This is a genomic window from Luteimonas sp. AC640a (assembly GCF_979256585.1).
The window spans coordinates 151,590-261,888 of record NZ_CEEDOV010000007.1 but is presented as its reverse complement, the minus strand read 5'-3'; the positions used below and the strand labels follow the sequence as shown (position 1 = coordinate 261,888).

Genomic DNA, 110,299 nt, shown 5'->3' with positions numbered 1-110,299 from the left:
CCCGGCACCGACATCAGCTGCAGGTAGTCGATGACGATCAGGCCCAGATCGTGCTCGCGTTTGAGGCGACGGCACTTGGCGCGCAGCACGTCGGGACCGAGGCCCGGCGTGTCGTCGATGAAGATCTTGGTTTCCTTGAGCATGCGGATCGCGCTGCTGACGCGGCTCCAGTCCTCGTCCTCGAGAGCGCCGGTGCGCAGGCGCGTCGCGTTGATGCGGCCGTTGGAGGAAATCAGACGCAGCGCGAGCTGGCTGGCCGACATTTCCATCGAGAACACACCGACCGCCTTCTTGGTCTTGATCGCCGCGTACTCGGCGATGTTCAGCGCGAAGGTCGTCTTGCCCATCGCCGGACGCGCAGCGAGGATGATCAGATCGGTCGGCTGCAGACCGGCGGTCATCTCGTCGAATTCGGTGTAGCCGGTCGGCAGGCCGGTCACGCCGCCGCCATTGGTGTAACGGGTCTGCAGGACGTCGAACGCGTCGGCCATCGCCTTGTTGATCGCGGTGAAGTCGGTGCGTCCCTGCGCACCAGCCTCGGCGATCTTGAACACCTGCTGCTCGGCCTTGGCGAGGATCTCGCTGCTGTCGCGACCCTCGGGCTGGAAACCGTCATTGACGATCTCGGTGCCCACTTCGATCAGCTGCCGCAGGATCGCCTTGTCACGCACGATTTCCGCGTAGGCGCGGATGTTGGCCGCCGATGGCGTGGTGCTGGCGAGTTCGCCGAGATACGCACCGCCGGCCACCAGCTCCGACAGGCCGTTGGACTCGAACCATTCGCCGAGCGTGACCGCATCAAAGGGTTTGCTCTTCTCGGACAGCTCCTGGATCGCGGCGTAGATCTTCTGGTGATCGCGGCGATAGAAGTCCTCCGGCACCAGCAGGTCCGCGATGCGATCCAATGCGTCTGGGACCAGCATCAGGCCGCCGAGAACCGCCTGTTCGGCCTCGACCGACTGCGGCGGCACGCGCAGCTGTTCGACGCGCGGATCGCTGCGTTCTTGGCGATCACGGTCGCGGTCGTTGTTGCGGAAGTCGTTGCGTGCGGCCATGGGTATCGGTTTCGGAGGAACGGGATGCTGCAACTGGATGCTAGGCCGTGCGCCTGTGGACACGCGACCCCACAACCTGTGGATAAGATTTCTGCAGGTGCCAGGACACCTTCATTCAGAACGATCTCGCTACCTTCGAATCGTGCGACGCAGCACTTCGGAGACAGCGCGCTCCCTGCCAGGGATTACTCCTCGGCTCGGTCATCCATCCCTGGATGACTCGCCGCCGCGGGCCTTCCGTGGCCCGCTCTACGTAATCCCCGGCAGGAAGCGCGCCCCGGTGCGGCTAGACCCGCACTTCGTTGCGCATACACCTATGGCTCCGGGCCGAATTCCCGATCGCGACGTTCGCAAGCAGCGGACTGCAGGGCGGTCGCCTCGCCAAGCGCGTCAGGACAGGCGCCCTGACCGAGGGAGAAGCGACTGCGGCACGGCAGGCCGCTGCACGCTTCCGGAGTCAGCAGGAGCTCTGAAGCCCAAACGAAAACGGGCGCCTCGCGGCGCCCGTTTCAGGTCAACCCGATCCGATGGATCAGGCGACCTCACCTTCGATGACGACCTTGACGGTGGTCTCGGCGTCGGCGTGCAGATGCACCACGACCTCGAACTCGCCGGTGTTGCGGAACGCGCCTTCACCCAGCACGACTTCCGACTTGTTGACCGGCGTGACCGCCTTGGTCAGCGCATTGGCGATCTCGCGCGGGCCGACCGAGCCGTACAGCTTGCCTTCGGTCGAAGCGTTGGCGTAGATCGTGACGCTGGTACCTTCGAGCTTGCCCAGACGCTGCTGCGCCTCGTCGAGCTGCGACTGGGCCTTGGCTTCGTACTCGGCGCGGCGCGCTTCGAAGTCGGCGATGCTCTTCGTGGTGGCCGGCACGGCCTTGCCCTGCGGCACCAGGAAGTTACGGCCGTAGCCCGGCTTCACGTTGACCTTGTCGCCAAGGTTGCCGAGGTTGGTGACCTTCTGCAGAAGAATCAGTTGCATGGTGTTGCTCCGTATTCGTTAGCGGCGCCGGAGCGCCGCAACGAGTGCTGTCCGAATCGGACGAGAACGCGTAAAACCCGAAGGGCTCAGACGTTGTGGTTGTCGGTGTACGGGATCAGCGCGAGGAAACGTGCGCGCTTGACGGCCGTGGCCAGCTGACGCTGGTAACGCGACTTCGTACCGGTGATGCGGCTCGGGACGATCTTGCCGTTCTCGGTGAGGTTCTGGCGCAGGGTGTTGAGATCCTTGTAATCGATCTCCTTGACACCTTCAGCGGTGAACTTGCAGAACTTGCGGCGGCGGAAGAACTTGGACATGTGCGTGATCCTCAGGCGGCTTCGGCGGAGTTGTCGGACTTGTCGGCGTCGGCATCGTTGCTGCCCACCGAGTCACCGTCGTCGTCCCGGCGACGACGCTCGCCACGCTCGGGCTTGTCGCCCTTCTCGTCCTTGTTCTTCATGATCAGGGACTGCTCGGTGTCCGCCTCGTCGCGGCGCACCACGAGGTGACGCAGCACGGCGTCGTTGAAGCGGAACGCTTCGACGAGCTCATCGAGACCGGCCTGGCCGACTTCGATGTTGAACATCACGTAGTGGGCCTTCACCAGGTTGTTGATCGGGTAGGCCAGCTGACGGCGGCCCCAATCTTCCAGGCGGTGGATCTTGCCTTCGGCACCTTCGATCAGCGACTTGTAGCGCTCGATCATCGCGGGCACCTGCTCGCTCTGGTCCGGATGGACCAGGAACACGACTTCATAATGACGCATGTTGGTTTCCTTTCGGATATCGACCGCGCGTTCGCAGCGGCCTGGATAGCCCCCCGGCGCGGCGACGCCGCATGGTGGGGCAAGGGTCTCCCGACGACGGACGCCGCAGGGAGCCGGGCATTCTCACAGAAGCGGCCCGCACGGGCAAGCCTGCGCGGTTTCCAGCGCGGACAACAGTGTGCGCAGGCGCTGCGACATTCGGTCGCAGTCTCACGGACCCACGCGACGTGATGAAATGCACGTGCCGGGGCGCAGACCTTTTATCGCGTTATCGCGTCAGCCGGCCGGATCCACACCTTGATCAAGACGCGCGTCGCCGATGCGGCGCCGAGGACCGTTCCCCGTGCAAGCGCCCCGCCTCCGTATCACGCACGCCCCCCGTGGGGCGACGTGCGTGTGCGCGAAGCGGCGGCGGTCAGCGCACCGTTTCGAGCGTGCGGCTGAAGGCCAGCGCGGCCAGCGTCACCACCGCGCCCGACAGCAGGTAGTAGCCCACGTATTCGAGGCCGAACTTGCTGCACAGGCCCAGCGCGACCAGCGGCGCGAAGCCGGCGCCTACCAGCCAGGCGATATCGGACGTCACCGCAGCGCCCGTGTAGCGGTAGATGCTTTCGAAGCGCGAGGCGATGGCGTTGCTCGCCTGACCCAGCGACAGACCCAGCAGCGCGAAGCCGACGATCACGTAGGTGGTACGGCCGCCGGTGGTGTCGCTGCCCAGCAGCGGCGCGGCGAAGAAACTGAAGATCGCGATCAGTACGGCGGCGATCGCCAGCTGTCCGCGACGGCCCACGCGGTCGGCGAGGATGCCCGACAGCATGATGCCCAGCCCGCCGACGACCGAACCCAGGAACAGGCTGCCGAGGAAATCGGCCGCGTTGTGATCGGTGTAGAGCGTGGTCCAGCTCAGCGGGAAGATCGTCACCAGGTGGAACATCGCGTAGGTGGCCAACGGAATCAGCGCACCGACGAACACCTGGCGGGGGTGCGTGCGGATGGTTTCGATCACGCGCCGCGGCTGCAGTTCCTTCTCGTCGAACAGACGCTTGAACTCCGGCGTGACCACCAGACGCAGACGCGCGAACAGCGCGACCACGTTGAGCGCCAGCGCGACGAAGAACGGAAAGCGCCAGCCCCAGGACATGAAGTCTTCCTGGCTGAGCACGCGCGTGAACACATAGAACATGCCGCAGGCGAGCATGAAACCGAGCGCGGCGCCGAGCTGCGGCACCATCGCGTACCAGCCGCGACGGTTGGCCGGTGCGCTCAGCGACAGCAGCGACGGCAGGCCGTCCCAGGCGCCGCCCCAGCCCAGACCCTGGCCGAATCGGAACACCGCCAGCAGGATCGGCGCGAGCATGCCGGCCTGCGCGTAGCTGGGCAGGAATGCAATCGCCATCGTCGAACCGCACAGCAGGAACAGCGCGCCGATCAGCTTGGCCGCGCGACTGAAGTTGCGGTCGATCGCCATGAAGATGACCGAACCGATCGGGCGTGCAATGAAGGCCAGCGAAAACACCGCGAACGATTTGAGCGTCGCCTGCACCGGATCGCTGTCGGGAAAGAACAGGTACGGAAACACCAGCACCGCGGCGATGCCGTAGACGAAGAAGTCGAAGAACTCCGACGTCCGCCCCATGACGACGGGAAACGCGATCTTGCCCGGCGAGATGTCCAGGTCGTCGGATTCCGGTGCGTCGTCGAGGCCGGTAGTGGCTTGCTGTACGTGTTCGCTCATTTGCGCGCTCTCTCCGGTCGTTATGGGGGATAATGCACCGCATTGTGAACCCGAAACCGGCCCGCCAGGCAAGGTGCGCAGCAGCAAGGCCCAGTGCCCCGCTACATCCCCACGCTAATGGCCGCGCCGTAGCGTCTCCGTCAAGTCGTTTTCCTCTCCCGTTGTCGTCGATCCCCCCAATGAAATCCATTCTTCGAGTCTCCGCGCTGCTGTTGGCAGCCACGCTGCTGTCGAGCTGCGACTGGGTCGTCATGGCCCCGGCCGGCGATATCGCCGTCCAGCAGCGCGACCTGATCGTGCTGTCCACGGTCCTGATGCTGCTGATCATCGTGCCGGTGATCTTCCTGACGTTCTTTTTCGCCTGGAAATACCGGGAGTCGAACAAGGACGCGGAATATGCACCCGAATGGCATCACTCCACCCGGCTGGAGCTGGTGATCTGGTCGGCGCCGCTGGCGATCATCCTCGTGCTCGGCACGGTGACCTGGATCGCGACGCACAAGCTCGATCCGTATCGCCCGCTCGACCGCATCGACGCGAACACGCCGCTGCCCGAAGGCGTCGAGCCGCTGGTCGTCGAAGTGGTCGCCATCGACTGGAAGTGGCTGTTCTTCTATCCCGAGCAGGGCATCGCAACGATCAACGAACTCGCTGCGCCGGTGAACACCCCGATCCAGTTCAAGCTCACGTCCTCGTCGATCATGAATTCGTTCTTCGTGCCGGCGCTCGCGGGCCAGATCTACGCGATGCCGGGCATGCAGACCAATCTCAACGCCGTCATCAACAAGGAAGGCGTCTACAAGGGCTTCTCCGGCAACTTCAGCGGTGACGGCTTCTCGCACATGCACTTCAACTTCCACGGCCTGAGCCAGGACGGTTTCGACGCATGGGTGGAGAAGGCGCGCGCCGAAGGCGTGGCGCTGGGCCGCGAGGAATACCTGGTGCTCGAGCGTCCGTCGGAACGAGAGCCGGTGCGCTATTTCAACGATGTCGATCCGGCGCTGTACGAGGCGATCCTCAACATGTGCGTGGCGCCGGGTTCGATGTGTGTGCACGAGATGGCGCATATCGACCGCAGCGGCGGTGGCGGCGTCGACAGCCAGGCGAACTACGATCGCCTGCGCTACGACAACCGGCATGCCGACGAACCGTCCGCTGCGCCTGCAGCGACGTTCCCCGAAGCGGGCCGCGAGGCGCGTGGCGACGAGCCGCAGGGCCACCAGCCGCGCGCCGTGTCGCCGGAAGAAGAGACGCCGGTCCCGACGCCGACCAACGAGGACGACGACGAAGGCGTGAAGCCGATCCCGCCGGGCCAAGAGCCGCAGCAGGAAGGCGCACCCGGCAAGCCGGACAACGACGGCGGCCAGACCGGCCGCTGATTGTCCGCACCGCACCAACGCAATCAAGTACCAGGCAGGAACCTCATGTCCGCACCCCAGGACCAGATCAACTCACCGTGGATCGGGCGACTCTCGCTCGATGCACTGCCGTTCCTCCATGACCCCGTCGTGGGCGTCACTTTCGTCGGCGTCGTGCTGGGCGGTATCGCCCTGCTCTTTCTGCTGACCAAGTACCGCCTGTGGGGATACCTGTGGAAGGAATGGTTCACCAGCATCGACCACAAGAAGATCGGCATCATGTATTGCATCCTCGCAATCGTGATGCTGCTGCGCGGCTTCTCCGATGCGGTGCTGATGCGCGCGCACCAGGCGATGGCGGCGAGCGGCAGCGAGGGCTTCCTGCCACCGCACCACTACGATCAGATCTTCACCGCGCACGGCGTGATCATGATCTTCTTCGTGGCCATGCCGCTGGTGACGGGCCTGATGAACTACGTGGTGCCGCTGCAGATCGGCGCGCGTGACGTCTCGTTCCCGTTCCTCAACAACTTCAGCTTCTGGATGACCACCGCGGGCGCGGTGCTGATCATGATCTCGCTGTTCGTCGGCGAGTTCGCGCGTACCGGCTGGCTGGCGTATCCGCCGCTGTCGGGCGCCGATTACAGTCCGGGCACGGGCATGGACTACTACCTGTGGGGTCTACAGGTGGCGGGTGTCGGTACCACGCTGTCGGGCATCAACCTGATCGTGACCATCGTCAAGATGCGTGCGCCGGGCATGAAGCTCATGCGCATGCCGATCTTCACCTGGACCTCGCTCTGCACCAACATCCTGATCGTTGCCTCGTTCCCGATCCTGACGGCGACGCTCGCGCTGCTGACGATGGACCGTTACGTCGGCACGAACTTCTTCACGAACGATCTCGGTGGCAATCCGATGATGTACGTGAACCTGATCTGGATCTGGGGTCACCCGGAAGTCTATATCCTGATCCTGCCGGCCTTCGGCATCTTCTCCGAGGTCGTCGCGACGTACTGCGGCAAGCGCCTGTTCGGCTACACGTCGATGGTCTACGCGACCGCGGTGATCACGATCCTGTCGTACCTGGTGTGGCTGCACCACTTCTTCACCATGGGCTCGGGCGCGAGCGTCAATGCGTTCTTCGGCATCACGACGATGATCATCTCGATCCCGACGGGCGCGAAGATCTTCAATTGGCTCTTCACGATGTACAAGGGCCGCATCCGCTTCGACGTGCCGATGCTGTGGACGGTCGGCTTCATGTTCACCTTCGTCATCGGTGGCATGACCGGCGTGCTGCTGGCAGTGCCGCCGGCGGACTTCGTGCTGCACAACAGCCTGTTCCTGGTCGCGCACTTCCACAACGTCATCATCGGCGGCGTGGTCTTCGGCCTGTTCGCCGGCATGGTGTACTGGTTCCCGAAGGCCTTCGGCTTCAAGCTCGACGAGTTCTGGGGCAAGGTCTCGTTCTGGTGCTGGCTGGTCGGTTTCTGGCTCGCGTTCACCCCGCTGTACATCATGGGTCTGATGGGTATCACCCGCCGTCTGAGCCAGTTCGAGGACACCTCGCTGTCGCTGTTCTTCATCATCGCGGCGGTCGGCGCAGCGCTGGTGGGCATCGGCATCCTGGCCTTCCTGATGTCGATCGCGGTCGCGGTGAAGAACCGCAAGAAGCTGGTCGACACCACGGGCGATCCGTGGAACGGCCGCACCCTGGAATGGGCGACGTCCTCGCCGCCGCCGAGCTACAACTTCGCGTTCACGCCGGTCATCCACGAGATCGATGCCTGGCATGACATGAAGAAGCACGGCTACCAGCGTCCGACGACCGGCTTCGTGCCGATCCACATGCCCAAGAACACGGGCGCGGGCGTGGTGCTGTCGGCGATCAGCGTGGTCCTGGCCTTCGGCCTGGTGTGGCACATCTGGTGGCTGGCCGGCGTGTCGTTCGTGGGTCTGATCGTCGCGGCGATCTGGCACACCTTCAACTACGACCGCGAGTTCTACATCCCGGCCCAGGAAGTGACGGACACCGAGGATGCGCGCACCCGCGCACTCGCACAGCAGGCGCTCTGAACATGGCACACACGATTCAAACCGAGAGCGGGACCACCGAACGCGTCTATCACGTGATCGAGGATCCGCACGCCCACGACGACGGGCACGAGCACCATCCGGAAACCGGCACCAATCTCGGTTTCTGGATGTACCTGATGAGCGACTGCCTCATCTTCGCGATCCTGTTCGCCGTCCACGCCGTGCTCGGCCGCAACTACGCGGCCGGCCCGTCGCCGGCCGACCTGTTCGACCTGAAGCTGATCCTGGTCGCAACGTTCATGCTGCTGTTCTCGTCGATCACCTACGGGTTCGCGATGCTGAACTCCTACAAGCAGAACGTGCGCGGCACGATCATGTGGCTGCTCGTCACGGGCCTATTCGGCCTGGCGTTCCTGTCCATTGAGCTCTACGAGTTCCATCACCTGGCGCACCTGGGCGCGACCCCGCAGCGCAGTGCATTCCTCTCGTCGTTCTTCACCCTGGTCGGCACGCACGGCCTGCATGTGACCTTCGGCCTGATCTGGCTGGTGACGCTGGTCTTCCAGCTGAAGAAACACGGCCTCACCGCCGCCAACAACCGCCGTCTGATGTGCCTGTCGATGTTCTGGCACTTCCTCGACGTGATCTGGATCGGCGTGTTCTCGTATGTGTATCTGATGGGAGTCGTGGGATGAGCACCGAGATCAACACCCCGGCGCAGCAACACGCCGCCCACGAGTCGGCGCACGATGCGCACGGCCACGGCAGCATGCGCGACTACGTGATCGGCTTCGTCCTGTCGGTCATCCTCACCGTGATCCCGTTCTGGCTGGTCATGGGCGAGGTGCTGGAAAGCCGCGTCTGGACGGTCGCACTCATCATGTTCTTCGGCGCCATCCAGATCGTCGTGCACATGGTCTACTTCCTGCACATGAACCGGAAATCGGAAGGCGGCTGGATCCTGATGTCGCTGCTGTTCACCGGCATCATCATCGTCATCGCGCTGGTGGGCTCGCTGTGGGTCATGTACCACCTCGAAGCCAACATGATGCCGATGTCGCCCGAGCAGATGCGCGTCGCGCCCTGACCCGCGACCGGTCGTGAACGAGGCACCCCGCGCCACCGCACGCCCGGTCATCCGCTGGGCGCTGCTGGTCTTCCTGATCGCCGCCACCGTGGGCTTCATCGCCCTCGGTGTGTGGCAGGTGGAACGCCTGCAGTGGAAGCGCGATCTGATCGCACGCGTCGATGCACGCGTGCACGCGACGCCGGCCCAGTTGCCGGCGGCGTCGTTCCGGTCCGCGCTCGACCCTGCCGAAGACGAATACCGGCGCGTCACGGCGACCGGCCGCCTGCTGCACACGCAGGAAATCGCGGTGTACGCCACGACCGAACGCGGGCCCGGCTACTGGATCATGACCCCGCTGGTGACGGCTGACGGCACCGTCTGGATCAACCGCGGCTACGTCGACAACGCGCATCGCACGCGTGAGACCCGCGCACGGCATGACGAATCGGAGACGGTCAGCGTCACCGGCCTGCTGCGTGTTCCCGAGCAGCACGGCGTGTTCCTGCGCGCGAACGTGCCGGATGAAGACCGCTGGTACACCCGCGCGCCGGCGGAGTTCTCGTCCGCGCGCAATGTCGACGGCGCGGTCGCCCCGTTCTTCATCGACGCCCAGGACCGCATCGACTCCGGCAACTGGCCGGTGCCGGGTCTGACGATGGTGCAGTTCCGCAACAACCACCTCAGCTATGCGCTGACCTGGTTCGGCATGGCGTTGCTCGGTTTGCTGGCGACGGGGTTCGTGTTGCGGAGCGAGTTCCGGCGGAAGCGGTAGGGTTCGGGGTTTTTTGAGGATTCCGATTCGCGCGATTCAGTTCGCTGCGATCGGCGGCCCTCACCCCAACCCCTCTCCCGAAGGGAGAGGGGCTCGGATTGCCGGGGCGCTTCTTGATGTGCGGATCCGCACGCAGATGTAGAACTGCTCGAATCTTGTGGGAGACCTGACGCTTAAGCCCCTGTCCCCCTGGGAGAGGGGTTTGGGTGAGGGCAGCAGGTAGACGCACGCTAGCCGTCCACCGCTTCGAAACGGACACAAAAAATGCGTGTCCGATATCAACTCGAGTACCGTACTACTCCGCCACAGCTAAGCAGGCAGCCCGTATCACCTCAAATCAGTGAAGCGGACGCGCGCCCGCCTCAGCAGCACCCGATTACTTCGTCGGATCCGTCGTGAAACTCTCGCCACACCCACACGCTGCAGCGGCGTTCGGATTGCGGAACACGAATTCCTGATTCAGACCCTTCTGCGCGAAGTCGATCTCGGTGCCGTCGACGATCGGCTGGCTCTGCGCGTCGACATAGATGCGCACGCCTTCGTGCTCGCTGATCGCGTCGCCCGGCTGTTCCTCGCGGGCGATGTCGACGACATAGCCCCAACCCGAACAACCGGTCTTGGTGACGCCGAAGCGCAAACCGAGTGCGTCGGGGCTGGCCGCCAGGAAGCGGCGGGCACGTTCGAGGGCGGCGGGGGCGAGTGCGATGGACATGGCGTGATTGTACTCCCGTGGACCCGAACGCCCGCTGGCGGACGGAGGCGCCGGCGCGCGGGCCGGCTCCGGTAGACTGTGCTGCCGCGTGTTATCGGACCGGATTACCAGGATTCAAGGCATGACCACGATCAGCGTCCAACAGGCCCTTGCCGGGCACATTCCAGAAGGCGGCGACGTCACCGTCCGTGGCTGGGTCCGCACCCGCCGTGATTCAAAGGCGGGGCTGAGCTTCGTCAACGTCAGCGACGGTTCGTGCTTCGCGCCGATCCAGGTTGTCGCGCCGGACGCGCTGGGCAATTACGAATCCGAGATCAAGCGTCTGACCGCCGGCTGCTCGGTCATCGCCACCGGCACGCTGGTGAAGTCGCAGGGCCAGGGCCAGAGCTTCGAAATCCAAGCGCAGTCGCTGGAAGTCGTTGGCTGGGTCGAGGATCCGGAAACCTATCCGATCCAGCCCAAGGCGCATTCGCTGGAGTTCCTGCGCGAGGTCGCGCATCTGCGCCCGCGCACCAACCTGTTCGGTGCGGTCACGCGCATCCGCCATTGCCTGGCGCAGGCCGCACACCGGTATTTCCACGAGAACGGCTACTACTGGATCAACACGCCGATCGTGACCACGTCCGACGCCGAAGGCGCGGGCCAGATGTTCCGCATCTCGACACTGGATCTGGCGAACCTGCCGATGCGCGAGGGCAAGGTCGATTTCAGCCGCGACTTCTTCGGCAAGGAAACCTTCCTGACGGTGTCCGGCCAGCTCAACGTCGAGGCCTACTGCCTGGCGATGAGCAAGGTCTACACCTTCGGACCGACCTTCCGCGCCGAGAACAGCCACACCACGCGCCACTTGGCCGAGTTCTGGATGATCGAGCCGGAGATCGCGTTCGCCGATCTCGCCGAGAACGCGCGCATCTCCGAGGAGTTCCTCAAGTACCTGTTCCGCGCGGTGCTCGACGAGCGCGCAGACGACATGGCCTTCATTGCCGAGCGCGTGCAGAAGGATGCGATCACGCGCCTGGAAGCCTTCGTCAATGCGCCGTTCGAGCGCATCGAATACACCGACGCGGTCGAGCTGCTGCGCAAGTCCGGTCACAAGTTCGAGTTCCCGGTGGAATGGGGCCTGGACCTGCAGACCGAACACGAGCGCTGGCTGACCGAGCAGCACGTTGGCCGTCCGGTCGTGGTGACCAACTATCCCGAGCACATCAAGGCGTTCTACATGCGCCTCAACGACGATGGCAAAACCGTCGCCGCGATGGACGTGCTGGCGCCGGGTATCGGCGAGATCATCGGCGGCGCGCAGCGCGAGGAACGTCTCGACGTGCTCGATGCGCGCATGGACCAGTTCGGCCTCGATCGCGAGCACTACAGCTGGTACCGCGATTTCCGTCGCTACGGCACTGTGCCGCACGCCGGCTTCGGTCTCGGCTTCGAACGCCTGATCGTCTACATCTGCGGGCTGTCGAACATCCGCGACGCAATTCCGTATCCGCGCGCCCCGGGACAGGCGGAGTACTGAGGATTCAGGAGACGGGAATGGCGATTCGTAGAAGCAGTTCGTCTCACGGCCCGCGCACTTGCCGCGTACGCGGTCGACGCGCGTGCTCGCGAATCGCGAACCCCGCTACTCGACGGACGCACGTCCAGTCCCATCGAATCCCGGCGTTCGAATGACCCTCTTCCTCGCCCTGTGTTTCTTCGGCGTCGCGATCGGCGGGTTCACCGCGTTCGTGATCTTCTGGCCGCTGTCGCTGGTGCATCTGCGCGATCGCCATCCGGACGTGCACCGCCGCTTCGGCGAAAACGCGTTCGTGCAGCCGGCCGCGCTGCGTTGGTTGCTGGGCGGCGGCTATTACGAAGTGCCTGACCGGCAGTTCACGGGCCTGGCGACGCCGGCCCGCATTTCCCTGATGGTGATCCTCGGCGCGCTCACCGCTTCGGCGGTGTTGTGGCTGTGGTCGATCGCCCCCTGACCCGGAGTTCCGCTTCATGCCCCACCCGCACATGACCCACGACCAGTGGTGGTTGGCGTCGATTGGCCGCACCGTGATCTGGGCGCGCCTGCGCGTGCTCGATGCCGGCGTCGCCGAAGTGCTCGACAGCGATGGCAACACGCTGGTCTACGACAGCGAGGACACCGCGCGCGGCATGCTGCTCGACGCCGAATTCGTCGAATGGGACGGCCTCGATCCGGAAGACGCGCTCGAGCGCGGCTTTTCGATCGACGAGATCGCGCCGCCGCAGGCCGACGACGACGCGCAACTGCGCGACCGCATGGTGCAGTCGCTCGGCAAGCGCGCCTGAACCCGCAGACCTGACACGCGGCAGACGATGTACACGCCCCGCGCCTTCGCCGTCGACGACCTGCAGTCGCTGGACGCGCTGTTCGCGCGCGATGCCTTCGTCACGCTGGTGACGACCGGCGCCGATGGCGCGCCGCTCGCCAGCCAGTTGCCGGTGCTGTACCGGCGCGACGGCGACACGCTGCACGTGGAAGGCCATTGGGCGCGGCCGAATCCACAGGCATCGCACGACGGTCCGGCGCTGATGATCGTCCACGGCCCGCACGTCTACGTGTCGCCGGGCTGGTATCCGGACAAGATCGAAGCCTCGCGCGTGCCGACCTGGAACTACGCCACCGCGCATCTGCGCGGCCGGCTCGAACGCTTCGACGACGAGGCCGCACTGGCGGATCTGGTCGCGCGCACCAGCGATGTCTTCGAGGCCCGCGCCGGTGGTGACTGGCGCTTCGAACCCGAGGACGACCGTCAGCGCCGACAGCTGCGCGGGATCGTAGGCTTCCGCTTCCATGTCGACGCCGTCGAGATCAAGCACAAGCTCAGCCAGAACCATCCCGCCGCCAATCGCAGCGCGGTCGCCGATGCGCTGTCGGCCGGTGACACGAATGCCCGCGAGATCGCCGCGATGATGCGCGCGATCGCATCCTGATTCCGCACCGGAGCCCCGCATGGACCTCGATCTCACCGGCCGCCACGCCCTCGTCTGCGGCGCCTCCGAAGGCATCGGCTGTGCCACCGCGCACGAACTCGCCCAGCTCGGCGCACATGTGACCGTGCTCGCGCGCCGCGCGGATGCACTGCAGGCCGTCGTCGATGCGCTGCCCACCGCGCATGGCCAGACGCATCACGCGCTCGCCGTCGACATGGACGATTCCGCCGCGTTGCAGGCCGCCATCGCCACGCACGTCACCGCGTATCCGGTGCAGATCCTGGTCAACAACACTGGAGGACCGGCCGGCGGCACCGCGCACGAAGCGCCACTTGATGCATTCGAAGCCGCATTCCGTCGTCATCTGATCGGCGGCCAGGTACTGGTGCAGGCCGTGCTGCCCGCGATGCGCGCTGCAAAATGGGGCCGCATCGTCAACGTGGTCTCGACCTCGGTGCGCGAACCCATCGCGGGCCTGGGTGTGTCGAACACGGTGCGCGGCGCGGTCGCCAGCTGGGCCAAAACGCTGTCGCGCGAACTGGCGCCCGACGGCATCACCGTCAACAACGTGCTGCCCGGCTACACCCGCACCGGCCGCATCGACCAGGTCGTGGCGGATCGCATCCGCCGCACCGGCCAGGACGAGGATGCGGTGCTCGCGTCGATGCGCGCCAGCGTGCCCGCAGGCCGCTTCGCGGAAGCATCGGAGACCGCAGGCGTCATCGCGTTCCTGTGTGCGCCGGCCGCGGCCTACGTCACCGGCGTGAGTCTGCCGGTCGATGGCGGGCGAATGGCATCGATCTGATCGGCGCACGCGCTTCGCGAATGTCACGACGCCGCGACGCGTCCATTGCTTCGATGTGTCGATGCCCGAAGGCCCCGAAACCCACGCACTCGCCGATCGCCTGTCGACCCTGTTCGTCGACGAGACACTGACGCATGTGCGCTTCATCGATCCCACGCTGCAGCGCCGGCGCGGCCTGCTCGAAGGCCAGCGCGTGCTCGCAGTGGAGGCGCGCGGCAAGGCACTGCTGACCGCCGTCGAAGACGGCTGGACGCTGTACACGCACAGCCATCTGTTCGGTTTCTGGCGTTTCGTCGAAGACCTCGAGGCCGTGCCCGACGGCGCGCCGCCGCGGCTGGTGCTGGCGACCGTGCGCGGTGTCGCCGCGCTGTACGCCGCGCCGTCGATCTCGCTGTGGCGTACCGATGATCTCGGCGCGCAGCCGTATCTGTCGAAGCTCGGTCCGGACGTGCTCGACCCCGCGGTCGACGCCAAGGCGTTGCTCGCGCACATGCGCACGCCCCGCTTCGCCCGGCGCACGCTGGCCGTGCTGCTGCTCGACCAGGGATTCGCGGCCGGCATGGGCAACTACCTGCGCTCGGAAGTGCTCTTCAAAGCGAAGCTGTCGCCGCACCGGCTGCTGCAGGACCTCACGACCGGCGAGCGTCGCCGACTCGCCAATGCGCTGCTCGACGTCCCGCGGCGCGCGTATCGCGCCAAGCACGACGACGCGCTGCCGCCCGGCAAGGACTACCTCGCGAAAACCCGCGCGCAGTTCGGCTTCGAAGTGTTCGAGCGCAAGGGCGATCCCTGCCCGCGCGGCGACGGCCGGATCGTCGAGGCACGTCTGGCCGGGCGCCGCCTGTACTGGTGCAAGGGCTGCCAGACCTGAGCCGCCTTGACGCCTCGGGTAAGCTGGCGACATGCAACGGCTGACGCACTGGATCGATGGCGCTGCGCGCGCACCCGGCCGGGATCACTGGCTGCCGGTGCACGAGCCGGCGACCGGCCGCGTTTATGCCGAAGTCGCTGCCGGTGACGCCGCCGATATCGAGGCCGCGATCACCGCCGCCGCCCGCGCCGCGCCTGCCTGGGCCGCATTGCCGAACAGCGCACGTTCGGCCTGGCTCGAGAAGCTCGCCTCGGCGCTCGAGGCCCGGATCGACGACGTCGCCCATGCTGAAGCGCGCGACGGCGGCAAGCCGTTCGCCCTCTCCCGCGGCGCTGAAATTCCACGCGCGGTCGCCAACCTGCGTTTCTTCGCACATGCGGCCACGCAGTTCGCCAGCGAATCGCATCACGGCGAGGCCGGCCTGAATTACACGCTGCGCGCGCCGCTGGGCGTGGTCGCGGCGATCTCGCCGTGGAACCTGCCGCTGTATCTGTTCACCTGGAAGATCGCGCCCGCGCTCGCGGCCGGCAATACGGTGGTCGCCAAACCGTCCGAGATCACGCCCGTCAGCGCGTCGCTGCTCGCGGCACTGTCGGGCGAGATCGGTCTGCCACCGGGCGTGCTCAATGTCGTGCACGGCACGGGCGCGGATGTCGGCGATGCGTTGATCGACGATCCGCGCGTGCGCGCGGTGTCGTTCACCGGCAGCACCGCCGTGGGCCGTCGCATCGGCGCGCGCACCGGTGCGCAGCTGAAAAAAGCCTCGCTCGAACTCGGTGGCAAGAACGCGACGCTGGTGTTCGCCGACAGCGACTGGGAATCGCAGCTCGCCACGCTGGTGCGCTCGGCGTTCCAGAACGCCGGGCAGATCTGCCTGTGCGGTTCGCGGATTCTCGTCGAGCGCGGCATCTACGCATCATTCCGCGAACGCTTCGTCGCCGAGGTGTTGGCGCTGCAGGTCGGCGATCCGATGGATCCCGACGCACGCATGGGCCCGCTGGTGTCGCAGGCGCACCACGACAAGGTGCTCGCCGCAATCACGCGCGCCCGCGATGAAGGCGGCCGCGTGCTGTGCGGCGGCCATGCGCTGGAGCGGCCGGGCTGGTTCATCGCCCCGACCGTCATCGACGGTCTCGGGCCGGACTGCGCGACCAACCGCGAGGAAATCTTCGGGCCGGTCGTCACACTGCAGCCCTTCGACGACGACGCGCACGCACTCGCGCTGGCGAATGCCGGCGACTACGGGCTGTCGGCCGCTCTCTGGACGCGCGATCTGACCCGCGCGCACCGCCTCGCCGCGGCGCTGCACGTGGGCATGGTCTGGATCAACACCTGGCTGATGCGCGATCTCCGCACGCCCTTCGGCGGCACCGGCGCGTCCGGTCTCGGCCGCGAGGGCGGAATGGAGGCGATGCGTTTTTTCACCGAGCCGAAGAATATCGGCCTGTCTCTGGAATAATCGCGCCATGGGCGAACTCGACAACCTCCTCCGCAGCAACCGTGACTGGGCCGAACGCGTTCTGCGCGACGACCCGGAATTCTTCCACCGCCTGGAGAACCAGCAGGCACCGAAGTACCTGTGGATCGGGTGTTCCGATTCGCGCGTGCCGGCCAACCAGATCCTCGGCCTCGATCCGGGCGAAGTCTTCGTCCACCGCAACATCGCCAACGTGCTGTCGCACGGCGACCTCAATGCGCTGTCGGTGATCCAGTTCGCCGTCGACGTGCTCAAGGTCGAGCACATCCTGCTGGTCGGCCATTACGGCTGCGGCGGCGTGCATGCGGCCTTGACCGGTGCCCGTGTGGGTCTGGTCGACAACTGGCTGCGCCATGTGTCCGACGTGGCGCACAAGCATGCCGATCTGCTGGACTCGGTCGAGGACATCAACCTGCGCCACGCACGGCTGTGCGAACTCAACGCCATCGAACAGGCGCTCAATGTCTGCCAGACCACCGTCGTTCGCGACGCCTGGGCGCGGGGACAGGAAGTGTCCGTGCATGGCTGGGTGTATGCCGTGGGCGATGGCCGTGTGCGCGAACTCGGCATGTGCGTGACTGCGCACGAGCAGATCGCCCCGGCCTATCAGGCCGCAGTGGCCGATGTCGCGCGCGTCGCCGCCCACGGCCGGCGCGATGGCTGAGGTCATCCAGGCCAGCGCCGCACCGCGACCGGTCGGCCGCTATCCGCATGCGCGCCGGGCCGGCGGCCTGCTGTTCCTGTCGGGCATCGGCCCGCGTGACCCGTCCACCGATTCTGTACCCGGCAACGTGCTCGATGCCGATGGCCGCGTGATCGCACACGACATCGCCGCGCAGACGCACGCGGTCTTCGCCAACGTGCGCGCGGTGCTCGAGGCCAGCGGCGCACGCTGGGAAGATCTCGTCGACGTGACCGTGTATCTGACCGACATGGCCGGAGACTTCGCCGGCTACAACGCGGTCTGGGCCAAGCATTTCCCCGATTCCGCCACCGCGCCCTGCCGCACGACGCTGGGCATCGACGCGTTGCCGACGCCGATCGCGATCGAATTGAAGTGCGTTGCGGGCGCAGACCGCGCGCCACCGATGCCCCTCGCCCGCACCGCGGGAGAGGGGGAGACCATCGGCGGAGCCGATGGTGGGGTGAGGGCAGCGGACGCCGGCCATCTGCCACACGTGCGAAAGGAGTGAACCCATGATCCCCGGACCGCTGAACTTCCAGAAGTGGATCGACGCGCACCGCCATCTGCTCAAGCCGCCGGTCGGCAACAAATGCATCTACGACGGCGACTTCATCGTCATGGTGGTCGGCGGGCCGAACGCGCGCACCGACTATCACTGGGAAGAAGGCCCGGAATGGTTCCACCAGCTCGAAGGCGAGATGGTGCTGCGTATCCAGGAAGACGGACAGGTGCGCGACGTTCCGATTCGCGCCGGCGAGACCTTCCTGTTGCCGCCGAAGGTGCCGCATTCGCCGCAGCGCGGACCCGATTCGATCGGTCTGGTCATCGAGCGCAAGCGCCTGCCGCACGAACAGGACGGCCTGCTCTGGTTCTGCGAACGCTGCAATCACAGACTGTTCGAGCAGTACTTCCATCTGCACGACATCGAACAGGATTTCCCGCCTGTATTCGATTTGTTCTACGGCTCGACCGAGCACCGCACCTGTGAGTCCTGCGGCCATCTCAATCCACGCCCTGCCCGCTACGATCCCGACCCGGACTCGCTGGCCGACATCACCTGAGTCCCGCACATCCAAGGAATGGAGACCGCCATGCGAACGCCTCTGCTGATTCTGTTGCTGTCCTGCCTGCTCGCCACGATCGCGCCGCTGCATGCGCAGGTCACCGACAACGCTGAGATGGCTGCGCTGTACGACGCTGACCAGAAAGCACGCACCGACGGCGCGGAGATCGACTGGGCCGTGGTGGCCAAAGAAGACGCCACACGACGCGCGCGTGTCCTTGCGCTGATGCGCGACGGCGCGCTGCGCAGCGCAGAGGACCACTTCCGTGCGGCGATGGTGTTCCAGCACGGCAGCATGCTCGCGGATTACCGTATTGCGCATGCGCTGGCGACGCTGGCATCGGCGCTTGATCCCGATCGCGCGAATTACCGATGGCTCATCGCTGCATCGTGGGACCGGATGATGACCGTGCAACTGCAGCCGCAGTGGTACGGCACACAGTTCCACGGCAGCGACGCCGGCATGTTTCTGTACCCGGTGGCCGAAGATGCGGTCGACGACGCCGAGCGTGCGCGCATGGGCGTGCCCTCGTTGGCCGAGGCCCGCGCGAATGTCAGCACTATGGCGGCGTCGAGCGGTCAGCCGGTTCGGCCCGATCCGCCCACGATCGAACAGCTGCGACGCGAGCGCGCCCGCCCGGCCAATGCCCCCTGAACCCGCTGTGCGCCTGCCGCGTGATCGGCGCAGGCCGGTCGTCTAGGATGACGACCATGCTGAAGATCGACATCCACGCCCACACTCTGCCCCGCGACTGGCCGGATCTGGCATCGAAGTACGGGGAGGCGCGGTTTCCGGTCATCCACCACACCGACGACGGCCGCCACCGCATCTACAAGGACGGCCGCTTCTTCCGCGAGATCTGGTCCAAGACCTGGAACGCGCAGGAACGCATCGACGACTACGCGCGCTTCGACGTGCAGGTGCAGGTGATCAGCACAGTGCCGGTGATGTTCAGCTACTGGGCGAAGCCGGCGCACGCGCTGGAACTGCACCAGTCGCTCAACGACCACATGGCGTCGACCGTGGCCGCGCATCCGCGTCACTACGCCGGCATCGGCACGGTGCCGATGCAGTCGCCGCGACTGGCGATCCAGGAACTCGAGCGCTGCGTCGACCAGCTCGGCCTGCAGGGCGTGCAGATCGGCAGCCACATCGGCGACTGGAATCTCGATGCGCCGGAGCTGTTCCCGTTCTTCGAGGCCGCGGCCGACCTGGGCGCGGCGATCCTCGTGCATCCCTGGGACATGATGGGCAGCGAATCGATGCCCAAATACTGGCTGCCCTGGCTGGTGGGCATGCCGGCCGAACAGTCGCGCGCGGCGTGCTGCCTGATCTTCGGCGGCGTGCTGCAGCGTCTGCCGAAACTCAAGATCTGCATGGCGCATGGCGGCGGGAGCTTCCCGTACACGATCGGCCGCATCGAACACGGCTTCAATATGCGGCCCGACCTCGTCGCCACCGACAATCCACACAATCCGCGCGGCTATCTCAAGCAGCTGTATTTCGATTCCTGGGTGGCCGATCCGCGTGCGCTGCAATATCTGATCGATACCTGCGGCGCGGACCGCGTGATGCTCGGCACCGATTACCCGTTCCCGCTCGGCGAACAGGTGCCCGGTGCCGGCATCGAGGAAATCCCGCTCGACGACGCCGCACGGGCGCGCCTGTATCACGGCACCGCGCTCGAGTGGCTGGGCCTGTCGGCCAGTCGCTTTGCGTGATCGCGACGCACCCTCCCCTTCTCCTGCGTCGCGCATCAGCGCGACCTTCGACCGAACGAAGTCCATGACCGATCCGCACACGCTGTTCTCCGACGATTACGCCGCCTCCGCCGACGCCGCCGATCCGTTGCTGCGCTTCCGCGCACAGTTCCATCTGCCGCGCTTCGGCGACGTGGAGCAGGCCTATTTCGTCGGAAATTCGCTGGGGCTGCAGCCGCGCGGCGTACGTGCGCAGGTCGAGGACGTCCTCGACAAGTGGGCGATGGAAGCGGTCGAAGGCCATTTCCGCGGCAACTCGCAATGGATGACCTACCACGGACTCGTGGGTGCGCAGCTGGCGGAGATCGTTGGCGCGCAGCCCGAAGAAGTGGTGGCGATGAACTCGCTGACCGCGAACCTGCATTTCCTGATGGTGGGCTTCTACCGCCCGACCGCCGAGCGTCCGGCGATCCTGATGGAGGCCGGCGCGTTTCCGTCCGATCGCTACGCACTCGAATCGCAGGTGCGCTTTCACGGCTTCGACCCCGACAGCGATCTGATCGAAGTGCAGCCCGGCGCCGGCGGTCTGTTCGGCATGGACGCGATCGCTGCGGCTATCGCAGAACACGGCCATCGCGTCGCGCTGGTGTTGTGGCCGGGCGTGCAGTACCGCACCGGCGAGGCCTTCGACCTTGCGGAGATCGTGCGGCTCGGTCAAGCGGCAGGCGCTGTTGTCGGTTTCGACCTTGCGCATGCGGCCGGCAACCTGCCGCTGCACCTGCATGACAGCAATGCCGACTTCGCCGTGTGGTGCCACTACAAGTACCTCAACAGCGGACCGGGCGCAGTCGCCGGTGCGTTCGTGCATGTGCGCCACGCGACGACCGATCGTCCGCGATTCGCCGGCTGGTGGGGCCACGACGCAGCCACGCGCTTTCGCATGGGTCCGGATTTCCAGCCCACGCCCGGCGCCGAAGGCTGGCAACTCAGCAATCCGCCGATCCTGGGCCTCGCGCCGCTGCGCGCGTCGTTGGACCTGTTCACCGAAGCCGGCATGCCTGCGCTGCGCGCGAAGTCGGAAACGCTGACCGGTTATCTGGACACATTGATCCGCAGCCAACTCGACGACGTGCTCGACATCGTCACGCCGCAGGACGCCGCGCGTCGCGGTGCGCAACTGTCGCTCCGCGTGCGCGGTGGACGCGAGCAGGGCCGCGCGTTGTTCGAATACCTGTCCGACAACGGCGTGCTCGGCGACTGGCGCGAGCCCGACGTGATCCGCATCTCGCCCGCGCCGCTCTACAACACCCACGCCGATGTGCTGCGCTTCGTGCGCAGCGTGGTCCGGTGGCGCGACGCGTGACCGCACCCGTACGCCACCTGACGATCATCGGCGCGGGCCTGGCCGGCGCCCTGCTCGGCATCCTGCTGCGGCAACGCGGCTGGGACGTGGATCTGTACGAGAAGCGCGGCGACCCGCGCGTGCAGGGTTACGGCGGTGGACGTTCGATCAACCTGGCGCTGGCCGAACGCGGCCGGCATGCGCTGCGCGCCGCCGATGCCGACGACGCGGTGATGCACCACGCGATCATGATGCGCGGTCGCATGGTCCACGTCGGCGACACCGAACCGGTGCTGCAGCGCTACGGCCGCGACGACGACGAAGTCATCTGGTCGGTGCATCGCGGCGATCTCAACATCGTGCTGCTGGATCTGGCGGAGGCCGCGGGTGCGCGGCTGCATTTCAATGCCGGGCTGGATGCGGTGAACTTCGAATCGCGGCGTGCGGTGTTCCGCGATCCGCGCGACGACAGCACGCGCGAAGTCCAGTTCGAAGCGCTGGTCGGTGCCGACGGCGCGGGCTCTGCCCTGCGTGGCGCGATGCATCGCGTGCGCGATCTGGGGCAGCGCAGCGACTTCCTCGACCACGGCTACAAGGAACTCGAGATTCCGCCGCGTGCCGATGGCGGTTTCCGCATCGAGCCCAATGCGCTGCACATCTGGCCGCGCGGGCACTACATGTGCATCGCGCTGCCCAATGACGAAAAGACCTTCACCGTCACCCTGTTCCTGCCACACCACGCCGGCACCGACGGCGGTCCCGCGTTCGACCACCTGGGCGACGTGGATGCGGCGCGCGCGTTCTTCGAGCGCGACTTTCCGTCCGCGCTGGCGCTGATTCCGGCGTTCGACCGCGACTGGGCCGCGAATCCCGTCGGTCAGCTGGCCACGCTGTATCTCGACCGCTGGCATCTCGACGGCCGCGCGGTGCTGCTGGGCGATGCCGCCCACGCGATGGTGCCCTTCCACGGCCAGGGCATGAATTGCGCATTCGAGGACTGTGTGGCGCTGGCCCGGCAGCTCGATGCGCACGCCGATCTCGCGACCGCGTTCGCCGCGTTCGAGGCCGAACGCAAGCCCGACGCCGCGGCGATCCAGCGCATGGCGCTCGACAACTATCTGGAGATGCGCGACCGGGTCGACGATGCCGATTATCTACTGCAGCGCGAACTCGAACTCGCGCTGCAGGACCGCCACCCCGGCCGCTTCGTGCCGCATTACGCCATGGTCACCTTCATGCGCATTCCCTACTCGCTGGCGATGGCGCGCACCGATCTCCAGCGCGGCATTCTCGAACGCGCGACTGCGGGGCATGCGTCGCTGTCGACGCTCGACTGGGACGCGATCGACGCCGAAGTCCTCGACCTGCTGACGCCACTGGCGGATGTGCCTGCGTGATCGGCAGCTTTCTCCTCTATGAGTGCGCCTCGACAGTGGCGCCGCGCCCGACCGGAATGATGCCGTCGCAGCGGCTTGCCGCAACGACGCGCCGACGGCACCGCTTATGAACGACAGTTTTCTTTTCTACGATCGCGCCTCGACAAGGCGGCCGTCCCCGGTCCGAATGATGCCGTCGCAACGGCTTGCCGCAACGACGCGCCGACGGCACCGCTTATGAATGACAGTTTTCTTTTCTACGATCTCGAAACATTCGGCTCAGATCCACGCCGCACGCGCATCGCCCAGTTCGCCGCGATCCGCACCGATGCCGAGCTCAACGAGATCGACGCGCCGATCGACTTCTTCGTTCGGCCTGCAGACGATCTGCTGCCCTCGCCCATCGCGACGCTCATCACCGGCATCACCCCGCAGCACGCACTGACCGCAGGCATGCCCGAGGCCGACGCGTTCGCGCGGATCCAGGAAGAAATGGCGCGACCGAAGACCTGCACGCTGGGCTACAACTCGCTGCGCTTCGACGACGAGTTCGTGCGCTTCGGCCTGTACCGCAATTTCCACGACCCCTACGAGCGCGAATGGCGCAGCGGCAATTCGCGCTGGGATCTGCTCGACGTGATGCGGCTGTGGCATGCGCTACGTCCCGAGGGACTGGTCTGGCCGACGCGCGAGGACGGCGCGACTTCGTTCAAGCTCGAACATCTGGCGACGGCGAATGACGTGCGTACAGGCGACGCACACGAGGCGCTGTCGGACGTGCGCGCGTTGATCGGCCTGGCGCGATTGTTCCGCAACGCGCAGCCACGCCTGTGGGACTACGCGGCGAAGCTGCGCGACAAGCGCCACGCGGCGTCGATGCTCGACACCATCGCGATGACGCCTGTGCTGCATGTCTCGCAGCGCTATCCGGCTGCGCGGCTGTGCGCAGCGCCGGTGTTGCCGATCGCGCGCCACCCGCGCATCGACAGTCGCGTGGTGGTGTTCGACCTCGACGGCGATCCGGACTGGCTGCTCGACCTCGATGCCGACGCTATCGCCGCGCGCGTTTTCGTCCGCCGCGAGGATCTGCCCGAAGGCGTCGCGCGCATTCCGCTCAAGGAAGTGCACAGCAACCGCTGCCCGGCGCTGGTCGCCTGGAGCCATCTGCGCGACGCGGATTTCGAGCGGCTGTCGATCGATCCGGCCGACATCGAGCGACGCGCCGCCAGGCTGCGCGCCGCAGGCCCGGCGCTGGCCGAGAAGATCCGCCAGGTGTTCGCCGTCGAGCGCGAATTCGGGCCGTCCGATCCCGATGGCGCGCTCTACGACGGCTTCGCTGGTGACGGCGACAAGCGACGCATGGCCCAGGTCCGCGCGACGCCGCCGACGCTGCTGGGCGCACGCGACTTCGGATTCGAGGATCCGCGTCTCGAGGCCCTGCTGCTGCGCTACCGCGCACGCAACTGGCCCGACACGCTCAACCCCGAAGAACAGCTGCATTGGGATGACTTCCGGCGCACGCGACTGAGCCCCGACACAACGCAGGCAGAACAGGATTTCGCGACCTACTTCACGCAGATCGATGCGCTGCGCGCCGAGAATCCCCACGACGTACGGCGCCTGACGCTGCTCGACGCCCTCACCGACTGGGGCCAGCGCCTGCAGACGTACCTACATCCGTCCTCCACGCTGCCCACGACTTCCGCATGACCACGTACTTCAGCGACAAGAGCTTCAAGTTCCTGCGCGCACTCGCACGCCACAACGAGAAGCCGTGGTTCGAGGACCACCGCAAGGACTACGAAGCGCACGTGCGTCAGCCGTTCCTGCGCCTGATCGGCGATCTGCAGCCGGACGTCGCTGCGGTCAGCCCACACTTTCGCGCCGACACGCGCACCGTGGGTGGCTCGCTGTTCCGGATCCATCGCGATGCGCGCTTTTCCCACGACAAGTCGCCCTACAAGACCTGGCAGGGCGCGCGGCTGTTCCACGAACGCCGCCGCGAGACCGCAGCGCCGTCGTTCTACGTGCACCTGCAGCCGGGCAGCAGTTTCGTGGGCGCCGGCCTGTGGCACCCCGAATCCGATACCCAGCGCAAGGTCCGGCAGTTCATCGTCGACAATCCGGAGAGCTGGAAGGCCGCCGCGCATGCAAAGAAGCTGCGCAAGGCGTTCGAGTTCGAAACCAGCGAGATGCTGGTCCGCCCGCCACGCGGCTTCGATCCGCAGTTCGAATTCATCGACGATCTCAAGCACCGCAACTGGGTGTTCTGGCGCACGCTCGACGACGACGCGATGACCGGCCCGAAATTGCGGCAGACGATCGCCGCCGATCTGATCACGCTGGCGCCGTTCGTCGACTATCTGTGCGCATCGCTGGATCTGGAGTTCTGATCCTGTGCGCTGCGGTGGCGCTGTCGCGTCGTCGTTCAGCACGCACTGCGCCGTCGTCTCCGACAATCGCTGCGTCCCCCTCGATGCGATTCCGATGAAGCGACTCGGCTGGCTCACTCTCGCGGTTCTCGTCCTGCTGCTCGGCTATGTGGCCGCCGGCCCGTATCTGACCGTCAACGCGATCCGCGAGGCCGTGCGCACCGAGGATTCGCGGGCGCTGTCGAAGCAGGTCGATTTCCCCGCGCTGCGTGAAAGCCTGCGGCTGCAACTCGCCGACGCGATCGTGCGCGAGGCGGGTCCCGAGCTGCAGTCGAACCTGCTCGGCGCGATCGGCCTGCGACTGGCCGGCAGCGCGGCCGGCACCGGCGTCGACATGATGGTGACGCCGGTCGGTCTGAGCGCACTGATGCGTGGCCAACGGCTGTGGAGCCTCGCCGGCGGCGCATCGCCGACGCAGGTCCGGCCAGACGCCAAGCGCGAACCGCCGCTCGAGGATGCGCACTATCGCTACAACTCGACCTCGCGTTTCACCGCCACAGTGCGCGACGACCGCGGTCGCCCGATCGAATTCGTGCTGACGCGCAAGGGTCTGACCTGGAAGCTGTCGGACATCCGGTTACCCATCTAAAGGTCCCTCTCCCGCGCGGGGCGACGATGTGCTGCTTGCGAGCCACTGGCTCGCGCACAGCGGAGCGCCTTGCGTGCTGCGCATGGCCGGGGGGCGGCAGCCGGGGGGGGACCGATTGCGAAGCAATTGGTGGGGTGAGGGCAGCGCGGACCCGAACGAAGCAACGCTTAAAACGTCGGCGTTACTGCAGCGCCCCGCATCCCAAGATGATGGGGTTCACTCCGCTCCACCCACCCCTGGATCGCAGCCGGGCGATCTCGCCGCGCCCCATCGCGCGCAAGCGCGCTCCTACAAGAAACGTTACGAGCGGCGCCCGAACCGCGGCCGGTGATAAATCACCAGATACACCCCTACGACCCACGCTGATGCCGCCGCCCAGCCGGCCAGGATGTCGGAGGGGTAATGCACGCCCAGATACACACGTGACAGGCCGACCATCGGCACGAACACGGCCATCGCGGCGATCACCCACCAGCGCGCGCGGGTCGGCCAGGCCAGCAGGACCAGCACCGCGGCCAGCGTCATCGAACCCATCGCGTGGCCACTGGGAAAACTGTAGGTCGCCTCGGGCGCGATCGAGTCCCACAGGCTGGGCCGGTCGCGCGCGAACAACTGTTTGGTCGCCAGGTTCAGCAGCGCCGAGCCGCCAACCGCGACCGCGACGAACACGCTGTCGCGCCAGCGCTTGAAGGCCAGCAGCACCACGACCAGACCGATATCGACCGGCACCACGCCCTTGGCGTAGCCGATCTCCGAGAAAAACAGGAACACGCGAGTGAAGCCGTCGCGCGCTGCCTCCTGCGCGAACAGCAGGATCGGCTCGTCGAACGGAATCGTCTCGGCCGCATGGACCTCGTCGGCGAGCTCCATGAAGGCCCACATCGGCAGCAGCACGCCGGCGAACAGCAGCAGGAACTTCCACCCGTGGCGACGCAGCAGGCCCCCGGTCTCGCGCGAGCACTCGGCGACGGCGTTGCCGCCGTCAGACGGCATCGACGCCGCGACCGTAGTTGCGGTGCACGTAATCGTCGATCAACGCGACGAACTCGTGCGCGATGTGTTCGCCGCGCAGGGTCAACGCCTTCTCGCCGTCGATGAACACCGGCGCCGATGGCGCTTCCCCGGTCCCCGGCAGCGAGATGCCGATATTGGCGTGGCGTGATTCGCCCGGTCCGTTGACCACGCAGCCCATCACCGCGAGCGTCATGTTCTCCGCGCCCGGATGGGTGACCTTCCACTCCGGCATCTTGTCGCGCACATGGTCCTGGACCACGCCGGCCAGTTCCTGGAAGAACTCCGACGTGGTGCGGCCGCAGCCGGGGCAGGCGGTGACCATCGGCGTGAACGCGCGCAGGCCCATCGTCTGCAGCAGTTCCTGCGCCACGACGACTTCCTTGGTCCGCGACGCGCCGGGCTCGGGCGTCAGCGAGATACGGATCGTGTCGCCGATGCCTTCCTGCATCAGGATCGCCAGCGCGGCGCTGGACGCGACCATGCCCTTGCTGCCGATGCCGGCTTCGGTGAGACCCAGGTGCAGCGCAAAGTCGCTGCGCGCGGCCAGATCGCGGTAGACGGCGACCAGTTCCTGCACGCCGCTGACCTTGGCGCTGAGCACGATGCGATCACGGCCGAGACCGAATTCCACGGCGCGCTCCGCCGAGTCGATCGCCGAGCGGATCAAGGCCTCGCGCAGCACGCGCCCCGCATCCCAGGGCACTGCACGCTGGGCGTTCTCGTCCATCAGCGCGGCGGCGAGCGACTGGTCCAGCGAGCCCCAGTTGGCGCCGATGCGCACCGGCTTGTCATGGCGCATCGCGAATTCGATCAGCTGACCGAACTGCAGATCCTTCTTCTTGCCGAAGCCGACGTTGCCGGGGTTGATCCGGTATTTCGCCAGCGCCTCGGCACAGGCCGGCTCGCCCGCGAGCAACTGGTGTCCGTTGTAGTGGAAGTCGCCGATGATCGGCACTTCGATGCCCTGCATCGCCAGGCGCTCGACGATCCGCGGCACCGCGGCGGCGGATTCGGGATTGTTGACGGTGATGCGCACAAGTTCCGAACCCGCGCGCCACAACTCGCCGATCTGCTTGGCGGTCGAGGCGATATCGGCGGTGTCGGTATTGGTCATCGATTGCACGACGACCGGCGCATCTCCGCCGACGGCGATCCCGCCGACGTGGACCTGGCGCGTGCCGCGACGCGCGGCGGCGCCGAAGGCCGGCAAGGCAACGGGGTCGGACAGGCAGGCGGACGGCGCGGAGGCGCTGGCAGAAACGGGCTGGGCGGACATGTACGCATTTTAGCGGTTCGCGCCGGTCTTTTCGGTGACGCCCGGCCTAACCGCCCATGCGCCCGCTTGCTGGTGCGACCGAACGCCGCAGGGCGGCCCGTTGCGCCCTGCACTACGATGGCGGGCGATGCAGCCCAAGCACCCCGCCACCGCCCTGCTCCGCACCCTTTACAGCCTGCGCTGGTTCGCGGTCGGCGGGCAGTCGTTGACGATCCTGTGGGCGACGCACGGTTTCGACATGGATCTGCCGCGCTGGCCGCTGTGGGGGCCGGTTCTGCTGCTGGCCGCATTCAACGTGCTGGTGCATCTGCGTCTGGCGCACAGCCGTGACGCGGCGCCGGCCGAAGCCTTTGCCCACGTCCTGGTCGACACCGCGGGCCTGGCATGGCTGGTGGCCTGGACGGGCGGCATCGCCAACCCCTTCGCGTCGCTGTTCCTGTTGCCGATCGCGCTGACCGCGATGGCCCTTCCGCGGGCCTGGGCGATCGCCGCCGCGCTGGCCTGCGTGACGGGCTACATCCTGGCGGTGCAGTTCGGCCAGCCGCTGCCGCACCTGCACGACCACTTCAGCCTGCACCTGGCCGGCATGGCGGTGAACTTCTTCCTGTCGGTGGCGCTGGTGTCCTACTTCCTGCTGCGGCTGGCCGCCGCGCGCGACCGCCGCGAGCGCGAACTGGCGGCCCTGCGCGAGCGGTTCGTGCGCAACGAAGGCATCCTCGCGCTGGCCACGCACGCGGCCTCGGTCGCGCACGAACTCAATACGCCCCTGGGCACGATGACCCTGCTGCTCGACGATCTCGACACCAGCCGCATGGGCGTCGACGGCGCGGAGGACGTGGCCACGTTGCGCCGGCTCGTCGACACCTGCCGCGACCGCGTGCGCTCGCTGGCCGACCCCGCGGACCCCACCGCCACCACGCGGGTGGACATCGGTCGCGTGCTCGAGCACTGGCAGCTGGTGCGTCCGGCGATCGTGCTCGAACGCAGCGGCAACGTGGACATGCACGCGCGCGTGGACCGCACCATCGGCCACCTGCTGCTGGCCCTGCTCAACAATGCCGCCGATGCCAGCGAAGGCAACGGCAGCGCCCGCGTCGACCTGCGGCTGCAGATCGAGGACGGCATGCTCGATGGCGCGATCCGCGACTACGGCACCGGGTTCGACGCGCAGGCGCCGTTCCTGCCGGTGCTGTTCCGCAGCGGCAAGCCCGACGGCCTCGGCGTGGGCCTGGCGCTGTCGCATGCGGCCATCGAACAACTGGGCGGCGAACTGGACATGGAGGAAGCCGACGGCGGCGGCGCGCGCGTGCATTTCCGCGTGCCGATCGGCGACGGCCATGGCCACCACGAACCGGAGACGATGCGATGAAGGGCCTGCTGGTCGACGACGACACCCTGTACCTGGAAGCGTTGCGGCGCGCGTTGACACGACGCGGCATCGAGTGCGAGATCGCCGCCGATCCGGTCACCGCGCTCGAAGTCGCCTCGCGCATCGCGCCGGATTTCGCGCTGGTCGATCTCAAGCTCGGCGAGGCATCGGGGCTATCGCTGATCGAGCCGCTGCGCGCGATCCGCGCCGACATGCGCATCCTGCTGGTCACCGGCTACGCGAGCATCGCGACCGCGGTGGAGGCGATCAAGCGCGGCGCAGACGATTACCTGCCCAAGCCGGTCTCGGCCGATACGCTGCAGCGCATCCTGCTCGACACCGAGTCCGCGCCCGGTGCGCCGATGCCGGAACGCGACGAGGACGACACCCTCGAAAGCCCGACGATGATCCCGCTGCACCGGCTGGAGTGGGAACACATCCAGCAGGCGTTGACGGAAACCGGCGGCAACATCTCCGCGACCGCGCGGCTGCTGGGCATGCACCGCCGCTCGCTGCAGCGCAAACTCGCCAAGCGTCCCGGCCCGGAGCGCCGTCCGCCGACGGACGGCTGAAACGTCCGCGCACCGCGGACGCGCGACGACACTCAGTGCCCGCTGTGATCGGCCGCAGGCGCATCGCCGGCCAGCGGGCGCACTTCGAAGGTCACGGTCTGTTCCGGTGCATCGGCGAAGCGCAACGTGGCCTCGATCGACTGGCCTGCGCGCACCGGCTCGACCGGATCGATGAACATCAGATGGTTGCCGCCTGGCTTCAGCATCACTTCGCTGCCGGCTGGCAATTCCACGCCGTCGGCCAGCTCGCGCATCCGCATCATGCCGCCCTCGTGGGACATCTCGTGGATCTCGACGCTGGCCGCAGCCGGTGTCTCGACCGACAGCAGACGATCGGCCGCACCGCTGCGCAGCGTGAGGTAGCCACCGGCGACGGCGGCGTTCGGCGGCGTCTCGCGGATCCACGCCTCGCTGACGACGATGCCGGCGCTGGCGTCCGCGGCGTTCGCGGCCGGCGTCTGCGACGTCGATGACGACGCCTCCGGCGCGGCCGGCTGGCAACCGGCAAGCGCCAGTATCAGACCGGCAGCGATGGGACCGATAGCGAGGGAAAACGGACGGCGTGCGGACATCGCGGTGCTCCTGGGGTCGACGGATGGGCGCCGGAATCGCGCCCGATGGCAGGCAGTATCGCAGCGCGCGATATCGGGGCATCGCGCGACGCAAGCGACCGCCATGCTGGCTGCGTGGATGCGACGCTGCCAATGCGACCGGGTGTCGCAGTGGGTCGCGCTGCTCAACCCACGTCACATCGCTTCATCAATAGGTGCCGTCATCCCGGCGACGGCCGGGATCCAGCGACTTCCTGGACAGGGCACGGGCGTCGAACAACTGTGCACTCATGCGTCTACCGCATTGCTGCCGATCGCTGGAGGATTACAAGGCGCTGGATCCCGGCCTGACCAGACGTGCGTCTGTTGAGAGCCGCCGGGATGACGATGCAGAGAGCACCACGCCCACGCCCACGCACCGCGCACCACGCACCACGCACCACGCACGATCCGGCATCCAGTCAGGCGCGCCAGCTCGCATTTACACCCGACCGGTATCCTTTCCCCATGCACGACAGCCCCCCGTCCGACGTCCTCACCCCCACCCAGCTCAATACGCTGGCGCGCGGTCTGCTGGAGGACACGTTTCCGAACGTCGTCGTCGAAGGCGAACTCGGCAATCTGTCGCGGCCGGCATCGGGGCATCTGTATTTCACGCTCAAGGATTCGCGCGCGCAGGTGCGCTGCGCGCTGTTCCGATCGCGCAGCCAGGGCCTGCGATTCGTGCCGCGCGAAGGCCTGCTGGTTCGCGCGCGCGGTCGTGTGACGCTGTACGAGGCACGCGGCGACTACCAGCTGATCCTCGATTCGCTGGAAGAAGCCGGCGAAGGCGCGCTGCGACGCGCGTTCGATGTGCTGAAGGCCCGGCTACAGGCCGAAGGCCTGTTCGATGCGGAGCGCAAACGCGCCCTGCCCGCGTTTCCGCGGCGGATCGGCGTCATCACCTCGCCATCGGGCGCGGCGGTGCGTGACGTGCTGAGCGTGCTCGCGCGGCGCCTGCCGCTGGTCGAGGTCGACATCCTGCCGGTGCCGGTCCAGGGCACCGACGCGCCGCCGAAGATCCGCGCGATGCTCGAACGCGCCGGTGCCAGCGGCCGCTACGACGTGATCCTGCTGGCGCGTGGCGGCGGTTCTCTGGAAGACCTGTGGGCGTTCAACGACGAGGCGCTTGCGCGCGCCGTCGCCGCATCCCCAGTTCCTGTGGTGTCGGCGATCGGCCATGAGACCGACTTCAGCCTGACCGACTTCGCCGCCGACCTGCGCGCGCCCACACCATCGGTGGCTGCGGAACTGCTGGTGCCGGACCGCAACGAACTCGCGACGCGCGTCCGTCGCCTGCAGCGTCATGTCGACGACACGCATCTGCGCGCGATGCAGCAGCGGTTCCAGCGTCTCGATCGCGCCGCCTTGCGCCTGCAGGCCCAGCGTCCGCAGGCCCGTCTGGATGCGCTGCGCCTGCGCCAGGACGAAGCCCTTCGACGTCTGTCGATGGCGATGCGTCAGCAACTGCAGCAACGCGGCGCGCGTCTGCGCCATGCGGAAGCCGTGCTGCGCGCGGGCACGCCGAAGCGCCGCCTGCAGCAACTGCGCGAACGTCTGGCCGCGCTCGGCCCGCGTCCACGCGCCGCACTCGCCCGCCATCTCGAACGCGATCAACTGCGTCTGCGCGGGCTCGCCCGTTCGCTGGAGGCGGTGAGCCCATTGGCCACGATCGCCCGCGGCTACAGCATCCTGCAGCGCGAAGACGGCGGCGTCGTCCGCAGCGTCTCCGATGCCGCGCCGGGCGAGCCACTGCAGGCGCGACTCGTGGATGGCAGCTTGCGCGTGCGGGTGGAATCGTCGGAGTCCTGATCCCGGCGCTGTTCTGACCGGGCATCAGATGCCCGGTATTGCCGTGGCGACCCAGCTGTCCGTGCCGAGCAAACGCAGCGTTCCGCGGCATCTCGCCCGCCGCTCACGCCGCCGCTGTCATGCTGGGCGTCCACGTCACGACGGAGTTCCCGCACGATGACCAAGGCGTCCGATCTGTTCGTCCAGGCGCTCGAAGCCGAGGGCGTGACCCACGTCTTCGGCATTCCCGGTGAGGAAAACCTCGACCTGCTGGAATCTTTGCGCGCGTCCGACATCGCGCTTGTCCTCACCCGTCACGAACAGGCCGCCGGCTTCATGGCCGCGACCTACGGGCGCCTGACCGGTCAGGCCGGCGTGTGCCTGTCGACGCTCGGCCCCGGTGCGACCAATCTAGTGACGCCGGCCGCCTATGCACAGCTCGGTGCGATGCCGATGCTGATGATCACCGGGCAGAAACCGATCCGCACCAGCAAGCAGGGCCATTTCCAGATCGTCGATGTCGTCGACATGATGCGGCCGTTGACCAAATCGACGCACCAACTGGTGTCCGCCGATGCGATCCCGGCGCGCGTGCGCGATGCATTCCAGCGCGCGGAAGAAGAACGTCCCGGCGCGACCCATCTCGAACTGCCGCAGGACATCGCCGGCGACGATACCGATGCGCGTCTGCTGCCCGCGCCCTACACGCGCCGTCCCCTGGCCGAGCACAAGGCCATCGCGCATGCGGCCGAGGCGATCCGCAATGCCAAGCATCCGCTGCTGATGCTCGGCGCGGGCGCCAACCGCAAGACCACGGCGAGGATGCTGCGCGCCTTCGTCGACCGGCTCGGTATTCCGTTCTTCAGCACGCAGATGGGCAAGGGCGTGCTCGACGAGACGCATCCGCTGTGGCTCGGCACTGCCGCGCTGTCGGACAAGGATTTCGTGCATCGCGCGATCGACGCGGCCGACTGCATCGTCAACATCGGTCACGACGTCATCGAGAAGCCGCCGTTCTTCATGCGCGGCGGCCGGCGCACGGTGATCCATGTGAACTACGAAAGCGCCGTCGTCGACCAGGTCTATTTCCCGCAGATCGAAGTCGTCGGCGACATCGCGAATACGGTGTGGCAGCTGGCCGAAGCGCTGGATGCGCCGCAGCCGCACTGGGACTTCGCCTTCTTCGACCGCGTGCGCACCGCGCTGTGCGAGAACATCGCCGAACTCGCGGGCGACGACCGCTTCCCCGTGCACGGCCCGCACCTCGTCAAGACCGTGCGCGATGCACTCGACCCGCACGACATCGTCTGCCTCGACAATGGTCTCTACAAATTGTGGTTCGCGCGCAACGACCGCTGCCGTGAACCCAACACTCTGCTGCTCGACAACGCACTGGCCACGATGGGCGCAGGCCTGCCGTCGGCGATCGCGGCCAGGCTCGTACACGAAGACCGCAAGATCGTCGCGGTCTGTGGCGACGGCGGCTTCATGATGAATTCGCAGGAACTTGAAACGGCGGTCCGGCTGAAGCTCGATCTGGTGGTCATCGTGCTGCGCGACGATGCCTACGGCATGATCAAGTGGAAGCAGCAGCACGAGAATTACCCGGTTTACGGCATGGATTACGGCAATCCCGATTTCGTGCGCTACGCCGAAAGCTACGGCGCACGCGGCCATCGTCCGGACAGCGCCGCCGCGTTCGCGGACATCCTGCACACCGCACTGGACACGCCCGGCGTCGACCTGATCGATCTCGCCATCGACTACGGCGACGACGATGCCCTGCTCAACACCGATATTCCCGAGCGCAGCGCCGCGATCGACTGATCCGCGCCGCGCCTTCCCTTCCGTCCGATTCCGGAGCGCCCCATGGCCACGAAGAAGACCGCCCGCAAGACCGCCGGGCTCGCACGCAGCTATCCCTACTACCTCGCCAATGCCGCGGTCGCCGCGAACACCGATCTCGAGGTGCGCGACAAGTACAGCGGCAAGGTCGCCACGCGCGTCGCGATGGGCGACGCCACGGCGATCCGCAAGGCGATCGTCGCGGCGCACAAGGCGCGCGGACCGATGGCCGATTTTCCGCCGGACAAGCGTCGCGACGTGCTCGAACACTGCGTGCGCCGCTTCGAGGAACGCTTCGACGAGCTCGCGCTCGCGCTGTGCATCGAGGCCGGCAAGCCGATCAAGGATGCGCGCGGTGAAGTCACACGCCTGATCGACACCTTCCGCATCGCGGCCGGCGAAGCCACCCGCAGCGAAGGCGAGTGCATCGAGCTGCAGATCTCGGAACGCACGCGTGGCTATCGCGGCATGGTCAAGCGCGTGCCGATCGGTGTGTGCAGCTTCATCACGCCGTTCAACTTCCCCTTGAACCTGGTCGCGCACAAGGTCGCACCGGCGATCGCGGCGGGTTGTCCGTTCGTGCTCAAGCCGGCGGCGAAGACGCCGGTCGGCGCGCTGATCATCGGCGAGATTCTGGCCGAGACCGACCTGCCCAAGGGCGCGTTCTCGGTGATCCCGTGCAGCAACGAGGACGCGGCGGCGCTGACCGAGGACGAGCGCATCGCGCTGCTGAGCTTCACCGGCGGCCTGATCGGCTGGGACCTCAAGGCGCGCGCAGGCAAGAAGAAGGTGGTGCTAGAGCTGGGCGGCAATGCGGCGTGCATCGTCGACGAGGATCCCGGCCTGCCGCTGGACAAGGTGGTCGAGCGGCTGGTGTTCGGCGCGTATTACCAGTCCGGCCAGAGCTGCATCGGCGTGCAGCGGATCTACGCGCATCGCACGGTGCACGAGGTGCTGCGTCGCAAACTCAAAAAGGCGATCGGGGCGCTGCGTAGTGGCGACCCGCGCGACGAGACCACGTTCGTCGGGCCGGTCATCGACAGCGACGCCGCCGATCGCATCGAGTCGTGGATCGACGCCGCGCGCAAGGGTGGCGCCAAGGTCATCGCCGGCGGCAAGCGCGAAGGCAACATCATTCCCGCAACGCTGCTGGAAAAGGTGCCGCGCGATGCAGACCTGGAGCGCAAGGAAGTCTTCGGCCCGGTCGCGTTGCTGGAACCGGTCGACAGTTTCGACGAGGCGATCGCGCGGGTGAACGACAGCGACTTCGGCCTGCAGGCCGGCGTGTTCACCGGCAACCTCGCCCACGCGATGCGCGCCTGGGACCGCATCGAAGCCGGCGGTGTGGTCCTCGGAGACGTGCCGAGCTTCCGCGTCGACAACATGCCCTACGGCGGCATCAAGGATTCGGGCTGCGGCCGCGAAGGCGTGAAGTACGCGATCCGCGACATGACCGAGGAACGCCTGCTGGTGATCCGAGACCCGGCCTGAGGCCGGCGATCCGTCGCGCGATCAGGCGATCGCGCGATGGGTCCGATCAACGGAAGGCAGTGCCGGAGATTCCATACCCGCCTCACGCATCGCGCCGCGCAACAGCTCGAGCGGCGACGCGTCGACAACATCGGATTCCATGGTCACATCGAACACCCGCACTTGGCGACGGCCTCCACGCTTGGCCGCATACATCGCCTGGTCGGCCTCGCGAATCATGTTGGCCAGGCTGTAGCCAGCACTGCCGACCTCGGCCACCCCAAAGCTCGCGGTGATGCGGAATCCATAACCGATCTGGGCCGTATCGATCGCCTCGAAGCGTGCCTGCACGTCACCCGACAGCCGGACCGCGGCCGAAGCGTCGAGCCCAGGCAGGAACAGCGCGAACTCCTCACCGCCCAGTCGTCCGAATGCATCGACGCTCCGGCACAGCGGACGCACCGCTTCAGCGACCTGCTGCAGCGCCCAGTCGCCGGCTGCATGGCCGAAGCGGTCGTTGACCTGCTTGAAATGATCGAGATCGAACATCACCAGCACCGCCTGCTCCGAATCCCGCGCGCAGCCGGCAATCGCCACGGCTGCGCGCTCGGAAAAGTGCTGCCGGTTGCAGATGCCGGTCAGCGCATCGGTCTCGGTCATGCGCTTGAGGCGCACCTGCAGCCGTTTGGTCTTGTAGGCCCAGTAAGCGACCGACGCCATCCCCACGACGAGCACCAACGCCAGCCATAACCAAGTTTCAGCACGCTGCTCGGTGACGCGCTTCTGCAGTTCCAGCAGCTGGTTCTTCTGATGCAGCAGCTCGATCTGCTGCGCCTGCTGCAAGGACTGGTGGCGCACCACCTGATAAGCCATCTCGCGCGACTTCACGTCATTGAAATGCGCGCGATCTGCCTCCGTATACAGCCGGTACGCGGCAAGCGCAGCCGCAGGATCCTGCTCCGCCATCGCCAGCTCGTACTGGACCCGATGCGCGGTAACGCGGGCTTCGGTGGACGTCGCGTCGTGGCTGTTCGCGAGCGCTGCCTCGGCATGCGCGTGCGCAGCAGCAGTCTGGCCAGCCTGCTCCGTCAGGGAAGCAAGGGCGGCGCGCGTCTGCGCAATCAGAAATGGATAACCGGTCTGCTCGACCTCCGCGAGTCCGCCACTGAGCAGCGTCAGCGCCTCGTTCCATCGACTACGGGCCTGCCATTGGCGGGCAATATGCAGGCGGATAAAGCCCGAGAAGATCGGTTCACCCTGCGCCTCGCAGCGCGAAAGCGCAGCCTGACCCGTCGCATCGGTGAAACTCTGTTCGAGTCCATTGATTGCCTCGAGCACCACACCGCCCGCGGCGCAGGCATTGCGGCCACCTGGCGCGTCACGCAGCACCCGCTCCGCGTACTGTCTGGCCAGGCGGAACTCACCCACCTGGTTGTAGACAATGGCCGCCACCATGAGACCTCGATGCCGAAGTTCCGCGTCCTCGACCTGGTCCGCCAGGGGCAGCATCGTCTCCATCATGCGCAGCGCGTCCTCGAACCGACGCTGCACCGCATAGATGTTCGCGAGCATCGACGACGTTTCGAAGCGGGTAACGGGATCAGCGCTCGAGGCCAGCAGCGTCATCAGCTCGTCGGTGGCGATCACCGACTGCCCGCTTGTCATGAGTCGATGCGCGCGCAGGATCTGCACCTGGGCCCGCTGCGCGTCGGTGGCGACGTCGAGACTCCGTGACATCTCGTGCAGCAGCGCATCGACACGCTGCGGGTCGGACGTCCGCAACGCGCTCGCTTGCGCAATCAGTGCATCGAGATCCTCGGCTGCGAGCACCGCCGGCGCCCAGGCAGATCCGAGCAGCAACAGGAACGTCAGCCAGCGCGCGCGCGATCCGGAAGATCGCGCGGCACCTGATAACGCCTCACGCAGCGCGCTCGTCCGCATCGTCACCGTCTCGGCCGCCCTGCCCATCACCGTCATCATCCTGATCCGGTTCGTCCTGCGCTGGCTCGCTTCGCCCGTCGTCCGGGGTCATGATCATGCAGGCAATGATCTTCGGCGCCTCGGCGCCACCAGCCAGACAGGCGCGCACCGCGTCGTCCAGATGGGCATCCACACGATCAAAGGCCGTGCCCGCGCCCGCCGATTCCAGCAACGCCACAACGTCCAGCATGCAGTTCCCCTGAATTTCTTTCAGTCGTTCTTTTGCGGAACACTGGCTGGCGACGCCGGCGCATGTTCCGTCCCCGTTTCCCACTCCAACGCCCGTCCCGGCGGCACCACCAGCGTGGTGTGCTGGTGCAGCCGGGCGTCCACGAGTACCCCGAGCGGCAGCCGCTCCATCCGGGGCCGCAAGTTGGGAAGCGTAGCAGCTTCATAGAGCGTCACAACATGTTCAGGCAGGTAATCTCTCTTCAGTCGGGCGACGAGCGCGGCGCGTTCGTCCCGCGTGTTGTGGAAACGGCCCGTGTCGCGGATTCCGGCCACGCCCGCCTGCCAAAGCACCAGCCAGGCACTGGGGTCGATGGTTCGGCGATAGAACATGAACTGGCTGGCCTCGTAGTGCTGGCACCCGACCTCGCCCGGGTCGACCCCCAGATCCGCATACAGACAGTCCTCGGCAGAGATGCCCGGCTCCATGACCGCCGGGAAGCCTTCAGCCCGGGCGGCCGCGATGGCCTGGTGCGGCACCCGGGCGAACACCCCGGGATGGCCGTAGAACGCGCCACAGACGTCGCGGCCGGCGCGCACCTCGGCCAGCATCGCGTCGACCATGCCGGCGTAGGTGCGGTGGCGTGAACGGCCCTCGCGGTAGAACGGCTGCAGGCTGCGCGCATCGGCGTTCATGCGCATCACCCACTGCTCCACCAGTGGGTCGGAGACCGCGACGAAGACCACGTCCGCCGTTTCGATGTGCCGCCGTGCGCGCGGCCCCAGATGCGCGCCGAGCATCATGCCGACGCCCACGCAGGCCAGCCTCCCCTTGCGCTCCATTACGATTTTCCCCTGTGCGAGCGCGGAATCTAGTCGCCAGGCGGGTCGTCCACAAGCGCGCGCCACGTCCGGCGATCCAGACACCAGCGCTGCCAGCCGTCGGCGGGCGCCCCCGGCACGAAACCCAGACGCTGCATCAGACCCACGGCCGCCCTATGGCCCACGCGATGCCGGGTCCACAACGCCTCGAACGCGTCCGCGCCGAGCACGGCATCACGCAGATGACCGAGCGCCGCGGTCGCGACGCCCCGTGCCTGCGCAGCCGGAGGCAACAGCAGGCCGGTCTCGGCGGCGCGTCCATCGACATCGGGGACCAGCGACAGCAGACCCTGCGCGCCTGACGCCGTGTCGATGCGCCAGTACCGCGCGAAGGGCGGATTCGCCCGCATCTGCCGCTGCGCAGCCGCGAACGCGCGGTTCGCAGCGTGGCAATCGAGCACCGGCGCGACATGTCGCATCGTCTCCGGATCGCCGTACAGAGCCGCGAACAGGTCGACGTCCCCATCGCCCAGCAGCGTGGCGCGCGCGCGGGCGATCTCGAAATCGTCAGGCCAACCCTGCGGCGGGATGGCCAGTACGGTGTCGGCGCTCATGCTGCGGTGGCGTCCAGTGCAGACCATGCCCCTGCCCTCCCGCAACGCGAGACGTTCCGATCATGGGGCTTCAGAACGACGACGTCGTTCGGCCTGTGGGCGACGGAAGAGGTCATCGAGGGTCTGGATTCGCTCGATGCTGCACCCGTCTCCGCGCCTCAGCCGCCCCGCGCCGTCAGCACACGCTCGACATCGGCCAGCGACAGGCCACGCGCACGCAGCAGGACGATCAGGTGGTACAGCAGGTCGGCGCCCTCGCCCAGCAGGTCCTCGTCGGTCTGCACCAGTGCGGCGAGTGCGGTTTCGACGCCTTCCTCGCCGACCTTCTGCGCGATGCGGCGGATGCCCCCGTCGAACAGCCGGGTCGTGTAGCTGCCTTCGGGGCGCTCGCGCTCGCGGGTCTCGATCAGCGCGTCGAGTTCGGCGAGCACGCCAGCCGGCGCGGTCGGAAAACAGCTCGGCCGCTGCAGATGGCAGGTCGGCCCGCGCGGCGTCGCCAGCACCAGCAGCGTGTCGGCATCGCAGTCGGCCTCCATCGAGACAAGTTCGAGCGTATGCCCGGACTGCTCGCCCTTGGTCCACAGGCGATTCTTGCTGCGGCTGAAGAAGGTGACCTCGCCGCGGCGCAGGGTTTCGGCGAACGCGTCGCGGTTCATGTAGCCGAGCATCAGCACACGCAGGGTGGCGGCGTCCTGTACGACGGCGGGCAGCAGACCATCGCCCTTGGACCAGTCGAGCGTGTCGACGTCGGGGGCAATGGCGGGGGTATCGTCCTGCGGATGTGTCATTGGAGTCGCATGTCGATGGCCTGGTCGGCCAGTTCGCGCTTGAGCGCGGGGATGGCGATGCGGCCGCTGTGGAACACGCTGGCCGCGAGCGCGCCGTCGACATCGGCGTCGATGAAGGCAGCGGCGAAGTGTACGGATGCACCTGCCCCTCCGGATGCAATCAGCGGCACCGGACACACCGCGCGCGCGGCCTGCATCTGGGCGATGTCGTAGCCGGTGCGCACGCCGTCGTTGTCCATGCAGTTGAGGACGATCTCGCCCGCGCCCAGGCGCACGGCCTCGGCGATCCAGTCGAGCGTGCGGATCGGCAGTTCGCGGGTGCGGTCGGGATCACCGGTGTAGCTGCGCACGCGCCAGTCGCCGTCGGTCTCGCGGATCGAATCGATGCCGACGACCACGCACTGCACGCCGAAGGCTTCGGCGAGCTCGGAGATCAACGCGGGACGTTCCAGCGCAGGTGTATTGATCGAAATCTTGTCGGCGCCGGCATGCAGCACCGCGCGCGCCGTGTCGACGTCGCGGATGCCGCCGGCGACGCAGAACGGAATGTCGATTAGCCGCGACACCCGCTCCACCCAGCCCCGGTCGACCGAGCGGCCCTGCGGGCTGGCCGAGATGTCGTAGAACACCAGCTCGTCGGCGCCTTCGTCGCGGTAGCGCAATGCGAGATCGACGATGTCGCCCATGTCGACGTGGTCGCGGAAACGCACGCCCTTGACCACGCGGCCCTCGCGCACGTCGAGGCAGGGAATGATGCGGCGGCTCAGCATGCCAGCGCCTCGGCGACGCCCAGACGGCCTTCGAGCAGCGCACGGCCGAGCACGATGCCGCCGCAGCCCTGGGCCTTGGCCGCGCGCACGTCGGCGAGCTCGCGCACGCCGCCCGAGGCCTGCACTTCGAGCGTGGGCACCAGCGCCTTGAGGTGCGCATAGAGATCGAGATTGGGGCCCGACAGCATGCCGTCGCGGGCGATGTCGGTGCTCAGCAGATGGCGCAGGCCGCCCTGCGCATAGCGCACCGCGAGCACGTCAAGCGTGGCATCGGCGGTTTCGGTCCAGCCGTGGACCGGGAGATGCCACACGCCGTCGCGACCCTGCCGGGTGTCGAGCGCGACGGTGATGCGCTCGGCGCCGAAGGTCTCGATCCACTGCAGCACCTGCGCCGGCTCGCGTACCGCGAGCGAGCCGACCACGACACGTTCGGCGCCCGCATCGAGGATGCGGCGCACATCGTCTTCGGTGCGCACGCCCCCGCCGGTCTGCACGCGCAGACCGGTATCGGCGCGGATGCGCGCCAGCAGCGGCGCCAGCGTGTAGCCGCCTTCGCGTGCGGCATCGAGATCGACCAGATGCAGCCACTGCGCGCCGGCTTCCGCGTAGGCCTCGATCTGCACCAGCGGATCGTCGCCGTAGCGCGTTTCCTGCGCGTAATCGCCCTGTGCCAGACGCACGACGCGGCCGTGGCGGATGTCGATCGCGGGATAGACGGTGAATGCCATGACTCAAGCCTCGAACGCAGGGGACAGGAAATTGCGCAGCACGCGCGCGCCGACAGCGGCGGACCGCTCGGGATGGAACTGGGTGCCGGCAATGTGGCCGCGACGCACGGCGGCGGCGAATGCCTGGCCGTGATCGCCTGCCAGCACGCAATCTTGGGTGACAGGCGCCGCGAAACTGTGGACGAAATAGGCCTGCGCGCCGTCGACGCCTTCGATCAGCGCATCGGGCCGCAGCGCCCGCAACGTGCTCCAGCCCATGTGCGGCACGCGCAGACCCGGGCCACCGCGCAGGCGCGAGACGCGGCCCGGCAGCAGGCCGAGACCGGCCACATCGCCCTCCTCCGATGCGTCGAACAGCAGCTGCATGCCGACACAGATGCCGAGCAGCGGACGGTCCAGCGTGCGCAGCACGTCGACCAGATCGAGCTGCTGCAGCCGCGCCATGACCTGCGCCGCCGTGCCGACACCGGGCAGGATCACTCGGTCCGCGGCGCGGATACTCGTGGCATCGGTCACCAGCGCCGCATCGATGTCGAGCCGCTCGAACGCGTAGCGCACCGAACCTGTGTTCGCGCCGCCGGCGTCGACGATGACGACGCGCATCACAACGTCCCCTTCGTACTCGGCAGCGCATCGCCACTGCGGCGCACGGCCTGACCGAGGGCGCGGGCGAAGGCCTTGAAGCAGGCTTCGACCTTGTGGTGGTCGTTGTCGCCTTCGACCTTCAGGTTGAGATTCAGCGCCGCCGAGTCACAGATCGACCGGAAGAAGTGCTCGACGAGCTCGGTCGGCATGTCGCCGACGCGTTCGCGCACGAAGCTGCCGTTGAAGACGAGGTACGGCCGGCCGCCGAAATCGAGCGCGGCGCTTGCCAGCGTCTCGTCCATCGGCAGCGTGAAGCCGTAACGGGCGATGCCGCGTTTGTCGCCGAGCGCTTCGCGCAGCGCCTGACCCAGCGCGATGCCGGTGTCCTCGATGGTGTGGTGTTCGTCGATCTGCAGATCGCCTTCAGCCTGCACCACCAGCGAAATGCCGGCGTGCTTGCCGATCTGATCGAGCATGTGGTCGAAGAACGGCAGGCCGGTCGACACGCACGCATCGGCAGCGGCATCGAGATCGAGTTCGACGCGGATGCGGGTTTCCCTGGTGTTGCGGACAACGGCCGCGCGGCGCGGCGCATCGCACAGTTCATGTGCGATACCGGCCCAGTCCCATTCGCCGCCGAACTGCGCGGTGCGCAACTTGAAGCCGCGGATGCCGAGGTTCTGCGCGAACTGGATGTCGGTATCGCGGTCGCCGACCATCGCCGAGCGGTCAAGATCGATGCCGCGATCGCGCAGGTAGTGCATCACCAGGCCCAGCGCCGGCTTGCGGGTCGGCGCGTTGTCGGCCGGCCAGCTGCGATCGACCAGCACTTCGCGGAACACGATGCCCTGGCTTTCGAAAATGCCCAGCATCAGGTCGTTCGGGCCGTCGAACGTGGCCTGCGGATAGCCCTCGGTGCCGAGGCCATCCTGGTTGGTGACGATGACGAATTCGAAGCCGGCATCGCGCAGGCGCAGCATCGCCGGAATCACGCCGGGCACGAAGCGCAGTTTCTCGAAGGCGTCGATCTGGAAATCCGCCGGCTCCTCGATCAAGGTGCCATCGCGGTCGACGAACAGGATTTTCTTGCCGCGCGCACTCATGCCGCAATCTCCAAAGCTTGCAGGGCGGACAGCACGCGCGCGTTCTGCGCAGGCGTGCCGAGACTGATGCGCAGCGCGTCGCCGAGCTGCGGCGCGGCGCGCTGGTCGCGCACGACGATGCCGGCCGACAGCAGCGCAGCGAACGCGCGATCGGCATCGACGAAACGCACCAGCAGGTAGTTGCCGGCCGACGGATACACCTGGCGCACGCCCGGCGTGGTCGCGAGTGCTGCGGCGAGCGCATCGCGCTCGGTGATGGCCTCCGCGACACGCGCCTGCGTGACGTCCAGCGCCGCCGGCGACAACCCCGCCAGCGCGAGATCGGCGCACGGGGTGGGCACCGGATACGGCGCCTGGCAGCGGCGCAGCACTGCGATGAGGTCCGGATGGCCGATCGCCACACCGATACGCGCGGCCGCCAGCGCATGCGCCTTCGACAGCGTGCGCAGCACGACGATGTTGTCGTGCGCGGCGAGCACGGTTGTGGCCGAGTCCGCGCCGGCGAACTCGATGTAGGCCTCGTCGACGACGACGATCGCCCGGCCCACCAACGCATCGGCAAGACCGGTCACGTCGGACAGCGGCACCAGCCCGCCGGTCGGATTCGACGGCGAGCAGAGAAACACGAGTCGGGCCGAACGCGCGAGCGCCGCGGCGCGAACCGCTTCGACATCGACCGTGAATCCATCGGCGCCATCGACCAGCGGCACTTCGACGAAGTCGGCGCCCTGCAGACACGCGCTGACCGCGTACATGCCGAACACCGGCGGCGTCGCCAACACGGCGTCGCGCCCGGGCACGCACAGGGCACGCACCAACAGATCGATCGCCTCGTCGCTGCCCCGCCCGATCAGCAGCTGCCCGACATCGACGCCATATAGCTCGGCCAGCCGCGCCTGCAGTTCCGGCGGTTGGGGAGACGGATACCGCCGGCAGCGGCCGTCGGCATCGCCCGGATTCGACAGCGGCGCCTCGTTGGCGTTGAGCCAGACGTCGCCGTCGAGCCGCTGCGTACGCGCGGACGCATAGCCGGCGAAATCGCGCAGGTCTTCGCGGACCAGATCGCGCACGCTGCTCATGCTGTCGCCTTCGCGATACGCAGCACGACCGCGTTCGCATGTGCGTCCAGACCTTCGGCGCGCGCAATGGTCACTGCATCCGGGCCGATCGCACGGATGCCGGCAGCATTCGCCGACTGCACGCTGACCGTGTTCTGGAAGCTCGACACGCTCACCCCGCTCCAGGCGCGCGCCGCGCCGCCAGTGGGCAACACGTGATTGGTGCCGCTGCAGTAATCGCCGAGCGCCTCGGGCGTCCAGTCGCCGAGGAACACCGAACCGGCGACCTCGACCCTGTCCAGCCATTGACGCGGCGCACGCAGCGCGAGGATCAGGTGTTCGGGCGCGTAGCGGTTGCTGATGTCGAACGCCGTGTCGAGCGTCTCCACACGCAGCAGACGCGAACGCGCCATCGCCTGTCGCGCGATCGCCGCGCGCGGCAGTGCCGCCAGTTGCGTCGACAGTTCGGCGCGCACTTTCTCCAGCAGCGCATCGTCGTCGGACAGCAGCAAGACCTGCGAATCCGGCCCGTGCTCGGCCTGCGACAGCAGGTCGGCGGCGACGAAGGCGGCATCCGCACCGGCATCGGCGATCACCAGCACTTCCGACGGACCGGCCGGCATGTCGATCGCAACCGTGCCCGATTGCGCGACCTGCTGTTTGGCTTCGGTGACAAAGCTGTTGCCCGGCCCGAACAGCTTGTCGCAGGCCGGCACGCGCGCGGTGCCGAAGGCCATTGCAGCAATTGCCTGCGCGCCACCGAGCTTGAACACGCGGTGCACGCCGGTGAGTCGTGCGGCGACGAGCACCGCCGGATCGGCGCTGCCATCGGGGCGCGGCGGTGTGCACAGCACGACTTCGCGGCAGCCGGCGAGCCGCGACGGCACGCCCAGCATCAACGCCGTCGACGGCAGCGGCGCGGTACCGGCGGGTACGTACAGCCCCACGCGCGGAATCGGACGCACGATGCGCGCGCAGTTGACGCCATCGGCGGTGTCGACGTTGTAGCCGGCGGTCATGCCGGCCGCGTGGAAGCGCTCGATTCGCGCCGCGGCATTGACCATCGCCTGACGCAGTTCCGCGGGCACGGCCGCCTCGGCGGCGGCGAATTCCCCGGCGTCGACTTCGAAGTCCTCGAGCACGACACGATCGAAACGTTCGGTGAGTTCGCGCAAGGCCTCGTCGCCGCGCGCGCGCACGTCCTCGAGCACATCGGCGACTGCGCTGCGCGTCTGCGCGGCCACGGCTTGCGTGGGCCGGCGCAGCAGTTCGGTGCGCGCATCGGCATCGGCGGCGTCCCAGTCGACGATCGCGGGAATCGCGCTGTCGATGGCCGGCGGTCGGATCGTGCTCATGCCAGCATCCGCTCCACCGGCAGCACCATCAGACCGGCAGCGCCGGCCTGCTTCAGCGCTTCGAGGCGCGGCCAGGTCATCTCGCCGTGGCAGAGCACCTGCAGCGCGACCTTGTCGCTGCCGTCCACCTGCAGCAGCGTCGGCGCTTCGGCATCGGGTAGCAGCTTGAGCAGCGCATCCACGCCGTCGCGGCGCGACTGGAACATCACCAGCCGGCTGTCGCGCAGTCGCAGCACGCCGTCGAGACGGCGCAGCAGCAGTGACGCGAGTTCGCCGCGGACATCGGCGAACGGCGTGACCGGGCCGGCCAGCACCGCTTCGCTGGTCATCAGCGTGACCGCGGGCTTGAGCTGGTTCGCGGTCAACGTGGCACCGCTGGAGACCAGATCGCAGATGAAGTCGGCCTGGCCCAGACGCGGCGCGATCTCGACCGAACCCGAGAGATTGACGATCGTCGCCTGCACGCCCTGTGCGTCCAGCCACTGCTGCAGCAGACCCGGATAGCTGGTCGCGATGCGGCTGTCCTGCAGCTGCGCCGGACCGGCCCATTCGGTGGATTCGGGAATCGCGATATCGAGCCGGCAGCCACCGAAGCCCAGGCCGCGCACGGCCTTCGACACCTGCGGCAGGCCACGCAGCGCGCGATCGGCGCCGACCTCGTCGAGCACGTTGCGACCGACGATGCCGTAATCGCAGACGCCATCGGCGAGCAGGCCGGGAATGTCGTCGTCGCGGACCAGCAGCAGATCGACCGGCAGCGTTTCGCCGTAGCAGAACAGCTTGTCGCGGCTCTCGCGCCAGGACAGACCGCAGGACGCCAGCAGCGCGCGCGCCGGCTCGCTCAGGCGGCCGGACTTCTGGATGGCGATGCGCAGGCGATCGCGCGTGGCGCCGCCGTTCACAGGACTCATGGGATGACCTCAGTGGGATTCGGGTGTGCGCGCCACACGGCGCGCCGCGATCGCATAGCCGCCGGCGCCACGATCGAGAGTGCGCGCGACGCGGCCGACCGTCGTCACGCTGACGCCGGTGCGATCGTGGATTTCGCGATACGGCACGCCCTGCTGCAGCAGCGGCACCACGCGCCAGCGATCCACCAGCGCTTCCAGCTCCGCCGGCGTGCACAGATCGTCGAGAAACCGCGCGACCTCGTCGGCCGTCTTCAAGCCCGCGAACGCACGCGCCAGCGCCTTCAACGAGGCACTGGCTTCATGGTCCGGCAGGGGTTCAGGGCGTTGCTTCACGGGCTTTGATGGACGTATCAATGTAATAGCGTGCTAGTACATTACGCCGTTTCTCTTTCGAGTCAACCTCGAGATGGCCCCAATGGCACGTACGTGTTCGAATGCGTTCACCCACACCGCGAAGGATCGCGATGTCCCGAAGCCTCGTTGCCCTCTGCCTCGCACTCCTGGTGATGCCTGTTCTCGGCGCGGAGCGGCAGCCGGCCGCGCCGCCCTTCGTCACCAAGCAGACGCTGATGGACTGGCTCGCCCACCACCCGTCACCGCTGGATCAGGCGCCGCCGCACGCACGCACCTCGTTTCTGGACACGCTCGATTTCGGCCCCAAGGGCGTACGCAGCTTCCCCTATGCCGAACTCGCACCCGAACTGACCACCGCGGAGCTGGCCGAGGTGCAACGCCTGCTGCTCGACGAAGCGATGCCACTGCCCGGACTCGAACCCGACGAAGCGCGACGCCTGCGGGCGGCGCGCGCTTCAGGCGCGCTCGCAGCGCCGTCTGCGCCCGTGCTGGCCGCGTACCGCCGCTGGCGTGGGACGCTAGAACCCACCGAAACGGCCGGCGCGGCCATCGACCGTATGGCCGCGGAACAGACGCAGGCCGGCAGCGATGTGAGCGAAGACCTGCGCTTGTTGCACCGCGCAGCGCTGGAACGCGCGACCGAGTTCCGCGATGACGCCCGGATCGATGCCGCACGCGTCCTGCATGCGCGCCTCCATGCGCAGGCACTCGCGAGTCGGCGGGATCACCGCTCGCTGCAGCGTCTGCTGCTCGTCAGCGGTCGTATCGAAGAAGCCCGGATGTTCACTGCCAGCGTGCCCGAAGCGGGCTTGCCTGCGGTGCCGCGGTTCGATGCAGCACGGCTGCTTCCGCGAGACGCGGTCCGCGTCTGGCAGGTCGCAGATGAGGACGGTGCAGAGCTCACCCTGCGTCAGGATGCACTGGATCTCGACCTCCGCATCGTCGTCGTGTCGTCACCCGGCTGCGGCTTCAGTCGCGCGGCCGCCACCGCGATCCCGTCAGATCCGGAACTCGGCCCGGTCTTCGCGCAGCACGCGGTCTGGCTGATCGCGCCCGATGCGATCGCGGACGTGGCAGCGCTGCGCGCATGGAACCTGCGCAATCCTGACGCCGGCATCAGCATCGCCGTCAATGCCGCGCAATGGCCGGTCGCACTCGACACCACGCCGCAGTTCCTGGTCTTCCGGGACGGGCAGCTCGTGGAGCACCTCAGCGGTTGGCGACGCGATGGCAGCGATCGCCACGCCTTGCACGCGGCGCTCGCGCGGGCTGGATTGCTGCGTTCCAACCCGGACACCGCTGTTCCGGCGAACATCCGGAACACGACGCCCGGACACAGGTGACCCATGCGCGAACGTTTGCAGGCGCTGCTCGATGCGGGACGCGACGATGCGCTGCTGCGCTTTGGGCTGGGCAATGCTTGCCTGCGGGTGGGAGACACCGACGCGGCGGCGATACATCTGGCAGCCGCGACGCGGCACGATCCCGCTTACTCGGCGGCGTGGAAGCTGCTCGGCAAGGCGCTGCTCGCGTCGGGGCGCGAAGACGAGGCCGAAGCGGCGTGGCGCGCGGGGCTCGATGCGGCGGCGCTACGCGGGGACGTGCAGTCGTCGAAGGAGATGACGGTGTTTCTGCGCCGGATCGAGCGCGGGCGGCAGGCGGGCGCGTAAGCCGAGCGGGCAACGCCCGCGGTCAGCCGCGATGGGTGCGCCCTGAACTGCCCACCCAGAGATCGCGTCGGAACGATCTGTAGGAGCGCGCTTGCACGCGATGGGACTGACCGGGAAAGCGTCATCGCGCGCGAGCGCGCGCCTACAACAGCGCCGAACCTCCGCTAGTCGGCGCGTTTGCGCGTCTGCATCGCCATCCAGGCCAGTGCGACGCCGCACAAGGCGCCCATCGACGACATGAACACCCGCGCGGCGAGGAAGTTCGGGTCGTGGATCTTCTGCAGCGCGATGCGCGCATAGACCGGCGATTCGAGCCGCACCACGCCCATGTAGAACAGGTGCCAGGCGTCGATGCCGGTCGCGATGCCCAGGGCCACTAGGCTGCCCCAGCCGATCGCGTGCCCGTGCGCCCAGCGACTGCGCGCGCCGATCCAATGGAGCACCAGGTAACAGACCGCGCCGACGACCAGCGCGATCAGCGCCGCCTCCAGCACGCCCAGCCAGCCGAAGTGCAGCGCGAGGTTCAAGCGGCCGGGCCGGAAGGCTGCACGCGCCAGCGCGGCAGCACGCCGAGCAAGGCGCCTTCGGACACGAGCTTCACCGCGGCGGCGACTTCGCCATCCAGCGCGCGGTCGCGGTCGAGGAACGGGATCGCGTCGCGCACGATGGCGTGCGCCGCGGCAACGATCTCGCCGGGATGGAAGGGCTCGCAGGCGGCGAGTTCGGCGCGCAACGCTTCCACCTCGTCGACGAAGGCGCCGCGCGTCGCACGATCCGACGCCGGACCGCCCTGCACCTTCGCCGCCAGCGCTTCCGCATCGCCGCGCCGCGCGAGATCGCGCGCGGCATTGATCATGTCAACGCGCAGATCCAGCGCCTGCGCGGCGGTGTAGATCTCCAGCGCCAGCACCTTGCCCAGATCCTCGGCCATCGACAGCACGTGGCGCGCTTCATTGGTCCCCATCGACACATGGTCTTCGGCGTTCGCGCTGGTCGGGATCGAATAGACGCTGGCCGGATGCGCGCGCGTGGCGAGATCGTTGACGATCGCGGCCGCGGTGTACTGCACGATCATGTAGCCCGACTCGGTCGCATCCTCGTTGCCGATCAGGAAACCCGGCAGGCCGTCGTTCGTCGCCGGATCGACCAGCTTGTTGAGGCGACGTTCGGAGATCGACGCCAGCACCGGGATCGCGGCCTTGACGTAGCTCATCGCCAGCGCGAGCGGCATGCCGTGGAAATGGCCGGCCGAGATGACCTTCTCCTCGACGTGCTCGGCCTCGCGATCGGGGAACACCAGCGGATTGTCGGTGACCGCGTTGAGTTCGATCTCGAACACGCGCTTGCCCTGCTCGATCGCATCGCGCACCGCGCCGTGCACCTGCGGAATGCAGCGCAGCGAATAGCTGTCCTGCGGCTGGTGCTTCTTGCCGCCGCGGAACGGACGGAAGCGCGTGTAGAACTTCTCGCGGCCGTGGCGCTGGTCGCTCGGCACCCAGTCCCAGCCGATGTCGAAGCGCAGTGCCTGCGCCTCGGCGGTATCCCAACTGGTGGGCAGCCAAGGACGGAAGCGCGGCACGAGGTGATACGGAATGTCGGCGAGCGTGGAGCCGGCGAGCAGCTCGCGCAGATGCGCGGCGACTTCGACCTGGCCCGGATGCGGGCGCAATGCGTGCACGTCCGGATCGAACGCGCCCAGACGACCCGCGAAGGCGTCAATCGTCATTGCCGCGGCGAGATCGGCGGTGTCGAGCAGCGCGTCGAGCTTCTGCAGCGCGAGCACGCCGGTGGCGAGCATCTGCGCGGTGCCGTTGTTGAGCGCCAGGCCTTCCTTGTACGACAGCGTGACCGGCTCGAGACCGGCGCGCTTCAGCGCGTCGGCGCCCGGCATCCGCTCGCCGTCGACGAAGGCTTCGCCGCCGCCCAGCAGCACGATCGCCAGATGCGACAGCGGCGCGAGATCGCCGGATGCACCGACCGAGCCCAGCGCCGGCACCACCGGCACGATGCCCGAGTTGAGCAGCGCGGCCAGCGCCTGCAGCGTCTGCACGCGGATGCCCGAATGGCCCTTGAGCAGCGTGTTGATGCGGATGCACAGCATCGCGCGCACCACGTCCGCGGACAGCGGTTCGCCGACGCAGACCGCGTGGGTCACGATCAGATTGACCTGCAGTTCCTCGTGCAGCGAGCGGTTTGAGGGCGTCGCGCCCGGCAGATCGTCGCGCAGCGGACGCGCACCGAGCAGGCGGTCGGCATTGCTGCCAAATCCGGTCGACACGCCGTAGATCGGTTCCTCGCGCCGCACCTGCTCGGCGAGGAAATCGGCGGCGCGGGCGACGCCGGTCAGCGCGTCGTCGTCGAGCGCGACCGGCGCGCCGTGCGCGACCATGACCAGCTGCGCGCGGGTGAGCGAGCGGCCGTCGAGGCGGATGGATTTCATGGGCGTCTCCCTCCCGGAGCACGAACGCGGCGCGGCGCGCCGCGGTGGAACTTACGGCATCGACCTCGCCTGCTCACGCTCGACGAGCAACGTGCGTGGCAGATCGTCGTCGGCCACTTCGAACTGTTCGCCGCGGCGCAGATCCTTGACCGCGACCACACCCTTGGCGGCTTCGTCCTCGCCGCGGATCACGACGAAACGGATACCGGCGCGGTCCGCGTACTGCATCTGCTTGGCGAGCTTGCGCGGTTCGAGCTGGGTTTCGACATTGAGGCCGCCGCTGCGCAGGCGCTGCGACAGCGCGAGCGCGTCGGGCAGCGAGGCGTCGTCGAGCAGCGTGACCAGCACGTCGACCGAACTCTCGGCGGTCGTGATGAGACCCGCTTCGCGCAATTGCCAGAACAGGCGCGTCAGTCCGATCGAGATGCCGACGCCGGGCAGCTTCGACTTGGTGTAGTGGCTGGCGAGGTTGTCGTAGCGGCCGCCCGAACAGATCGAACCGATCTGCGGGTGCGCATCGAGGATCGTCTCGTAGACCATGCCGGTGTAGTAATCGAGACCGCGCGCGATCGACAGATTCAGCGCGTAGCGCGATTCCGGCACGCCAAGCGCGCGCAGCTGGTTGAGCAGGTCGCGCAGTTCGTTGCGGCCCTCTTCGAACAACTCGGTGCCGGCGCCGAGCGCGTCGAGCTTCGCCAGCGCATCGTCGTGGCCGGTCGAGCGCACGCGCGAGAACGCGAGCAGACGTTCGGCGACCTCGTCGGACAGGCCGAAGTCCTCGCCGGTCAAAGTGGCGCGCACCGCGTCCTCGCCACGCTTGTCGAGCTTGTCGATCTCGCGCAGCACGGTCATCTGCCGCGCGTCGTCGATGCCCTGCCCTTCGAAATAGCCGCGCAGCAGCTTGCGGTGGTTGAGCTGGATCGTGAACTCGCCGATGTCGAGCGCGGCGAACACCGCGCTGATCACCGCCGGCACTTCGGCGTCGTAACGCGGCGACAGCGAATCCTTGCCGATCACGTCGATGTCGCACTGGTAGAACTCGCGGAAGCGGCCGCGCTGTGCGCGTTCGCCGCGGTAGACGCGCTGCATCTGGTAGCGGCGGAACGGGAATGCGAGGTCGTGCTCGTGCTCGGCGACGTAGCGCGCCAGCGGCACGGTGAGGTCGAAGCGCAGCGCGAGTTCGGGCATGCCATCGGCCGCTTTCTCGAGCGCGCCGGTGGACTGTACGAAATAGACCTGCCGCTCGGTCTCGCCGCCGGACTTGGTCAGCAGCGTGTCCGACAGCTCGAACACCGGCGTCTCGATCGGCAGGAACCCGAAGCCCTCGAACGTGCGGCGGATCGTGTCCAGCATGCGCTGGAAGGCGATCTGGTCGCGCGGCAACAGTTCCATGACGCCGGGCGGGGTCCGGGGCTTGATCATGCGGGCAGACTCTTCGGTGATGCGGATGGAGAAGGACATTCTAATGCGTCCCCGTGCTGTGCATTCCCCTGTGGGAGCGCGCTGGCGCGCGATGGGGGCTTTACCTGTACAGACCTATTGCGCGCAAGCACGCGCCTACGCGGCGTCCGGATCATGCAGACGTCCATCGCGCAACCACAGATGCCGGTCGACGAGACCGGGCGGCAGCGCGCCGTGGGTGATCAGCAGCAGGCTGCGGCCGGCCAGCAGTTCCGGCAGGTCGCGCAGCAGGGCATCGGCGGTATCGTGATCGAGGCCTTCGGTCGGCTCGTCGAAGACCACCAGCGGCGCATCGCGCAGCAGCGTGCGCGCCAGCGCCAGGCGGCGCGCCTGCCCGGCCGACATGGTCACGCCGGCCTCGCCCACCCAGGCATCGAGCCCGCCGATCCGCTCGGCCCAGCCATCGAGCCGCACCTGCGCGAGCATCGCCCACAGCGTGGCGTCATCTGCATCGGGCGCGCCGAAGAGCAGGTTGTCGCGCACGCGCCCGGCGAACACCGGCGCGTTCTGCGGCAGCCAGGCGATGCGCGTATACCAGTCCGCCTGCGCCATCGCGCGCAGGTTCACGCCCGCCCAGGTCACCTGCCCGGCCTGCGCTTCGGCACTGCGCAGCAGCAGCGCGGTCAATGTGGATTTGCCGGCGCCGCTGTCGCCGCTGATCGCAATGCGCTCACCGGGCGCGACGGTCAGATCCAGGCCCTGCAGCACCGGGCGCGCATCCGCGTGCCAGGCAAACACGACATCCTTGAAGTGCAATGCACCATGCGCCGGAACCGCGACCGGCTGCGCGGGATCCCCCACCGCGGGCGATGCGCCAGCCACCGCATCGAGGCGCGCGATCGACGCGCGCGCGGCCAGCAGCGCCTGCCAGGCGAGGCCGGCGCCCGCCCAGGCTTCGAACAGGCCGATCGCGAGGAAGAAGATCGCCGCGGCATGCGCCGCCGGCAGCGTCCCGACGGTGAAACCGGTGGCGCCGCTCCACAGCAGGCCGAGCAATCCGGCCGCGGCGATACCGCCGTGCAACGCCTGCGCATCGGCCAGGCGGAGACGACGCGTGCACTCGAGATCGGCGACATCGTTTGCGTCGGCGTCCACGCGCGCCAGCCAGCCTGCGGTCGCATCGAGTGCGGCGAGATCTGCGCGGCCTTCATAGAGTTCGTGCAGGCGCGCACGCAGCGCGGCGCGGCGTTGCGCACGCAGCGTTTCCTCGGCCGCGCGGCGCCAGGCGACGCGCGCCGGTACGACAACGGCGAGCAGCACGGCGATCAGCGCCAGCCACGCCGCACTGGGCGGATGCAGCCAGGCGACGACGCCGAGACCGAACATGCCGATGCCGAGCAGGGCCAGCAAGGGCCCGGTCGCGCGCAGCAGCAGGCCGTCGACGGCATCGATATCGTCGAGCAGCCGCGCGAGCAGATCGCCGGTGCGCAGGCGACCGAGCTGCGCCGGGCTCAGACGCAGCGCGCGCGCGAAGAACCAGCTGCGCAGGTCGCGCGCGATGCGCAGCATCGTGTCGTGACCGAGCAGTTTTTCCAGATAGCGCGAGACGATGCGCGCCAGCGTCAGCCCGCGGATACCGGCCGACGGGGTGAAGAAATTGAAGCTGCCGAGCACGCCGTACGTCAGCGCCGCGCCGGTCAGAAAGGCGCCGGACACACCGAGCAGACCGACGCCGGCGACCAGCGTCAGCAACATGAGCGCGACCGCCAGCAGCACGCCGCGGCGATGGCCACGCAGTAGCGCGCGTGTGGATTGGATACGGGTCAGATCGTGATCGCTCATGGCGCGACCTCCGCCGGCGCAGGCACGCGCCACTTCGCACCCGCCCACTTCATGACGGCGTAGCTGTGAGTGGCGACGATGACCGTGCAGTCGCCGAGATGTGCATCCAGCGCGGCGAGCAGATCGGCTTCTAGGTCGGGATCGAGAAACGCGGTGGGCTCGTCGAGCAGCAGCAACTGCGGCCGCAACAACAGGGCGCGTGCCAGCGCCACGCGACGCGCTTCGCCGCCGGACAGTCCGAACCCGCGTTCGCCGATCACCGTGTCCATGCCATCGGGCAACTTCGATGCGAACCGCGCGACCTGCGCGACGCGCGCAGCCTCGGCGAGTTCGGCATCACTGGCGTGCGGCGCACCGATGCGCAGGTTGTCGGCGATGCTGCCGTGGAACAGCCATGGACGCTGGCCGGCGAGCGCGATGCGCGTGCCGGGGCCGATGTCGATGCGTCCGGCTTCGGGCGTCAGCCAGCCGGCCAGCGCATCGAGCAGCGTGCTCTTGCCGGAACCGCTGGGGCCGACGAGGGCGAGACGCGCGCCCGGCTGGACTTGCAGCGAAATGTTCTGCAACGCGGGCGCGCGGGCTTCGGGGTGGCGCAGCGTGACGTCGGAGATGCAGACGGCAAATGGCTGGGGCGATTGCGAAGGATCGACTTCAGCGCGCTCGCAAGCTTCGCCCTCATCCCGACCTTCCTTCGCCTGCGGGGGAAGAAGCCGATTTGCGTCGAGCACCGGCAATCCATCGAACGCCGCTTCGATTTCCGCGACCGCCGCCAGCGCGTTTGCGCGGTCGTGGTAATTCGCGGCCAGGCGCCGCATCGGGGCATAGAACTCGGGCGCGAGCAGCAGGCAGAACAGGCCCGTCGAGAGTGGCAGCGCTTCGCCACGCAGGTCGAGCATGCCCAGATACGTGAAGCCGAAATACACCGCGACCAGCGCCACGCTGACCGATGCGAAGAACTCCAGCACCGCCGACGACAGGAACGCGATGCGCAGCACGCGCATGCTGCGCACGCGGATGGTCTCGGTGGCCTCGCCGACCTGCGCGAGCTCCGCGTCGCCGCGTCCGTAGACGCGGATCAGATCCAACCCGCGCAGGCGATCGGTGAAGTGCGCACCGGCGCGCGCGAGCGCGGCCAGCTGGCTGCGGCTGGCGGTTTCGGCGCCTTTGCCGATCAGCATCATGAACATCGGCGCCAGCGGCGCGGTCAGCAGCAGCACCAGACCGACGATCCAGTCAGCGGCGAACACCGCGATCAGGATCGCGATCGGCACCATCGCGATTTCCGCACGCGCGACGAGGTAGCCGCCGTAATAGCCGGCGGTCGCGTCGACATGCCCGGTCGACAACGCGACCAGTGCGCCACTGCGCCGGCCGCGCAGCCACACCGGACCGCGCGCGGCCACGGCGCCGGCCAGTCCGGTGCGCAGCTGCGCGAGCGCCGATTCGATCACATCGGCCTGCAACCGCTGCCCTGCCCACACCAGCCACGTGCGCGTGAGCAGCGTGATGGCCAGCAGCGCCAGCGGGGCATGCAATGCGCCGAGCCCGGCGCGCGCGAACAGCACGGCATCCAGTGCCCACGCGATCGCCGCGGCCTGCGGAATCCACAGCCACCCGGCCAGCACCTGACAGGCACACGCGCGACGGTGGCGGTCCCGCCACGGCGCGAGCTGCGCATCGAGCCAGCCGCTCCGCCGACGTCGCGCATCGGCCGTGGTTTCCGGCGAAGGCGCACTCATACGGACAGGATCATGCGAAAACGGACATGCGGGCTCCGGAACGCGGACACCGCACACCGGTATCGCGAGCCGGCAGTATCGCAGCCCGCCGCGCCGGGGACGCGGCCGCCATCGCTTCCGGTGCGTGGCCGAGAAATTCCCTTCACGAAATGCTTGCCCTCCCCGAGGGTGCATCAGTAGAATGCGCGGCTCACCTTCGGGGTGTAGCTCAGTCTGGTAGAGCGCTACGTTCGGGACGTAGAGGTCGCAGGTTCGAATCCTGTCTCCCCGACCATCCGCAGCAATGCGGTAGGTGATATCGAAAACCGGCCCTCGCGCCGGTTTTTTCGTTTTCCGGCCGTGCCCGGTTCGCGGCGATGGATGGTCCCCCCGCCGCCATGACTTCGCGTGCCTCCGCGCATTCCGCGCCCCGTCTGCTGCCCGTCATCGTGCTGGCCGGCATCGTCCTGTCGGCGTTCAACCTGCGCACCGCGGTGACCTCGCTCACCCCGCTGCTGGACGTACTCGGCGATGTCTTCGGATTTGGCTCCACCACCGCGGGTCTACTCGGCATGCTGCCGACCGCCGCCTTCGCCGTGTTCGGTGTCGCGACACCGGCGCTGACCCGTCGCATCGGCCTGGAACGCACCGCGCTGCTGGCGATGTCGCTCGCGGGCGGTGGGCTGGTCCTGCGTTCGCTGGCCGATGGCGTCGGCGTGCTGGGTCTCGGCGCGACGATCGCGCTGGCGGGCATGGGCATCGGCAATGTGGTGCTGCCGCCGCTGGTCAAGCGCTGGTTTCCGACGCGCGTGGGCGCGATCAGCACGCTTTACATCACCGTCCTGCAGTTGGGCACGATGCTGCCGGCTCTGCTGGCAGTACCGGTTGCCGATGCCGCCGGCTGGCGCTGGGCACTGGGTATCTGGTCGCTGACCGCGTTCGCGGCCGCCGTGCCGTGGCTTTGGTTGCTGCTGCGCCACCGCGAGGCGCTCGCGCCGCCCGCGCCCATCGTCGATGCACACGCCGTCGTCCCCGCGGCCGGACGCATCTGGCGCTCGCCGATCGCCTGGGGCATGGCGCTGATGTTCGGCATGACCTCGCTGATCACGTACGCGATGTTCACTTGGTTGCCGCTGCTGCTGACCGAAGCGGGCGCCTCGCCCGCATTCGGCGGCACGATGGTCGCGCTGTTCTCCACGCTGGGCCTGGTCGGCGCGCTGGGCATGCCGTCGATCGCGGTGCGCATGCGCAATCCGTTCGTGATCGTCGTGCTGTGCGCGGGCTGCCACCTCGTGGCGTACGCCGGCCTGCTGCTGGCGCCGATGGCCGCGCCGGTGCTGTGGGTGATCCTGCTGGGCCTCGCGCCCAGCACCTTTCCGCTGGCGCTCACGCTGATCAACCTGCGTACGCGCACCCCTGCAGGCTCCGCGGCGCTGTCGGGCTTCATGCAGGGCACCGGCTACGCGCTCAGCTGCGTGGGGCCGCTGCTGTTCGGCGTCCTCCATGCGGCCACCGGCGGCTGGCATTGGCCCTTCGCCATGCTGCTCGCTGCGGTCGCGGTGCTGTTGATCGGCGGCTGGATGGCCTGCAAGCCACGCTGGCTCGAGGACACTTGGTAGCGCGACGCGTGCAGGCGGCGACAGGTGCCCCATCCCGTGCATACAGGTTTCGTTGAGAATTTTCTCAACGAGGCGAACAGCCGCCATCGAGCGCTTTTCAGTCGCCATCGTGCTGCCAACGTGGTGATCGATGCACGCGAACCGGTCGCCATTCACCTCGATAAAGTGACGTGCTCCTCACTTTGTAACGCCCAGCATCCGGCGCCCCCTGCACGCCCTGTGCAGCCCCACGCCCAAGTGAGATGCCGTGCCCGTCTGTCAGCGCCGTTCCGGCCGCCCCCGTTCGCCCGAATTGCGTCCGCGCCTCCTGTGCCAGACGCTGGCCTTGGCCTGTCTTGCGGGTTCGCTGGCGAGTGTCGCTCTCGCGGCGTCGGATCCCGATGTCCGCAGCCAGGCGGATCAGCTGCGCGCGCAGGACCGCCCGGCCGACGCATTGCGGGTCGTCGAACGTCGCCTCGCCGAAGCGCCGGATGACGACGATGCCTTCCGCCTGCGCGTCCTGATCCTCACCGATCTCGGCAGCTCGCGACTCGCGGTGGAGGCCATGCGCCAGCGCCCGCAGCTGTTCGCAGATCACGAGCGCGAGCGCATCGAAGGCGACGCGGTCGCGCGCTCGATCGGATGGGGCCGGGTCGAACCGGAAACACCGGACGCGCGCTTGGCCGAATCGCGCGCCGCATTGGCCGAACTCGAAACGCTGCAGCGCGATGCGCCGCGCCAGACCAACTGGGAAGCCACGCGCCTGCGCGTCGATGCGCTGTCGGCGCTGAACCATCTCCAGCGGCACGAGGCCGTCGTCACCGGTTATCAGGCGCTGCTCGACGACGGCATCGAAGTGCCCGCCTACATCCTTGGCACGGTCGGCGATTCGCTGCTCGCCCTCCGGCGTCCGGCCGAGGCCATTCCGGTACTGGAAAGCGCGATCGCGCACGCGCCGCATGACGTCAACGCCCGCATCCTGCTCGGCTACGCCTTCATAGAAGCCGAGCGCTTCGATCGCGCGCTGCCGCTGTTCGAAACGCTGGCCGCATCACAGGAGGCCTGGCCACGCCAGGCGGGTGCGCGCAGCGGTTACGACAACTGGGACCGCTATAGCGCCGACCTCAATCACGCGCTCGCGCATTCCTATGCCAACGACAACGCACGCGCGGACACGATGCTGCAGGCGCAGGCCGGCATCGGCCCGAACAATCCAGGCCTGCAGGCCGCCTATGGCGCAGTGCAGTCGCGCAGGCTGCGCCCATCCGCATCGCTGGAACGCTACGAGATGGCGCTGACGATGGCGCCGCAGCACCGCGACGCCCTCGCCGGCCGCGTCGGCGCACTGACCGCGCTCGATCGCATCGACGAGGCGCGCGTCGCGTTGACCGATTTGCAGCAAGCGCATCCGGAAGATCCGCGGCTGGACCGCGTCGAACGCGATCTCGACCGCAATCGCGGGGTGCAGACCACGCTGTCGGCGAATCGCGGACGCAGCCGGCAACGTGATGGCGCGGGCACGTCGATCTCGCCGTTCGGCAGTCGCGATGGTGGCTGGGCGCTGGAAGTGCGTTCGCCCCTGATCGACGACCGCTGGCGCGTCGGCGTGTTTGCGCACGAGGACTGGGCCGATTTCATCGATGGCCGCACGCGTCATCGCGCGGCCGGTGTCGGCACCTGGTATCGCCACGACCGGCTCGGTGCCTGGGCAACGCTTGGCGCGGCCGGAGGTGGATCGAATGGCGCGACCTGGACGCTGGGCGCCGACTGGCGCTTCAGCGATGCCTGGCGCGCCGGCGTGGAACTCGCGCGCAATGCACAGGACACGTCGTTGCAGGCGCGCCGCCTCGGCATCGACGCCGACAGCGCGACGCTCACCGCTTCGTATGTGCCCAGCGACACCTTCGCCCTGCAGGGCCGACTGTCGCGACTGCGCTACCACGACGGCAATACGCGCGACCAGCTCGGCGTCGATGCGACGCAGCGTCTGCTCACGCGGCCGCATCTGATGGTCGACGGCCTGCTGTCGGCCTATACAAGCCGCGGCTCGCGCGGCGACACGGTGGGCTACTTCAATCCCGAACACGACGCGTCGGCGAACGTCGGCCTGCGCTTCGACCACATCACCTGGCGGCGCTACGAGACCGCGTTCCAGCAGCGTGTCGAAGTGATGGCCGGTCCGTACTGGCAGCGCGACGCGGGCACGCACTGGGTGCCGTCGCTGGGCTATCGCCATCTGTGGCGACGCGACGGCCACGAACTCGAATACGGCGTGGCGTGGTCGCGTCCGGTCTACGACGGTCTGCGCGAGCAACGCGTCGCCCTCGATGTCGAACTGCGCTGGGGAGGTGCCCGATGATCGCGTCCACACGCACCTGGATCGCCGCCGCGCTGCTCGCGCTGCTGTCCGTGCTGTCGCCCGCAAAAGCCTCGCTGCTGGTACTCAGCTACCACGACATCCGCGACGACGTGGCGCCCAAGGGCGATCCCGATCCCTACGCGGTGTCGACGACCAATTTTGCCCAGCACCTCGACTGGCTGCGCGCCCACGGGTATCAGGCGGTCAGCGTGCAGGCGGTCATCGACGCGCGCGCCGGCCGCGGCACGCTGCCGGACAAAGCCGTGCTGCTGACTTTCGACGATGGCCTGCGCAGCACCTATACGCATGTGTTCCCGTTGCTGCGCGCCTACAACTGGCCCGCACTGGTCGCGCCTGTGACCAGCTGGGTGGAACTGCCGGCGGATCAGGTGGTGCCGTATGGCCCGCGCGATTTCACCGGCGATGATTTCCTGACCTGGGCGCAGCTGCGCGAGATGCACGACAGCGGTCTGGTCGAGATCGGTTCGCACAGTCACGATCTGCATCGCGGCCTGCCCGGCAATCCGTTCGGCAACCAGACGCCGGCCGCGGTCACCCGCATCTGGACCGAGGGCAGCGGCTATGAGGGCGAAGCCGCGTGGCGCGCGCGGATCGAATCCGATCTGCAGGCCAGCCGCACACTGATCGAACGCAACGTTGGCCAGGCGCCGCGCGTGATCGTGTGGCCCTACGCCGCCTACAACGATGTCGCCAACGGCATCGCCACCGCGCTCGGCATGGCGCTGTCGTTCGATCTCGAAGGTCGCGCGCAGGAAACCGACCTCGGCCTGCAGGGCGAGGCGCGCGCCGACCAGGCTTCGCTCGCGAGCCTCGCCCGCCTGCTGATGCACCGCAATCCCGACGTGCGCGATCTCGCCGGTGAACTGCGGCGTGATCTGTCACTCGATGGCGTGCGCGCGATCCAGGTCGATCTGGATTACGTCTACGACGAAGACCCCGCGCAGCTCGAACGCAATGTCGACGCGCTGGTGCAGCGCATGCAGGACATCGGCCCGAGCCACGTGTGGCTGCAGGCGTTCGCCGATCCGGACGGCGACGGCGCCGCTGAGGCCGTCTACTTCCCGAGCAAACACATGCCGGTGCGGGCCGACCTGTTCAATCGCGTCGCCTGGCAGCTGCGCACGCGCGCGCAGGTGCGGGTGTATGCGTGGATGCCGGTGCTCGGCTTCAAGCTGGCCAATGCGGAGCTGCAGCGCGAACTGCAGATCGCTGCGACCGGTGAGAACGAGATTCCGCGATTGAATCCCGGCGATCCGCGCACGCTGGACATCGTCTCGGACATCTATGCCGAACTCGCCGCGAACAGCCATTTCGACGGCCTGTTGTTCCATGACGATGCCTATCTGCGCGACGACGAGATTCCCGCCTACGGCGGCGGCGTGCCTGCGGCGCGGACGCAGGGTCTGATCGATTTCACGATGGCGCTCAAGACCGCGGCGCAGCGCTGGCGGCCGAAGCTCACGACCGCGCGCAACCTGTTCGCACGGCCGGTGATGGAACCGGCGTCGGAAGCCTGGTTCGCGCAGCGGCTCGAGCCCTTCCTCGCGGCCTACGACACCACCGCGCTGATGGCGATGCCGTACTTGGAAAATGCGGACGACCCGCAGGGCTGGCTGCGCACGCTCGCCGACACGGTGCGCACGACGCCCAACGGCGTGGCGCGCACGCTGTTCGAATTGCAGACCGTCGACTGGCGCGTCCCCGCGCCGCTGCCGGGCGACACGCTGCGCGCGCAGTCGCGGCTGCTGCAGGCGGCCGGCATCCGTCATCTGGGTTATTACCCCGACGATTTCATCGGCAATCAGCCATCGCTCGAGGATGCGCGTGACGCGATGTCCGCGCGCGCCTTCCCCTACCTGGAGCGCTGAGCGATGGACTGGTCTTCGATTGCGTGGACACGCTGGTTGTTCAACTTCGCGTTCTTCTATCCGATCGTCATGGCGTTCTTCTGGATGACCGGCGGCGTCTACTACTACATGCGTCGCGAGCGCAAGGCGCCGAAGCCCGACGCGCCGCCGCCGATGCGGCATACGCCGTTCGTCTCGGTGCTGGTGCCCTGCTTCAACGAGGAAGACCACATCGCCTCGACAATCACCGCGCTCTCGGCGCAGGTGTATCCGGACTTCGAGATCATCGCGATCGACGACGGCAGCACTGATCGCACGCGTGAACTGCTCGACGCACTGGTCGCCGACCATCCGCGCCTGCGCGTGGTGCATCTGGCGGAGAATCAGGGCAAGGCCAACGCACTGCGTATGGGGACGTTGGCCGCTGCGTCGGATTACCTGGTCTGCGTGGATTCCGACGCCACGCTCGACCCGCACGCGGTGCGGTGGATGGTCGGCCATCTGATCGACGGGCCGCGGGTCGGCGCCGTGACGGGCAACCCGCGCATTCGCAACCGCACCACCCTGATGGGCCGCATGCAGATCGGCGAGTTCTCCGCGATCATCGGGCTGATCAAGCGTGCGCAGCGAACCTACGGACGTCTGTTCACGATCTCGGGCGTGATCTGCGCGTTCCGTCGCACGGCCTTGCACGATGTCGGCTACTGGTCCGACCAGATGGTCACCGAGGACATCGACATCTCCTGGCGCCTGCAGATGGCCGGCTGGGACATCCGTTACGAACCCAACGCGCTGTGCTGGATCCTGATGCCGGAAACCCTGCGCGGCCTGTGGTCGCAGCGCCTGCGCTGGGCCTGCGGCGGTGTCGAGGTGCTGCTGAGCCATGGCCGCAGCGTGCTGGCGTGGAAGAAACGCCGCATGTGGGGCGTACTGCTCGAATACCTGCTGAGCCTGGCCTGGGCCTACGTGATGCTGACGATCATCACCCTGTGGCTGGTCGGCCTGTTCGTGACACTGCCGCCGGCGTGGCACGTGGACACCATCCTGCCGCGCTGGCACGGCGTGGTGCTGGCCTTCGTCTGCCTGTTGCAGTTCGCCACCAGCCTGCTCATCGAACGCCGCTACGAGACGAAGATGGCCCGGCATTTCTACTGGGTGATCTGGTATCCGATCGCCTTCTGGATGCTCGGCATGTTCACCGCCGTCGTCGCATTCCCGCGCACCCTGCTGCGCCGCCGTCGCCGCGCGGTGTGGACCAGTCCCGACCGAGGCGCTGCCGCATGACCCCACCGATCATCGACCACACGCCCGCACGCGGGCCACGCAAGCGCTTCGCTTCGGGCGCGCTCACCGCCGCGGCGTGGACCGTCTACGCCTGGCTCTGGGTGCCGCTGATTACCGCAGTTGCCTGGTTCATCGGTGTGCGCACCGCGTACGTGCGCCTGTACCTCAACGAGAGCGAGATCGACGCCTTCCTGCTGCTGTCACTGCCGGTGATTGCACTGATCTGCGGCGTGCTGCTGATCGGTTGGGCGGAATACAACCGGGTCAGGTTTTCGAAGGCGGACCGCCGCAAGCGGCGAGGGGCGATCGCCGACGAGCAGGTTCGCGTGGCGCTGGGGGCAAGCGCGTCACTGGCGGCGAAACTTCGGGACGGGCGTATCGTGCAGCTGGCGCTCGACGACGACGCGCGTCCTGTCGCGGCGAAGGTCGGCAGCTGAATCGGAATCGGCGGCACGTGTGTGCCGCGGCTTCGATGGCGCGCATGCTCGCGCCGCCGATCGTATCGACGTGCGCACCGGGCGCATCGCTGTCGCGCATCGCGACCTGCGTGGGCGCATCGCTGCACGCCAGGGCCGCGGTCCGGAGCTCGTTCGTGGACGTGGATGTGGTGTGGGGAGCGACAACGCAGCGCGATGCGGAGATGGGCGCGACGCGTGCTGTGGCAACTGAGGGCCAGTTCCTCTCACAGAACGTGTCGCCCATTACCGTCATTCCGGCGGCTTCTGACAGACGGGCGTCAGGTCAAGCCGGAATGACAGTGCAAGGCTGGGCGCGTGATGAATGACCCGGATCACACCAGCACCAGATCGTCGCGATGCACGATGGTCTCGCCGTAGCTGTAGCCCAGCGTGCCTTCGATATCACGCGAATGCCGCCGCGCGAGCCGGCGGATGTCGTCGGCCGAGTACTGGGTCACGCCGCGCGCGATCGGCTCGAGCGCATCGCCGTCGAGCAGGACCACCGACACCAGGTCACCGCGGCGGAACTCGCCTTCGGCAGCGAGCACGCCGCCCGGCAGCAGCGAAGCGCCCTTCTCCACCATCGCGTTCGCGGCGCCGCTGTCGACGATGATCGCGCCCGGCTCGGCCGGCGCGTTCTGCAGCCAGTGCTTGCGCGCGGCCATGCGCGTGCGCAGCGGATGGATGCGCGTTCCGCGCAGACGATCATGCGCGAGGCCATCGAGCACATCGGCGCGGCGGCCGTTGAACAGCACCGTCGCGACGCCGGCCGATGCGGCGCGCTGCGCGGCTTCGAGCTTGGTGCGCATGCCGCCGGTGCCGACACTGCTGCCGGCGCCACCGGCGACCGCCAGCAGTGAGGCGCTCATCTTCGCGACGACCGGCATGGGCCGCGCGTGCGGTTCGATGCGCGGGTCCGCGTCATAGAGGCCATCGATGTCGGTGGCGATGAACAGCACGTCAGCATCGACCAGCGCGGCGACGATCGCGGCGAGATTGTCGTTGTCGCCGAGCTTGAGCTCGTCGACCGAGACCGTGTCGTTCTCGTTGACCACCGGCAGCGCGCCGTGGCGCAGCAAAGCGGTCAGCGTCGCACGCGCATTGAGGTAGCGACGGCGGTTGCGCAGGTCGTCGTGGGTCAGCAGCACCTGCGCGACCGGACGTTCGAAGAAGCCCTGCCAGAAGCCGGTCAGCCGCGCCTGGCCGAGTGCGGCGAGTGCCTGGCGCTCGGCCATCGGCGCGCCAGGCGCGGGATTGGCATGCAGGATCGCGCGGCCCGCCGCGACGGCGCCCGACGACACCACGACGACCTCGCGCCCCGCGGCGTGGCTTGCGCGGACAAAACCGGCAAGCGCTTTGGCGTATTGCGCCGACAGGCCGCCGCCATCTGCCGCCAGCAGGCTACTGCCGACCTTGAGCACCGCGCGCCGCCAGGGCGGCAGCGGCTGTTCGGGAAACGCATCGGTGTCGGGCACGTGCATCGGTCGGCTGCGCTCAGCGGGTGTTCCACTCGTGGACGACGAGCTCGCTCACATTCTGTAGTGCCAACGGGTCGGCCGCGACGATCGCCTGCGCTTCGTCCAATGACCCGATCCCGCTCAACAGATACGCGCCGCCCGTGCCGTCCGCGAAGCCGCCGGTCATATCCAGCAGGCCCCGCGCGCGCAGGTCGTCGAGGAAGGCCTGATGCGGCGCGACGACGGACACATCGAAGTCCGGGCGGCGCATCGCGATGACGAGGAAGCGTTTCATGTCGGCAGCTCTCGCAAGGGAATCAGGGACTCAGGCCAGCGCATCCCAGCGCGCACGCAGCGTGTCCAGGCGCAGGTCGGCAGCGCCGCCCGGCGAGGTGCGCGCGGCGAGACTGCCTTCCGGCGTGCGGCCCTGCCCGGCCGTGTCGGCGCTGGCCGCAGCAGCTTGATACGCCTCGCGGAACGGCACGCCGGCGATGGCGGCTTCGACCGCGACATCGGTCGCGTACATGCCCGAATCGACAGCCGCGCACAGGCGGTCTTCGCGCCATTCGAGATTCGCCAGCAGCGCCGGCAGCAGCTCCAGCGCGGCGAGTCCGCGACCGAAGCCGTGGAAGATCGCGCCCTTGGAACTCTGCAGGTCGCGGTGATAGCCCGACGGCAGCGAAAGCAGATGCTCGATCTCGGTGCGTGCCGCGGCGACGCTGGCGTGCGTGGCGCGCATCAGTTCGACGACGTCGGGATTGCGCTTGTTCGGCATGATCGAGCTGCCGGTCGTGTACTGCGCCGGCAATGCGACGAAGCCGTACTCCGCGCTGGTGAACTGTGAGAGATCCCAGGCCAGACGACGCAGATCCAGCGTCGCGCTGCCCAGCGCTTCGAGCGCGGCGAGTTCGAACTTGCCGCGCGAAAGCTGCGCGTAAACAGGCGAGACCTGCAGCCGCGCGAAGCCGAGTGCGGCGGTGGTGTGGTCACGATCGAGCGCGAGATTCACGCCGTAGCCGGCCGCCGTGCCGAGCGGATTGCAGTCGATCAGCGCGAGCGTGTCTTGCGCACGCACCGCGTCGTCGATAAAGGCCTCGGCCCAGCCCGACCACCACATGCCGCCCGAGGACAGCACGGCGCGCTGGATGTGGGTGTAACCGGGAATCGGCAGCTCGCGCTCGGCTTCGGCGCGGTCGATCGCGATCTTGGCGATCTCGCGCGACAGCGCGGCCAGACGCGCGAGCTTCTCCTTCAGCCACAGGCGCGTCGCGACCAGCACCTGGTCGTTGCGGCTGCGGCCGGTGTGGATGCGCCGACCGGCATCGCCGAGACGTTCGGTCAGACGATCCTCGATCGCCGAATGGCCATCCTCGAAGCGTTCGTCGAGCACGAAGGCGCCGCTGCGGAAATCGTCGGCCAGCGTCGCCAGTTCGCGCTTCAAGCCGTCGAGCTCGTCGCTTGAGAGGATGCCGACGCGCTGCAGACCTTCCGCATGGGCGGCGCTCGCGGCGATGTCGTGCAGGAAGAATTCGCGGTCGAGGATCACGTCGTCACCGGCGAGAAACGCCTGGATCTGCGTGTCGACGGCGACGCCAGGCTTCTGCCAGAGGAGAGTGCTCATGTCGGTGTCCTTGCGGGATCTGGAGGAGCGCGCTCGCGCGCGATACAGCTGTACTGGTGGCGCGCAGTCGTACGCGCCTAGCGGGAATCAATGCGGGATCGACGTCAACTCGTCGAAGCCCAGCGCACGGTTGAGGTTCTGCATCGCCTGCGTCGCCGCGCCCTTGAGCAGATTGTCGAGCGTCGCCACGACGACGACCCGGCCATTGCCCGGCGCCATCGTGAAGGCGCCGATCTGCGCGCCATGACGGCCGGCGATTTTGCTGACCCACGGCGCGTCGTCGATGACCTCGACCAGCGGTTCGTCGGCGTAGCGCGTATCGAACAGCGTCTTGACCGCGTCGCGCGTCATCGGCGACGACAGCCACAGGTTGACCGTCATCGTGATGCCGCGGAAATGCGGCGCGACATGCGGCATGAATTCGACCGGCAGCGACAGCTGCTTCGACACCTCGCGCTCGTGCACGTGGTTGGTCAGCGCGTAGGGCATCAGGTTGTCGGCCAGCAGCGCGGTATCGTTCTTGTCCGACGGCGTGGTGCCCGCGCCCGAGTAGCCGGACACGCCGAAACACTGCGGCGGCCCGGCGAGATGTTCGACGAGGGGCGCGATCGCCAGCTGCATTGCGGTCGCGTAGCAGCCGGGATTGCTGATCCGGCGCTGGCCGGCGTACCGCGCACGCGTCAGTTCGGGCAGCCCGTAATGCCAGCCGGCCTCGAAGCGGTAGTCGGCCGACAGGTCGACGATCAGCGTGTCCGGCCTGGCAGCATCGATCGCAGCAACGAAGGGCGCGGCCTTGCCGTTGGGCAGCGCGAGGATCACCGCATCGGCGCCCTTCGCGGCGACCGCGTCGGCAACGAGGCTTTCGAAGCGCAGTTCGCCCGCGAAGCCGTCGGTATGATCGGCGACGCGCTGGCCGTCGAGCTCACGCGAGGACACGAACGCGAGTTCGAGGCCCGGATGCGCGGCGACGAGGCGGATCAGTTCCTGACCGGTGTGGCCGCGCGCGCCGACGATGCCGAGGCGGATGGGAGATGTGCTCATGGAGAGGTGTCCAGCTTGAACGTGTCGAGTTTGAATCCGAGATGGCGACGCACGGCCGGCCACTCGGCGTCGATCACCGAAAACACCACGGTGTCCCGCAGCGAGCCGTCGGCATGCCGTTTGTGGTGGCGCAGCACGCCATCCTGTTTCGCGCCGAGACGCGCGATGGCCGCACGCGAGGCGTGATTGAACCAGCTGGTCTCGAACGACACCGAGGCGCAGCCGAGCACGTCGAAGGCATGCGCGAGCAGCAGTCGCTTGGCGTCCGTGTTCAAGCCGGTGCGCTGCACACGCGGCGCGTACCAGGTGTAGCCGATCCTGAGATTGGGCACGGCGGCATCGAGATCGTAGAAGCGCGTGCTGCCGACGACGTTGCCATCGGCATCCAGCACCGCGAACACCAGCGCTTCACCGGCCGCCTGCGACGTGAGTGCATCGTCGATGTAGCGCGGCACGTCATCCGGCGCGGGCACGTTGGTGTACCAGACCGTGTGCAGCGCGCTGTCGCGCGACACCGTCGCAAGCGCATCGGCGTGCGCCGGCGCCATGGGCACCAGCGACACGTGACGACCGGTCAGGGTCGGGGTCCGTGTCCACGCAACGTCGGCGACGGGTTCGCCCACTCAGCCCACCAGCGTCGGCGGGCGGGTCGCGCAATGCGCGACGCAGCGCTGGATCTGCTCGAAGCCGTCCAGTCCGTACCAGAACACCTTCCACTTCTCCTGCTTGATGCAGCCGTCGGACTCGGCGTAATAGAAGATGTTGACCTGGTTGTGGTGGCGCGAACGCCAGAACAGCTGCGGCGTCTCGTCACGCATCACGTTCCACACCGCGCGCCCCAGACCTTCGCCCTGCGCATCGTCGAGCACGGCGAACTTGTCCAGATATACCGTGCCCTCGCCTTCGGTCAGGATCACCGCAGCCCGGTAGTTCTCGCTGACGTAGGCGCGCAGCAGCGGTGTGCGCTCGAAGTAGTCGGGGGCGAGCGCGCGGCCGAAGCTCGATTCGATCAGCGACTTGAGTCGTTCGAGATCCAGATCCGACCAGTCGGTCACGCGCAGCACCTGCTCACCGCGACGCACCAGCGTGCCCGAGCCCTTGTGCGTAAACAGCTCCTTGGCGAGATCGGCCGGACGCGTGATCGATACCGACGAGGCCATCGGCAGACCTTCGAGCAACGCCTTGATCTGCTCGATCTTCACCTTCATGCCGCCATGGATCCACGGCTGCTGGATCAGATGGTCGTACTCGGTCGACAGGTTGATCGAATCGATCACCTTGCCGTCGGCATCCAGCAGGCCGCCGGTGCCGGTCAGGAAAATGATCTTGTAGGGCTGCAGTTCGCGCACGAGTTCGTTGGCGGCGAAATCGGCATTGATGTTGAGGATCTGGCCCGACGCGGTTTCGCCGAGGCTCGTGATCACTGGAATCGAGCCGGCCTGCAGGCTGGCTTCGATCGGCGCGAGATTCACGGCGCTCACTTCACCGACCAGGCCATAGGTGGCCTGGTCGAGATACGTCGCTTCGAACACACCGCCGGTGATCGAGGTCGCACGCGCGCCGTTGCGTTGCAGGGCTTCGACCAGGCGCAGGTTCGCGGCCTGGAACACGCGGCGCACGATGGCCAGCGCCTCGGGCGTGGTGACGCGCAGGCCACCCACGGTCTGCTTCTCGATACCGGCCGCGGCCAGTTCGGCGTCCAGCTGCGGGCCGGCGCCGTGCAGCACGATCGGCGTCAGGCCGACTTCCTGCAGGAACGACAGCGAGGACGTCAGATCGTCGAGTTCGTCGCGCAGCACCGCGCCGCCGACCTTGACCACGGCGAAGCGCTTGGCATCGAGCTGCGAGAAGCGCTTGAGGTACTGGCTGATTTCCTTCGCGCTGGCCATGCTCGAAAGCAGGCGCACGATGGTCTGACGGGTCTGGACGTGGGTCGCGGGAATGTTCACGGGCTGCAATCGGTTGGGCGTGGGATGGCGCGTGGAAAGCGGGCGATGCGGGAATTGCTCAGCGATCGCCGTTGATGATCCGGTGCACTGAATCGGCGTAGCGCTGCAGTTGATCGAGCGTCACGAACTCGTCGCCGGTATGCGCCTGGGCGATGTCGCCCGGGCCATAGACCAGCGCGGTGTAACCACCGGCCGAGAACAGCGAGGCCTCGGTCCAGAAATCGACCGCGTTGCCGATCGGCAGATCGAAGGCGTCGGCGATGTCGCGCGCGGCGAGCCGGCGGTCTTCGGCGCGATCAGCACTCCCATCAGAAGCCGCACCCGACGGCAAGCTCGGACCGCGGAAGGTTTCCTCGAAATGCGCCGCTTCTGGCTGGGCGAATCCGGAGAAGGTCTGCAGCAGATCGTCGATGTCCATCGACGGCAACGGCCGGAAGCCGAAGCGCAGCTCGGCGGCCGGCGCGATCATATTGGCCTTGATGCCGCCTTCGACCCGGCCGATGTTGAAGCGCAGACCGGTCAGACCGCCGAAGCGCGCGTGCGCCAAGGATTCGACGTGATCGAGCGCACGGCCGCCCCAGCGCATCGCCTGGTGCAGCGCGCTCGCCGCCGGATCCTGCTTGCCGGATGCATGGCCCGCAGTGCCAGCGAAACGCATCAGCACCGAGCTGATGCCGCGATGCGCGAGCACGGCTTCGCACTGGGTCGGCTCGGCGACCAGGACGGCCTCGAACGACAGACCGCGCGCGAGGAACGCCGCGATGCAGCGCGGATCGTTGGCTTCCTCGTCCGAGGAAAACAGGAACGCCGCATCGCCATCACCGGCATTGGCCGCTGCGATCAGCGCCGCCGCCGCGCCCTTGATATCGCAGACACCGAGGCCGACCACACGATCATCGAGGCGCCGCATCACGTGCGGATCGGCGCTCCAGTCGGGCGAATCCGGCACCGTGTCCAGGTGCACGTTGAACAGCACCGTCGGCGCACCGCGCACCGCGAACAGGCTCACCGCGCCGTCGCCGTGGTCGATCACTTCGACATCGAAACCAGGCAGCCGGCCACGGATGTAATCGAAGATACCGCCCTCGGCCGCAATCGCACGCGGCGGATTGCGGGTGTCGAAGGACACCAGGTGTTCGAGATGGTCGAGGGTCGTGGCAAGCAGATCGGTCATGGAGTCAAGAAATTCCGGGCGGATGAACCCTTCTCACTCAGGGAGAAGGTGCCCCGAAGGGGCGGATGAGGGGCGCGACCTTGCGGCCCTCACCCCAACCCCTCTCCCTGAGGGAGAGGGGCTCGACACTCAGCGATTGACCTGCGCGTACAGCGTCGAGCTCATGCCGAACAGCTTGATGAACCCTTCGGCCTCCTCGACGCCCCAGTCCGCGGACTGCGCGTAGGTCGCGCCCTTGGCGTTGAGGATGTGCGGCGAGGTCACCGCCACCGCGTCGACGCGGCCGCCGCGGGTTTCCAGCACCACTTCACCGGTCACCTTGGCCTGCGAGGATTCGAGGAAGGCTTCGATGTCGGCCTTGAGCGGATCGTGGAAGAAGCCCTCGTAGACCAGCTCGGTCCACTTGCGCGCGACCTCCGGCTTGAAGCGGTTCTGCTGCTTGGTCAGCACGGTGTCTTCGAGCGCGCGGTGCGCGGCGAGCAGCGAGATCAGGCCCGGCGCTTCGTACACGATGCGGCCCTTGAGGCCGATCACGGTGTCGCCGGTGTAGACGCCGCGGCCCACGCCATAGGGTGCGAACAGTGCGTTGAGCTTCGCGAGGATCTGCGCGCCCGGCAGCGTTTCGCCATCGAGCGCGACCGCCGTGCCCTGTTCGAACCGCACCGTGACCTGCAGCGGCGCTTCCGGCCATTCGGCGCGCGGCGCGCACCAGCCACGTGCACCCTCGCCCGGCGCTTCCCAGCGGTCGATCTCGCCGCCGGACATCGTCAGGCCCAGCAGGTTCTCGTTGATCGTGTAGGCCTGCTGCTTGGCGCGCACGCCGAAGCCGCGCTCCTCCAGATAGGCCTGCTCGTAGGCGCGCGTCTGCGTGTGTTCCTTCTGGATCTCGCGGATCGGTGCCACGATGCGGTACTCGCCCTGCGCCTTCACCGCCAGGTCGAACCGCACCTGGTCGTTGCCCATGCCGGTGCAGCCGTGCGCGATCGCGTTGGTGCCGAGTTCGGCGGCGCGCGCGAGCGCGGCATCGACGATCAGATAGCGGTCCGACACCAGCAGCGGGTACTGGCCCTGATAAGCCTCACCGGCCCAGACGAACGGCTTGACGAAACCGTCCCAGATTGCGGGACCGCCATCGACGGTGACGTGGCTGGCGACGCCGAGTTCAGCCGCACGCTGCTCGATGAAGGCGCGCTCTTCGGCATCGACGCCGCCGGTGTCGGCGAACACGGTGTGCACGGTCCAGCCCTGCTCCTTGAGATAGGGCACGCAGAAGCTGGTGTCGAGGCCGCCGGAGAAGGCGAGGACGATGTCGCGGGAGGTGTGGGCGCTGGTCATGGAGATGTCCGTGGGGATGCGGAAAAGAATTCGGATGAAGTGCGGTGCGCGTCAGCGCATCAGGGTCGCCATGACCGCCTTCTGCACGTGCAGGCGGTTCTCGGCTTCGTCGATGGCGATGCAGTTGGGCGAATCCATCACCGCGTCGGTCGCCTTGACGTTGCGGCGCAGCGGCAGGCAGTGCGAGAACACGCCGTTGTTGGTCAGCGCCATCTTCCGCTCGTCGACGATGAAGTGCTGGTACTGGTCGCGGATCGGCTTCTCGGGCGCCCAGTTGCCGAAGAACGGCAGCGCGCCCCAGCTCTTTGCGTACACCACGTCGGCGCCGGCGTAGGCGCTGTCGATGTCGTGGCTGACGGCGAGCGAACCGCCGCTCTCGGCGACGTTCTGCTGCGCCCAGTCCATGTAGCGCGTGTCGAGCACGTAATCGGGCGTCGGGCACAGCAGGGTCACGTCCATGCCCATGCGCGTGGCGATGGTCAGCGCGGAATTCGCGACCGCGGTGTTGAGCGGCTTCGGGTGATAGGTCCAGGTCAGCACGTACTTCTTGCCGCGCAGATCCGAGGTGCCGAAGTGTTCCTGCAGCGCCAGCGCGTGCGCCAGTTCCTGGCAGGGATGGGTGATGGTCTCCATGTTGATGACCGGCACCGGCGAGTACTGCGCGAACGCCTTGAGCACCTTGTCTTCGCGATCGATCGACCAGTCGACGAACTTCGGAAACGCGCGCACGCCGATCATGTCGACGTAGCGGCCGAGCACGCGCGCGACCTCGGCCACGTGTTCCTCGGTGTCGCCGTCCATCACCGTGCCCAGATCGAATTCGATCGGCCATGCGTCCTTGCCCGGCTGCAACACGATGGCGTGACCGCCAAGCTGGAATGCGCCGAGTTCGAAGCTGGTGCGCGTGCGCATCGATGGATTGAAGAACACCAGCGCGATCGACCGGCCCTTGAGCGCATCGCCGAGCTTCTCGCGCTTGAAGCGCGCGGCATCGGCCAGCAGGGCGTCGAGGTCGGGACGGGACCAGTCCTGCGTGTTGAGGAAGTGTCGGATCGCGGTCATCGGTGGAAATCTCGTGGAGGCGATAGAGGTAAGGATCGGATGGATCGATGAAACCGGTGTTTCGGAAACGAAAAAACCCGGCATCGGCCGGGTTTTCTGCAGAACAGCACGCATACGCGAACAACGTTCCGACTAGCCCGGGAGGATGTGGGCTTCCGGTCGGCGGGCACGCGAGGTCATCCCCGACGCCATACGGGCGGAGGTGAGGATGTCGGCGTTGGCGCGCGGGGCGTTCATGAGGCGCGAATCCTCGCACGCGACGCGCTGCACTGCAACAGCGGCTGACGCGAGGTTCAACGCTCGCCGGCCGGTGGCACGATCGGCGTCACCGACACGCGCACGCGCAGGCGGTTGCCCGGGTCGTACGGGAGGCGCGAGCGGTACTTGACGCCCTTGTGCACGTAGTCGACGTCGTAGGCGATCGGCCGGCGGAACTCGCGCTCGATCGGCACCATGCGGCAGTCGCCACCGGCGGAGCGGTCGGTTTCCTCGACCCGGTCATCCTCGGAACGCAGCACGTCCTTGACCGCGCCGACCATGCGCGCGAATCCGCGGCGCTGGTCTTCCGCGGCGACCGGCGTGGTGGCCTCGCAACGCTCGACCATGCTGGTCGCGCGCAGCGTCTGGTAGACCGGCTCGGCCCGCAGCACCTGCGCGTACTCGAGCCGCGCGTTCTCGGGCGCCGGCGGCGGGCTCTGTGCGAACGCTGGGCACGCACAGACGAACAGCACCGCCAGGACAGGCAGCGCAGGATTCGCACGAGGGTGGCTTCGGAGCGCGATCGACACCGATGCAGTGTAGGCCGCGCCCACCCGCGGGGGCTGAATCGATGCTGTCGTGAACACGCGTCGTGCCCGCTGCGATGCGGCTCGCGGGCCGCGCAGTGCCTGGGGCAGCGCGACGCGGCGAGCATCGTTAGAATCGTGCGGTTATCCCGGCGAGCCCGCCATGTCCCTGCATCTCTACAACAGCCTGACCCGCCGCCTCGAACCGTTCGCGCCCCTCGATCCCGCGTGCCCTACGATGTACGTCTGCGGCCCGACGGTCTACAACTACGTCCACATCGGCAATGCCCGTGGTCCGGTCGTGTTCGGCGTACTGGCCGACTTGCTGCGGCGCCGCTTCGGCGCGCTGAAATACGCGCGCAACATCACCGACGTCGACGACAAGATCAACGCCGCCGCGCGCGACCAGGGCGTGCCGATCTCGACGATCACCGACCGCTTCGCCGCCGCCTATCGCGAGGACATGGCCGCGCTGGGCATTGCCCCGCCGGACATCGAGCCAGCCGCGACCGCGCATATCGGCGAGATCGTTGCGATGATCGAGCGCCTGATCGACAGCGGCCACGCCTATGCGGCCGAAGGCCACGTGCTGTTCGCGGTCGGCAGCTTCGACGGCTACGGCAAGCTCTCCCGCCGCGATACCGACGACATGATCGCCGGCGCCCGCATCGAGGTTGCGCCGTACAAGCGCGATGCCGGCGACTTCGTGCTGTGGAAGCCATCGACCGATGATCTCCCCGGCTGGGAATCGCCGTGGGGCCTCGGCCGGCCCGGCTGGCATATTGAATGTTCGGCGATGGCTGCCGCGCATCTGGGCGAGACGATCGACATCCACGCCGGCGGCGTGGACCTGCAGTTCCCCCATCACGAGAACGAGATCGCGCAGAGCGAATGTGCCCATGGCGGCGCGCCGTTCGCGACCGTCTGGCTGCACAACGGCATGCTGACCTTCGCCGGCAGCAAGATGTCCAAGTCGATCGGCAACATCGAGCGCGTGCACGATCTGGTGCGCACGCACGCACCCGAAGCGCTGCGTTATGCCCTGCTCTCTGCGCACTACCGTCAGCCGCTGGACTGGTCGGATGCGCTGATCGAACAGTCGGTGCGTACGCTGGACCGACTTTACGGCACGCTGCGCGATCTGGCCGATGTCGACGCCGAGGCACGGATTCCCGACAGCATCGAAGCGGTGCTGGACGAGGATCTCAACACGCCGGCCGCGCTAGCCGAGGTCGCGCGCATCGCTGGCGATGCACGCAAGGCCACCGACGACGCCACGCGCGCGACGCTCAAGGCGGACCTGCTCGGCGCCGGCCTCGCACTGGGTCTGCTGCAGCAGGCGCCCGCCGACTGGTTCGCCCGCGGCGCCAGCGACGACGACGACGCACGCATCCAGGCGCTGATCGACGAACGTGTCGCCGCCAAGCAGGCCCGCGACTTCGCCCGCGCCGACGCGATCCGCGACCAGCTCGCAGCCGAACAGATCGTGCTCGAGGACACGCCGCAGGGCGTGCGGTGGAAGCGCGGCTGAGATTGATCCACCTGTACCGTCACCCCAGCGCACGCTGGGGCCCATTTTGATCTTCGCAAAGATCCAGAATCAGCGATGTCCCAAACTTCGCCAGTGCAACGTCAAAATGGATCCCAGCATGACCAGACATTCGTCTGTTGAAGGCCGCTGGGATGACGGCAAGGCCCCAAGCGCTCCGCCCTATCGCCTCGTCGGCAGACAAGAAAAAGGCCCGCTTGCGCGGGCCTTTTTTTTCGCCAATCCAACGTCGCCGTCAGACCTTGCGGAACACCAGCGTGCCGTTGGTGCCGCCGAAGCCGAACGAGTTCGACATGACGTATTCGACCTGGTGCTCGCGCGCGGTGAGCGGCACGTAGTCGAGATCGCAGCCTTCGCCCGGCGTGTGCAGGTTGATCGTCGGCGGGATGATGCCGGTGTGCAGTGCCATCGCCGAGAACACCGCCTCGATGCCGCCGGCCGCGCCCAGCAGGTGGCCGGTCATCGACTTCGTCGAGCTGACCATCACCTTCGACGCATGCGCGCCGAGTACGCCCTTGATACCCATCGTCTCGGCGACATCGCCAGCCGGCGTCGAAGTGCCATGCGCATTGATGTAGCCGATCTGCGAGGGATCGATGCCGGCATCGTTGATCGCGGCGCGCATGCAGCGGCCGCCACCCTCGCCGTTCTCGCTGGGCGAGGTCATGTGGAACGCGTCGCCGCTCATGCCAAAACCCGCGACCTCGGCATAGATGCGTGCGCCACGCGCTTTCGCGCGCTCGTATTCCTCAAGCACCAGCACGCCCGCGCCATCGCCCATGACGAAGCCGTCCCGTTCGATGTCCCACGGACGCGAAGCGCCGGTCGGATCGTCGTTGCGGGTGGACATCGCCTTCATCGAGCAAAAGCCACCGACCGACGTCGGCGTGGTCGCGAACTCGGCGCCGCCGGCGATCATCACGTCCGCGTCGCCGTACTGGATCATGCGCATCGCCAGACCGATGTTGTGCGTGCCGGTGGTACACGCGGTCACCGCCGCGATGTTCGGACCCTTGGCGCCGGACATGATCGAGACCTGGCCGGAGATCATGTTGATGATCGTGCTGGGCACGTAGAACGGCGAGATCTTGCGCGGGCCGCCCTCGGCGTACTTGATCGCGGTCTCTTCGATGCCCTTGAGGCCACCGATACCCGCGCCGATCGCCACGCCGATGCGCTCGGCGTCGGATTCACGCACATCGATGCCTGCGTCGGCAATCGCCATCAGGCCGCCGGCGACACCGTAGTGCACGAAGGGATCCATCTTCTTGACGTCTTTCGGCGCGATCCACTGGGTCGCATCGAAGCCCTTCACCTCGCCCGCGATACGCGTGGCGAAATGGGTCGGGTCGAAATGGGTGATCGGGCCGATGCCCGACCGGCCGTTGACGATGCCGTCCCAGCTCGAAGCCAGATCGTTGCCCAGCGGCGAGAGGATGCCGATGCCCGTGATGACGACGCGGCGCTTGGCCATTGTTCAACTCCTGAGAAGTCGGTGGCGGCGCGGTTGGTCGCCGCCAATACGCACGAGGCCGCAACGCGGCCTCGTGCTGGAACCTGTCTGCCCGGCCGCATCGCGGCCGGACCAGTCACACGCCCATCGGATCGAACCGTGGGCGCGGACGCGGGCATCAGCCCTTGGCGTGCGTCTTGACGTAGTCGATCGCCTGCTGCACCGAGGTGATCTTCTCGGCTTCTTCGTCCGGAATCTCGCACTCGAACTCTTCTTCCAGCGCCATCACCAGCTCGACGGTGTCGAGGGAATCGGCACCGAGGTCATCGACGAAGGAAGCGCTGTTGCTGACTTCTTCTTCCTTGACGCCCAGCTGCTCGATGACAATCTTCTTGACGCGCTCTTCGATGTTGCTCATGGGTAGTTTGCTCCGGGGAGGCGATTTTCGGTGGATAGTGTAAGGGAAAGCCGGGCGATGGGCGCACCACCATCAAAGCCCTTGCCATTCAACGGCTTGCCCTCGGAATTCAAGTGTCGACGCAACCCCGCTCAGGGCATGTACATGCCGCCGTTGACGTGCAGGGTTTCGCCGGTGATGTAGGCCGCCGACGGCCCGGCCAGGAAGGCCACGGCCTGCGCGATGTCATCCGGTTCGCCGAGACGGCCGAGCGCGATGCGTTCGGTCAACGCGGCCTTGGATTCGTCCGGCAGATCACGGGTCATGTCAGTGGCGATGAAGCCGGGCGCAACCACGTTGACCGTGATGCCGCGCGAACCGATTTCCTTCGCCAGCGATTTGCTGAAAGCGATGATGCCGGCCTTGGCCGCGGCGTAGTTCGCCTGGCCCGCATTGCCGGTCACGCCGATCACCGACGCGATGTTGATGATGCGCCCCTTCCGCGCCTTCATCATGCCGCGCATCACCGCCTTCGAGCTGCGGTAGACGCTGGTCAGGTTGGTGTCGAGGATGGCCTGCCAGTCCTCGTCCTTCATGCGCATCAGCAGGTTGTCGCGAGTGATGCCGGCATTGTTGACGAGGATCGAGATCGCGCCGAACTCGGACGCGATCGATTCGACCAGCGCTTCGATCGTGCCCGGCTGCGACACGTCCAGCACGCGGCCGTGACCGCCGTGCGCGGACAGGCGCTCGCCGATCTTCGATGCGCCCGCGTCGCTGGTCGCGGTGCCGATCACGGTCGCGCCTTGCGCGGCCAGCGTGTCGGCGATTGCGGCACCGATGCCGCGGCTTGCGCCGGTGACGAGAACGATCTCGCCGGAAAGAGGTGCGCTCATGAAAACTCCAATAAGGCGTGTGTGACTGCGGAGATCGACGATCGCAGGACGCTTTCGCACCTACAGTCCGCAGTGTGCGCCGATCCGCGTCCGTTCGCCGGGTTCAGACCGTCCAGTCTGCCAGCGCGGCGTCGAAATCGTCTGGCGCAGCGAGCGCGCGCGTCTCGATCGACTTGTCGATGCGCTTGACCAGTCCGGCCAGCACCTTGCCCGGGCCGCACTCGGCAATACGCGTGACGCCGCGCGCCGACAGCGTCTCGACGCAGCGCGTCCACTGCACCGGCAGATACAGCTGGCGCACCAGCGCGTCGCGAATTGCATCGACACTCTCGTGCACGGTCGCGTCGACGTTCTGCACCACCGGCAGCGACGGCGCACGCCACGCGACCGCGTCCATCGACTCGGCCAGCCGATCCGCGGCCTCGCGCATCAGCGGCGTGTGCGAAGGCACGCTGACCGCCAGCTTCACGACCTTGCGCACCCCACGCTCGCCGAGCAGCGCGATCGCGCGATCGACTGCCGCGACATGTCCGCCGATGACGATCTGCCCGGGCGAATTGAAATTGGCCGGCACGACGACGCTGCCGTCCTCGGACGCGTCACGGCACACCTCTTCCACCAGCGCATCCTCTGCGCCGATGACCGCGGCCATCGCACCGGTGCCCGCGGGCGCGGCACTCTGCATCCACTGACCGCGCAGACGCACCAGCTTGGCGGCATCGGACAACGACAGCACGCCGGCCGCGACCAGCGCGGTGTATTCGCCGAGGCTGTGCCCGGCCAGCGCGCCAGGCACTGCGCCGCCCCGCTGCTGCCACGCGCGCCACACGGCGACACCGGCAGCCAGCAACGCGGGCTGGGTGAACTCGGTCTGGTTGAGCTGCGCCTCGGGGCCCTGCTGCGACAGCGTCCACAGATCGACGCCCGCGCCTTCGGATGCTTCGGCGAATGCCTCGACGATCACCGGATGGCGCGCGGCGAGATCGCCGAGCATGCCCAGCGACTGCGAGCCCTGGCCCGGGAAGACGATTGCGAGTTGCGATGCGGTCACGCGTATTTCCAGCCTCAAAACCGGGAGCGATGATAAGTGCGAAGCCGCGACATTGTCTGTACCGGTGCGTATGCCGGCAACGACGCAGCAATCGCGTACAGGCTGCTCAGAACATCACCCGCAGCAGTTCGATCTCGCCGTCGTCGAGCCAGTCCCACAACACGGCGACGACGAGCAGCACAGGCAGCAGCGTCGCCGCGCGCACGACGAGGATTGAATGCGCGACGTGACGGGCGGAACGTCCGAGCCAGCGGATACGCTGGGCGAAGCCCTTCAGCCGGCCGACTCGGCCCGCGTGCGCGGCCACTTCAGGTTCGCGCCGCATCACCCGCGAGAGCATGTCGGCGAGCGCATCGGTGCGGCCGTCGTAGTACTTCGCCATGCCGAACGCGAACATCAGCCAGTCGCGTGCTTGCGCCTGCGGCAGCGACATCACTTCGAGCGGGTCTTCTTCGAAATCGATGAAGCCCACGCGACCGCTGTCGTCGAGGGTGATGTTGCGCGGCAGCGGCTGACCGAAATAGGCGCCGCGCGCATGCGCATCAGCGATCGCGTCGATCACCACGGTCGTCAGCGCATCGATACGCGCCACATTGCCATCGGCAGCGCGCAGGTGCGATGCGAACGTGTTGCCGAGATTGCTCAGCAGCAATGTAGATGCGCCCTCCCCCAGCACACGCGGCACGCGCACGCCCTGGGCGTCGAGCTCGGCCAGCCTGCGCGTTTCGATCCGCTTGGCTTCGCCGCCACCGGGATGCGGCGGCGGACGCAGGGCGTCGATGTCGAGCCCGCGCGCAATCGCGTCGAGAATGCCGAGACCGAACTTGCGGCTGTCGCCGTCGGCGTACGCCTTGAGCCAGGCATCGCGCCCGGCCACGACGATGGATTCGACGCCCATGCGGGAGCCTCCGTGTCGTGCGGACGCGAAGTCCGCGAAGTGGAATCACCTGCGGGGCCAGCGGACCCCGCACGCGGAACTCAGTAGCGCAGCAGCGCCGAACCCCAGGTGAAGCCGCCGCCGAATGCTTCGAGCAGCAGCAGTTGGCCGCGCTGCACGCGACCCGATCGCACGGCCTCGTCGAGTGCCAGAGGCACTGAGCCGGACGAGGTGTTGCCGTGCTTGTCGACTGTCACCACGACGCGATCCATCGGCATGTCCAGGCGCTTGGCCGTGGCTTCGATGATGCGCAAATTGGCCTGGTGCGGAATGAGCCAGTCGATGTCGTGGCGATCGAGGCCGTTCGCCACGAGCGTTTCCTCGACCACGGAATCAAGCGCCTTCACTGCGTACTTGAAGACATCGCTGCCGGACATCTGGATGCGCACGCCGGCATTGGGCTGGTCGTCGCGGAAGCCGACGGACACGCCGACCGGGTTCCACAACATCTCCTTCTTCGCGCCATCGGCGTGCAGATGGGTGCTGAGGATGCCGGTTTCGGTATCGGCCTTGAGCACGACCGCGCCGGCGCCGTCACCGAACAGCACAGCCGTGGTGCGCTCGCTCCAGTCGACCATCCGCGTCAGCGTTTCGGCGCCGACTACGAGCACGGTCCTGGCATCGCCGGACTTGATGAACTTGTCGGCGATCGAAAGCGCGTAGAGAAACCCCGAACACGCCGCGTTGACGTCGAACGCACCGCAGCCGTTGGCGCCCAGCCGTGCCTGCAGCAGGCACGCGGTGGACGGAAAGATGATGTCCGGCGTCGTGGTGCCGACGATGACCAGGTCGAGTTCGGATCCGGATACGCCCGCTGCTTCCATCGCACGCGTCGCGGCATGGAAGGCCAGATCGCTGGTCGTTTCGCCCTCGGCGGCGACGTGGCGCTCGCGGATACCGGTGCGGCTCGCGATCCATTCGTCGCTGGTGTCGACGAACTTCGCGAGGTCGTCGTTGGTCAGCACCTTCTCGGGCAGATAACTGCCGGTGCCGGCAATGCGGGAATAGATGCGTTCGCTGGTCATCTGCGGAGCGGCCCTCGCGCGAGGCGCGTGATCTGAAGCTGGCATCCCTGCCAACGGCAGGCGCAGCCGCCCGTCAGGGACGGAGGCTGCGCCCGATGCATCGTGCGCCCGCCCACGAGGTGGCGGGCAGCGAGGATCAATCTTCCTCGACGACGCGCGTCTTCGGCTGGATCACCTGCTTGCCACGGTAGTAACCGTCGGCGGTGATGTGATGACGGATATGGGTCTCACCCGTCGTCTGGTCGGTCGACAGCAGCTTGGCGCTCAGCTTGTCGTGCGCGCGACGCATGCCACGACGGGACGGGGTGACGCGGGATTTCTGCACAGCCATGGAAATTGCTCCAACAGGTTCTAGTTGTTTCGATCTTTCTTCAAACCCGCCAACGCCGAAAACGGGTTGGCGCGTGTCTCTTCTTCGCTCGACACCGGCCAGTCGCGTTCGATCGCTTCGGAGCCAGGTGCGACCGGAATCGCGGGTATTGCCAGAATCAATTCGTCTTCGATCAACGCGACCGGTGACAGCGCGCCGTCGCCTTCCAACAGCAGCGACTCGTAATCGGGCAGCAGCGCAGCCTCCTCCGCTTCATCGCGGATCAAACCCAACCGCTGCTCGACATCGAGCGGCCACACGAAACGCTGGAGCGTCCGCTGACAGACCAGCGGCAACCCGGCTTCAATGCGCAACAGCGCAAACGGCTGTTGCAGCGCGTCGCGACCAAACTCGATCGAGCAGATCACGTCGTCGCCTTCGGCATCGGCCAGCAGGTCGCGCAAGCGCGTAAAAGACGCCAACGGCAGGCGCCCGTCGAGGCGCATGCTGCCTGCGACCATGCGCCAAGCGTCAACCAACTCGGGCATTTGCGCGGACATAGCCGCCGAATGTTAAAGACGCGGCTCCGGGCTGTCAAACCGCTTCGCATTTCCCTTCGCTGTAGCCGCCAGCAGATTTGCCGGCACCGCGACCTGCCGGGCAGACTGGACCGCCGCGATACAGGATGACCTGCGTGCAGCCGATCACCAGCCTGCTGCTGGCCACCGTCCTTGCGACTGCCATTGTACTGGTGTGGCGACATCGCGCCCGACGCCGGCACCGCGCCTACGCGCGCGTGCTCGATGCCGCAGACACCTTCGAGGCGCGCCTGCGGATCGCCCGCGCCCAGATCGGACAGGTAGGCGCCGATCCTGTGCGCGATGCGCTCCAGGAGATGCTGCGCCAGCGGTTGTGGTTGCAGCAACACGGATCGAGCGCGGATATAGCGGCGCTGGACGCGATGCGCGAATCGATCGAACAGGCGCAGGCCCGCATCGACCGGCAACTGGCCCAGCTGGCGCTGGTGCGCGCCGGAGCTGGCGGATGACGTCGCCTCTGATTCTCGGCTCGACGTCGGTCTACCGTCGAGCGCTGCTGGGTCGCCTGCGGTTGCCGTTCACCTGCGAGCGCCCTGCTGTCGACGAGACGCCCCGCCACGGCGAAGCCCCTGCTGCACTGGCGATCCGCCTGGCGCAGGCCAAGGCCGAAGACGTCGCCGCGCGGATGCCCGGCGCCTGGGTCATCGGCTCCGATCAGGTCGCCGCGCTCGATGGCCGTCCGCTCGGCAAGCCGGGCGGGCGCGATGCGGCGATTGCGCAGCTGACCGCGATGTCGGGTTCCTGCGTGGTGTTCCACACCGCACTGGCCCTGGCGCGCAAGGGCGAGGCGACGCTGCAGGCGCAGGACCGCACAGAAGTCATGTTCCGCGACCTGACCACGGATGAGATCGCGCGCTATGTCGACGCCGAACACCCTTTCGATTGCGCTGGCAGCTTCAAATGTGAAGGCCTCGGCATTGCGCTGTTCGAAGCGATCCGCAGCGAAGACCCGACCGCACTGGTCGGCCTGCCGCTGATCGCGACCGCACGTCTGCTGCGGTCGGCGGGCTACGCCGTGCCCTGAAGACTTGGTGTGAGCGCGCGCGCCGCAACACGCCCTGCAGGCGCGGGCTGACCCGCGATTGAAGCATCGCCAGCAGCGCAGCCGCACGCGCAACCGCGTTCCCGCAACGTCCGAGGCGCTCCGCTCAGCGCGAGGCCGGCGCGATGATGATCGGCTGTTCGGCCCAATGCTCGACCGAGCCATCGCGGCCGGTGATCTCGAGTCCGAGCCAATGCCGACCCGGACTGAGCGTCGCCGGATCGACCGTCGCGGTGAAACCGATATTGACGCCCGCAGGATCACGCGCCTCGCCTGCCAGGAACTGCTCAACGATCCAGGGGTTCGGCGCGCCGTACTCCGCCTGCGCGACCGCCACGCCATCGACCGTGACTGCGATCGATTCGACGCCGCTGCCGTCCTTGACCACCCAGCCGCGCACCTCGAACGGCGCATCGACGCGCGCACCTGCCAGCGGCGTATCGACGTAGGCGAGCGCAGGCGTGACGCAATCGCCCTCGCCGGCCACCACATCGCCATCGAACCGCGACAGGATGAAACGCTGCGCGCCGCGATCGGCGTTGACAACGCGCGAGACCGGCAGCGCGCCCATGCGCGCGCAGACCGTCTGGTAGCGCTGCAGGAGCGCACTGAACTTGACATCGTTGGCGCCGGTGACCAGCAGGACCGGACGCCCTGCCAGCTCTGCGCGGTCATCGAGTTGCAGATGCCAGAGCTGCAGCTGCGGCGCGCGACCGTGGTGGCGGTTGAGAGGATGGTCGAGCACGCGGATGCGTGGATCGCCGAGCGCGAAGCCGAGTTCGGCGCCGATCTTGAAGTTGTCGGCGACGAGCACGGTGTCGGCCGGCATGGTCGCGAGCTCTTCACGCACCGCATCGGCCAGCGTGTCCCAGCCGGCGAAATTCGATGGATACCACTTGAGCCCCGCGCTGCGCTCGCGCACCTCCGGCGCGGAGACCGCGGCGTAGTAACCGACCACGCCGAGGAAACCGAGCGCCAGCGTCACCCACGTTGCGATACGCAGCCAGCGCGGCCACGTCATCAGCACGAAACCCACCAGCGGCAGCAGCGCGAGGTAGCCCGGCAGCGGCCAGTGGAAACTCGCACGTTCGGTGTCGGCGACGAAGCCGAGCGCGAAGAAGCCGAGCACCATTAGGCCGCCGGACAGCGCGAGAAAACGCGCCGCATCGTCCGGCGCCCGGCGCAGGCGCCAGGCTGCGATCAGCAGCGCGGCGAACAGCAACGGCGTCACCATCGCCGCCTGGATCACGATGAACTGCCAGCCGTCGGCATGCAGCGCCCAAGGGTGGCGATCGACCATCTGGAAGCGCAGGCCGGCTTCGGCGTTGTCGACGTTCCAGACCAGCAGCGGAATCCACGCAGCGGCGCCGGCTGCGATCGCGATCCAAACGCGCGGATCGCGCAGGGCTTCGCGGCCCTTGGCGATGGTGAGAAGCGCGACAATGCCGACACCGATCACCGCGATGAAGCGATAGTGGCTCAGCGCGCCGAGCGACAGACCGAGCGCGAGCAGCAGCGCGCCGCCATGGGTCACGCCGCGCAGCAGACGCACGCCGGCATCCAGACACAGCACCGTCGCCAGCGCGAGCATCGCATCGGGCAGCGCCATCACGCCCAGCGAACCGAGCAGCGGCAACAGCAATGCAGCGCAGCCCGAAAGCCACGCGGACTGCGGGTCGAATTCACGCGCGGTCAGACGCACCACCAGCCACGGCACCAGCGCCGAGATCGCGATGAAGGGCAAGCGCACCGCGAGCAATCCGTCGCCGAAGATTTCCGTCCCGATCCGGATCAGCCATGCAGTCAGTCCCGGCAGATCGGAATACGCGAACGCGGGATGCTGGCCTTCGAGCCAGTAGAACGCCTCGTCGACGAACAGCGGCAACCGCGCGGCGATGGCCAGCTTCAGCAGCACAATCGTCGTCCACAGCACGACGAACACCGTGCGCATTTCCATCCGCCGCATTGAACTCGACCTCGCTACACTCGGGGGGACCGCCGCAGGAGCACATGCATGCCCGACCCGACGACGCCCGCCATGCTAACCGACACCCAGCGTGAGGCCCTGTCGTCGTCGCTGGCCCAGGTGAACCGGCTGGTGCTCGGCAAGGAGACGGCGGTGACGATGAGCTTCGTCGCGCTGCTCGCCGATGGCCACATCTTGATCGAGGATCTGCCGGGCCTCGGCAAGACGACACTGGCGCACGCGATCGCCGCGGCCGTGGGGCTGGATTTCCAGCGCGTGCAGTTCACGTCCGATCTGTTGCCCTCGGATGTCGTCGGCGTCTCGGTCTACGAAGGCAGTGCGCGCCGTTTCGAATTCCACGGTGGCCCGGTATTCACCAACGTGCTGTTGGCCGACGAGATCAACCGCGCGCCGCCGCGCACGCAGAGCGCGCTGCTCGAGGCGATGGCCGAGCAGCAGGTCACTGTCGACGGCACCACGCATCGCCTGCCCGATCCCTTCTTCGTGATTGCCACTCAGAATCCGGTGGATCTGTCGGGCACATATCCTTTGCCCGATTCGCAGCTCGACCGCTTCCTGCTCCGGCTCACGCTTGGTTACCCGGATCGCGACGCCGAACGTGCCCTGCTGTCGGGCAGCGACCGTCGCACACTGATCGCCGAGACAGTGCCGCGACTCGGCGCGGATGATCTGCTTGCGCTGCGCCAGGCTGTTGCCGCGATCCATGCCAGTCCCGCATTGATCGATTACGTGCAGGCCTTGATGGCGCGCAGCCGCCAGCATCCGGGCGTGCGCGTGGGCCTGTCGCCACGCGCCGGTCTCGCCCTGCTGCGCGCGGCCCGCGCATTCGCCTTGCTGCAGGGCCGCGATCACGCGCTGCCCGACGACGTGCAGACCCTGTTCCCGCTGATCGCGAGCCACCGCCTGGTCGCCGAGGCCGATGCGGCCGGCGACGGACTGGCGGCGTCGATTCTGCAGGCCGTGCCGGTCGACTGATGCCCGCGTTCGCCGGCCTGCGCCGTCGTGTCGAAAGCTGGGCGCGTCCGCGTCGGCCGGAAGTGTTGCCGGCGCGCCTCGACCGCAGGCGCATCTACATCCTGCCGACGGGGTTCGGCGCCTTCGTCACCGCGCTGCTGGCGACGATGGCGATCGGCGCGCTCAACTACAACAACAATCCGGCCCTGCTGCTGTGTCTGTTGTTGGTCGGCGCGACGCTGTCCAGCCTGCTGTGGACGCAATTGCAGCTCAGCGGACTCGAGATTCGTGCGGTCCACGGCGAACCGGTCCCTGCGGGCACCCCGATGCCACTGCACGTACATGTCGAAGCGCCGCCCGGCCGCGAACGTCGCGGCCTGCGCGTGGCAATCGAAGATAGCGCGGCACTGCTCTCGCTCGGCGAATCCGGCGGTGAAGCAACCGTGGCCGTGCCGACGGTCCGGCGCGGTTGGCTGACGCCACCTCGGCTGCGCATCAGCACGACGCGCCCGCTCGGCCTGGCGCGTGCGTGGTCGTGGGTGTGGCCGAATGCGCGCTTTCTGGTCTACCCGGCACCGGAGGCATCCGGGCCGCCGTTGCCTGCAGGTGGCGGCGATGAAGCACAGGCCCGGCTCAATCCATCGGGCGAAGAACTGCATCATCTGCGCGACTGGCGCTCGGGGGATGCGCCGCGGACCATCGCGTGGAAGGCATCGGCGCGGCGCGATGCGCTCATCGTGCGCGAGTTCGAACGTCCGCAGGGCGATGACCTGACGCTGGACTGGCAGCGTCTCGGCGCGCTCGACCCGGAATCGAAGATCCGCCGGTTGGCGCGCTGGGTCGACGAGGCCGAACGCGAGGCCGTGCGCTATCGACTGCAGCTGCCCGGCCACGCGGTGATCGGTCCGGATCGCGGCGCCGCGCATCGCCATGCCTGCCTGCGCGCGCTCGCGCTGCTACCGGACGTTGGCTGATGGCGCGCGCGTCTCTCGCACTTGATACCGCCGGACGTCGCTGGTCGCTGGTCGCCGCAGCTGTCTGCGTGTCGCCGCTGCTGTTGCAGCTGCCGATGCCGCTGCCGGTGGTCATCGCCGTCGCGGGCACGATCGCAGCCGCCATGGCGTCGCGGCGCGCGGTTCCGGGCTGGCTGCGCAGCGTACTGGCCCTCGCTGTGTTCGGCTTCGTACTCGCACAGGGCGGGATGAATTTCGGACGCGATACGGGCTGCGCGCTGCTCGCCGGCATGCTGGCGATCAAGCCATCCGAACTGCGCACCGTGCGCGACGCCCGCAGCCTGCTCGGCTTCGCATTGTTCGCCCCGTTCGCGACCTTTCTGCTCGATCAGGGACCACTCTCGCTCGCGCTCGGCCTGTGCGGCGCGGTGTTGGTGCTGGCGGCGCTGGCGCGGCTCTCGGAACAGGAATCGGGACTGCCCGCGGCCGGCGTGCATCATGCGACGCGCATCGGCATCGTCGCGCGCCTGATCGCGATCGGTCTGCCGCTCGCGCTGGCAGCGTTCTGGCTGTTCCCGCGACTTGCGACGCCGCTGTGGGGCATTCCGGAACTCTCGGCCGCGCGACCTGGCCTATCGGATCAAATGTCGCCGGGCGACTGGATCGACCTGATCGCCGACGATACGCCGGCCATGCGTGTGACCTTCCGTGGCGCCGAGCCCTCGACCCGCGAGATGTACTGGCGCGGTCCGACGCTGACGCAATACGACGGCCGCACCTGGACCGCGTCACCGTGGCTGCGCAGCCTGCCGCCGGCGACGGTCGAGCACGGCACGCCGATCTGGGATTACGAGATCGCGCTGGAGCCGACCGAACGCAATCTGCTGGTCGCGCTGGAGATGCCACTCGCATTTCCCGACGGCATGCGCGCCGCGCACGAATACACGCTGACCAGTGAACGCCGACTCGATCGGGTGACCCGCTGGCAATTGCGCTCCGCGCCGCCTCGCCGCTTTGAAGCGGATCTGCCGGATTCGCTGCGCCGGCTCGCCCTGCAGTTGCCCGCAGACTTCAATCCGCGCACGCGCGCACTGGCGCAGCAGTGGCGCGCCGAGACGGCGGACGACGGCGCGCTGGTCGACCGCGCGCTCGCCTGGATCCGCAGCGATTTCGCCTACACCCTCACCACCCCGCTGCCTGGTCGGCATGCGGTCGACGAATTCCTGTTCGACTATCGCGCCGGCTTCTGCGAACACTTCAGCTCCGCGTTCGCCGTGCTGATGCGTGAGGCCGGCATTCCCACGCGTGTCGTCACCGGCTACACCGGCGGCACCCGCAACCGTTTCGGCAACTACTGGATCGTGCGGCGCATGGACGCCCACGCCTGGAACGAAGTCTGGCTTGCAGGGCGCGGCTGGGTGCGCGTCGATCCGACCGCCGCTGTGGCGCCCGAGCGCATCTACGACACGCTGGAAGACCGGCTCGGCGCCGACGCCGGTGGCGGGGCGCTGCCGATGGCCGACCTGGGCGACTGGGCGCGGCGCGCATGGAACGATTTCGTGCTCGGCTTCGACGCCACGCGCCAGCAGCGCATGCTCCAGCGCATCGGGTTCGAGAACATCGACACCGGCGGCCTCGCCGCGCTGTTCTCGCTGTGCGCGGCGCTCGCACTGGGCTGGATGCTGTGGCTGGTCGCGCGCACCGAGCGCGAGCGCGATCCACTGCTGCGCGCCTGGCATCGATTGGGCCGCCGCTATGCGCGGCTCGGCCTGGCCCGCGAACGGCACGAGCCCGCGATTGCCTGGGCCGAGCGCGTCAGGGCGGCGCGTCCACAAGAAGACGCGCTCGTCGCCCTCACCCATCGTTTCGTCGCGGCCCGCTACGCTCCATCCGCGTCCGATGCGACGCTGGTGCGGGCACTGCGCGCGCACCGTCCAGCCCGGGAGACCGCTCGATGACCGCCCTTCGCCTGTTGCCCGTTGTCGCCGGCGCTCTGCTGCTCGGCGCCTGCGCGTCCCAACCGAAACCGCTGCAGGGTGGCTACGTCGAAGCGCTTTCGCCGCACGCCGCCGTGCAGGGCGAGCACACCGGCGCGATGGTGCGCTGGGGCGGCCGCATCGTGCAGGTGGAACCGCGCACCGACGCGACCTGCTTCGAGATGATCGCCACGCGACTGACCGCGACCGGTCGCCCGTACTGGGCCAGCGACGACACCAACGGCCGCTTCATCGCATGTCGCGCCGGCTTCTACGATCCGGCGGTGTTCGAGGTGAATCGCGAAGTCACCTTCACCGGCCGCATTGCCGGCTACGACTCGCGACGGGTGGGCGAGTACGACTACCGCTTTCCGCGCGTCGACGCCGACGTGGTCTACCTGTGGCCGAAGCGGGAGCGCGTCGACGTGATCACGCGCCCGGCGCCCTGGCCGTGGTGGGGCTATTGGTGATTCTTTTCTTGTAGGAGCGCGCTCGCGCGCGATGCGCTGTGCAGGGAAGGCCCATCGCGCTCGAGCGCGCTCCTACAGGGTCACGCCGCTGTCCCAAAGCGCCCCAGCTGCGCACCCGCCAGCAGATGCAGATGGATCTGGAACACCGTCTGGCCGCCGTGTTCGTTGCAGTTCATGACGATGCGGTAGCCGTCTTCGGCGAACCCCTGTTCCTTCGCATAGCGCGCGGCCGCAATCGCCAGGCGCCCGATGATCTCGGGCGCGTCCATAGGCACGTCGTTGAGCGTGGCGAAATCCTGTTTCGGCACGAACAGCACATGCACCGGCGCCTGCGGCGCGATGTCGCGGAATGCGATGACGTCGGCGTCCTCGAAAACGATGTCGGCCGGAATCTCGCGCTGGATGATCTTGTGGAAGATGGTCGTCATGGGCGTCTGGAATCGAGAGCGAAGGTTTCGAAAAGCATACGTCACCGCTCACGGCACACGTCTTTCATCCCACCTGCGAACGCCGATCCTCAGGCGACTTCGCTGCGACTGCCGAACGCGTGCGACAGCGTGCCGCGATCCACGTACTCCAGCTCACCGCCGAGCGGCAGACCATGCGCTGGCCGACTCGGGCGCACGCCATGCTGACGCGCGATCTGCGCCAGGTAATGCGACGTGGCCTCGCCTTCGACGGTCGGGTTGGTCGCGATGATCAGTTCCTGCACGTCGCCCTCGGCCAAGCGCGCGCCGAGCAGATCGAGCCCGAGTTCGTGTGGACCGATACCGTCGAGCGGACTCAGCCGCCCCTGCAGCACGAAGTAGAAGCCGCGAAAACCGGTGGCCTGTTCAATCGCGAGCCGGTCGGCGGGCGTCTCGACCACACACAAGGTCTGCGCGTCACGCGCTGCGCTGCTGCAGGTCGGGCAGACCGGCGTCTCGCTGAAGTCACGACACCGCTGGCAATGGCCGATCTTCTCCACCGCCTCGGCCAGCGCCAATGCCAGCCGTGCGCCGCCCTCGCGCCCGCGTTCGAGCACGTGATAAGCCATGCGCTGCGCCGACTTCTGCCCGACGCCGGGCAGCACGCGCAATGCATCGATCAGTTGTTCGAGCAGGGAGGACATTCTGTTGGTGATTGGTGATTCGAAAATGCGGACTGCGCGTGCTGCCGGCTTCCACCGGTTACGAACGACCCATCAAGAATCACCGCTCCTTCAGAACGGCATCTTCATGCCGGGCGGCAGCGGCATGCCGGCCGTCGCGCCGGACATGCGGCTCTTCGATTCCTCATCGACCTTGTTCGACGCGTCGTTGAACGCGGCGGCGATCAGGTCTTCGGCCATCTCGGGATCGGACAGCACGCTGGGATCGATGCGCACCTTGCGGCACTCCTTGTTGCCGGTCAGCGTGATGGCGACCATGCCGCCGCCGGCGCTGCCCTCGACTTCGAGGCTGGCGAGTTCCTGCTGCACGCGCTGCATGTTTTCCTGCATCTTCTGCGCCTGCTGCATCAACTGGGCAATGTTTCCACGCATCACTGAAATCCTCGTTCTTCAAAAGGGCGTATCGAATCGGGCACCACTTTGGCGCCCTGCTGCGACATCAGCCGCTGCACGTCCGGATCGGACAGGAAACTGGCTTCGGCGTTCGACTGCCGCGCATCGCGCTCGCGCGCATTGCGTTCATGCAGCGTCACGGTTTCGCTGGCCGCCGCGGTCTCGAAGCGGATCTGCGGCGCGCTGCCAAGCGGGCCAGCGAGCGCTTCGCACAGCTGGTGGACCATGATCGGTGCTTTCAGGTGTTCGTCCGCCTCGGGCAGCGCGAGTCGCAGCACCGCGCCATCGAGCGCCACGAACGCAGCGCTCGCAGCGAGTTCCCGCACCGGGCCGCGCAAGGGCAGATCGGCAACGAGATCGAGCCACTGGTGCGCGTCGAGCGTGCGCATCGTTGCAGCCGGCGGCGGCGGGACGTGGGTACTGGGCGCGGCGACCGGCGGTTGATCGACTGGCGGCGCAGCGCGCACAGGCGCAGGCGCCGGACGCGCGGATGGCGTTTCAACGACCGCGCGTGGCGGCGGCGGCGCAGGCACGGCTTGCGACGATGGCGACGCAGCGCGCGGCACAGGCGCAGCCTCGGACGCCGCCTGCGCGCCCAGCGCAGCACGCGCTGCGGCAGGACCGCTCGCACGGTTGCTGCTGCCCGCAGCCGGTGCGGCGACGCCGCCTTCCGCAGGACGGAACGCCAGCATGCGCAGCACGGTCATCTCGAAACCGGCGCGCGGACTCGGCGCCAGGCCGACATCGCGGCGCCCGTTGAGTGCCATCTGGTACCAGAGCTGGACGACTTCCGGGCGCACCGCTGATGCGATCGCATCGACATCCACGCCGTCACTCTCGACGATGACTTCCGGCACCAGCTGCCGCACCTGGATGCGATGCAGCGCTTCGGACACCGCATCGAGCACCCCACCCCAGTCGGGCGAGAATTCGGCCAGCGTCGCGACTTCGGCGAGCAGCGCGGACCCGTCGCCATCGGCCAGTGCGGACAGCACGGCACCGACGCGCGTGCGATCGACACTGCCGAGCATCGTCGCGACCGCCGCGTCGCCGAGCGCACCGCCCTCGCCACCCGCGCCGGTATAGGCGATGGCCTGGTCGAGCAGCGACAGGCCATCGCGCAGACTGCCGTCGGCAGCCTTCGACAGCTGGCGGATCGCACCGGCCTCGACTGCGATGCCCTCGGCTTCGAGGATCCGCGTCATCTGGCCCTGGATCTGCTGCTCGTCGAGCCGCTTGAGGTTGAACTGCAGGCAGCGCGACAACACGGTGACCGGCAACTTCTGCGGATCGGTCGTGGCCAGCAGGAACTTCACGTGCCCCGGCGGCTCTTCCAGCGTCTTGAGCAGCGCGTTGAACGCCGACTTCGACAGCATGTGGACTTCGTCGATCAGGTAGACCTTCACCCGGCCGCGCGAAGGCATGTACTGCGCGTTGTCGATCAGTTCGCGCACATCGTCGACGCCGGTGTTGCTGGCGGCGTCGATCTCGAGCAGATCAATGTAGCGGCCGGCGTCGATCGCGCGACAGGTCTCGCATTCGCCGCAGGGATCGGACGAGGTGCCGGTCTCGCAGTTCAGGCTCTTGGCGAAGATGCGCGCAATCGTGGTCTTGCCGACGCCACGGGTGCCGGTGAACAGGAAAGCGTGATGCACGCGGCCGGTTTCCAGCGCATTGGTCAGCGCACGGACCACATGCTCCTGACCGACAAGCTCGGCGAACCGCTTCGGACGCCACTTCCGGGCGAGGACGAGATAGGACATCCCCGTATTCTGCCACGCCCCCAACGGTTCCTTGTGACCGCAGGCCCCGACGGATAGAATGGCCGGCCCGCGGCGTCCCAACGCCGTTGCGCAGCGCTCCGGTGCTCCGCGAAGGGCCAGTTCTGGAGAGGTGTCCGAGCGGTTGAAGGAGCACGCCTGGAAAGTGTGTAAGCGTCTAAACCGCGCTTCGGGGGTTCGAATCCCCCTCTCTCCGCCAGAAACGCAAACGCCCCCTCGTGGGGCGTTTTGCGTTTCTGGCGGAGAGAGGGGGTGAGAGAACCCTCGCGGGTTCGACGGATTCGCCGGGAGCGAATCCGGACAGCCGAATGGCTGGCCCCGCAGGCGCACCGCGCCGGAGGGGTGAGGCCCATGGATGGGCCGAACCTCGGATTCGCCCGGAGCGAATCCGGACAGCCGAATGGCTGGCCCCGCAGGCGCACTGCGCCGGAGGGGTGAGGCCCAGGGATGGGCCGAACAATCCGCTCGCTGCGCGACACGCTTGCCCGATCTTCGATCGAGCGAAGTCAAAATAGATCCCAGCTTGACCAGACATTCGTCTGTTGGAAGCCGCTGAGATGACGACCGAGTGTTCGTAAGTGCTGCAACTTGATGGACTTGCAGCTCAGGCGCGAAAACCCGACCGCCCCCTCCAACAACACGTTTACGCATCACAGCGTATTGCTGCACGACCGAAGGGCCCGCGCTCCCAGTCCGCATCCCGCGCACGCCCGCATCGCATCCCGCACGGAGATCCGCCATGCTGACACGCCGTCTCGGCGCCCCGATCCTGATGTCCATCGCACTGCCACTGTCCACGTTCGCCATGGCCCAGACCGCACCTTCGATGTCGCCGGACACGCCTGGGTCTACCGCACCGGCGACGGCCACGCCTGTCGAAGGCAGCTGGCGACTCGTCTCCTACGACGTCGAAGTCAAAGACGGCGGCGAGACGTTCCCGCCGATGGGCGATCACCCGACCGGCTACGTGATGTTTTCGCCTGACGGCCGCGTGTGGTTCGTGCTGACCGGCGAAGGGCGCGAACCGGGCGAGAACGCGCAGGAGAAGGCGCGCCTGCTGGAAACGGTGATCGCGTATACCGGCCGCTTCCGGATCGAGGGCGATACCTGGATCACCGCGGTCGACGTGGCCTGGAATCCGGCGTGGGTCGGCACCGAACAGCGCCGGCAGTTCAAGCGCGACGGCGATCGCCTGCAGGTGCTGACGCCGTGGCGGGTGATGCCGAACTGGGCCGACAAGGGCGAGACGCGCAGCATCATCACCTTCGAGCGCGCACGCGAGACGCGTTGAGCCTGGACTCGGCAAGCTTCGACACTGCGCAGCGATTGCGACACGCGACAGAAAGTCGCGGACAGATGCCGGAAAAGGTGATGGCCCCGCCGACTGACCTCGGCGCCCGCATCGACCGATACCGTTGCTGCCTTCCGGCCCTGGCGGGATTTTCGATCTAGCGTCGCGAGGGGCCGACGGGGCCACCATGGAGACACGCATCCGGCCTTGCGGCCGCCCCCGCCATGACGACGGGACGCGGAGTCTAGCAGGCCCGCGGCAACTCGCCTATCCGCTTCGAGGCATCACGGCGCGCCGATGCGCTCGACCTCGGGTGTGCCGGCCTGCTGGCTGAATCGGAACGCGTAGGACAGGCGCACGGCGGTGGGGGTTTCGACGACATCGTCCGCCTGGCAGGCGTCGGTGCCTTCGAACGTCGCGGGCGCCACGCACAGCAGTGCGGGCGCGTAGGTCCATTGGCCGACTGCGGCCAGCGCTGCATCGATGAATGCCGGGATTTCGATATCTGCTGGCGGCGCGCAATCTGCGTCGGTCCGCGGCGCTGCTGCGGATACCGCGCCCGTCGCGTCGATGGCCGCATCGATGCACACCACGACCGGCGCGAGACGCAGCGGCAACTGGTCCGCGGGATAGACCGGCATTGCCGCGGGCATGTCGAGATTGGGATGGATGAAACGACGGTTGCGCTGCAGGTCCATGCGCCGCGTGTCCGCCGCCGGCTCGATCAACGATGCACCCACCGCGCCCTGCGGTGGCGGATGCGGCAGTTCGACCGGCGCGATCGACGGCGCCGAGGCGCAACCTGCGAGGCCTGCTATGCAGACCAGCAAGCTGGCACCGCGGATCAAGGCGAGACCTCGTCCGGCACCAGCGCCAGCGCATCGGGCTCGCGCCCGGTCGTCCAGTATTCGAGGACGTTCCATTCGCGCGTATCGATCACTGCAATCCGGTCGGCACCGCTGATCGCCACATAAGCGCGCGGTGCGTCCGGATCCACGATTGCGCCGATCGGCAGCGGTCCATTGCCCAGCAGCGTCGTCTGCAATGCAGCGTCCGCCGGCGCCAGTGCGACCGACGCCACCGCACGGCGCGATGCGACATCGAACACCGACAGCGTCGCGGCAGTCGCGTTGGTGACCAGCGCATGGCGGCCATCGGGTGTGAACACGATGCGGATCGGGAAACCCGCACTCGGCAGCGTCGCGACGATGTCGAGCGACGCGGGGTCATGCACGGTCACGGTGTCGTCGGCGCGATTGGTGACCCACACGCGCCCGTCGGGCGCGACCGCGATCCCTTCCGCGCCGGCACCGGCCGGGCGTTCAGTGGTTGCACGCATCGTCGACAGATCCACACGCACCACGGTGCCCGCGCGGATCTTGCTGACGTACGCGAACGCGCCGTCCTTCGAGATCGCGACCATGTGGCCGGTGCCGTCGCCGACCTCTGCGACACCCGTCACCGCACCACGCGCAATGTCGACGCGCAGCAGCGAGCCGCTGCTTTCGGTCGTGACCAGCGCATCGCCATTTGCAAGCAATTGCAGTCCGTGCGGCCGCCCGTGCGTGCCCAGATCGATCGTGCGCGTGTCGCCATCGACGAGATCGATCACCGTCAGCGCGTGGTGCGCGTCTTTGTGGCCGTAGGTCGTGACGACCGCGGTACGCCCGTCATGCGAAACAGCGATTTCGTGCGGTGCAGGGCCGGTCGAATATTCCGCGAGACGCGTACCGGTTGCACGGTCGAGCGCCCAGACGGTGTCAGCGGCCTTGTTGCCGACCAGCAGTCGCGGCGCGGCGTGCGCGCCGGACGTGATCGCCAGCAGCACCGCAGCCAGCAGCAGCCGCTTCACGCATCACCTCCCCGTGGCGACTCCGGGTGCAGCCAGCCGGCATCGCCGTCGACGTAGCGCTCGTGTTTCCAGATCGGCACGCGATCCTTGATCTCGTCGATGATGTAGCGGCAGGCATCGAACGCCGCGCCGCGATGCGCGGCGGTCACGCCGACCCACACGGCCATGTCGCCGATCGCCAGGTCGCCGATGCGGTGCACGCACAGCGCCGCACACAGGTCGAACCGTTCGCGCGCCTCGGCGACGACCTTCGCGCCTTCGGCCTCGGCGAGCGCCACATAGGATTCGTAGCGCAGGCCGCGCACGGGGCGCCCGTCGTTGTGATCACGCACCCAACCTTCGAAGCTTGCAAATGCCCCTGCACGGTCGTGCTGCACGCGGCGACGCAGTGGCGCCAGATCGACCGGCGCATCTGCCAGCCAGAAGTCACGATCGTTCATTTCAGCCTCCGCTGACCGGTGGGATGAAGGCGATCTCGCTGCCGGGCAGCAGCGGATCGTCCCAGCGCGCGAATGCGCCATCGACAGCGACACGTAGGCGATCGACCGGCAACGCAAAGCCATGTCGCGCGCGCAACTCCGCATACAGGGCGCGCAGATCGGCCGCATCGGTGGCCCAGGTTTCCTCGCCCTGCCCCGCAGCATCGCGCAGACTGGCGAAATACAGCACGCGCACCTGACTCATCGCGCACCGCCCGCGATCGATCCGACATCGCGCTTGCCGCCGCGCTTGCCGACAAGCTTCGCCGGGCCCAGCACGATCGCGTGCGACAGCGCCTTGCACATGTCGTAGACCGTCAGTGCGGCAATCGTCGCGCCGGTCAGCGCTTCCATCTCCACGCCGGTGCGGTGCGTGGTCTTCACCGAGCATTCGATGCGCAACTCGCGTTCGCCCTGCCAGTCGATCGCGATGGCGATGCCGTCGATCGGCAGCGGATGGCAGAACGGAATCAGTTCGTGTGTGCGCTTGACCGCCATGGTGCCGGCGATGATCGCGGTGTCGACGATGCCGCCCTTCGCGCTCTTCAAACCGTTGGCGTGCAACTGCGCGGCGACATCCGCGGGAAAGCGCACGCGGCATTCGGCGCTGGCGACGCGCGCAGTGGTCGCTTTCGCGGACACGTCGACCATCGTCGGGCGGCCGGCGGCATCGATATGGGTCAGCGCTGCGGGCGCCTGGGGTTTCGTGCGGGCCATGCGCCTGCGTCGTGACTGCGGAACCTCAGATGGTACCGGCCCCGGTGTCAGGCGTCCCTTGATGGAAGACCATGCGCCAGCAACCATCGGCCTCCAGGCGCCACCATGAGCTGCGCAGCGAGCAGCGCACATCGCTGCCGGCATCGCGACGCACGGCATACAGCACACGCGCGACATCGGCACCGACACGTTGCACGCGCATGGGGAGCGCCTCGAACGCGACGTCGGACTCTACGGGTAGCCGTGCCAGCACTTCGGCTTTGCCGAACACCGCACCCGAGGCGCCGATCTCCAGAAAATCCTCGGCGATCAGGGTATCGAGACGCGCGCGATCGGCGCGGATCGCCGGGTCGAGCAGTGCCCGCTCCAGTGCTTCGAGATGCGTTTGAAGGGCGCCCGCGTCCACGGCTCAGCCGCCGACCAGAAACATCTCGACGTGCTTGCGCGGTGCCCGCACGCTGCCACGCAATTCGCTGTAGCGATCGGCGCGGCGTGACCACAGATCGGCCAGCTTCGACGAGAACGCGGCCTCGCCTTCGCCCAACCAACTGCGCATCGGCTGGCCGCTGCCGGAAAACAGGCAGGTGTAGAGGCTCCCGTCGGCGGAGACGCGGGCACGCTGGCAATCGCCACAGAACGGCGCGGTGACCGAACTGATGAAGCCGATTTCGCCGGCGCCATCGATGAAGGCGTGACGTTCGGCTACTTCGCCAAGGTAGTTCGCGTCCAGCGTGCGCAGTGGCCAACGGGCATCGATGCGTGCGTGCAGTTCACGCGACGGCACCACCCGCTCGCGATCCCAGCCGTTGCAGGTGCCCACGTCCATGTACTCGATGAAACGCAGCACATGGCCGCTGCCGCGGAAATGTGCGGCCATGCGTTCGACCTCGTGGTCGTTGACGCCGCGCTGTACGACGCAATTGAACTTGATCGCCGGGAAACCCGCGCGCTCGGCGGCAGCGATGCCTGCGAGCACGTCGTCGATCTCGCCGCGTCCGCCCGACAGCGTGCGGAACAGATCCGGATCGAGCGCGTCGAGACTGATCGTCAGCCGCTGCAGGCCGGCATCGCGCAAGGCCTGCGCATGGCGCGCCAGCAGCGACGCGTTTGTCGTCATCGCCAGGTCGGTGATGCCCGGCACCTTCGCCAGACGCTCAACCAGGGCCGGCAGGTTCTTGCGCAACAACGGCTCGCCGCCGGTCAGGCGCAGCTTGTGCATGCCCAGCCGCGCGAAGCCGCGCACCAGGGTCTCGATCTCGTCGAAGGACAGCCGCCCGGCCTGGTCGAAACCGTAATCGTCGGGCACGCGATCGGCCGGCATGCAGTAGCCGCAGCGGAAATTGCAGGCTTCGATCACCGACAGGCGCAGGTCGTGCAAAGGACGTCCGAGCCGGTCGAGCGGCGCCTGGGGCGGATGTGGCAAGGCGCTCATGCGGGCGAAGCCTGCGCCTGGACCGGTGGACGCAGCGCGAAACGGGCACCTGGTCGGGCGATGCGCTGTCCGCGCGCTTCGAGCGCGGCGCCATCCGCCTCGGAGGCGTAGTGGTAGAGCACGCAGCGCGCGAGAAGCGCGCGCGGGTACTCGCGCTCCAGGTCGTCGATGCCGCTGTGCGAGGGATTGCCGTGCAGGCCGCAGTCGTGGGCGACGAGTTCGTCGCGATCGGCGAAGCGCGCCAGCATCTCGGGAATCGGCCGGGTATCGCCGCTCCATACCAGGCTGCCCGGCAGACGCAGGCCGTACGCGGTTTCCGGCCAGTGGTGGCGCACCGGGAACACTTCCAGGCGCACACCGTCGTGCCAGAACGCATCACCGACCGGGATCAGCTGGACGGCATCCCAGAAGTTTGCGCCGCCTTCGGCCAGCACATTCGGGTAATCGCCCACCCGCTTGTGCAGCAGCGGCACCACCGGCGCCGGCACGTAGATCGGCAGGCGGGCGCGCCGCGCGGGATCGAAGTAGCGATCGACGAACAGACGCTCGAAGCCGGCGACGTGATCCAGATGTACATGGGTGACGAACAGCGCGCGCGGCGCTTCGCCGTAGTGATCGAGATACGCGGTCAGGCCCTCGGCGCCGCAGTCGATCGTCAGCCACGGCGCACCGTCGCGCTCGATCGTCGCCATCGGCGAGCCCAGTGACACCGCCGACGCATTCCCGACGCCCTGGAAACGCAGTGCCCAGTCCACTTCGGGCGCCATCAGGTGCCCCGGCTCCACAGCGCGTCATAGGAACGCCGCAGGCGCGCGAAGTCCCGTTCGACGTCCGCCTCCGGTCGCGCGCCGCGCAGCTTCAGCAGCGAACGCTTGAGGCGCGCCAGGTTCTGCTCGCGCCAGCGGGTTTCGGGGATCCGTAGCGCACCGCGGTCGAAGTCGATCAGCCAGCCCTTGCCGACGCCATCGAACAGGATGTTGTGGGCGTTGAGATCGGCGTGGTCGAGACCTGCGCGGTGGAAACGCGCGATCAGGCGCCCGGTCTGCTCCAGCGGCGCATCCGCGGGCGTGTCGGCCATGTGATCGGCCAGCGAACGCACGTCCGGTATCCGCTCCATCAGGATCCAGGCCCGGTAGCCCAATCCGCGCCGCAGATAGCTCGCGGCGATCGGCTGCGGCACCGGCAGATCGCGGCGCAGCAGTTCACGCAGCAGACGGAATTCCACGAAGCTGCGCACGTGCTGCGTGCCGCGCCACAGATGCTGGTTGCGGTTGAAGCGCCCGACCATGCCGCCGCGCAGGTACTGCCGCAGCACGCAGGGCCCGTGCGAGGCGTCGATGAACCAGGCGCCGCCGCGGCCGCTACCGTCGACGCGCTGCGCGCGTTCGCCCCAGGCATCGGGATCGAACCAACGTGGATCGGCTTGCCGCAGCTGCGTGCCGTCGAACAGAATGGCCCCGTACGTGCCTGCCTGTCCGCTCGCGCGATCGCCCGCCGGTATCGGCGTCAGGCTTTCGGCGGGATCGAATCTGCTCATCGAAGCGAGTCTATCAAGCCTTGACGCCCGCCCTGCCCGGTTCCGACTCCTCGACAGTGGCCTCCAGCCCGCTTGCGCCGCCACGTTCGATCTGCCTGTTGCGCTTGTCCGCGCTGGGCGATGTCACCCATGTGCTGCCGCTGATCCGCACCCTGCGCGCGGCCTGGCCGGATGTCGCCCTGACCTGGGTGATCGGCAAGGGCGAACACCGACTGCTCGAAGGGCTGGCGGGCGTGGACTTCGTGGTCTACGACAAGAAGACCGGCATCGCCGGCATGCGCGCGATGCGCCGCGAGTTGAAGGCGCGCCTGGGCCCGGCTGGACGTTTCGATGCCCTGCTGCAGATGCAGGTCGCCGCGCGCGCGAACCTGCTGTCGGCGTTCATTCCCGCGCGCGTCCGCGTGGGTTATGACGCTGCGCGCTCCAAGGATCTGCACGGGCTCTTCATCAACACGCGCATTGCCGATCGCCCCGGCATCCATGTGCTCGACGCGCTGGGCAGCTTCTGCGAACCACTCGGGCTCCGGCAGGATCGCGTCGAATGGGACGACATGCCGGTGCCGGCCGAAGCGTTCGAATGGGCGAATGCGCAGTGGCCGGACGATGGCCGCCCGGTGCTGATGATCTCGCCATGCTCCAGCCATGTGCGTCGCAACTGGTACCCGGATCGCTACGCCGCGCTCGCCGATCACGCCGCCGATGCCGGCTGGCGCATCGTGCTGTGCGGGGGGCGCAGCGATCTGGAGCGGCAGACCACCGACGCAATCCTCGCGGCGATGCGCCACGACGCGCTCGATCTGGTCGGCAAGGACACGCTCAAGCAGTTGCCCGCCCTGCTGTCGCGTGCGCAGCTCCTGGTCACGCCGGACTCGGGCCCGATGCACATCGCCAATGCAATGGGCACGAAAGTGCTGGGCCTGCACGCGGCCAGCAATCCCGAGCGCAGCGGACCGTATTCCGACCGCCGCTTCTGCGTGGATCGCTACGACGATGCCGCCCGCAAATTCCTCGGCAAACCGGCCGCGGATCTCAAGTGGGGCACGAAGATCGAGTTCGACGACGTGATGGCGCTGGTCACCGTGGCCGACGCGATCGACGCCTTCGAACGCCGCCGCGCTGATCTGGAGCAACGCTGATGGATCCCATCGTCGCCGGCCTGCTCGCCACCCTCGTCGGCGCGGTCGTCGGCGGCGGCGTCAGCTTCCTGCTCAACCGGCAGTTGCACGCGCAGCAGCTCGAGCGTCTTCGCACCGAACACAAGACGGAATTCGCCGCCGAGGACACCGCCCGGCATTTCCTGTCGCATCGCGGTTACACAGACCGCTCGTTCGATGTGCTGCGCAAGCACCTGGGTGGCTTCGAGGACAACGAACTGCGCCGCATCCTCGTGCGCGCTGGCGCGGTGCGCACCTATCGCGACGACGGCAGCGAATGGTGGCGCCTGCTCAGCCGCATGGACGAATACATCGAACAGAAGGCGCGGCGCGCGGACATTGCGTCCGACGACCGGCCCGCTGGTTGAACCTCAGGACGCGGCCTGGCCGCTCCGGTAATCGGCGTACGACTTCTCTTCGACATAGGCCGAGCCCAGCGCCAGGTTGATCGCCTTCTTGATCCGCGCGCGCTCGTCGTTCTCGAGGTAGACGCTACGCGCGAGCTGCACGAAATCCTCGCCGAATTCGCCAGCGCGCTCCTTGACCCGCACCGCGTCCTCGATGTCCCACAGACGCTCGTTGACCGCCTTGAGGTCCGCGCGCAGCCGCAGGATGTCGTGGCCCGCGGCCGGATGCGCCATCCACGTCTGCTCCAGCGCGCTCAGTTCGGTGCGCACATTGGCGAGCTTGGCGGGATCATCCATCCGCTCGGACTTGATCTGCAGGATCGAGAGCTTGTCGAGGAGTTCGCCGAAGGACACTGGAACGGAGATTTCGGACATGGACAGCGCCGTAGAGGTGAACGGCCGGCCAGTGTAACGCCGCCCTTGTCGCCCACGCGGAGCGCCCGTATCATTGCGCCCCCGGACGCCGCGAGGCGATCGGGGACCATCTGGAGAGGTGGCAGAGCGGTTGAATGTACCTGACTCGAAATCAGGCAGGCGTTTATAGCGCCTCGGGGGTTCGAATCCCCCCCTCTCCGCCAGATTCGCAAACGCCCCGCAAGGGGCGTTTTGCGTTTCTGGCGGAGAGGGGGGAACTCGATGAGAACCCGGTTCGACGGATTCGCCGGGAGCGAATCCGGACAGCGGAACGGCTGGCCCCGCAGGCGCATCGCGCCGAAGGGGTGAGGCCCATGGATGGGCCGAACAATCCCCCGGTATACGACGCTAGTGACTGCTGACAGACGCGAGAGCCGTGCTTCACCACAACGCACAAGACACCCCGCGCAGAACTTTGCGGACTACCCGTTCGATCACCGCATATCAAAATGGATGACCAGCGTTCGCTGGGATGGCGCCGCAAGACCCAACCTGGCGCGCATCGCACCCAACGCAATGCACCACATGCACGACGCTTGCCCTATGCTCCCGAACGGGTCCACCGTCACAATACCGAATGCGCCTCTCCTTCCCGTTCCGGACGCTCCGTATCGTGTCTCGCGCCATCCGCCGGCCCGTGCTGGCCGCACCGGGGGAACCGTCGCGTTGTCAGCGACAGACACCCCAATCCGGCTTCGCCAGGGGACACGCATGATCGAGTTCGGCCACCTGACGCATGTGGGCCTGCGGCGTGACCTCAACGAGGACACCTATTACGGCGACAGCGAGCTCGGGCTGTGGCTGATCGCCGACGGTATGGGCGGTCACGAATACGGCGAAGTCGCCAGCGCGCTCGCGCGGGAGACCATCGTCCGCGAGATCCGGCAGGGCACCGCCCTGCCGCAGGCGATCCGCATCGCCGACGAGGAGATCATCCGCGCCTCACGCCGACGCAACGACAGCCTGCCGATGGGCACGACGGTCGTGGCCGCGCGCGTGACCGGCAATCGATTCGAAGTGGCGTGGGTGGGCGACAGCCGCGTGTACCTGTGGCGAGACAACAAGCTCGCGCAGCTGTCGCAGGACCACAGTTATGTGCAGGAGCTCATCGCCCAGGGCGCAATCAGCATCGACCAGGCGCGCAGCCATCCGCATCGCAATGTGGTGACCCAGGCGCTGGGCGTCACCGATCCGCAGACGCTCAACGTCGAGACCCTGTCGGGCGAGCTGAGCCCCGGCACCCAGCTGCTGCTGTGCAGCGATGGCCTGACCGAGGAGGTCGACGACCGCGCGATCTCGCGCGTGCTGGCGCATCTGGAATGCAGCGCGCAGGAATGCGTCGATGGACTGGTGGCCGCCGCGCTCGATGGCGGCGGCTCGGACAACGTCACCGTGATCCTGATCCGCCGGCACTGAGCGCCGGCGCGGGTATCAGGCCGGCTCCAGTTCCGCCGGCGCGTTCACGGGTTCCCACAGACACACACCTGAGTTCTTGCGGATCGATTCGATCCGCGCCGCATGCGCGGCGAGTTCGTCGGCCTGCACCCTCAGCACCGGCCGCGCGCCGGCAGGCTGCGAGAGCACGATGTGGCTCGTGTTGCGCTCGGGCTCGACCGCAGCGCCGAAGCCGATCTCATGCTGGCCTGCGGTGAGTGCGAGGTACACCTCTGCCAGCAACTGGGCATCGAGCAACGCGCCGTGCAACTGGCGATGCGCGTTGTCGACGCCGAGGCGACGGCACAGCGCATCGAGCGAGTTGCGCTGACCCGGGTAGCGCTGGCGCGCGAGCAGCAGCGAATCCTCCACCGTCACCCGCTGACGCAGATTTCCGTAGTCCGGGCCCAGCAGCGAGAGTTCGTTGTCGAGGAAGCCGACGTCGAAGGCCGCGTTGTGGATGATCAGCTCGGCGCCTTCGATGAACGCGAGAAAGGCGTCGGCGATGTCGGCGAACGGCGGCTTGTCGGCGAGGAACTCCAGACTCAGGCCGGTGACCTCGGCCGCGCCCTGTTCGAAGTCGCGGTCGGGCTTGATGTACTGGTGATAGGTACGACCGGTCGGGCGACGCTCGACCAGTTCCACGCAGCCGATCTCGACGACGCGGTTGCCCTTCTTCCATTCCAGGCCGGTGGTTTCGGTATCGAGGACGATCTGGCGCATGCGTATCTCTCCGTCAGGCCGCGGCAGTGCGCTGTTCGCGCGCGGCTGCACTGGCGAGCGCATCGACACGCTCGTTCTCGGGATGGCCGGAGTGGCCCTTCACCCAGCGCCAGTCGATCTGGTGGCGCTCGCAGGCGATCTGCAGCCGCTGCCACAGATCCTGGTTCTTGACGGCGCCGCCGCCGGCGGTCTTCCAGCCGCGCTTGATCCAGTTGCGCATCCATTCGGTGATGCCCTGGCGCACGTACTGGGAGTCGGTGTGCAGCACGATCTCGCAGGGCTCGCTCAACGCCTCGAGCGCGGCGATCGCGCCCATCAGTTCCATGCGGTTGTTGGTGGTCTGCGGCTCGCCGCCCGACAGTTCGCGCTCGGTGGCCTTGTAGCGCAGCAACGCGCCCCAGCCGCCGGGGCCGGGATTGCCGAGGCAGGCGCCATCGGTATAGATCTCGATCGACTTCATCGGTGTTCCGGAAAAAAATGAGGATCAGGCCGCCGGAGCGGCCAACGGCATCGGCATCGCGCGACGGCTGCGCATCGGCGTCAGCGGCAGATGCCGCTTCTGCCCGCGCAATGCGTAGGCCGCGCGCAGACCTGGGCCGTTCTGGGATTCGATAACTGCCTCGGTGCGCCAGCTCGGGCCCACGCCGTTCGACACCGCGTCCGGCGCAAGGCCGGCATCCCGCATGCGGCGACGCCAGGTCAGCGGCTCGGCACTGGCAATCCCGGTCCCGCGCCAGCGCCAGCGGTACGGCGTGAGCGGATTGAGGACCAGCAGCCACAAGTGCCCGCCGGGCGCGAGCACACGTGCGGCCTCGGCGAGCAGGCCGAGCGCGTCGCCGCGCCCACCGACCACATGCTGCAGCACGACTGCACCGAAGGCTTCGCTCGGCAGCGGCAGGGGCACGCCGCAGCGCACCGGACCATGCAGACCATCGCCCTGGAGCACCAGACACAGGCCGCGGCCTTCTATCTGTAATTCGGGCACGGTCGGGGTCAGCCACAGCCACGGGAGCCCTGGGTGCGAGCCCAGTGCGTCGGCGACGATGGTGTGCTCGCTGTCGAGAATCGCGCGGCCGGCCGGAGTCTCGAACCAGTTGCGGGCGCTGCCGGGTTGACCGGCCGGGGAGATCGCGGGCATGGTCGGCATTGTAATGGCTTCCAGCCGCCGCCGAGCCGACCCGATGCGACTGCAGCCCTTGCCCGCCTTCGAGGACAACTACATCTGGACGCTCTCCGACGCGTCCGGCCGGGCCATCGTGGTCGATCCGAGCGAAGCCGGGCCAGTGCTGGCCGCGGCCGAAGACGGGCTGACGCCCATCGCGCTGCTGCTGACCCATCACCATCCAGACCACATCGGCGGCGTGGACGCGCTGCTGGCGCGCTGGCCGGATCTGCCCGTGTTCGCGCCCGACGATCCGCGGATTCCGCAGGCGACGGTCCGGGTAGGCGATGGCGACACCGTCGAACTCGCCGACTGGCGCTTCGATGTGCTCGCGGTGCCAGGACACACCAGCAGCCATATCGCCTTCCACGGACACGGCCATCTGTTCAGCGGAGATGCCCTGTTCAGCCTCGGCTGTGGGCGCATGTTCGAAGGTACCGCGTCCCAGATGCTGACCTCACTCGATCGGCTGGCCGCCCTGCCTGCCGATACACTGGTCTGCTGTGGTCACGAATACAGCCGGTCCAACGCCGCGTTCGCGCGCGTGGTCGACCCGGACAACGCAGCGCTGCGGCGCCGTGAACAGGAGATCCTCGACATGCGCAGCGTTCCGCGCCCCACCTTGCCCGTCGCGCTCGCCAGCGAGCTCGCCTGCAACCCCTTCCTCCGCGTCGACACCGACGCCGTCCTCGCCGCAACCTCGCGTCAGGCCGGCACCGCGCTGACCGACCGGGTCGATGTCTTCGCCGCATTGCGGCGCTGGAAAGACGGCTTCCGCGCATGAGGCCGGGGCGCTTGACCCGGCTGGCCGCGGCGCTGCTTGTGCTCGCAGCGCCGGCAGCGACCAGCTTCGCGACCAACGCACCGTCCAATGAATCCGCAGCGGCGCTGGTCCCGGCAACGCTCGCCGCCTCCGGCACCTCGACGCCGGCAGTCACCCGCAATGGCCAAGAGGTCTACCGCCGCTTCCTCGATGGCCTGTCCGAGCCCGAGTGCACCGCGGATGCGACCGAGCGCTGGCGCTCGCACTTCGGCCATGTGCCGCGCCAGCTGGCCTCGCGCGGCAACGATGTGCTGCCGCTGTTCGCCTACGTGGTCGAGGAGGTGCGTGCCCAGCATCTGCCGACCGAGTTCGCCCTGATTCCTTTCGTCGAGAGCGGCTACCGGCCCGGCGCTCGCAGCGCATCCGGTCCGGCGGGCCTGTGGCAGTTCATCGCGGTGACCGCGCGCAACCACGAAATTCCGATCCGCCCCGGCTACGACGGTCGCCTGTCGCCCGCCGATTCCACCCGCGCGGCGGTGCGCTATCTGAAGACGCTGCACGGCATGTTCGCCGGCGACTGGCGTCTGGCGGTCATGGCCTACAACGCCGGCGAGTACCGCGTGTTCGGCGCCCTCAAGCGCGCAGGCCAGGAGGCCCGCAACGCCACGCCCGACACGCTGCCGATGCCGCAGATCACCCAGTCCTATGTGCGCAAGCTGCACGCGCTGTCGTGCCTGATCAAGGAAGCCGGCGAGCGCGAGACCTGGATGGCGTCGATGGATCGCGAGGTGCCGACGCTGACCGCGATTGCAGTACCGGACGGCATCCGCGATCTCGACACGCTCGCGAGTCGTCACGAAACAGATGCCGCCCGCCTCAAGCGCCTCAATCCCGCGCATGTCGATGGCCGCCTCGCGCGGATCGGTCAGCCGGTCACCCTGCTGGTGCCACAGGCCGCAGCCGCGCCGCCGGTATTCATGGCCGAAGCGCCGCCCGAAGTCGACATCCCGCCGGTTGCTGGCGAGACCAAGACCGCCGCGAGCCGCATGCACACGGTGCAGCGGGGCGAGTCGCCCTGGTCGATCGCCAAGCGCTACGGCCTGCGCACGCAGGAACTGCTGACGCGCAACGCACTCGACGCGCGCAGCGTGCTGCGTCCGGGCATGGAATTGCTGATCGACGAACGGTGACCCGGCGCGATGTGGGTCCGCGGCTTCGTCCCGCACGGCCCACCCACGAAAAAGCCCGGCGCGAGCCGGGCTTTTTCGTGGTCCGTACAAAGCGCCCTTACATGCGCGCTTCGTTGACCGTGATCTTCATTTCGCGGCGTAGGCTGCGCTGCATGATTTCCGCATCCTCGCTGCCCAACAAGCTGCCGAGCTGCTGACGCAGCATCGCCTGCTCCTGCTCGCTCGCGTCTTCGGGATTGCCCGGCTCGACCTTTGTCACCGCGAACACGACCGCGCTGCCGTCGGCCAGCATCACCTTGCCCGGCGTCGGTGCATCATCGGTCGGCGGTGCCGCGCGGAAATAGGCCTGGCTGGCAGTCGCGTCCGGCACCGGGGCGCCGCGCGGAATGCCCGGGACGTCCTGCGCCTGCAGCTGGCGTTCGCCGGCCAGCGCCTGCAGGGTTTTGCCGCCCTTGATCTCGGCCACCATCGCATCGGCAGCCTGTTCGGCCTGCTTGCGCGCACGGTCGGCACGGACCTCGGCGATCACGCGGTCACTCACTTGCGCCAGCGGCTGCGCGCGCTCGGGCGTATGGCTGGTAACGCGGATGAACACCGTCTGGTTCGGACCGATCTCGATCGGATCACTGACCGTGCCGTCCTGGGTCAACGCTTCCGAAAACGCTGCCTGCACCACCGCGTTGTTGGCCGCGATACCGCTGCCGGCGCCGCGCGCGAACGGTGCGATGGTCTGAATCTGCACGCCACCCGCTGCCGCCGCGGGTTCCAGCGACATCGGATTCTTGTTGATCTCGTCGACGACGCGACCGACCTGCTCGTTGTAGACACGCGAGCTGTCGCCTTCGCTGACTTCCTTTTCCATCTGCTCGCGCACGTCCTCGAACGCGACCGGCTTGCCGGCATCCACTTCGCGCAGCTGCAGCACGTGCCAGCCGAAGTCGGTCCGCACCGGGGCGCTGACCGCATTGGGCTGCATCGCAAACAGGGCGTCCTCGAACGCGCCCGCCATCATGCCCTTCTCGACCCAACCCAGATCACCGCCGCCGTCCTTGGAACCCGGGTCATCCGAATTCTCGCGAGCGAGCGCGGCGAAGTCGGCGCCCGGCGCCTGCGCCTTGGCGGCGATGTCGGCTGCTTTCTTCTGCGCGGCCTGCTGCGCCGCCTCGTCGGCGCCGGCCGGCACTTCGACCAGGATGTGCGAGGCCAGACGACGCTCGGCGGTCGCGAAGCGCGACTTCACCTGCTCGAAGTGGGCGCGCGCTTCGGCCTCGTCGACCGTCGCGTTCTCCGCACCGGCGTCGGCCGCGGCCTTCAGTTCGATGTATTCCAGCGCGACCTTCTCCGGCTCGCGGTAACGGCCCGCATGCGATTCGTACCAGGCCTGCTGGTCGGCCTGCGACACCTCGGCCGCGTCGACGGCCGGCGGCGGCACGACGACGAAGCTGACATCGCGACGCTCGCCGAGCAGGCGCATCAGACGCGTCGACTCGCCTTCGGTGACGAACGCGGTCTCGGCGATCGACTGCGGCACCAGTGCGCGCTGCAGATCGATGCGGATGCTTTCCTGGAAGTCGCGCGGCGTGCGCGGCGGCTGCGTGGACTGCAGCGCCATCTGGTAGCGCTGCGTATCGAATTGACCCTCGACCTGGAACGCGGGGATCGACCGGATGATCTCCTGCACCTGCGCATCGCCGACGACGATGTTGGCGCGATCGGCGGCGAGGCCGAGCACCGCACGGTCGATCAGCTGCTCGAGCACTTCACGCTTGCTCTCCATCGTCTCGAACGCGCGCGCATCGAACGCCTCGCCTTCCTGCTGACGACGCTGCTCGCGCATGTTGTCGAAGGTCTGGCGGAACTCCTCGGCGCTGACCTCGGACGAGGTCCACGCGAACTTGCGCACGAGCCACCAGTCCGGCGCGGACTGCCACCATTTCGGCGGCGCCTCGACCTTGGCGGCGTAGTCGGCATTGTTCTGGAACAGATACTGCTCCATGCCGAAGAACGCGAAGGGGACTGCGAGCATCGCCACGATGGCGATGGCGATCCAACCACTGGTCTTATCTCGAAGCGCTTGCAGCATGGGTCCGGACACTGGATGGCGAGCCGGGCAGTGTACCCGCAAGGCCGCGACCGCGCAGGCGCGGCGCCCCGCCCGCACCGCGCTGCGAGCGCTCTCGCACCCGTTCAGTCGCGATCCGGAATCCGGTCGTAATCGCCAGGGGGATCGCGTAACATGCGCGCCTGACCGGAATCCACGTCCGGACCAGCAGCGCAATGCGCGGCCGGCCGGATGCTCCAGACGTACGACACGTCGCTATCTCAAAAAGAAGAGGAATTCACTGATGGCAAACCTCACCAAGTCCGACATCATCGCTTCGGTTGCCGAGAAGTCCGGCCTGTCGCGCGCAGACGCTGGCCGTGCCGTCGACGGCCTGCTGGACACGATCACCGAGGCGCTGAAGAACGGCGACGCGGCCAACTTCGTCGGCTTCGGTTCGTTCGTCGCCCGTCCGCGCGCTGCGCGCACCGGCCTGAACCCGCAGACCAAGGAGCCGATCCAGATCGCCGCTTCGACCGTGCCTGCGTTCAAGGCTGGCAAGGCGCTGAAGGATGCAGTAAAGTAAGCGGCTCGATTGTTCCGCATGGGTGCTTAGCTCAGCGGTAGAGCGTCTCCTTTACACGGAGAGGGTCGGGGGTTCGAAACCCTCAGCACCCACCAGGAGTTTCAAAGCGCGGAGCGGTAGTTCAGTTGGTTAGAATGCTGGCCTGTCACGCCGGAGGTCGCGGGTTCGAGTCCCGTCCGCTCCGCCA

113 protein-coding genes, 5 tRNA genes and 1 other RNA gene (1 of these 119 running past the window's edge) are annotated in these 110,299 nt (G+C 67.7%); 54 read left to right on the top strand and 65 right to left on the bottom strand.

Translation table 11 applies throughout. The annotated features are described in order from the left end of the window. The 5 genes from ACZ9YD_RS05395 to ACZ9YD_RS05375 form a co-directional block, all read right to left on the bottom strand. Positions 1–1,055: the 5' portion of a replicative DNA helicase gene (locus ACZ9YD_RS05395; protein ID WP_465074099.1), read on the bottom strand. It extends 367 nt beyond the left edge of the window; the window shows 1,055 of its 1,422 coding nt (coding positions 1–1,055); its start codon is at positions 1,053–1,055; its stop codon lies off the left edge, out of view. Between the two features lie 532 nt (positions 1,056–1,587). Continuing rightward, complete coding sequence (rplI, locus tag ACZ9YD_RS05390) at positions 1,588–2,040, bottom strand: 50S ribosomal protein L9 (RefSeq protein ID WP_465074098.1); 453 nt, start codon at positions 2,038–2,040, stop codon at positions 1,588–1,590. Between the two features lie 86 nt (positions 2,041–2,126). Then, positions 2,127–2,357 (bottom strand): 30S ribosomal protein S18, encoded by a 231-nt coding sequence (gene rpsR, locus ACZ9YD_RS05385; protein ID WP_096208774.1) that lies wholly within the window; start codon positions 2,355–2,357, stop codon positions 2,127–2,129. Positions 2,358–2,368: 11 nt separating this feature from the next. After that, on the bottom strand, positions 2,369–2,806 hold the full coding sequence (gene rpsF, locus ACZ9YD_RS05380; RefSeq protein ID WP_465074097.1) for a 30S ribosomal protein S6: 438 nt from the start codon (positions 2,804–2,806) through the stop codon (positions 2,369–2,371). 415 nt (positions 2,807–3,221) lie between these two features. Next, positions 3,222–4,541, bottom strand: a complete 1,320-nt coding sequence (locus ACZ9YD_RS05375; protein WP_465074096.1) for an MFS transporter — start codon at positions 4,539–4,541, stop codon at positions 3,222–3,224. Positions 4,542–4,720: 179 nt separating this feature from the next. Between ACZ9YD_RS05375 and cyoA the strand changes: the two genes are divergently transcribed. The 5 genes from cyoA to ACZ9YD_RS05350 are packed head-to-tail and all read left to right on the top strand — an operon-like array spanning position 4,721 to position 9,780. Next, complete coding sequence (gene cyoA, locus ACZ9YD_RS05370) at positions 4,721–5,920, top strand: ubiquinol oxidase subunit II (RefSeq protein ID WP_465074095.1); 1,200 nt, start codon at positions 4,721–4,723, stop codon at positions 5,918–5,920. Between the two features lie 45 nt (positions 5,921–5,965). Continuing rightward, a complete protein-coding gene (gene cyoB, locus ACZ9YD_RS05365; protein WP_465074094.1) occupies positions 5,966–7,978 on the top strand; it encodes a cytochrome o ubiquinol oxidase subunit I in 2,013 nt (670 codons plus the stop codon). 2 nt (positions 7,979–7,980) lie between these two features. Next, positions 7,981–8,634, top strand: coding sequence for a cytochrome o ubiquinol oxidase subunit III (gene cyoC / locus ACZ9YD_RS05360; protein WP_465074093.1), 654 nt, complete (start codon positions 7,981–7,983; stop codon positions 8,632–8,634). Then, positions 8,631–9,026: a cytochrome o ubiquinol oxidase subunit IV gene (cyoD, locus tag ACZ9YD_RS05355; protein WP_465074092.1), complete on the top strand. Its 396-nt coding sequence runs from the start codon at positions 8,631–8,633 to the stop codon at positions 9,024–9,026. Before cyoC ends, cyoD begins: the two co-directional genes overlap by 4 nt. A 13-nt stretch (positions 9,027–9,039) precedes the next feature. Then, positions 9,040–9,780 carry an SURF1 family protein gene (locus ACZ9YD_RS05350; protein WP_465074091.1) on the top strand — a complete coding sequence of 247 codons (741 nt, stop codon included), beginning with the start codon at positions 9,040–9,042 and terminating at the stop codon, positions 9,778–9,780. A 376-nt stretch (positions 9,781–10,156) separates the two neighbouring features. Here the strand turns inward: ACZ9YD_RS05350 and ACZ9YD_RS05345 are convergent, their stop codons facing one another. After that, entirely contained in the window at positions 10,157–10,492 is a 336-nt protein-coding gene (locus ACZ9YD_RS05345) for a HesB/IscA family protein (RefSeq protein WP_465074090.1), read from the bottom strand. 121 nt (positions 10,493–10,613) lie between these two features. On the opposite strand from ACZ9YD_RS05345, the gene asnS reads away from it, so the two are divergent. From asnS to ACZ9YD_RS05260, 17 genes are all read left to right on the top strand, one after another. Beyond that, positions 10,614–12,011: an asparagine--tRNA ligase gene (asnS, locus tag ACZ9YD_RS05340; RefSeq protein ID WP_465074089.1), complete on the top strand. Its 1,398-nt coding sequence runs from the start codon at positions 10,614–10,616 to the stop codon at positions 12,009–12,011. Between the two features lie 151 nt (positions 12,012–12,162). Further along, positions 12,163–12,465, top strand: coding sequence for a hypothetical protein (locus tag ACZ9YD_RS05335; protein WP_465074088.1), 303 nt, complete (start codon positions 12,163–12,165; stop codon positions 12,463–12,465). Between the two features lie 16 nt (positions 12,466–12,481). Then, positions 12,482–12,796: a hypothetical protein gene (locus ACZ9YD_RS05330; protein ID WP_465074087.1), complete on the top strand. Its 315-nt coding sequence runs from the start codon at positions 12,482–12,484 to the stop codon at positions 12,794–12,796. A gap of 27 nt (positions 12,797–12,823) precedes the next feature. Further along, positions 12,824–13,441, top strand: a complete 618-nt coding sequence (locus tag ACZ9YD_RS05325; RefSeq protein WP_465074086.1) for an FMN-binding negative transcriptional regulator — start codon at positions 12,824–12,826, stop codon at positions 13,439–13,441. Between the two features lie 19 nt (positions 13,442–13,460). Continuing rightward, positions 13,461–14,246: an SDR family NAD(P)-dependent oxidoreductase gene (locus ACZ9YD_RS05320; protein ID WP_465074085.1), complete on the top strand. Its 786-nt coding sequence runs from the start codon at positions 13,461–13,463 to the stop codon at positions 14,244–14,246. 61 nt (positions 14,247–14,307) lie between these two features. Then, positions 14,308–15,117 carry a DNA-formamidopyrimidine glycosylase family protein gene (locus ACZ9YD_RS05315; protein WP_465074084.1) on the top strand — a complete coding sequence of 270 codons (810 nt, stop codon included), beginning with the start codon at positions 14,308–14,310 and terminating at the stop codon, positions 15,115–15,117. A gap of 31 nt (positions 15,118–15,148) precedes the next feature. After that, positions 15,149–16,576, top strand: a complete 1,428-nt coding sequence (locus ACZ9YD_RS05310; RefSeq protein ID WP_465074083.1) for an aldehyde dehydrogenase — start codon at positions 15,149–15,151, stop codon at positions 16,574–16,576. Between the two features lie 7 nt (positions 16,577–16,583). After that, the gene (gene can / locus ACZ9YD_RS05305; protein WP_465074082.1) at positions 16,584–17,258 is read left to right on the top strand and encodes a carbonate dehydratase; all 675 of its coding nucleotides are present in this window, start codon (positions 16,584–16,586) and stop codon (positions 17,256–17,258) included. After that, positions 17,251–17,787 (top strand): RidA family protein, encoded by a 537-nt coding sequence (locus ACZ9YD_RS05300; protein ID WP_465074081.1) that lies wholly within the window; start codon positions 17,251–17,253, stop codon positions 17,785–17,787. The genes can and ACZ9YD_RS05300 overlap by 8 nt, the downstream gene beginning before the upstream one ends. Before the next feature lie 4 nt (positions 17,788–17,791). Then, on the top strand, positions 17,792–18,340 hold the full coding sequence (locus tag ACZ9YD_RS05295) for a 3-hydroxyanthranilate 3,4-dioxygenase (protein WP_465074080.1): 549 nt from the start codon (positions 17,792–17,794) through the stop codon (positions 18,338–18,340). A 30-nt stretch (positions 18,341–18,370) separates the two neighbouring features. Further along, positions 18,371–18,997, top strand: coding sequence for a hypothetical protein (locus ACZ9YD_RS05290; RefSeq protein ID WP_465074079.1), 627 nt, complete (start codon positions 18,371–18,373; stop codon positions 18,995–18,997). A gap of 56 nt (positions 18,998–19,053) precedes the next feature. Next, complete coding sequence (locus ACZ9YD_RS05285) at positions 19,054–20,064, top strand: amidohydrolase family protein (protein ID WP_465074078.1); 1,011 nt, start codon at positions 19,054–19,056, stop codon at positions 20,062–20,064. A 64-nt stretch (positions 20,065–20,128) separates the two neighbouring features. Continuing rightward, entirely contained in the window at positions 20,129–21,406 is a 1,278-nt protein-coding gene (gene kynU / locus ACZ9YD_RS05280) for a kynureninase (protein ID WP_465074077.1), read from the top strand. Then, on the top strand, positions 21,403–22,782 hold the full coding sequence (locus ACZ9YD_RS05275; RefSeq protein ID WP_465074076.1) for an FAD-dependent oxidoreductase: 1,380 nt from the start codon (positions 21,403–21,405) through the stop codon (positions 22,780–22,782). Before kynU ends, ACZ9YD_RS05275 begins: the two co-directional genes overlap by 4 nt. A 216-nt stretch (positions 22,783–22,998) precedes the next feature. Beyond that, complete coding sequence (gene sbcB / locus ACZ9YD_RS05270; protein ID WP_465074075.1) at positions 22,999–24,471, top strand: exodeoxyribonuclease I; 1,473 nt, start codon at positions 22,999–23,001, stop codon at positions 24,469–24,471. Then, positions 24,468–25,154: a DUF2461 domain-containing protein gene (locus ACZ9YD_RS05265; protein ID WP_465074074.1), complete on the top strand. Its 687-nt coding sequence runs from the start codon at positions 24,468–24,470 to the stop codon at positions 25,152–25,154. The genes sbcB and ACZ9YD_RS05265 overlap by 4 nt, the downstream gene beginning before the upstream one ends. A 94-nt stretch (positions 25,155–25,248) precedes the next feature. Continuing rightward, a complete protein-coding gene (locus ACZ9YD_RS05260) occupies positions 25,249–25,782 on the top strand; it encodes a DUF2939 domain-containing protein (RefSeq protein WP_465074073.1) in 534 nt (177 codons plus the stop codon). 300 nt (positions 25,783–26,082) lie between these two features. Here the strand turns inward: ACZ9YD_RS05260 and ACZ9YD_RS05255 are convergent, their stop codons facing one another. Then, complete coding sequence (locus ACZ9YD_RS05255; protein WP_465074072.1) at positions 26,083–26,775, bottom strand: phosphatase PAP2 family protein; 693 nt, start codon at positions 26,773–26,775, stop codon at positions 26,083–26,085. Then, entirely contained in the window at positions 26,765–28,024 is a 1,260-nt protein-coding gene (gene ispG, locus ACZ9YD_RS05250; RefSeq protein ID WP_465074686.1) for a flavodoxin-dependent (E)-4-hydroxy-3-methylbut-2-enyl-diphosphate synthase, read from the bottom strand. The genes ACZ9YD_RS05255 and ispG overlap by 11 nt, the downstream gene beginning before the upstream one ends. A 175-nt stretch (positions 28,025–28,199) precedes the next feature. Here ispG and ACZ9YD_RS05245 point away from each other — a divergent pair, with 175 nt between their 5' ends. Next, entirely contained in the window at positions 28,200–29,441 is a 1,242-nt protein-coding gene (locus ACZ9YD_RS05245; RefSeq protein WP_465074071.1) for an ATP-binding protein, read from the top strand. Then, entirely contained in the window at positions 29,438–30,013 is a 576-nt protein-coding gene (locus ACZ9YD_RS05240) for a response regulator transcription factor (RefSeq protein WP_465074070.1), read from the top strand. The genes ACZ9YD_RS05245 and ACZ9YD_RS05240 overlap by 4 nt, the downstream gene beginning before the upstream one ends. 32 nt (positions 30,014–30,045) lie before the next feature. On the opposite strand, the gene ACZ9YD_RS05235 is transcribed toward ACZ9YD_RS05240, so the two are convergent. After that, entirely contained in the window at positions 30,046–30,585 is a 540-nt protein-coding gene (locus ACZ9YD_RS05235; RefSeq protein ID WP_465074069.1) for a copper chaperone PCu(A)C, read from the bottom strand. A 486-nt stretch (positions 30,586–31,071) separates the two neighbouring features. On the opposite strand from ACZ9YD_RS05235, the gene xseA reads away from it, so the two are divergent. From xseA to ACZ9YD_RS05220, 3 genes are all read left to right on the top strand, one after another. Further along, complete coding sequence (gene xseA / locus ACZ9YD_RS05230) at positions 31,072–32,415, top strand: exodeoxyribonuclease VII large subunit (RefSeq protein WP_465074068.1); 1,344 nt, start codon at positions 31,072–31,074, stop codon at positions 32,413–32,415. Between the two features lie 156 nt (positions 32,416–32,571). Then, positions 32,572–34,221 carry an acetolactate synthase large subunit gene (locus tag ACZ9YD_RS05225; protein WP_465074067.1) on the top strand — a complete coding sequence of 550 codons (1,650 nt, stop codon included), beginning with the start codon at positions 32,572–32,574 and terminating at the stop codon, positions 34,219–34,221. A gap of 42 nt (positions 34,222–34,263) precedes the next feature. Next, complete coding sequence (locus ACZ9YD_RS05220; RefSeq protein WP_465074066.1) at positions 34,264–35,730, top strand: aldehyde dehydrogenase family protein; 1,467 nt, start codon at positions 34,264–34,266, stop codon at positions 35,728–35,730. Between the two features lie 21 nt (positions 35,731–35,751). Here the strand turns inward: ACZ9YD_RS05220 and ACZ9YD_RS05215 are convergent, their stop codons facing one another. The 13 genes from ACZ9YD_RS05215 to ACZ9YD_RS05155 form a co-directional block, all read right to left on the bottom strand. After that, a complete protein-coding gene (locus tag ACZ9YD_RS05215; RefSeq protein WP_465074065.1) occupies positions 35,752–37,686 on the bottom strand; it encodes a tetratricopeptide repeat-containing diguanylate cyclase in 1,935 nt (644 codons plus the stop codon). After that, a complete protein-coding gene (locus tag ACZ9YD_RS05210) occupies positions 37,628–37,879 on the bottom strand; it encodes a hypothetical protein (protein WP_465074064.1) in 252 nt (83 codons plus the stop codon). The genes ACZ9YD_RS05215 and ACZ9YD_RS05210 overlap by 59 nt, the downstream gene beginning before the upstream one ends. A gap of 20 nt (positions 37,880–37,899) precedes the next feature. Next, positions 37,900–38,700, bottom strand: a complete 801-nt coding sequence (locus ACZ9YD_RS05205; protein WP_465074063.1) for an SAM-dependent methyltransferase — start codon at positions 38,698–38,700, stop codon at positions 37,900–37,902. 29 nt (positions 38,701–38,729) lie between these two features. Continuing rightward, on the bottom strand, positions 38,730–39,293 hold the full coding sequence (locus tag ACZ9YD_RS05200; protein ID WP_465074062.1) for a GNAT family N-acetyltransferase: 564 nt from the start codon (positions 39,291–39,293) through the stop codon (positions 38,730–38,732). 158 nt (positions 39,294–39,451) lie between these two features. Further along, positions 39,452–40,081: a bifunctional phosphoribosyl-AMP cyclohydrolase/phosphoribosyl-ATP diphosphatase HisIE gene (gene hisIE, locus ACZ9YD_RS05195; protein ID WP_465074061.1), complete on the bottom strand. Its 630-nt coding sequence runs from the start codon at positions 40,079–40,081 to the stop codon at positions 39,452–39,454. Further along, positions 40,078–40,851 (bottom strand): imidazole glycerol phosphate synthase subunit HisF, encoded by a 774-nt coding sequence (gene hisF, locus ACZ9YD_RS05190; RefSeq protein ID WP_465074060.1) that lies wholly within the window; start codon positions 40,849–40,851, stop codon positions 40,078–40,080. The genes hisIE and hisF overlap by 4 nt, the downstream gene beginning before the upstream one ends. Next, positions 40,845–41,579 carry a 1-(5-phosphoribosyl)-5-[(5-phosphoribosylamino)methylideneamino]imidazole-4-carboxamide isomerase gene (gene hisA / locus ACZ9YD_RS05185; RefSeq protein ID WP_465074059.1) on the bottom strand — a complete coding sequence of 245 codons (735 nt, stop codon included), beginning with the start codon at positions 41,577–41,579 and terminating at the stop codon, positions 40,845–40,847. The genes hisF and hisA overlap by 7 nt, the downstream gene beginning before the upstream one ends. Before the next feature lie 3 nt (positions 41,580–41,582). Then, positions 41,583–42,182: an imidazole glycerol phosphate synthase subunit HisH gene (hisH, locus tag ACZ9YD_RS05180; RefSeq protein ID WP_465074058.1), complete on the bottom strand. Its 600-nt coding sequence runs from the start codon at positions 42,180–42,182 to the stop codon at positions 41,583–41,585. Continuing rightward, on the bottom strand, positions 42,182–43,267 hold the full coding sequence (gene hisB, locus ACZ9YD_RS05175) for a bifunctional histidinol-phosphatase/imidazoleglycerol-phosphate dehydratase HisB (protein WP_465074057.1): 1,086 nt from the start codon (positions 43,265–43,267) through the stop codon (positions 42,182–42,184). The genes hisH and hisB overlap by 1 nt, the downstream gene beginning before the upstream one ends. Continuing rightward, a complete protein-coding gene (gene hisC / locus ACZ9YD_RS05170; RefSeq protein ID WP_465074056.1) occupies positions 43,264–44,346 on the bottom strand; it encodes a histidinol-phosphate transaminase in 1,083 nt (360 codons plus the stop codon). Before hisC ends, hisB begins: the two co-directional genes overlap by 4 nt. Further along, positions 44,343–45,680 carry a histidinol dehydrogenase gene (gene hisD / locus ACZ9YD_RS05165; RefSeq protein ID WP_465074055.1) on the bottom strand — a complete coding sequence of 446 codons (1,338 nt, stop codon included), beginning with the start codon at positions 45,678–45,680 and terminating at the stop codon, positions 44,343–44,345. The genes hisC and hisD overlap by 4 nt, the downstream gene beginning before the upstream one ends. Then, positions 45,677–46,591 (bottom strand): ATP phosphoribosyltransferase, encoded by a 915-nt coding sequence (gene hisG / locus ACZ9YD_RS05160; protein ID WP_465074054.1) that lies wholly within the window; start codon positions 46,589–46,591, stop codon positions 45,677–45,679. The genes hisD and hisG overlap by 4 nt, the downstream gene beginning before the upstream one ends. Positions 46,592–46,600: 9 nt before the next feature. Further along, the gene (locus ACZ9YD_RS05155) at positions 46,601–46,924 is read right to left on the bottom strand and encodes a YerC/YecD family TrpR-related protein (RefSeq protein ID WP_465074053.1); all 324 of its coding nucleotides are present in this window, start codon (positions 46,922–46,924) and stop codon (positions 46,601–46,603) included. Between the two features lie 131 nt (positions 46,925–47,055). Between ACZ9YD_RS05155 and ACZ9YD_RS05150 the strand changes: the two genes are divergently transcribed. Together ACZ9YD_RS05150 and ACZ9YD_RS05145 are read left to right on the top strand one after the other, a co-directional pair. Beyond that, a complete protein-coding gene (locus ACZ9YD_RS05150; protein ID WP_465074052.1) occupies positions 47,056–48,288 on the top strand; it encodes a hypothetical protein in 1,233 nt (410 codons plus the stop codon). A gap of 3 nt (positions 48,289–48,291) precedes the next feature. After that, positions 48,292–48,615 carry a tetratricopeptide repeat protein gene (locus ACZ9YD_RS05145; protein ID WP_465074051.1) on the top strand — a complete coding sequence of 108 codons (324 nt, stop codon included), beginning with the start codon at positions 48,292–48,294 and terminating at the stop codon, positions 48,613–48,615. A 164-nt stretch (positions 48,616–48,779) separates the two neighbouring features. On the opposite strand, the gene ACZ9YD_RS05140 is transcribed toward ACZ9YD_RS05145, so the two are convergent. The 5 genes from ACZ9YD_RS05140 to cydD all read right to left on the bottom strand — a co-directional run bounded on the left by ACZ9YD_RS05140 (position 48,780) and on the right by cydD (position 56,037). Continuing rightward, entirely contained in the window at positions 48,780–49,142 is a 363-nt protein-coding gene (locus ACZ9YD_RS05140) for a hypothetical protein (protein ID WP_465074050.1), read from the bottom strand. After that, the gene (locus tag ACZ9YD_RS05135; RefSeq protein ID WP_465074049.1) at positions 49,139–51,055 is read right to left on the bottom strand and encodes an HAL/PAL/TAL family ammonia-lyase; all 1,917 of its coding nucleotides are present in this window, start codon (positions 51,053–51,055) and stop codon (positions 49,139–49,141) included. Before ACZ9YD_RS05135 ends, ACZ9YD_RS05140 begins: the two co-directional genes overlap by 4 nt. Positions 51,056–51,106: 51 nt before the next feature. Beyond that, entirely contained in the window at positions 51,107–52,477 is a 1,371-nt protein-coding gene (gene hisS, locus ACZ9YD_RS05130) for a histidine--tRNA ligase (protein WP_465074048.1), read from the bottom strand. A 135-nt stretch (positions 52,478–52,612) separates the two neighbouring features. After that, a complete protein-coding gene (gene cydC, locus ACZ9YD_RS05125) occupies positions 52,613–54,298 on the bottom strand; it encodes a thiol reductant ABC exporter subunit CydC (RefSeq protein ID WP_465074047.1) in 1,686 nt (561 codons plus the stop codon). Then, entirely contained in the window at positions 54,295–56,037 is a 1,743-nt protein-coding gene (gene cydD / locus ACZ9YD_RS05120; RefSeq protein WP_465074046.1) for a thiol reductant ABC exporter subunit CydD, read from the bottom strand. The genes cydC and cydD overlap by 4 nt, the downstream gene beginning before the upstream one ends. A gap of 197 nt (positions 56,038–56,234) precedes the next feature. On the opposite strand from cydD, the gene ACZ9YD_RS05115 reads away from it, so the two are divergent. The 7 genes from ACZ9YD_RS05115 (at position 56,235) to ACZ9YD_RS05085 (ending at position 63,909) form a co-directional block, all read left to right on the top strand. Next, positions 56,235–56,311 (top strand) — tRNA-Pro (locus tag ACZ9YD_RS05115). A 103-nt stretch (positions 56,312–56,414) separates the two neighbouring features. Then, positions 56,415–57,635: a CynX/NimT family MFS transporter gene (locus tag ACZ9YD_RS05110; RefSeq protein WP_465074045.1), complete on the top strand. Its 1,221-nt coding sequence runs from the start codon at positions 56,415–56,417 to the stop codon at positions 57,633–57,635. 292 nt (positions 57,636–57,927) lie between these two features. Beyond that, positions 57,928–59,973 carry a poly-beta-1,6 N-acetyl-D-glucosamine export porin PgaA gene (gene pgaA, locus ACZ9YD_RS05105; protein ID WP_465074044.1) on the top strand — a complete coding sequence of 682 codons (2,046 nt, stop codon included), beginning with the start codon at positions 57,928–57,930 and terminating at the stop codon, positions 59,971–59,973. After that, positions 59,970–61,862 carry a poly-beta-1,6-N-acetyl-D-glucosamine N-deacetylase PgaB gene (gene pgaB, locus ACZ9YD_RS05100; protein WP_465074043.1) on the top strand — a complete coding sequence of 631 codons (1,893 nt, stop codon included), beginning with the start codon at positions 59,970–59,972 and terminating at the stop codon, positions 61,860–61,862. The genes pgaA and pgaB overlap by 4 nt, the downstream gene beginning before the upstream one ends. A 3-nt stretch (positions 61,863–61,865) precedes the next feature. Continuing rightward, a complete protein-coding gene (pgaC, locus tag ACZ9YD_RS05095; RefSeq protein ID WP_465074042.1) occupies positions 61,866–63,125 on the top strand; it encodes a poly-beta-1,6-N-acetyl-D-glucosamine synthase in 1,260 nt (419 codons plus the stop codon). Beyond that, the gene (gene pgaD, locus ACZ9YD_RS05090; RefSeq protein ID WP_465074041.1) at positions 63,122–63,562 is read left to right on the top strand and encodes a poly-beta-1,6-N-acetyl-D-glucosamine biosynthesis protein PgaD; all 441 of its coding nucleotides are present in this window, start codon (positions 63,122–63,124) and stop codon (positions 63,560–63,562) included. Before pgaC ends, pgaD begins: the two co-directional genes overlap by 4 nt. Positions 63,563–63,606: 44 nt before the next feature. Beyond that, positions 63,607–63,909 carry a hypothetical protein gene (locus tag ACZ9YD_RS05085; RefSeq protein ID WP_465074040.1) on the top strand — a complete coding sequence of 101 codons (303 nt, stop codon included), beginning with the start codon at positions 63,607–63,609 and terminating at the stop codon, positions 63,907–63,909. Positions 63,910–63,915: 6 nt separating this feature from the next. On the opposite strand, the gene proB is transcribed toward ACZ9YD_RS05085, so the two are convergent. The 10 genes from proB to ACZ9YD_RS05035 form a co-directional block, all read right to left on the bottom strand. Next, the gene (gene proB / locus ACZ9YD_RS05080; protein ID WP_465074039.1) at positions 63,916–65,064 is read right to left on the bottom strand and encodes a glutamate 5-kinase; all 1,149 of its coding nucleotides are present in this window, start codon (positions 65,062–65,064) and stop codon (positions 63,916–63,918) included. Between the two features lie 13 nt (positions 65,065–65,077). Then, positions 65,078–65,335 carry a YciI family protein gene (locus ACZ9YD_RS05075; protein ID WP_465074038.1) on the bottom strand — a complete coding sequence of 86 codons (258 nt, stop codon included), beginning with the start codon at positions 65,333–65,335 and terminating at the stop codon, positions 65,078–65,080. 30 nt (positions 65,336–65,365) lie between these two features. Continuing rightward, entirely contained in the window at positions 65,366–66,661 is a 1,296-nt protein-coding gene (gene argH, locus ACZ9YD_RS05070; RefSeq protein WP_465074037.1) for an argininosuccinate lyase, read from the bottom strand. A gap of 87 nt (positions 66,662–66,748) precedes the next feature. Next, the gene (argC, locus tag ACZ9YD_RS05065) at positions 66,749–67,702 is read right to left on the bottom strand and encodes an N-acetyl-gamma-glutamyl-phosphate reductase (RefSeq protein WP_465074036.1); all 954 of its coding nucleotides are present in this window, start codon (positions 67,700–67,702) and stop codon (positions 66,749–66,751) included. Then, the gene (locus ACZ9YD_RS05060; protein ID WP_465074685.1) at positions 67,699–68,250 is read right to left on the bottom strand and encodes a GNAT family N-acetyltransferase; all 552 of its coding nucleotides are present in this window, start codon (positions 68,248–68,250) and stop codon (positions 67,699–67,701) included. The genes argC and ACZ9YD_RS05060 overlap by 4 nt, the downstream gene beginning before the upstream one ends. 75 nt (positions 68,251–68,325) lie before the next feature. After that, complete coding sequence (locus tag ACZ9YD_RS05055) at positions 68,326–69,591, bottom strand: acetylglutamate kinase (protein WP_465074684.1); 1,266 nt, start codon at positions 69,589–69,591, stop codon at positions 68,326–68,328. Positions 69,592–69,709: 118 nt separating this feature from the next. Beyond that, complete coding sequence (locus ACZ9YD_RS05050; protein ID WP_465074035.1) at positions 69,710–70,825, bottom strand: acetylornithine deacetylase; 1,116 nt, start codon at positions 70,823–70,825, stop codon at positions 69,710–69,712. Positions 70,826–70,954: 129 nt separating this feature from the next. Continuing rightward, positions 70,955–72,160, bottom strand: coding sequence for an argininosuccinate synthase (locus tag ACZ9YD_RS05045; RefSeq protein ID WP_465074034.1), 1,206 nt, complete (start codon positions 72,158–72,160; stop codon positions 70,955–70,957). 51 nt (positions 72,161–72,211) lie between these two features. After that, positions 72,212–73,222: an N-acetylornithine carbamoyltransferase gene (locus ACZ9YD_RS05040; RefSeq protein WP_465074033.1), complete on the bottom strand. Its 1,011-nt coding sequence runs from the start codon at positions 73,220–73,222 to the stop codon at positions 72,212–72,214. Between the two features lie 293 nt (positions 73,223–73,515). After that, positions 73,516–73,953, bottom strand: a complete 438-nt coding sequence (locus ACZ9YD_RS05035; protein WP_465074032.1) for a hypothetical protein — start codon at positions 73,951–73,953, stop codon at positions 73,516–73,518. A 217-nt stretch (positions 73,954–74,170) separates the two neighbouring features. Here ACZ9YD_RS05035 and cysS point away from each other — a divergent pair, with 217 nt between their 5' ends. Further along, on the top strand, positions 74,171–75,538 hold the full coding sequence (gene cysS / locus ACZ9YD_RS05030) for a cysteine--tRNA ligase (RefSeq protein ID WP_465074031.1): 1,368 nt from the start codon (positions 74,171–74,173) through the stop codon (positions 75,536–75,538). 253 nt (positions 75,539–75,791) lie between these two features. Here cysS and fabF read toward each other — a convergent pair whose 3' ends face one another. The 8 genes from fabF to ACZ9YD_RS04990 all read right to left on the bottom strand — a co-directional run bounded on the left by fabF (position 75,792) and on the right by ACZ9YD_RS04990 (position 82,185). Next, complete coding sequence (gene fabF / locus ACZ9YD_RS05025; RefSeq protein WP_465074030.1) at positions 75,792–77,030, bottom strand: beta-ketoacyl-ACP synthase II; 1,239 nt, start codon at positions 77,028–77,030, stop codon at positions 75,792–75,794. Positions 77,031–77,187: 157 nt separating this feature from the next. Then, positions 77,188–77,427 carry an acyl carrier protein gene (acpP, locus tag ACZ9YD_RS05020; RefSeq protein ID WP_232135906.1) on the bottom strand — a complete coding sequence of 80 codons (240 nt, stop codon included), beginning with the start codon at positions 77,425–77,427 and terminating at the stop codon, positions 77,188–77,190. A 131-nt stretch (positions 77,428–77,558) separates the two neighbouring features. Then, positions 77,559–78,302 (bottom strand): 3-oxoacyl-ACP reductase FabG, encoded by a 744-nt coding sequence (gene fabG, locus ACZ9YD_RS05015; protein ID WP_465074029.1) that lies wholly within the window; start codon positions 78,300–78,302, stop codon positions 77,559–77,561. Positions 78,303–78,405: 103 nt separating this feature from the next. Further along, positions 78,406–79,353: an ACP S-malonyltransferase gene (fabD, locus tag ACZ9YD_RS05010; protein ID WP_465074028.1), complete on the bottom strand. Its 948-nt coding sequence runs from the start codon at positions 79,351–79,353 to the stop codon at positions 78,406–78,408. 106 nt (positions 79,354–79,459) lie between these two features. Continuing rightward, entirely contained in the window at positions 79,460–80,251 is a 792-nt protein-coding gene (locus ACZ9YD_RS05005; RefSeq protein ID WP_465074027.1) for a BUD32 family EKC/KEOPS complex subunit, read from the bottom strand. A gap of 80 nt (positions 80,252–80,331) precedes the next feature. Continuing rightward, positions 80,332–81,315 (bottom strand): beta-ketoacyl-ACP synthase III, encoded by a 984-nt coding sequence (locus ACZ9YD_RS05000; protein WP_465074026.1) that lies wholly within the window; start codon positions 81,313–81,315, stop codon positions 80,332–80,334. Between the two features lie 136 nt (positions 81,316–81,451). Continuing rightward, positions 81,452–81,646: a 50S ribosomal protein L32 gene (gene rpmF / locus ACZ9YD_RS04995; protein WP_159679179.1), complete on the bottom strand. Its 195-nt coding sequence runs from the start codon at positions 81,644–81,646 to the stop codon at positions 81,452–81,454. Between the two features lie 20 nt (positions 81,647–81,666). After that, the gene (locus ACZ9YD_RS04990) at positions 81,667–82,185 is read right to left on the bottom strand and encodes a YceD family protein (protein WP_465074025.1); all 519 of its coding nucleotides are present in this window, start codon (positions 82,183–82,185) and stop codon (positions 81,667–81,669) included. 134 nt (positions 82,186–82,319) lie between these two features. Between ACZ9YD_RS04990 and ACZ9YD_RS04985 the strand changes: the two genes are divergently transcribed. After that, positions 82,320–82,673 (top strand): hypothetical protein, encoded by a 354-nt coding sequence (locus ACZ9YD_RS04985; RefSeq protein WP_465074024.1) that lies wholly within the window; start codon positions 82,320–82,322, stop codon positions 82,671–82,673. After that, the gene (locus ACZ9YD_RS04980; RefSeq protein ID WP_465074023.1) at positions 82,670–83,248 is read left to right on the top strand and encodes a Maf family protein; all 579 of its coding nucleotides are present in this window, start codon (positions 82,670–82,672) and stop codon (positions 83,246–83,248) included. Before ACZ9YD_RS04985 ends, ACZ9YD_RS04980 begins: the two co-directional genes overlap by 4 nt. A gap of 124 nt (positions 83,249–83,372) precedes the next feature. On the opposite strand, the gene ACZ9YD_RS04975 is transcribed toward ACZ9YD_RS04980, so the two are convergent. Next, on the bottom strand, positions 83,373–85,223 hold the full coding sequence (locus tag ACZ9YD_RS04975; protein WP_465074022.1) for an ArnT family glycosyltransferase: 1,851 nt from the start codon (positions 85,221–85,223) through the stop codon (positions 83,373–83,375). Between the two features lie 57 nt (positions 85,224–85,280). Between ACZ9YD_RS04975 and ACZ9YD_RS04970 the strand changes: the two genes are divergently transcribed. The 4 genes from ACZ9YD_RS04970 to ACZ9YD_RS04955 are packed head-to-tail and all read left to right on the top strand — an operon-like array spanning position 85,281 to position 89,606. Then, complete coding sequence (locus ACZ9YD_RS04970) at positions 85,281–86,228, top strand: AAA family ATPase (RefSeq protein WP_465074021.1); 948 nt, start codon at positions 85,281–85,283, stop codon at positions 86,226–86,228. Beyond that, complete coding sequence (locus tag ACZ9YD_RS04965; protein ID WP_465074020.1) at positions 86,228–87,181, top strand: DUF58 domain-containing protein; 954 nt, start codon at positions 86,228–86,230, stop codon at positions 87,179–87,181. Before ACZ9YD_RS04970 ends, ACZ9YD_RS04965 begins: the two co-directional genes overlap by 1 nt. After that, the gene (locus ACZ9YD_RS04960; RefSeq protein WP_465074019.1) at positions 87,181–89,118 is read left to right on the top strand and encodes a transglutaminase TgpA family protein; all 1,938 of its coding nucleotides are present in this window, start codon (positions 87,181–87,183) and stop codon (positions 89,116–89,118) included. Before ACZ9YD_RS04965 ends, ACZ9YD_RS04960 begins: the two co-directional genes overlap by 1 nt. Further along, entirely contained in the window at positions 89,115–89,606 is a 492-nt protein-coding gene (locus tag ACZ9YD_RS04955; protein WP_465074018.1) for a Slp family lipoprotein, read from the top strand. Before ACZ9YD_RS04960 ends, ACZ9YD_RS04955 begins: the two co-directional genes overlap by 4 nt. 80 nt (positions 89,607–89,686) lie before the next feature. Here the strand turns inward: ACZ9YD_RS04955 and ACZ9YD_RS04950 are convergent, their stop codons facing one another. The 4 genes from ACZ9YD_RS04950 to dnaX form a co-directional block, all read right to left on the bottom strand. Continuing rightward, positions 89,687–90,034 carry a histidine triad nucleotide-binding protein gene (locus ACZ9YD_RS04950; protein WP_465074017.1) on the bottom strand — a complete coding sequence of 116 codons (348 nt, stop codon included), beginning with the start codon at positions 90,032–90,034 and terminating at the stop codon, positions 89,687–89,689. A gap of 89 nt (positions 90,035–90,123) precedes the next feature. Continuing rightward, positions 90,124–90,717 (bottom strand): recombination mediator RecR, encoded by a 594-nt coding sequence (gene recR, locus ACZ9YD_RS04945; RefSeq protein ID WP_465074016.1) that lies wholly within the window; start codon positions 90,715–90,717, stop codon positions 90,124–90,126. Between the two features lie 90 nt (positions 90,718–90,807). Continuing rightward, positions 90,808–91,128 (bottom strand): YbaB/EbfC family nucleoid-associated protein, encoded by a 321-nt coding sequence (locus ACZ9YD_RS04940; RefSeq protein ID WP_465074015.1) that lies wholly within the window; start codon positions 91,126–91,128, stop codon positions 90,808–90,810. Then, positions 91,128–92,912, bottom strand: a complete 1,785-nt coding sequence (gene dnaX, locus ACZ9YD_RS04935; protein WP_465074014.1) for a DNA polymerase III subunit gamma/tau — start codon at positions 92,910–92,912, stop codon at positions 91,128–91,130. The genes ACZ9YD_RS04940 and dnaX overlap by 1 nt, the downstream gene beginning before the upstream one ends. Before the next feature lie 124 nt (positions 92,913–93,036). Between dnaX and ACZ9YD_RS04930 the strand changes: the two genes are divergently transcribed. Beyond that, positions 93,037–93,129: transfer RNA gene (locus ACZ9YD_RS04930), tRNA-Ser, on the top strand. A gap of 540 nt (positions 93,130–93,669) precedes the next feature. Beyond that, positions 93,670–94,221, top strand: coding sequence for a lipocalin-like domain-containing protein (locus ACZ9YD_RS04925; RefSeq protein ID WP_465074013.1), 552 nt, complete (start codon positions 93,670–93,672; stop codon positions 94,219–94,221). An 83-nt stretch (positions 94,222–94,304) separates the two neighbouring features. On the opposite strand, the gene ffs is transcribed toward ACZ9YD_RS04925, so the two are convergent. From ffs to ACZ9YD_RS04875, 10 genes are all read right to left on the bottom strand, one after another. Next, positions 94,305–94,401: signal recognition particle sRNA small type (ffs, locus tag ACZ9YD_RS04920), an RNA gene on the bottom strand. 104 nt (positions 94,402–94,505) lie between these two features. Then, positions 94,506–95,069 carry a hypothetical protein gene (locus ACZ9YD_RS04915; protein ID WP_465074012.1) on the bottom strand — a complete coding sequence of 188 codons (564 nt, stop codon included), beginning with the start codon at positions 95,067–95,069 and terminating at the stop codon, positions 94,506–94,508. Next, a complete protein-coding gene (locus ACZ9YD_RS04910; RefSeq protein WP_465074011.1) occupies positions 95,066–96,073 on the bottom strand; it encodes a YVTN family beta-propeller repeat protein in 1,008 nt (335 codons plus the stop codon). Before ACZ9YD_RS04910 ends, ACZ9YD_RS04915 begins: the two co-directional genes overlap by 4 nt. Next, positions 96,070–96,513, bottom strand: coding sequence for a molybdenum cofactor biosynthesis protein MoaE (locus tag ACZ9YD_RS04905; RefSeq protein WP_310234052.1), 444 nt, complete (start codon positions 96,511–96,513; stop codon positions 96,070–96,072). The genes ACZ9YD_RS04910 and ACZ9YD_RS04905 overlap by 4 nt, the downstream gene beginning before the upstream one ends. A 1-nt stretch (position 96,514) precedes the next feature. Next, entirely contained in the window at positions 96,515–96,757 is a 243-nt protein-coding gene (locus ACZ9YD_RS04900) for a MoaD/ThiS family protein (RefSeq protein ID WP_465074010.1), read from the bottom strand. Beyond that, on the bottom strand, positions 96,754–97,269 hold the full coding sequence (gene moaC / locus ACZ9YD_RS04895) for a cyclic pyranopterin monophosphate synthase MoaC (protein WP_465074009.1): 516 nt from the start codon (positions 97,267–97,269) through the stop codon (positions 96,754–96,756). Before moaC ends, ACZ9YD_RS04900 begins: the two co-directional genes overlap by 4 nt. Before the next feature lie 25 nt (positions 97,270–97,294). Further along, positions 97,295–97,675 (bottom strand): nuclear transport factor 2 family protein, encoded by a 381-nt coding sequence (locus tag ACZ9YD_RS04890; protein WP_465074008.1) that lies wholly within the window; start codon positions 97,673–97,675, stop codon positions 97,295–97,297. 3 nt (positions 97,676–97,678) lie between these two features. Beyond that, the gene (gene moaA / locus ACZ9YD_RS04885; RefSeq protein WP_465074007.1) at positions 97,679–98,701 is read right to left on the bottom strand and encodes a GTP 3',8-cyclase MoaA; all 1,023 of its coding nucleotides are present in this window, start codon (positions 98,699–98,701) and stop codon (positions 97,679–97,681) included. Next, positions 98,698–99,456, bottom strand: a complete 759-nt coding sequence (locus ACZ9YD_RS04880) for an MBL fold metallo-hydrolase (RefSeq protein WP_465074683.1) — start codon at positions 99,454–99,456, stop codon at positions 98,698–98,700. The genes moaA and ACZ9YD_RS04880 overlap by 4 nt, the downstream gene beginning before the upstream one ends. Positions 99,457–99,467: 11 nt before the next feature. Beyond that, positions 99,468–100,238 carry a 3-deoxy-D-manno-octulosonic acid kinase gene (locus ACZ9YD_RS04875; RefSeq protein ID WP_465074006.1) on the bottom strand — a complete coding sequence of 257 codons (771 nt, stop codon included), beginning with the start codon at positions 100,236–100,238 and terminating at the stop codon, positions 99,468–99,470. Between the two features lie 56 nt (positions 100,239–100,294). Between ACZ9YD_RS04875 and ACZ9YD_RS04870 the strand changes: the two genes are divergently transcribed. Together ACZ9YD_RS04870 and ACZ9YD_RS04865 are read left to right on the top strand one after the other, a co-directional pair. After that, a complete protein-coding gene (locus ACZ9YD_RS04870) occupies positions 100,295–101,374 on the top strand; it encodes a glycosyltransferase family 9 protein (RefSeq protein ID WP_465074005.1) in 1,080 nt (359 codons plus the stop codon). Continuing rightward, positions 101,374–101,760, top strand: a complete 387-nt coding sequence (locus ACZ9YD_RS04865; protein WP_465074004.1) for a hypothetical protein — start codon at positions 101,374–101,376, stop codon at positions 101,758–101,760. The genes ACZ9YD_RS04870 and ACZ9YD_RS04865 overlap by 1 nt, the downstream gene beginning before the upstream one ends. Before the next feature lie 3 nt (positions 101,761–101,763). Here ACZ9YD_RS04865 and ACZ9YD_RS04860 read toward each other — a convergent pair whose 3' ends face one another. Beyond that, complete coding sequence (locus tag ACZ9YD_RS04860) at positions 101,764–102,174, bottom strand: DUF6165 family protein (protein WP_465074003.1); 411 nt, start codon at positions 102,172–102,174, stop codon at positions 101,764–101,766. A gap of 112 nt (positions 102,175–102,286) precedes the next feature. On the opposite strand from ACZ9YD_RS04860, the gene ACZ9YD_RS04855 reads away from it, so the two are divergent. Together ACZ9YD_RS04855 and ACZ9YD_RS04850 are read left to right on the top strand one after the other, a co-directional pair. After that, positions 102,287–102,377, top strand: a tRNA-Ser gene (locus tag ACZ9YD_RS04855). A gap of 547 nt (positions 102,378–102,924) precedes the next feature. Then, entirely contained in the window at positions 102,925–103,629 is a 705-nt protein-coding gene (locus ACZ9YD_RS04850) for a PP2C family protein-serine/threonine phosphatase (protein ID WP_232117634.1), read from the top strand. A 15-nt stretch (positions 103,630–103,644) separates the two neighbouring features. Here the strand turns inward: ACZ9YD_RS04850 and dnaQ are convergent, their stop codons facing one another. From dnaQ to ACZ9YD_RS04835, 3 genes are read right to left on the bottom strand one after another with little or no spacing between them, the layout of a single operon-like run. After that, positions 103,645–104,370, bottom strand: a complete 726-nt coding sequence (gene dnaQ / locus ACZ9YD_RS04845) for a DNA polymerase III subunit epsilon (RefSeq protein ID WP_465074002.1) — start codon at positions 104,368–104,370, stop codon at positions 103,645–103,647. Between the two features lie 13 nt (positions 104,371–104,383). Next, the gene (gene rnhA, locus ACZ9YD_RS04840) at positions 104,384–104,830 is read right to left on the bottom strand and encodes a ribonuclease HI (protein WP_465074001.1); all 447 of its coding nucleotides are present in this window, start codon (positions 104,828–104,830) and stop codon (positions 104,384–104,386) included. Between the two features lie 24 nt (positions 104,831–104,854). Continuing rightward, on the bottom strand, positions 104,855–105,508 hold the full coding sequence (locus ACZ9YD_RS04835; protein WP_465074000.1) for a methyltransferase domain-containing protein: 654 nt from the start codon (positions 105,506–105,508) through the stop codon (positions 104,855–104,857). Positions 105,509–105,551: 43 nt separating this feature from the next. Here ACZ9YD_RS04835 and gloB point away from each other — a divergent pair, with 43 nt between their 5' ends. Together gloB and ACZ9YD_RS04825 are read left to right on the top strand one after the other, a co-directional pair. Continuing rightward, the gene (gloB, locus tag ACZ9YD_RS04830) at positions 105,552–106,316 is read left to right on the top strand and encodes a hydroxyacylglutathione hydrolase (protein ID WP_465073999.1); all 765 of its coding nucleotides are present in this window, start codon (positions 105,552–105,554) and stop codon (positions 106,314–106,316) included. Beyond that, positions 106,313–107,485, top strand: a complete 1,173-nt coding sequence (locus ACZ9YD_RS04825) for a lytic transglycosylase domain-containing protein (protein ID WP_465073998.1) — start codon at positions 106,313–106,315, stop codon at positions 107,483–107,485. Before gloB ends, ACZ9YD_RS04825 begins: the two co-directional genes overlap by 4 nt. A 97-nt stretch (positions 107,486–107,582) precedes the next feature. Here ACZ9YD_RS04825 and ACZ9YD_RS04820 read toward each other — a convergent pair whose 3' ends face one another. Then, a complete protein-coding gene (locus ACZ9YD_RS04820) occupies positions 107,583–109,568 on the bottom strand; it encodes a peptidyl-prolyl cis-trans isomerase (RefSeq protein ID WP_465073997.1) in 1,986 nt (661 codons plus the stop codon). Positions 109,569–109,830: 262 nt separating this feature from the next. On the opposite strand from ACZ9YD_RS04820, the gene ACZ9YD_RS04815 reads away from it, so the two are divergent. From ACZ9YD_RS04815 to ACZ9YD_RS04805, 3 genes are all read left to right on the top strand, one after another. Further along, the gene (locus ACZ9YD_RS04815) at positions 109,831–110,112 is read left to right on the top strand and encodes an HU family DNA-binding protein (RefSeq protein WP_159679230.1); all 282 of its coding nucleotides are present in this window, start codon (positions 109,831–109,833) and stop codon (positions 110,110–110,112) included. Between the two features lie 20 nt (positions 110,113–110,132). Next, positions 110,133–110,207, top strand: a tRNA-Val gene (locus tag ACZ9YD_RS04810). 15 nt (positions 110,208–110,222) lie between these two features. Further along, a tRNA-Asp gene (locus ACZ9YD_RS04805) sits at positions 110,223–110,299 on the top strand.

Bases quoted from the DNA above. Each gene is read 5' to 3' on its own strand.
- rplI (WP_465074098.1), bottom strand. From the start codon at position 2,040: ATGCAACTGATTCTTCTGCAGAAGGTCACCAACCTCGGCAACCTTGGC.
- rpsR (WP_096208774.1), bottom strand. From the start codon at position 2,357: ATGTCCAAGTTCTTCCGCCGCCGCAAGTTCTGCAAGTTCACCGCTGAA.
- rpsF (WP_465074097.1), bottom strand. From the start codon at position 2,806: ATGCGTCATTATGAAGTCGTGTTCCTGGTCCATCCGGACCAGAGCGAG.
- ACZ9YD_RS05375 (WP_465074096.1), bottom strand. From the start codon at position 4,541: ATGAGCGAACACGTACAGCAAGCCACTACCGGCCTCGACGACGCACCG.
- cyoA (WP_465074095.1), top strand. From the start codon at position 4,721: ATGAAATCCATTCTTCGAGTCTCCGCGCTGCTGTTGGCAGCCACGCTG.
- cyoB (WP_465074094.1), top strand. From the start codon at position 5,966: ATGTCCGCACCCCAGGACCAGATCAACTCACCGTGGATCGGGCGACTC.
- cyoC (WP_465074093.1), top strand. From the start codon at position 7,981: ATGGCACACACGATTCAAACCGAGAGCGGGACCACCGAACGCGTCTAT.
- cyoD (WP_465074092.1), top strand. From the start codon at position 8,631: ATGAGCACCGAGATCAACACCCCGGCGCAGCAACACGCCGCCCACGAG.
- ACZ9YD_RS05345 (WP_465074090.1), bottom strand. From the start codon at position 10,492: ATGTCCATCGCACTCGCCCCCGCCGCCCTCGAACGTGCCCGCCGCTTC.
- asnS (WP_465074089.1), top strand. From the start codon at position 10,614: ATGACCACGATCAGCGTCCAACAGGCCCTTGCCGGGCACATTCCAGAA.
- ACZ9YD_RS05335 (WP_465074088.1), top strand. From the start codon at position 12,163: ATGACCCTCTTCCTCGCCCTGTGTTTCTTCGGCGTCGCGATCGGCGGG.
- ACZ9YD_RS05330 (WP_465074087.1), top strand. From the start codon at position 12,482: ATGCCCCACCCGCACATGACCCACGACCAGTGGTGGTTGGCGTCGATT.
- ACZ9YD_RS05325 (WP_465074086.1), top strand. From the start codon at position 12,824: ATGTACACGCCCCGCGCCTTCGCCGTCGACGACCTGCAGTCGCTGGAC.
- ACZ9YD_RS05320 (WP_465074085.1), top strand. From the start codon at position 13,461: ATGGACCTCGATCTCACCGGCCGCCACGCCCTCGTCTGCGGCGCCTCC.
- ACZ9YD_RS05315 (WP_465074084.1), top strand. From the start codon at position 14,308: ATGCCCGAAGGCCCCGAAACCCACGCACTCGCCGATCGCCTGTCGACC.
- ACZ9YD_RS05310 (WP_465074083.1), top strand. From the start codon at position 15,149: ATGCAACGGCTGACGCACTGGATCGATGGCGCTGCGCGCGCACCCGGC.
- can (WP_465074082.1), top strand. From the start codon at position 16,584: ATGGGCGAACTCGACAACCTCCTCCGCAGCAACCGTGACTGGGCCGAA.
- ACZ9YD_RS05300 (WP_465074081.1), top strand. From the start codon at position 17,251: ATGGCTGAGGTCATCCAGGCCAGCGCCGCACCGCGACCGGTCGGCCGC.
- ACZ9YD_RS05295 (WP_465074080.1), top strand. From the start codon at position 17,792: ATGATCCCCGGACCGCTGAACTTCCAGAAGTGGATCGACGCGCACCGC.
- ACZ9YD_RS05290 (WP_465074079.1), top strand. From the start codon at position 18,371: ATGCGAACGCCTCTGCTGATTCTGTTGCTGTCCTGCCTGCTCGCCACG.
- ACZ9YD_RS05285 (WP_465074078.1), top strand. From the start codon at position 19,054: ATGCTGAAGATCGACATCCACGCCCACACTCTGCCCCGCGACTGGCCG.
- kynU (WP_465074077.1), top strand. From the start codon at position 20,129: ATGACCGATCCGCACACGCTGTTCTCCGACGATTACGCCGCCTCCGCC.
- sbcB (WP_465074075.1), top strand. From the start codon at position 22,999: ATGAATGACAGTTTTCTTTTCTACGATCTCGAAACATTCGGCTCAGAT.
- ACZ9YD_RS05265 (WP_465074074.1), top strand. From the start codon at position 24,468: ATGACCACGTACTTCAGCGACAAGAGCTTCAAGTTCCTGCGCGCACTC.
- ACZ9YD_RS05260 (WP_465074073.1), top strand. From the start codon at position 25,249: ATGAAGCGACTCGGCTGGCTCACTCTCGCGGTTCTCGTCCTGCTGCTC.
- ACZ9YD_RS05255 (WP_465074072.1), bottom strand. From the start codon at position 26,775: ATGCCGTCTGACGGCGGCAACGCCGTCGCCGAGTGCTCGCGCGAGACC.
- ACZ9YD_RS05245 (WP_465074071.1), top strand. From the start codon at position 28,200: ATGCAGCCCAAGCACCCCGCCACCGCCCTGCTCCGCACCCTTTACAGC.
- ACZ9YD_RS05240 (WP_465074070.1), top strand. From the start codon at position 29,438: ATGAAGGGCCTGCTGGTCGACGACGACACCCTGTACCTGGAAGCGTTG.
- ACZ9YD_RS05235 (WP_465074069.1), bottom strand. From the start codon at position 30,585: ATGTCCGCACGCCGTCCGTTTTCCCTCGCTATCGGTCCCATCGCTGCC.
- xseA (WP_465074068.1), top strand. From the start codon at position 31,072: ATGCACGACAGCCCCCCGTCCGACGTCCTCACCCCCACCCAGCTCAAT.
- ACZ9YD_RS05225 (WP_465074067.1), top strand. From the start codon at position 32,572: ATGACCAAGGCGTCCGATCTGTTCGTCCAGGCGCTCGAAGCCGAGGGC.
- ACZ9YD_RS05220 (WP_465074066.1), top strand. From the start codon at position 34,264: ATGGCCACGAAGAAGACCGCCCGCAAGACCGCCGGGCTCGCACGCAGC.
- ACZ9YD_RS05215 (WP_465074065.1), bottom strand. From the start codon at position 37,686: ATGACGGTGATGGGCAGGGCGGCCGAGACGGTGACGATGCGGACGAGC.
- ACZ9YD_RS05210 (WP_465074064.1), bottom strand. From the start codon at position 37,879: ATGCTGGACGTTGTGGCGTTGCTGGAATCGGCGGGCGCGGGCACGGCC.
- ACZ9YD_RS05205 (WP_465074063.1), bottom strand. From the start codon at position 38,700: ATGGAGCGCAAGGGGAGGCTGGCCTGCGTGGGCGTCGGCATGATGCTC.
- ACZ9YD_RS05200 (WP_465074062.1), bottom strand. From the start codon at position 39,293: ATGAGCGCCGACACCGTACTGGCCATCCCGCCGCAGGGTTGGCCTGAC.
- hisIE (WP_465074061.1), bottom strand. From the start codon at position 40,081: ATGACACATCCGCAGGACGATACCCCCGCCATTGCCCCCGACGTCGAC.
- hisF (WP_465074060.1), bottom strand. From the start codon at position 40,851: ATGCTGAGCCGCCGCATCATTCCCTGCCTCGACGTGCGCGAGGGCCGC.
- hisA (WP_465074059.1), bottom strand. From the start codon at position 41,579: ATGGCATTCACCGTCTATCCCGCGATCGACATCCGCCACGGCCGCGTC.
- hisH (WP_465074058.1), bottom strand. From the start codon at position 42,182: ATGCGCGTCGTCATCGTCGACGCCGGCGGCGCGAACACAGGTTCGGTG.
- hisB (WP_465074057.1), bottom strand. From the start codon at position 43,267: ATGAGTGCGCGCGGCAAGAAAATCCTGTTCGTCGACCGCGATGGCACC.
- hisC (WP_465074056.1), bottom strand. From the start codon at position 44,346: ATGAGCAGCGTGCGCGATCTGGTCCGCGAAGACCTGCGCGATTTCGCC.
- hisD (WP_465074055.1), bottom strand. From the start codon at position 45,680: ATGAGCACGATCCGACCGCCGGCCATCGACAGCGCGATTCCCGCGATC.
- hisG (WP_465074054.1), bottom strand. From the start codon at position 46,591: ATGAGTCCTGTGAACGGCGGCGCCACGCGCGATCGCCTGCGCATCGCC.
- ACZ9YD_RS05150 (WP_465074052.1), top strand. From the start codon at position 47,056: ATGTCCCGAAGCCTCGTTGCCCTCTGCCTCGCACTCCTGGTGATGCCT.
- ACZ9YD_RS05145 (WP_465074051.1), top strand. From the start codon at position 48,292: ATGCGCGAACGTTTGCAGGCGCTGCTCGATGCGGGACGCGACGATGCG.
- ACZ9YD_RS05135 (WP_465074049.1), bottom strand. From the start codon at position 51,055: ATGAAATCCATCCGCCTCGACGGCCGCTCGCTCACCCGCGCGCAGCTG.
- hisS (WP_465074048.1), bottom strand. From the start codon at position 52,477: ATGATCAAGCCCCGGACCCCGCCCGGCGTCATGGAACTGTTGCCGCGC.
- cydC (WP_465074047.1), bottom strand. From the start codon at position 54,298: ATGAGCGATCACGATCTGACCCGTATCCAATCCACACGCGCGCTACTG.
- cydD (WP_465074046.1), bottom strand. From the start codon at position 56,037: ATGAGTGCGCCTTCGCCGGAAACCACGGCCGATGCGCGACGTCGGCGG.
- ACZ9YD_RS05110 (WP_465074045.1), top strand. From the start codon at position 56,415: ATGACTTCGCGTGCCTCCGCGCATTCCGCGCCCCGTCTGCTGCCCGTC.
- pgaB (WP_465074043.1), top strand. From the start codon at position 59,970: ATGATCGCGTCCACACGCACCTGGATCGCCGCCGCGCTGCTCGCGCTG.
- pgaC (WP_465074042.1), top strand. From the start codon at position 61,866: ATGGACTGGTCTTCGATTGCGTGGACACGCTGGTTGTTCAACTTCGCG.
- pgaD (WP_465074041.1), top strand. From the start codon at position 63,122: ATGACCCCACCGATCATCGACCACACGCCCGCACGCGGGCCACGCAAG.
- ACZ9YD_RS05085 (WP_465074040.1), top strand. From the start codon at position 63,607: ATGCTCGCGCCGCCGATCGTATCGACGTGCGCACCGGGCGCATCGCTG.
- proB (WP_465074039.1), bottom strand. From the start codon at position 65,064: ATGCACGTGCCCGACACCGATGCGTTTCCCGAACAGCCGCTGCCGCCC.
- ACZ9YD_RS05075 (WP_465074038.1), bottom strand. From the start codon at position 65,335: ATGAAACGCTTCCTCGTCATCGCGATGCGCCGCCCGGACTTCGATGTG.
- argH (WP_465074037.1), bottom strand. From the start codon at position 66,661: ATGAGCACTCTCCTCTGGCAGAAGCCTGGCGTCGCCGTCGACACGCAG.
- argC (WP_465074036.1), bottom strand. From the start codon at position 67,702: ATGAGCACATCTCCCATCCGCCTCGGCATCGTCGGCGCGCGCGGCCAC.
- ACZ9YD_RS05060 (WP_465074685.1), bottom strand. From the start codon at position 68,250: ATGGCGCCGGCGCACGCCGATGCGCTTGCGACGGTGTCGCGCGACAGC.
- ACZ9YD_RS05055 (WP_465074684.1), bottom strand. From the start codon at position 69,591: ATGGCCAGCGCGAAGGAAATCAGCCAGTACCTCAAGCGCTTCTCGCAG.
- ACZ9YD_RS05050 (WP_465074035.1), bottom strand. From the start codon at position 70,825: ATGACCGATCTGCTTGCCACGACCCTCGACCATCTCGAACACCTGGTG.
- ACZ9YD_RS05045 (WP_465074034.1), bottom strand. From the start codon at position 72,160: ATGACCAGCGCCCACACCTCCCGCGACATCGTCCTCGCCTTCTCCGGC.
- ACZ9YD_RS05040 (WP_465074033.1), bottom strand. From the start codon at position 73,222: ATGACCGCGATCCGACACTTCCTCAACACGCAGGACTGGTCCCGTCCC.
- cysS (WP_465074031.1), top strand. From the start codon at position 74,171: ATGTCCCTGCATCTCTACAACAGCCTGACCCGCCGCCTCGAACCGTTC.
- fabF (WP_465074030.1), bottom strand. From the start codon at position 77,030: ATGGCCAAGCGCCGCGTCGTCATCACGGGCATCGGCATCCTCTCGCCG.
- acpP (WP_232135906.1), bottom strand. From the start codon at position 77,427: ATGAGCAACATCGAAGAGCGCGTCAAGAAGATTGTCATCGAGCAGCTG.
- fabG (WP_465074029.1), bottom strand. From the start codon at position 78,302: ATGAGCGCACCTCTTTCCGGCGAGATCGTTCTCGTCACCGGCGCAAGC.
- ACZ9YD_RS05005 (WP_465074027.1), bottom strand. From the start codon at position 80,251: ATGGGCGTCGAATCCATCGTCGTGGCCGGGCGCGATGCCTGGCTCAAG.
- ACZ9YD_RS05000 (WP_465074026.1), bottom strand. From the start codon at position 81,315: ATGACCAGCGAACGCATCTATTCCCGCATTGCCGGCACCGGCAGTTAT.
- rpmF (WP_159679179.1), bottom strand. From the start codon at position 81,646: ATGGCTGTGCAGAAATCCCGCGTCACCCCGTCCCGTCGTGGCATGCGT.
- ACZ9YD_RS04990 (WP_465074025.1), bottom strand. From the start codon at position 82,185: ATGTCCGCGCAAATGCCCGAGTTGGTTGACGCTTGGCGCATGGTCGCA.
- ACZ9YD_RS04980 (WP_465074023.1), top strand. From the start codon at position 82,670: ATGACGTCGCCTCTGATTCTCGGCTCGACGTCGGTCTACCGTCGAGCG.
- ACZ9YD_RS04975 (WP_465074022.1), bottom strand. From the start codon at position 85,223: ATGGAAATGCGCACGGTGTTCGTCGTGCTGTGGACGACGATTGTGCTG.
- ACZ9YD_RS04970 (WP_465074021.1), top strand. From the start codon at position 85,281: ATGCCCGACCCGACGACGCCCGCCATGCTAACCGACACCCAGCGTGAG.
- ACZ9YD_RS04965 (WP_465074020.1), top strand. From the start codon at position 86,228: ATGCCCGCGTTCGCCGGCCTGCGCCGTCGTGTCGAAAGCTGGGCGCGT.
- ACZ9YD_RS04960 (WP_465074019.1), top strand. From the start codon at position 87,181: ATGGCGCGCGCGTCTCTCGCACTTGATACCGCCGGACGTCGCTGGTCG.
- ACZ9YD_RS04955 (WP_465074018.1), top strand. From the start codon at position 89,115: ATGACCGCCCTTCGCCTGTTGCCCGTTGTCGCCGGCGCTCTGCTGCTC.
- ACZ9YD_RS04950 (WP_465074017.1), bottom strand. From the start codon at position 90,034: ATGACGACCATCTTCCACAAGATCATCCAGCGCGAGATTCCGGCCGAC.
- recR (WP_465074016.1), bottom strand. From the start codon at position 90,717: ATGTCCTCCCTGCTCGAACAACTGATCGATGCATTGCGCGTGCTGCCC.
- ACZ9YD_RS04940 (WP_465074015.1), bottom strand. From the start codon at position 91,128: ATGCGTGGAAACATTGCCCAGTTGATGCAGCAGGCGCAGAAGATGCAG.
- dnaX (WP_465074014.1), bottom strand. From the start codon at position 92,912: ATGTCCTATCTCGTCCTCGCCCGGAAGTGGCGTCCGAAGCGGTTCGCC.
- ACZ9YD_RS04925 (WP_465074013.1), top strand. From the start codon at position 93,670: ATGCTGACACGCCGTCTCGGCGCCCCGATCCTGATGTCCATCGCACTG.
- ACZ9YD_RS04905 (WP_310234052.1), bottom strand. From the start codon at position 96,513: ATGAACGATCGTGACTTCTGGCTGGCAGATGCGCCGGTCGATCTGGCG.
- ACZ9YD_RS04900 (WP_465074010.1), bottom strand. From the start codon at position 96,757: ATGAGTCAGGTGCGCGTGCTGTATTTCGCCAGTCTGCGCGATGCTGCG.
- moaC (WP_465074009.1), bottom strand. From the start codon at position 97,269: ATGGCCCGCACGAAACCCCAGGCGCCCGCAGCGCTGACCCATATCGAT.
- moaA (WP_465074007.1), bottom strand. From the start codon at position 98,701: ATGAGCGCCTTGCCACATCCGCCCCAGGCGCCGCTCGACCGGCTCGGA.
- ACZ9YD_RS04875 (WP_465074006.1), bottom strand. From the start codon at position 100,238: ATGAGCAGATTCGATCCCGCCGAAAGCCTGACGCCGATACCGGCGGGC.
- ACZ9YD_RS04865 (WP_465074004.1), top strand. From the start codon at position 101,374: ATGGATCCCATCGTCGCCGGCCTGCTCGCCACCCTCGTCGGCGCGGTC.
- ACZ9YD_RS04860 (WP_465074003.1), bottom strand. From the start codon at position 102,174: ATGTCCGAAATCTCCGTTCCAGTGTCCTTCGGCGAACTCCTCGACAAG.
- ACZ9YD_RS04850 (WP_232117634.1), top strand. From the start codon at position 102,925: ATGATCGAGTTCGGCCACCTGACGCATGTGGGCCTGCGGCGTGACCTC.
- dnaQ (WP_465074002.1), bottom strand. From the start codon at position 104,370: ATGCGCCAGATCGTCCTCGATACCGAAACCACCGGCCTGGAATGGAAG.
- rnhA (WP_465074001.1), bottom strand. From the start codon at position 104,830: ATGAAGTCGATCGAGATCTATACCGATGGCGCCTGCCTCGGCAATCCC.
- ACZ9YD_RS04835 (WP_465074000.1), bottom strand. From the start codon at position 105,508: ATGCCCGCGATCTCCCCGGCCGGTCAACCCGGCAGCGCCCGCAACTGG.
- gloB (WP_465073999.1), top strand. From the start codon at position 105,552: ATGCGACTGCAGCCCTTGCCCGCCTTCGAGGACAACTACATCTGGACG.
- ACZ9YD_RS04825 (WP_465073998.1), top strand. From the start codon at position 106,313: ATGAGGCCGGGGCGCTTGACCCGGCTGGCCGCGGCGCTGCTTGTGCTC.
- ACZ9YD_RS04820 (WP_465073997.1), bottom strand. From the start codon at position 109,568: ATGCTGCAAGCGCTTCGAGATAAGACCAGTGGTTGGATCGCCATCGCC.
- ACZ9YD_RS04815 (WP_159679230.1), top strand. From the start codon at position 109,831: ATGGCAAACCTCACCAAGTCCGACATCATCGCTTCGGTTGCCGAGAAG.